73 protein-coding genes and 1 other RNA gene (1 of these 74 running past the window's edge) are annotated in these 115,343 nt (G+C 50.0%); 43 read left to right on the forward strand and 31 right to left on the reverse strand.

Going from position 1 to position 115,343, the window contains the following annotated elements:
• The first annotated feature begins 162 nt into the window (after nucleotides 1-162).
• The 3 genes from HQ48_RS05260 (at nucleotide 163) to HQ48_RS05270 (ending at nucleotide 6,316) form a co-directional block, all read left to right on the forward strand.
• Nucleotides 163-1,104, forward strand: coding sequence for a toprim domain-containing protein (locus tag HQ48_RS05260; protein WP_081969733.1), 942 nt, complete (start codon nucleotides 163-165; stop codon nucleotides 1,102-1,104).
• Between the two features lie 330 nt (nucleotides 1,105-1,434).
• Nucleotides 1,435-2,691 (forward strand): MobV family relaxase, encoded by a 1,257-nt coding sequence (gene mobV, locus HQ48_RS05265; RefSeq protein ID WP_044232146.1) that lies wholly within the window; start codon nucleotides 1,435-1,437, stop codon nucleotides 2,689-2,691.
• Nucleotides 2,692-3,049: 358 nt separating this feature from the next.
• A complete protein-coding gene (locus HQ48_RS05270) occupies nucleotides 3,050-6,316 on the forward strand; it encodes a S41 family peptidase (RefSeq protein ID WP_044232148.1) in 3,267 nt (1,088 codons plus the stop codon).
• Nucleotides 6,317-6,433: 117 nt separating this feature from the next.
• Here HQ48_RS05270 and ahpF read toward each other — a convergent pair whose 3' ends face one another.
• From ahpF to HQ48_RS05295, 5 genes are all read right to left on the reverse strand, one after another.
• Nucleotides 6,434-8,008 carry an alkyl hydroperoxide reductase subunit F gene (gene ahpF / locus HQ48_RS05275; protein ID WP_044232149.1) on the reverse strand — a complete coding sequence of 525 codons (1,575 nt, stop codon included), beginning with the start codon at nucleotides 8,006-8,008 and terminating at the stop codon, nucleotides 6,434-6,436.
• A 101-nt stretch (nucleotides 8,009-8,109) separates the two neighbouring features.
• Complete coding sequence (ahpC, locus tag HQ48_RS05280) at nucleotides 8,110-8,676, reverse strand: alkyl hydroperoxide reductase subunit C (protein WP_044190486.1); 567 nt, start codon at nucleotides 8,674-8,676, stop codon at nucleotides 8,110-8,112.
• A 112-nt stretch (nucleotides 8,677-8,788) separates the two neighbouring features.
• Nucleotides 8,789-9,226, reverse strand: coding sequence for an rRNA maturation RNase YbeY (ybeY, locus tag HQ48_RS05285; protein WP_044232150.1), 438 nt, complete (start codon nucleotides 9,224-9,226; stop codon nucleotides 8,789-8,791).
• A 13-nt stretch (nucleotides 9,227-9,239) separates the two neighbouring features.
• Entirely contained in the window at nucleotides 9,240-9,434 is a 195-nt protein-coding gene (locus HQ48_RS05290) for a hypothetical protein (RefSeq protein ID WP_044190479.1), read from the reverse strand.
• 12 nt (nucleotides 9,435-9,446) lie between these two features.
• Complete coding sequence (locus HQ48_RS05295) at nucleotides 9,447-10,901, reverse strand: DUF3078 domain-containing protein (RefSeq protein WP_044232151.1); 1,455 nt, start codon at nucleotides 10,899-10,901, stop codon at nucleotides 9,447-9,449.
• A gap of 841 nt (nucleotides 10,902-11,742) precedes the next feature.
• Here HQ48_RS05295 and glgP point away from each other — a divergent pair.
• The 8 genes from glgP (at nucleotide 11,743) to HQ48_RS05335 (ending at nucleotide 23,694) form a co-directional block, all read left to right on the forward strand.
• Nucleotides 11,743-14,319: an alpha-glucan family phosphorylase gene (glgP, locus tag HQ48_RS05300; RefSeq protein WP_044232152.1), complete on the forward strand. Its 2,577-nt coding sequence runs from the start codon at nucleotides 11,743-11,745 to the stop codon at nucleotides 14,317-14,319.
• A gap of 316 nt (nucleotides 14,320-14,635) precedes the next feature.
• Nucleotides 14,636-16,267 carry an ABC-F family ATP-binding cassette domain-containing protein gene (locus HQ48_RS05305; protein WP_044232153.1) on the forward strand — a complete coding sequence of 544 codons (1,632 nt, stop codon included), beginning with the start codon at nucleotides 14,636-14,638 and terminating at the stop codon, nucleotides 16,265-16,267.
• A 171-nt stretch (nucleotides 16,268-16,438) separates the two neighbouring features.
• A complete protein-coding gene (locus HQ48_RS05310) occupies nucleotides 16,439-17,206 on the forward strand; it encodes a ParA family protein (protein ID WP_044190470.1) in 768 nt (255 codons plus the stop codon).
• 9 nt (nucleotides 17,207-17,215) lie between these two features.
• Nucleotides 17,216-18,157 carry a ParB/RepB/Spo0J family partition protein gene (locus HQ48_RS05315; RefSeq protein ID WP_044232154.1) on the forward strand — a complete coding sequence of 314 codons (942 nt, stop codon included), beginning with the start codon at nucleotides 17,216-17,218 and terminating at the stop codon, nucleotides 18,155-18,157.
• A gap of 5 nt (nucleotides 18,158-18,162) precedes the next feature.
• A complete protein-coding gene (locus HQ48_RS05320) occupies nucleotides 18,163-18,903 on the forward strand; it encodes a DUF5683 domain-containing protein (protein WP_160225927.1) in 741 nt (246 codons plus the stop codon).
• 10 nt (nucleotides 18,904-18,913) lie between these two features.
• Nucleotides 18,914-20,242, forward strand: coding sequence for a lytic transglycosylase domain-containing protein (locus HQ48_RS05325; protein ID WP_044232156.1), 1,329 nt, complete (start codon nucleotides 18,914-18,916; stop codon nucleotides 20,240-20,242).
• A 38-nt stretch (nucleotides 20,243-20,280) separates the two neighbouring features.
• Nucleotides 20,281-22,461 carry an Ig-like domain-containing protein gene (locus HQ48_RS05330; RefSeq protein WP_044232158.1) on the forward strand — a complete coding sequence of 727 codons (2,181 nt, stop codon included), beginning with the start codon at nucleotides 20,281-20,283 and terminating at the stop codon, nucleotides 22,459-22,461.
• Between the two features lie 3 nt (nucleotides 22,462-22,464).
• On the forward strand, nucleotides 22,465-23,694 hold the full coding sequence (locus HQ48_RS05335) for a hypothetical protein (RefSeq protein WP_044232161.1): 1,230 nt from the start codon (nucleotides 22,465-22,467) through the stop codon (nucleotides 23,692-23,694).
• 70 nt (nucleotides 23,695-23,764) lie between these two features.
• Here HQ48_RS05335 and HQ48_RS05340 read toward each other — a convergent pair whose 3' ends face one another.
• The 6 genes from HQ48_RS05340 to HQ48_RS05360 form a co-directional block, all read right to left on the reverse strand.
• Nucleotides 23,765-25,198 carry a fimbria major subunit gene (locus HQ48_RS05340; RefSeq protein WP_160225930.1) on the reverse strand — a complete coding sequence of 478 codons (1,434 nt, stop codon included), beginning with the start codon at nucleotides 25,196-25,198 and terminating at the stop codon, nucleotides 23,765-23,767.
• A gap of 382 nt (nucleotides 25,199-25,580) precedes the next feature.
• Nucleotides 25,581-25,950, reverse strand: an RNA gene (rnpB, locus tag HQ48_RS09030) — RNase P RNA component class A.
• A 14-nt stretch (nucleotides 25,951-25,964) separates the two neighbouring features.
• On the reverse strand, nucleotides 25,965-27,077 hold the full coding sequence (locus tag HQ48_RS05345) for an Mrp/NBP35 family ATP-binding protein (RefSeq protein ID WP_044232164.1): 1,113 nt from the start codon (nucleotides 27,075-27,077) through the stop codon (nucleotides 25,965-25,967).
• A gap of 4 nt (nucleotides 27,078-27,081) precedes the next feature.
• Nucleotides 27,082-27,828: a tRNA (guanosine(46)-N7)-methyltransferase TrmB gene (trmB, locus tag HQ48_RS05350; RefSeq protein ID WP_044190455.1), complete on the reverse strand. Its 747-nt coding sequence runs from the start codon at nucleotides 27,826-27,828 to the stop codon at nucleotides 27,082-27,084.
• On the reverse strand, nucleotides 27,828-28,157 hold the full coding sequence (locus HQ48_RS05355; protein ID WP_044190454.1) for a hypothetical protein: 330 nt from the start codon (nucleotides 28,155-28,157) through the stop codon (nucleotides 27,828-27,830). Before HQ48_RS05355 ends, trmB begins: the two co-directional genes overlap by 1 nt.
• 31 nt (nucleotides 28,158-28,188) lie before the next feature.
• Entirely contained in the window at nucleotides 28,189-28,608 is a 420-nt protein-coding gene (locus tag HQ48_RS05360) for a 6-carboxytetrahydropterin synthase (protein ID WP_044190452.1), read from the reverse strand.
• A gap of 651 nt (nucleotides 28,609-29,259) precedes the next feature.
• Here HQ48_RS05360 and HQ48_RS05365 point away from each other — a divergent pair.
• From HQ48_RS05365 to HQ48_RS05390, 6 genes are all read left to right on the forward strand, one after another.
• Nucleotides 29,260-32,355, forward strand: coding sequence for a glycoside hydrolase family 2 TIM barrel-domain containing protein (locus tag HQ48_RS05365; RefSeq protein ID WP_044232167.1), 3,096 nt, complete (start codon nucleotides 29,260-29,262; stop codon nucleotides 32,353-32,355).
• 19 nt (nucleotides 32,356-32,374) lie between these two features.
• A complete protein-coding gene (locus HQ48_RS05370) occupies nucleotides 32,375-33,922 on the forward strand; it encodes a sulfatase (protein ID WP_044190451.1) in 1,548 nt (515 codons plus the stop codon).
• Nucleotides 33,923-34,128: 206 nt separating this feature from the next.
• Nucleotides 34,129-35,202: a glutamine-hydrolyzing carbamoyl-phosphate synthase small subunit gene (gene carA / locus HQ48_RS05375; protein WP_044232170.1), complete on the forward strand. Its 1,074-nt coding sequence runs from the start codon at nucleotides 34,129-34,131 to the stop codon at nucleotides 35,200-35,202.
• 22 nt (nucleotides 35,203-35,224) lie between these two features.
• Nucleotides 35,225-38,449 (forward strand): carbamoyl-phosphate synthase (glutamine-hydrolyzing) large subunit, encoded by a 3,225-nt coding sequence (gene carB, locus HQ48_RS05380; protein WP_044232173.1) that lies wholly within the window; start codon nucleotides 35,225-35,227, stop codon nucleotides 38,447-38,449.
• Nucleotides 38,450-38,719: 270 nt separating this feature from the next.
• On the forward strand, nucleotides 38,720-41,080 hold the full coding sequence (locus HQ48_RS05385) for an outer membrane beta-barrel protein (protein ID WP_044232175.1): 2,361 nt from the start codon (nucleotides 38,720-38,722) through the stop codon (nucleotides 41,078-41,080).
• Between the two features lie 26 nt (nucleotides 41,081-41,106).
• Nucleotides 41,107-42,162 carry an OmpA family protein gene (locus tag HQ48_RS05390; protein WP_044232176.1) on the forward strand — a complete coding sequence of 352 codons (1,056 nt, stop codon included), beginning with the start codon at nucleotides 41,107-41,109 and terminating at the stop codon, nucleotides 42,160-42,162.
• A gap of 224 nt (nucleotides 42,163-42,386) precedes the next feature.
• Here the strand turns inward: HQ48_RS05390 and HQ48_RS05395 are convergent, their stop codons facing one another.
• From HQ48_RS05395 to HQ48_RS05415, 5 genes are all read right to left on the reverse strand, one after another.
• Nucleotides 42,387-44,066 carry a putative transporter gene (locus HQ48_RS05395; RefSeq protein WP_044232178.1) on the reverse strand — a complete coding sequence of 560 codons (1,680 nt, stop codon included), beginning with the start codon at nucleotides 44,064-44,066 and terminating at the stop codon, nucleotides 42,387-42,389.
• A 145-nt stretch (nucleotides 44,067-44,211) separates the two neighbouring features.
• Nucleotides 44,212-44,916 (reverse strand): YggS family pyridoxal phosphate-dependent enzyme, encoded by a 705-nt coding sequence (locus HQ48_RS05400; RefSeq protein ID WP_044190436.1) that lies wholly within the window; start codon nucleotides 44,914-44,916, stop codon nucleotides 44,212-44,214.
• The gene (locus HQ48_RS05405) at nucleotides 44,903-45,343 is read right to left on the reverse strand and encodes a DUF4494 domain-containing protein (protein WP_044190434.1); all 441 of its coding nucleotides are present in this window, start codon (nucleotides 45,341-45,343) and stop codon (nucleotides 44,903-44,905) included. The genes HQ48_RS05400 and HQ48_RS05405 overlap by 14 nt, the downstream gene beginning before the upstream one ends.
• Nucleotides 45,344-46,033: 690 nt before the next feature.
• Entirely contained in the window at nucleotides 46,034-46,453 is a 420-nt protein-coding gene (locus HQ48_RS05410; RefSeq protein WP_044190431.1) for a SufE family protein, read from the reverse strand.
• 26 nt (nucleotides 46,454-46,479) lie between these two features.
• The gene (locus HQ48_RS05415) at nucleotides 46,480-47,472 is read right to left on the reverse strand and encodes a M28 family peptidase (protein ID WP_235300204.1); all 993 of its coding nucleotides are present in this window, start codon (nucleotides 47,470-47,472) and stop codon (nucleotides 46,480-46,482) included.
• A 206-nt stretch (nucleotides 47,473-47,678) separates the two neighbouring features.
• Between HQ48_RS05415 and HQ48_RS05420 the strand changes: the two genes are divergently transcribed.
• From HQ48_RS05420 to HQ48_RS05440, 5 genes are all read left to right on the forward strand, one after another.
• Nucleotides 47,679-48,269, forward strand: coding sequence for an L-threonylcarbamoyladenylate synthase (locus HQ48_RS05420; protein ID WP_044232179.1), 591 nt, complete (start codon nucleotides 47,679-47,681; stop codon nucleotides 48,267-48,269).
• Nucleotides 48,266-49,681 (forward strand): sugar transferase, encoded by a 1,416-nt coding sequence (locus tag HQ48_RS05425; protein WP_044232180.1) that lies wholly within the window; start codon nucleotides 48,266-48,268, stop codon nucleotides 49,679-49,681. Before HQ48_RS05420 ends, HQ48_RS05425 begins: the two co-directional genes overlap by 4 nt.
• Entirely contained in the window at nucleotides 49,678-51,474 is a 1,797-nt protein-coding gene (locus tag HQ48_RS05430; RefSeq protein ID WP_044190423.1) for a chloride channel protein, read from the forward strand. Before HQ48_RS05425 ends, HQ48_RS05430 begins: the two co-directional genes overlap by 4 nt.
• 70 nt (nucleotides 51,475-51,544) lie before the next feature.
• A complete protein-coding gene (locus HQ48_RS05435; protein ID WP_044232181.1) occupies nucleotides 51,545-53,854 on the forward strand; it encodes a glycoside hydrolase N-terminal domain-containing protein in 2,310 nt (769 codons plus the stop codon).
• A gap of 393 nt (nucleotides 53,855-54,247) precedes the next feature.
• Nucleotides 54,248-56,389 carry a S46 family peptidase gene (locus HQ48_RS05440; RefSeq protein ID WP_044232183.1) on the forward strand — a complete coding sequence of 714 codons (2,142 nt, stop codon included), beginning with the start codon at nucleotides 54,248-54,250 and terminating at the stop codon, nucleotides 56,387-56,389.
• 111 nt (nucleotides 56,390-56,500) lie between these two features.
• Here the strand turns inward: HQ48_RS05440 and HQ48_RS05445 are convergent, their stop codons facing one another.
• The 8 genes from HQ48_RS05445 to HQ48_RS05475 form a co-directional block, all read right to left on the reverse strand.
• Entirely contained in the window at nucleotides 56,501-57,697 is a 1,197-nt protein-coding gene (locus tag HQ48_RS05445; protein ID WP_052408982.1) for an efflux RND transporter periplasmic adaptor subunit, read from the reverse strand.
• Nucleotides 57,694-62,070 carry a CusA/CzcA family heavy metal efflux RND transporter gene (locus tag HQ48_RS05450; protein ID WP_044232188.1) on the reverse strand — a complete coding sequence of 1,459 codons (4,377 nt, stop codon included), beginning with the start codon at nucleotides 62,068-62,070 and terminating at the stop codon, nucleotides 57,694-57,696. Before HQ48_RS05450 ends, HQ48_RS05445 begins: the two co-directional genes overlap by 4 nt.
• Nucleotides 62,071-62,217: 147 nt before the next feature.
• Nucleotides 62,218-62,538 (reverse strand): DUF6660 family protein, encoded by a 321-nt coding sequence (locus HQ48_RS09300; protein WP_152568322.1) that lies wholly within the window; start codon nucleotides 62,536-62,538, stop codon nucleotides 62,218-62,220.
• A 108-nt stretch (nucleotides 62,539-62,646) separates the two neighbouring features.
• Nucleotides 62,647-63,774: a Gfo/Idh/MocA family protein gene (locus HQ48_RS05455; RefSeq protein WP_044232190.1), complete on the reverse strand. Its 1,128-nt coding sequence runs from the start codon at nucleotides 63,772-63,774 to the stop codon at nucleotides 62,647-62,649.
• A 95-nt stretch (nucleotides 63,775-63,869) separates the two neighbouring features.
• Nucleotides 63,870-64,901 (reverse strand): UDP-glucose 4-epimerase GalE, encoded by a 1,032-nt coding sequence (gene galE / locus HQ48_RS05460; protein ID WP_044232193.1) that lies wholly within the window; start codon nucleotides 64,899-64,901, stop codon nucleotides 63,870-63,872.
• Between the two features lie 30 nt (nucleotides 64,902-64,931).
• Nucleotides 64,932-65,528 (reverse strand): ribosome biogenesis GTP-binding protein YihA/YsxC, encoded by a 597-nt coding sequence (gene yihA / locus HQ48_RS05465; RefSeq protein WP_044232194.1) that lies wholly within the window; start codon nucleotides 65,526-65,528, stop codon nucleotides 64,932-64,934.
• A 28-nt stretch (nucleotides 65,529-65,556) separates the two neighbouring features.
• Nucleotides 65,557-66,159, reverse strand: a complete 603-nt coding sequence (locus HQ48_RS05470) for a DUF4294 domain-containing protein (protein ID WP_044232196.1) — start codon at nucleotides 66,157-66,159, stop codon at nucleotides 65,557-65,559.
• Between the two features lie 20 nt (nucleotides 66,160-66,179).
• Complete coding sequence (locus HQ48_RS05475; protein WP_044190403.1) at nucleotides 66,180-67,403, reverse strand: L-serine ammonia-lyase; 1,224 nt, start codon at nucleotides 67,401-67,403, stop codon at nucleotides 66,180-66,182.
• A gap of 21 nt (nucleotides 67,404-67,424) precedes the next feature.
• Between HQ48_RS05475 and HQ48_RS09385 the strand changes: the two genes are divergently transcribed.
• The gene (locus tag HQ48_RS09385) at nucleotides 67,425-67,583 is read left to right on the forward strand and encodes a hypothetical protein (protein WP_160225932.1); all 159 of its coding nucleotides are present in this window, start codon (nucleotides 67,425-67,427) and stop codon (nucleotides 67,581-67,583) included.
• Between the two features lie 123 nt (nucleotides 67,584-67,706).
• Here HQ48_RS09385 and HQ48_RS05480 read toward each other — a convergent pair whose 3' ends face one another.
• On the reverse strand, nucleotides 67,707-69,494 hold the full coding sequence (locus tag HQ48_RS05480; protein WP_052408983.1) for a DUF349 domain-containing protein: 1,788 nt from the start codon (nucleotides 69,492-69,494) through the stop codon (nucleotides 67,707-67,709).
• Between the two features lie 863 nt (nucleotides 69,495-70,357).
• On the opposite strand from HQ48_RS05480, the gene HQ48_RS05490 reads away from it, so the two are divergent.
• The 16 genes from HQ48_RS05490 (at nucleotide 70,358) to HQ48_RS05565 (ending at nucleotide 95,434) form a co-directional block, all read left to right on the forward strand.
• Nucleotides 70,358-71,308 carry a TIGR01777 family oxidoreductase gene (locus HQ48_RS05490; RefSeq protein ID WP_044190400.1) on the forward strand — a complete coding sequence of 317 codons (951 nt, stop codon included), beginning with the start codon at nucleotides 70,358-70,360 and terminating at the stop codon, nucleotides 71,306-71,308.
• Between the two features lie 89 nt (nucleotides 71,309-71,397).
• Nucleotides 71,398-73,950, forward strand: coding sequence for a glycoside hydrolase family 2 protein (locus HQ48_RS05495; RefSeq protein ID WP_044232199.1), 2,553 nt, complete (start codon nucleotides 71,398-71,400; stop codon nucleotides 73,948-73,950).
• Nucleotides 73,951-74,075: 125 nt separating this feature from the next.
• Entirely contained in the window at nucleotides 74,076-74,954 is an 879-nt protein-coding gene (locus HQ48_RS05500; RefSeq protein ID WP_044232202.1) for a nucleoside phosphorylase, read from the forward strand.
• A gap of 34 nt (nucleotides 74,955-74,988) precedes the next feature.
• Nucleotides 74,989-76,080 (forward strand): methylmalonyl Co-A mutase-associated GTPase MeaB, encoded by a 1,092-nt coding sequence (gene meaB / locus HQ48_RS05505; protein WP_044190538.1) that lies wholly within the window; start codon nucleotides 74,989-74,991, stop codon nucleotides 76,078-76,080.
• A gap of 240 nt (nucleotides 76,081-76,320) precedes the next feature.
• Nucleotides 76,321-77,799 carry an NAD(P)-dependent oxidoreductase gene (locus tag HQ48_RS05510; RefSeq protein WP_044232205.1) on the forward strand — a complete coding sequence of 493 codons (1,479 nt, stop codon included), beginning with the start codon at nucleotides 76,321-76,323 and terminating at the stop codon, nucleotides 77,797-77,799.
• Between the two features lie 19 nt (nucleotides 77,800-77,818).
• Nucleotides 77,819-80,332, forward strand: coding sequence for a primosomal protein N' (priA, locus tag HQ48_RS05515; RefSeq protein ID WP_044232208.1), 2,514 nt, complete (start codon nucleotides 77,819-77,821; stop codon nucleotides 80,330-80,332).
• 742 nt (nucleotides 80,333-81,074) lie between these two features.
• Nucleotides 81,075-81,947, forward strand: a complete 873-nt coding sequence (locus HQ48_RS05520) for a YitT family protein (protein ID WP_044186678.1) — start codon at nucleotides 81,075-81,077, stop codon at nucleotides 81,945-81,947.
• A 21-nt stretch (nucleotides 81,948-81,968) separates the two neighbouring features.
• Nucleotides 81,969-82,652, forward strand: coding sequence for a peptidylprolyl isomerase (locus HQ48_RS05525; protein WP_044186680.1), 684 nt, complete (start codon nucleotides 81,969-81,971; stop codon nucleotides 82,650-82,652).
• A 6-nt stretch (nucleotides 82,653-82,658) separates the two neighbouring features.
• On the forward strand, nucleotides 82,659-84,044 hold the full coding sequence (locus HQ48_RS05530; protein ID WP_044232211.1) for an MATE family efflux transporter: 1,386 nt from the start codon (nucleotides 82,659-82,661) through the stop codon (nucleotides 84,042-84,044).
• A gap of 156 nt (nucleotides 84,045-84,200) precedes the next feature.
• Nucleotides 84,201-85,478: an amidohydrolase gene (locus HQ48_RS05535; protein WP_044186715.1), complete on the forward strand. Its 1,278-nt coding sequence runs from the start codon at nucleotides 84,201-84,203 to the stop codon at nucleotides 85,476-85,478.
• Nucleotides 85,479-85,493: 15 nt separating this feature from the next.
• Nucleotides 85,494-85,937: a Holliday junction resolvase RuvX gene (gene ruvX, locus HQ48_RS05540; RefSeq protein ID WP_044232214.1), complete on the forward strand. Its 444-nt coding sequence runs from the start codon at nucleotides 85,494-85,496 to the stop codon at nucleotides 85,935-85,937.
• A gap of 39 nt (nucleotides 85,938-85,976) precedes the next feature.
• Nucleotides 85,977-86,543, forward strand: a complete 567-nt coding sequence (def, locus tag HQ48_RS05545; protein WP_044232215.1) for a peptide deformylase — start codon at nucleotides 85,977-85,979, stop codon at nucleotides 86,541-86,543.
• Between the two features lie 49 nt (nucleotides 86,544-86,592).
• Nucleotides 86,593-87,477 (forward strand): bifunctional methylenetetrahydrofolate dehydrogenase/methenyltetrahydrofolate cyclohydrolase FolD, encoded by an 885-nt coding sequence (gene folD, locus HQ48_RS05550; RefSeq protein WP_044232217.1) that lies wholly within the window; start codon nucleotides 86,593-86,595, stop codon nucleotides 87,475-87,477.
• Nucleotides 87,477-88,751: an MFS transporter gene (locus tag HQ48_RS05555; RefSeq protein WP_044232219.1), complete on the forward strand. Its 1,275-nt coding sequence runs from the start codon at nucleotides 87,477-87,479 to the stop codon at nucleotides 88,749-88,751. Before folD ends, HQ48_RS05555 begins: the two co-directional genes overlap by 1 nt.
• 352 nt (nucleotides 88,752-89,103) lie before the next feature.
• Nucleotides 89,104-92,577, forward strand: coding sequence for a hypothetical protein (locus HQ48_RS05560; protein ID WP_152568323.1), 3,474 nt, complete (start codon nucleotides 89,104-89,106; stop codon nucleotides 92,575-92,577).
• A gap of 709 nt (nucleotides 92,578-93,286) precedes the next feature.
• Complete coding sequence (locus tag HQ48_RS05565; RefSeq protein ID WP_044232222.1) at nucleotides 93,287-95,434, forward strand: S46 family peptidase; 2,148 nt, start codon at nucleotides 93,287-93,289, stop codon at nucleotides 95,432-95,434.
• 98 nt (nucleotides 95,435-95,532) lie between these two features.
• Here the strand turns inward: HQ48_RS05565 and HQ48_RS05570 are convergent, their stop codons facing one another.
• Nucleotides 95,533-96,348, reverse strand: a complete 816-nt coding sequence (locus HQ48_RS05570) for a purine nucleoside phosphorylase I, inosine and guanosine-specific (RefSeq protein WP_152568330.1) — start codon at nucleotides 96,346-96,348, stop codon at nucleotides 95,533-95,535.
• Nucleotides 96,349-96,564: 216 nt separating this feature from the next.
• Here HQ48_RS05570 and HQ48_RS05575 point away from each other — a divergent pair, with 216 nt between their 5' ends.
• On the forward strand, nucleotides 96,565-98,856 hold the full coding sequence (locus HQ48_RS05575) for a GH92 family glycosyl hydrolase (RefSeq protein ID WP_081969738.1): 2,292 nt from the start codon (nucleotides 96,565-96,567) through the stop codon (nucleotides 98,854-98,856).
• A gap of 97 nt (nucleotides 98,857-98,953) precedes the next feature.
• Here HQ48_RS05575 and trxA read toward each other — a convergent pair whose 3' ends face one another.
• The gene (gene trxA, locus HQ48_RS05580) at nucleotides 98,954-99,268 is read right to left on the reverse strand and encodes a thioredoxin (RefSeq protein WP_044186699.1); all 315 of its coding nucleotides are present in this window, start codon (nucleotides 99,266-99,268) and stop codon (nucleotides 98,954-98,956) included.
• 46 nt (nucleotides 99,269-99,314) lie between these two features.
• The gene (gene dnaE, locus HQ48_RS05585) at nucleotides 99,315-103,004 is read right to left on the reverse strand and encodes a DNA polymerase III subunit alpha (RefSeq protein WP_044232225.1); all 3,690 of its coding nucleotides are present in this window, start codon (nucleotides 103,002-103,004) and stop codon (nucleotides 99,315-99,317) included.
• A 733-nt stretch (nucleotides 103,005-103,737) separates the two neighbouring features.
• On the opposite strand from dnaE, the gene HQ48_RS05590 reads away from it, so the two are divergent.
• The 3 genes from HQ48_RS05590 (at nucleotide 103,738) to HQ48_RS05600 (ending at nucleotide 109,691) form a co-directional block, all read left to right on the forward strand.
• Entirely contained in the window at nucleotides 103,738-106,011 is a 2,274-nt protein-coding gene (locus HQ48_RS05590; protein WP_044232227.1) for a TonB-dependent siderophore receptor, read from the forward strand.
• Between the two features lie 251 nt (nucleotides 106,012-106,262).
• Nucleotides 106,263-108,011 (forward strand): phospho-sugar mutase, encoded by a 1,749-nt coding sequence (locus HQ48_RS05595; protein ID WP_044232228.1) that lies wholly within the window; start codon nucleotides 106,263-106,265, stop codon nucleotides 108,009-108,011.
• A 180-nt stretch (nucleotides 108,012-108,191) separates the two neighbouring features.
• Nucleotides 108,192-109,691: a class I SAM-dependent RNA methyltransferase gene (locus HQ48_RS05600; protein ID WP_044232230.1), complete on the forward strand. Its 1,500-nt coding sequence runs from the start codon at nucleotides 108,192-108,194 to the stop codon at nucleotides 109,689-109,691.
• A 101-nt stretch (nucleotides 109,692-109,792) separates the two neighbouring features.
• Here the strand turns inward: HQ48_RS05600 and HQ48_RS05605 are convergent, their stop codons facing one another.
• From HQ48_RS05605 to HQ48_RS05615, 3 genes are all read right to left on the reverse strand, one after another.
• Nucleotides 109,793-111,091 carry a 3-phosphoshikimate 1-carboxyvinyltransferase gene (locus HQ48_RS05605; RefSeq protein ID WP_044232231.1) on the reverse strand — a complete coding sequence of 433 codons (1,299 nt, stop codon included), beginning with the start codon at nucleotides 111,089-111,091 and terminating at the stop codon, nucleotides 109,793-109,795.
• Nucleotides 111,092-111,207: 116 nt separating this feature from the next.
• On the reverse strand, nucleotides 111,208-113,064 hold the full coding sequence (locus tag HQ48_RS05610) for a hypothetical protein (RefSeq protein WP_044232233.1): 1,857 nt from the start codon (nucleotides 113,062-113,064) through the stop codon (nucleotides 111,208-111,210).
• Nucleotides 113,061-115,343: the 3' portion of a tetratricopeptide repeat protein gene (locus HQ48_RS05615; protein WP_081969739.1), read on the reverse strand. It continues 738 nt past the right edge of the window; the window shows 2,283 of its 3,021 coding nt (coding positions 739-3,021); the start codon falls outside the window, past its right edge; its stop codon occupies nucleotides 113,061-113,063. Before HQ48_RS05615 ends, HQ48_RS05610 begins: the two co-directional genes overlap by 4 nt.

The raw sequence follows: 115,343 nt of genomic DNA on the forward strand, positions 1-115,343 counted from the left end.
GGGGGATAGTATTCAAGGCTCCCAAAGCCGCTCAAACACCCAAAAAACACCGAGAAAGATACAAGAAACTTTGAGCGGTGTATTGCGCAATAGTCTCAAAAAGAGAAAACAGAGCGAACAATGAAATAACGAACAATGAATATGAATAACCCAAATCCAACAATGAACAACGAATATTACGACCTACAATACATCAAAGCGATACCGATAGGTGACTACCTGCACGCCTGTGGCATCGAGCCTGCCAAGCGTTACAACGGCTACGCCCTTTATCACGCTCCCTACCGAGAAGACCCCAACGCCAGTCTGAAAGTGGACTTTCGGCAAAACCTGTGGAACGACTACGGGACAAGCCAAGGTGGAAGCATCATCGACCTTGTAATGCGTATGCGTGGGTACAGTGCCTACGAAGCAATGGCACATCTTGCCGAAAGGAAAGCGGCACCCCTCGCACCCACTTCCTTTCATCGTGAAACTCACACAGAACAGATAAGAGGTGAACAGCGACCAAGTAATGTAAGGCGTATTCTCTTCATCAGCGAAGAATTGCCCCTATATCTGCAAAACTATCTCCGAGAAGTACGCAAGATAGACCTTGCCGTGGGAAGTCCCTATCTCCGTCACATTCGCTACGAAGTGGGAGGAAGAGAATACTCTGCCATCGGCTTTGCCAATTGTGCAGGAGGGTATGAACTCCGAGACGACAAGACATTCAAGGGAACAATCGCACCAAAGGATATATCCGTAGTTGCGGGAGAAACGAACAACTCCCCTCTCTGCATCTTCGAGGGCTTTATGGATTTCCTTTCCCTTCTCACGATGAAAGGGAAAGAAATCGCTCCCTGCCTTGTGCTGAACTCCGTCAGCAATCTCCCACGAGCCATTGCCTATCTCCACGAGAAAGGTATCGATTCCGTTCAAGCTTTCTTCGATAACGACCCAGCAGGACGAAAAGCTCTCCAAACTCTTTGCTCAGCAGGCATCAAGGTAGAGGATATGAGCCGACACTATTCCCGATACAAAAACCTCAATGACTATCACGTTGCCCAAAGAACAGAACTAAAGCAGGTGATACCACCTCGCAAACGAGGACTTAGACGATAAGGTAAAAGAGAGCAAATAACATTATTCTATCATTGGGTATCCAAAGATTCAGGAAATAAAATGTATGCGAATAAACGGCTTTGTTTCGATAGCTACGGCAGTTCCGCAGAACAGCAAGTTTGCAGAGCCAAACTTAGAAACAAAGCGTGCAGGCATTCACAGAATGCAACTTAACAAGAAAGAAGCACGAGCAGGGCGGAGCGGACATTTCAAGAAATGCCATAACTTATTAGGGTATTTTCTTCACGCTGCACTCCGTTATCGCTAAAAATACCCTCCTGAGCCAAGGGACTTTGCCCCTTTGGATACCCCTAAATCAATCTTCAAACAATGGGCTACGCCGTATTACATATAGACAAGGCGAGAAGCAACGACTCGGGAAATACCGCTCATATAGCGCGGACATATACCCCGAGTAACGTCGATCCTTCTCGCACACACCTGAACAGGGAATTGGTGCAATTCCCTGCAAATGTGACCAACCGTAGCGAAGCGATAGAGCATCGTATCGCCACGGCCGGTATCTACCGAAAGGTAGCAAAGAACCAAGTCAAAGCCCTGCGCTTTATTCTGTCAAGCTCACCAAAGGATATGGCTCGCATAGAGCAGGAAGGACGCCTGTACGAGTGGTGTGATGAATCGATGGATTGGCTTCGCTCCACTTTCGGGGCGGACAACGTGGTCGCTGCCACACTCCACGCAGACGAGGAAACGCCCCATATTCACGCCACGATCGTCCCGATTGTCACGGGCGAAAGACGGAAAGCCAAAGAGGAAGCCGAGAAAGGGAAGCGGAAGTACAAGACGAAGAAAAACAAGATACGGCTTTGTGCCGATGATGTGCTTACGCCCAAGAAGCTGGAGCAGTATCAAACGGACTATGCCAAGCGAGTGCAGCGTTTCGGATTGGAACGGGGCGTATACGGCTCGGAAGCCAAGCACCGCACCACGATGGAGTATTACAAGGAAATTCTCAAATCTACGAAAGAGAAGGAAGCCCAAAAGGCGGAACTCACAGCCAAGATAAAGGAGCTGGAGAAGCAGGCAGGCAAGCTCCGTATGAAAGGAACGCTGTACTCCCTCTTTGGCAACTCCGAACTCGACAAGGCAGAGAAGCGTATTGCAGACGTGGAACAGGAAGCCGAACGGCAACAGTATCTTTCTCAAAAGGAGAAGGCTGAAATCCGCAAGGAGGTGGTACTCTTGCAGGATACGGTTAAGGGAAGGGACAGAGCCATTGCCGAATTGAAAGAAACCGTGCAGATTTACGAGGAAGAGCGGAATTGGATAAAACGCTTCTTCAGTGGCTTCTACCAACTCTTGAATATCCGTCTGATGCTCCGTAAGATGAACTTCTCGGACGACAGAATAGCGGAGATGTATCGCACGGAAACTCCCCAGCGAGGTACGGTAACAGCCTACTCGGGACTATACAAGAGAGAGTTTACGGAAGAGGGTTGTGAAATCCGCATCGCTAAGGACGAGAAGAAGCGACCGCTACTGACTATCAATGGACTTCCCGTTACCGATTGGTGCGAACAGAAATGGAAACAGCTTATCAATCGTAATCGCTCGCAACGACTGTAATTACTTTTTTTCTTTCACCGACAAGAAGAAAAACAAGAAAAGACGCTCACTTTCCCTCGCAAATCTGTACCTTTGCAAGTGATAATAGTGAGCCATCCGAGGTTCTGCGTGATGATGGATTCTAGGATGAACCACTTTTTAGACGTCTGTAATCAAGTCTTATGACATATATACCCAACCTAAGAGCCTTAACCTACCGTCAAAACAGCCTAATAGCCTATGTGGATAGTGTAAACAGCAAATGCGGGTTGTCACAGTAGCGAAGTTGGTGTATTGAATATCTTTGGTTAGCTTTGTTATCGTTTGAGGGAACTGCCTGATAACATTATTATTAACACTATAAACGCATCTAATCAAAATGAAACATCGGTTATTAGCCACTCTAGCTTGTATTGGCTCTCTGGCTTGGGCTAGCGAGAGTGCGCCTCTATGGCTTAGGCATCAAAGCATCAGCCCCGACGGCAAGACCATCGCATTCTGTTACAAAGGCGATATCTACTCCGTATCGAGCTCCGGAGGACGTGCGCAACGGCTAACCTCCAATGCCGCCTACGACACAGCGCCTGTCTGGAGCCCCGATAGCAAACAAATCGCTTTCTCTAGCGATCGGGAGGGGACAGATGATCTCTATATTATGCCTGCTGAAGGCGGAACGCCCAAGCGTCTGACCGTAGGTAGTGGCAGCGAGCGGCCTGTTGCCTTTGTCGATAATGGCATTGTACTCTTCCAAACCTACTTGATGCCAGACCGTCAGTTCGATCTGTATCCTAGTGGTATGTTTGCTCAAACCTTTGCGATGCCGACTACGGGTGGCCGCCCTAAGCTATGGAATTCAATCCCGATGGACGGTCTCAGCCTGTCGAACTCGGGAGAAGTGCTATACACCGATGTCAAAGGATACGAAGACTATTGGCGCAAGCACCACACCTCCTCGATCGCTCGCAATATCTGGCACATCAACAAAGAAGGACGATATCAGAAGCTCACGACCTTCTCGGGTGAAGATCGCAATGCCATTTGGGACGGACAAGGAGGTTTTTACTATCTGAGCGAGCAGGACGGCACATTCAACGTCTACCACAGAGCCCAAGCACTCCCCTCAGCTAAGGACAGGCAGCTCACGACCTTCTCTGGCAATCCTGTTCGCTTCTTGAGTCGAGCCTCCGACGGCACCCTCTGCTTCGGCTACGACGGACAGATATATACGATGCGTGATGGCAGTCAGCCTCAACTAGTCAATATAGATATTGTACTCGATGCCGAGGAGCGAGCTATGATACCACATATCCTACGAGGCAATGCTATCAGCTCTTTTTCGGTTGCTCCCTCGGGTAAGGAAATTGCTTTCGTAGAGCGAGGCGATGTCTATGTGGTCAATGTAGAGTTCGGGACGACCAAGCGCATTACCAACACAGCTGAGCAGGAACGCTCAGTAGACTTCGCCCCCGACGGCCGAAGCATTGTCTACGCAGGCGAGAGAGGCGGACAGTGGCAACTCTTCCAGAGCGAGCTGGTACGTAAGGACGATATCAACTTCGCCTACGCCAAAGAGATCCGAGAGAAGCAGCTCACACAGGGCACTCTTCCCTCCTTCCAGCCTCAGTTTAGCCCCGACGGCAAAGAGATCGCATTCCTACGCAACCGCACAAGCATCGTCGTGCTCAACCTCAAAAGTGGCAAAGAGCGCATCGTAATGCCCGAACACATCAACTACTCCTACACAGACGGCGACCAAGACTTCGTATGGAGCCCCAACGGCAAATACATCATGACGAACTATATGGGCAATGGTGGATGGACGCATGTAGACTGCGCAGTCTACAACGCCGATGGCAGCGGGCTGAAAGTAAACCTAACGCAGAGCGGCTACAACGACGGTAGTGGTCGGTGGGTACTAGACGGCAAGGCAATTCTATTCGGAAGTGATCGAGCTGGCTACCGTAGCCACGGCAGCTGGGGAGCTACCCAAGACTTGTATCTGATGTTCCTCGACCATAAAGCCTACGAGGATTTCATCAAGACCAAGGAAGAGCGAGCCATAGACAAAGAGATCAAAGAAGAGGCCGACAAGCTGAAGAAAAAAGAAGAAGAGGCCAAGAACAAGAAGAAAAGTAAGAAGGCTAAGGATAAGAAAAAGACCGACGATGCCTCCACTAAACCTAACGCAGAGATCTCTAACCTAGACCTAGAGCAGCGTGAGCGCCGTACCCTTCGTCTAACGAGAGCCTCTGGTGCTATCCTAGACGCAGCAATGAACAAAGAAGGTACCAAGGTCTACTACATCGCTCGCTTTGAGAGCAGCATAGACCTCTGGGAATATGACGTCGTAGAGCGCACAACCAAGGTGCTCGTACCTCAAGCCAATGGAGGTGCGCTAGAGATGGCAGCAGACGGCAAGACACTATTCCTCGCTAGCTTCAATGGTCTGAAGAAACTTGACGGCACAAGCCTCAAGCCAATCAACATCACCGCCGAGTTTGAGCAGAAGCCCATGGCCGAGCGTGAGCACGTCTTCTCTCATGTTTGGCAGCAAGTCCTAGACAAGTTCTACGACCCCAAGCTACACGGTGTAGACTGGCAGAAGTACCGTTCTGTGTATGCTAAATTCGTTCCTCACATCAATAACAATAGGGATTTCTCCGAGATGCTCAGCGAGATGCTTGGTGAGCTCAACGCTTCTCACACAGGTGCCCGTGCCATGTCCGCAGGAACATCTAGGGCTACGGGGCGTCTAGGAGCTTTCTTCGACGGCAAGTACGAGGGTGCGGGCTTTCTCATTGAGGAGATTATGCCCGGTAGTCCTCTAGCTCTGGCCGAGGGGAAAGTGCAGGAAGGTATGGTCATCGAGAGCATCGATGGTCAAGAGATTGAAGCCAATCGAGCCCTCGCCTACTATATGCAGGGCAAAGCTGGTAAGAAAACACTCCTTGGCCTGCGTGACCTGCGCACGGGTAAGACAAGCGAGGTGTTGGTCAAACCAATTACCTTCTACCACGAGCGAGAGCTACTCTATGAGCGTTGGCTCAAGCAGCGTGCCGACCTAGTAGATAAGTGGAGTAACTCTAGGGTTGCTTACGTCTACGTTAGACAGATGAATAGCCCCAGCTTCCGCACAGTATTCAAAGACCTAATGGGTAAGTATCGTAATAGGGAAGCCGTTATCGTTGATACGCGCTACAACGGGGGCGGTTGGCTACACGAGGATCTGGCGATCTTGCTCAGCGGACGCAAGTATCTCACCTTCAACCCACGTGGGCAGTACATTGGCGACGACCCATTCATGCAGTGGAGCAAGCCCAGCTGCGTATTGATGAGCGAAGGAAACTACAGCAATGGGCACGGCTTCCCTTGGGTGTACAAAGAGCTAGGCATCGGCAAGCTGATTGGTGCGCCAGTACCGGGGACGATGACGGCTGTATGGTGGGAGCGAATGTTCAACAACAGCTTAGTCTTCGGTGTGCCACAGGTAACCTGCCAAGACCTCCAAGGCCGAGCTCTGGAGAATATGGAGCTACAGCCAGACATCGAAGTTTACAATAGTCCAGAAGATTACCTCACAGGTCAAGACACACAGCTCAAGCGTGCCGTAGAGGAGATGCTCAAGGTGATTGATGCGAAGAAGTAATAGATACTCCTAGACCTCCCATGGCATAGGTCAGTAGACAAACACAGAAAGAGCCGCATGCATCGTCGAGTGCTTGCGGCTCTTTCTATTGAGCAGCTCGGTGGCTACAAAGCTCTGTTACTTCTGAGCGTCCCAGCTCTGACCACAGCGGATGCGGTCATCGAAAGCCGTTAGAGCGGCCTTAGCGCCCTCGCCCATTGCGATCACGATCTGCTTGTAAGGTACAGTCGAGCAGTCGCCTGCCGCATAGATACCATCGATCGAGGTACGACAGCGCTCGTCAATGACGATCTCGCCCATCTTATTACGCTCTACGACACCGTCGAAGACTTGGGTATTGGGTGCAAGACCAATCTGCACAAAGACACCATTGACAGACAGATCAAAAGGCGCACTGCCGTCACGAGGAGCTACCTTGAGGGCTGAGATACCCGTACCATCGCCTACAACCTCTTGCGTAGCAACGCTCTTGTGTACCGTAACGTTGGGCAGAGTCATGAGCTTGTCCTGTAGTACAGTATCGGCCTTGAGCGTATCGGCAAACTCTAGCACGGTAACGCTCTTACAGATACCAGCCAAGTCTATCGCAGCCTCAATACCAGAGTTACCACCTCCTACTACCGCAATATCCTTACCCTTGAAAAATGGGCCATCGCAATGGGGGCAGAAAGCTACACCACGGCCGATATGCTCCGCCTCACCCGGTACACCTAGACGACGCCAAGCAGCACCGGTGGCGATAATCACCTGAGGAGCAACCAGCACTTCGCCAAAAGAAGTCTTAATCTCCTTGAACTCGCCTACAAGCTCCACGCTCTCCACTCGGCGCTGCTCCAAGATATCGATGCTGTACTCGCTGGCGTGTAGCTTGAGGTCTGCGGCAAGCTGAGTACCCGTTGTCCTAGCCACGGAGGGAATGTTCTCAATAGCCGTGGTTTCATTGACTTGCCCTCCCACACGCTCTGCGACAAGGCCAACCTTGAGCCCCTTACGAGCCGAGTAAATAGCCGCAGCAGTGCCCGCTGGCCCCGCACCAACGACCACGAGGTCGTACTCCTTGCGGACAAGCTCGACCGAGGCTTGCTCGTCCTTGCCCACTTTCTCCTCGAGTTTGACGAGTAGCTCACCTAGATTACTCTGACCAATGTGTAGGATTTCGTCGCCAACATATACGGTCGGTACGGCAGAGATTTTGCGAGCATTCACTTCGTCTTGGTACACAGCCCCATCTACCATCTCGTGCGTAACGCCTTCGCCTGCAATAAGGGCTATTAGGTTCATCGCCTGAACGACCTCGGGACAGTTGGTACAAGTAAGCGACACGTAGGAAGTCAGCTTGATTGGCTTCTTGAGAGCCTTGATGCGGCGAAGCAGTATCTCGTCGGGGAGATTCTTACCCTTACCATCGGCATTGAAGACAGCAAGAATAAGGCTAGTAAACTCATGCCCCGTAGGGATACCACGGAAGCTCACACCAGTATCTTGCCCATCTCGCCAAATGGTAAGACGCAACTCATCGGTCTGAGATACCTCGACCTCTATCTTGTCGCTCGTAGAGGCGAAGTCAATAATCATCTCGGTTAGCTCCTGCCCCTTGCTGTCTGGCGTGGCGCTTACCCGAAGCGTATATTTATGTTCTAGCGCAGCGAATATGCTGCGGAGCTGATCGAGTACAGCTTGTTCTAGTCGCATAGTCGTAATATGATTTGATACAAAAAAAGGCAAGAGGACAGAGGCAACGCCTACTATTCCTCTTGCCATAAGTAGTGTTAAGTAATTAGCTCTTGAGTACTCTAGATCTTACCAACTAGATCGATGCTTGGCTTGAGGGTAGCATCGCCTTCCTTCCACTTAGCTGGGCAAACCTGACCGGGGTGTTCGTGAACGAACTTAGCGGCCTTAATCTTGCGAAGCAGCTCCTGAGCATCACGACCGATACCATTGTCATGGATCTCAGCGATCTTAACCTGACCGTCTGGGTTGAAGACGAAAGTACCACGATAGGCCATACCCTCCTCCTCAATCATCACGCCCATAGCACGAGCTAGATGACCGGTAGGATCTGCGAGCATAGTGTACTGAATCTTGTTGATCGTGTCTGTCGTATCTGACCAAGCCTTGTGTACGAAGTGCGTATCGGTGCTGATCGAGTAAATCTCCACACCTAAAGCTTGGAACTCTGCATAGTTGTCCGCAAGGTCAGCTAGCTCTGTAGGACAAACGAACGTGAAGTCTGCTGGGTAGAAGAAGAATACAGACCACTTACCCTTGAGATCTTCGTGTGATACGGTTACGAAGCCTTCTCCCTTACGATAAGCCTGAACCTTAAATTCTGGCAACTGGCTATTGATAATGCTCATTGTTTTGTTCGATTAATATGGTTTTGTAACTAATGATACTGCAAAGCTAGAGCAATCTCGCCCCTTATCCAATTAGATTTGTATATCCTACTATTAGCAAATCCAATCAGCCTTAGTGGCTCTCACTGAGCATCTGCCTTAGCAGGAGCAGTGCCTTATCTTCGGCAGCACGCATCTGCTTCTCTTCGGCTTGGGTTTTATCCCCCAAACCAGCCAAATGAAGCAAGCCATGTACGATGACACGATACAGCTCATCAAGCGATTCTATCCCTAGTTGCTCTGCATTGCTCGCCACCGTGTCTAGACTGATGAGCATATCGCCAGAGATGCGATCGCCTTCGCTCTCATCAAACGTAATGATGTCGGTGTAGTAGTCGTGATCGAGAAACTCACGATTGACCTGCAAGATGCGCTCATCCGAGCAAAACTGATAACAAAGGTCGCCCACACGCTTGCCATGACTACGAGCCACCTCGGTGAGCCAGCGCTTGAGTATGCGCCTAGGAATACGAGGCAAACGGACGTCCTCGTCTGTGTAGAATGCAATCATTACTCCGAAGTCCTCAGCGACGTGGCCGCATATTTTTGTTGAAGAAATAAGCTAGACCAAGCAGATTGACTAGCCCTAGTACAGCTCCTCCTGCTACTACGATTCTCTGGGCATCATTGAGCCAGATACACCACACAGCAGCCCCAACGACGACCACCGCAGCGATGACTTTGAGGATAAGATTTGTTCGTTTGACGTCTATTTTCATTGAACGATTATTTTATAGTCTATAGTTAAACCCGAAGCTAATCAGCTCGTTAAATTGCAAATATCTATTCCAACCCTGAGCGGGGCGCACGGCATCATCGTAGCGTAGCTGTACATTGATGCGTGTAGAGAAGTAGCGCCCGATCTTCATATCCAAGGTATTCTCCCACTCTGCCTCTACGTTGGCGTAAGATGTATTAAAGTATAGGCGAGATTGCCAAGTCACATTCATATTGATATCCCACTGCATACTTGCCCTAAGGGTCGAGCCAAAACGATGAAACGCTAGCTTCTCCTCTGCCAAACCATGGCGCCCTAGGTCAATATCTCGACGAGCCGTACTGCGGTAGGTGTAGGATATGGGCGCCAAGTTCATTGAGTAAGCAAACTTGCGCCGGTAGACACGGGTGGACTTACTGCTGTAGTCGAACTTCATACCAAGACCTATATTGAGGGTCATAGGGGCAAGCAGCGCAGACTGTAGGATATTGGTATTGCCCTTGTAGTTATTCAGCAACTGCGTGCGTGCCTCAGCATCGAGGGTGTAGAACCAGCGCTTACTTGCCTTGAGGCCGAAGTTGCTACGCAGACGCAATAGGTCATCGGCGATGCGGAAGCTCCGCACTCGGTCTTTCTCCGACTTATCCGTATTATATATGCTGAGCTTATTCTCCAGCTCGGTCTTCCAGTTGACAGACTTCTTGAGATAGGTCATCGAGGCATAGCTCCGCATGATGAGGTTTAGGTTGGACGAACCGCCCTTGTGCCAGTTATCCGAAACATGATTCTGCGAGAACTGTGCGCTACACTCGAAGGCCGGTATCCAGTATCTACGCTCAATCTCTTGTAGCTGTAGTACCTCTGCTAGCTGCTTAACGCTACGCTGCTCAAAGCGCTGCTCAAGCATCTGCGGATTGGTGCTGAGGTTAGAGATGCCGAGTGCCTCTCTAGTCCCGAGTGCCTCTGCCCCATAGTGGAAGAGATCTACACGCTCCCTCTGCAGAGCAAACATAGTATGGTTCATCAACCTAAGTTTGAGCTCAAGATTGGGGGCAAACTTAGGTATCGGTAGCTCATAGGTTGTAGCCTTGGCGCGGTAAGTGGGTCCATCGACCGAGAAGGACAGAGGCGCCAAGGGCTTACCTATCTCCTGCACTGTCTTGTATTTGGTCGTAAGGGGTAGACACATCTTGTAGGCGAGGATAGATGGCGCTTGGTCTTTCGTACCCAGATCTCCCACTTGTAGATATTCGATTAGGGGGGATTGCTCTGCCTGATGCACCAAATCTAACAGAGCACTATCCACAAGAGGGCTTGGGGCATAGTACGCCTGAGAGGAGGAAGTCTTGGCAAGCAGGCTATCCAGATTGTAGTGAACCGTATCTCTACTCTGGGCAACCAGACTACCCGTAGCCGAAACGATAAATAAGACTAAATATGTATATATGTATCTAATTGATTGCCTCATCTATTACTTATTTCATTACTAGCACAAAGGTAGGAAACACTTTACTCATTCCCAACCTACCTATACTCATCAACACACCCACAGGCCTATTCGTTTTGCCCCTCTAGGCTGAAGCTCCGAGGAACCTCAACTAGGGCTTGCTCTAGAAGAGGTATCACTTCTAGACAAAGAGACTAAGTTGGTACCTCGCAATATGCCTTCAAGACAGATCGAGCACGTGGACAAAATTTAGATTTTAGTTCACTTTTCGGATTATTGATGGGCTGACTTATTAAGTCTAGCCACAAAGACGCAAACCTCGTCTTTGGCCCCTAGGAGGCTCTCTATTGCGTCCGACCCTATTTGGGCACTTAGTCCCCAGTCTAGTGAAAACACCCGCCCCAAACGGACACTTCATAATAAACTAAAAGACAAACTGATAAAACACAGATCTAGTTAGTTTCCTTTAAGATCGCCATACTTTTTCTGTGTTTCTTCCCATCAATCTTTTCGGTTTGTAGGACACATCTCAGCAGATTAGTCCATCAATCCGCAGAAATCTTCCCTTCAACTTTCTCCAACAACCGAAGCAAAAGACTCAAACCGCTTCGTGAGTTAGCCAAATTGGAGCCAAATCCGTTAACATTAATCAACAGAAAAAGCGAAAAGTGCCTCCTCCACATCGCACCCCCAATAGGCCTCAAAAAAGCACTTCCCAACTAGCCAAAATCAATTTCTTCATTTTTCCGCCTCAATACCTACCTAATACCCGGCATATACAGCTCTGCTAAGTTTTCTGTTATTTAGAAAGTTTGAGCTACCTTTGTGGCTCATTTGAAGCTACAACACTAGACATAAAAGTATGATTAGACCTAAGAGCACCAATCAGGCGGTGTGGGCCGACGTATATACGTACGCCAAGCTACCAGCCGAACTCAGCAAACTCGATGAGCTAGCGCATAACCTCTGGTGGGTATGGACACCAAAGGCTCAGAACCTATTCAAGCGTATCTCTCCAGAACTATGGGATAGCACAGAGGGCAACCCTGTGAAACTAACTCGCCTGCTTACAGGCGAGGAAATACGCAAAATCACAGCTGACCAAGACCTACTCAAAGAGATCGACAGTGTCTATACCGATTTCCGTGCCTATATGGACGAGCCTGCAGACGAGGAGCGCCCCTCTGTAGCCTATATGAGTATGGAGTATGGTCTGACCAATGTGCTGAAGATCTACTCTGGTGGTCTAGGCGTACTGGCAGGTGACTACCTCAAAGAAGCAAGTGACAGCAATGTCCGTCTGACGGCCGTTGGGTTCCTATATAGATATGGTTACTTCACACAAGCTCTGAGCCCAGCTGGCGAACAGATTGCCCAGTACGAAGCTCAAGACTTCACTCAGCTACCCCTCGAGCAGCTAATGAACGAAGACGGCAGCCCCGTAGTGCTAGAAGTCCCCTACTCTAGCCACATCGTATATTCTTACGTCTGGCGTGTGCGTGTAGGGCGCATCAGCCTCTACCTACTCGACACAGACAATGGTCTAAATAGTGAGTGGGATCGCAGCATCACACACCAGCTGTATGGTGGCGACTGGGAGAACCGCATGAAGCAGGAGTATCTGCTCGGTATCGGTGGTGTCCTACTGCTCAATAAGCTCGGCATCAAGAAAGAAGTCTACCACATGAACGAGGGGCATGCCGCCTTCATGAGCGTGCAGCGCCTACTCGACTATGTAGAAAAGGAGAAGCACCCATTCGACCTAGCCCTTGAGCTAGTACGCGCCTCCTCGCTCTATACCGTACACACCCCAGTACCTGCTGGGCACGACTACTTCGACGAAGGCCTAATGGGTAAATACCTCGGGCACGTACCCCAGCGTTTGGGTATCTCTTGGCAGGAGTTTATGGACATGGGACGCGAAAATCCCGGTACGGACGAGAAGTTCTCAATGAGCACTTTCGCCCTGAATACCTGTCAGGAAGCCAATGGTGTAAGTAAACTACACGGCAAGGTATCGCAGCAGATGTTCGCTCCAGTATGGAAAGGCTTCTTCGCCGAGGAGCTACACGTGGGTTACGTAACCAACGGTGTGCATATGCCTACATGGGCAGCACCTCAGTGGCAGGAGTTCTACGCCAAGCACTTCGGCAAGGACTTTGTCAAGAATCAGACGAAGGAAGAGGTTTGGGGCAAGATCCAGCAGATCCCCAGCGAGGAGATTTGGGAGATCCACCACAACCAGAAGCTCCAGCTCATCGACTATATCCGCAAGCATTACGCAGAGCGTTGGATCAAGAATAGCAGCACGCCAGAGGTAACTAAGGCCATTCTAGACGGCATCAACCCCAATGCCCTGCTCATCGGCTTCGGACGTCGCTTCGCCACTTACAAGCGTGCGCACCTGCTCTTTACCGACCTAGAGCGCTTGAGCCGTATCGTCAATAACGAGAAGTACCCCGTACAGTTCCTCTTCACCGGTAAGGCTCACCCTGCCGATGGCGGTGGTCAAGGACTCATCAAGCATATCCTAGAGATCAGCCGTCGCCCAGAGTTCCTCGGCAAGATTATCTTCCTAGAGAACTACGATATGCGTCTAGCGAGTAAGCTCATCGCTGGCGTAGATATCTGGATGAATACGCCTACTCGTCCGCTTGAGGCCTCCGGCACATCGGGTGAGAAGGCAGAGATGAATGGCGTACTCAACCTCAGCGTGCTCGACGGTTGGTGGTACGAGGGCTACAGACCCGGCGCAGGTTGGGCTCTGACGGAGAAGCGGACCTTCCAAGATCAGTCACTGCAAGACAAGCTCGATGCTACGACGATCTATGATATGCTGGAGCGTGAGATCCTACCCCTACATTTCGATGGCCGACAAGAGAAGCCATTCAGCGAGGCATGGATGCAGTTTGTCAAGAACTCACTCAACTTCATCGCTCCACACTATACGATGCGTCGTATGATGGACGACTACTTCGAGCGCTTCTACTGCAAGCTAGCCAAGCGCTCGGCACATCTACATGCCGATGACCACGCCGTGGCTCGCTCACTCGTAGCATGGAAACAGGAAGTGGCAGCTCACTGGGAGGATATTCAGATCCTAGAGATCAGCGATGCAGGCACTCTTGGCTTCAATGCAGGACAGCGTGACATCGACACAAGTGGTGTCCTATCCCTAAAACTCGATAAGGGACGTCTACAAGCTAAGCTAGATGTGGAGCTTGTCTTCGCCAAGCCAGACGAAAATGGCCAACTACACTTCGTTGAGACCGAGGCTCTAGACCTCTCGGCTACAGAAGGGACAATGGAGGTCTACAGCATAGAACTCATGAACAAGCGTCCGGGACACTACAAGGTGGCTCTACGTATACTGCCTCGACACGAGGGGCTACCTCACCGTATGGACTTTGCATACGTGCGCTGGGTAAATATCCTCTAGGATAGCAAGCGAACCAATCCGAAAGGGGCTGTGTCAAAAATGAATTTTGACACAGCCCCTTTTAGACACTTCAGTTTGTGCAAAATACAAGGCACCCAAACTAAATCTATGGGAAGGATACTAAGGCAAGGAAGCAAGACGAAGAAGCAGGGCATGCGGCACAAATGTTGCCAAGCAAATCGAGCCGTTTGTATACGACGATGTCCCTCTTGAAAGCATTTAATACCTTGACTAATACTAGCCGATACGGGCGACTGTTTCTATCCAATTATCCGTATCTTTGTGCCTCCAACGTAAATATATATAGACGAAAGCAATGATATCAGTAGACGCCTTAACAGTCGAGATAGGAGGTAGCGCACTCTTCTCCGACATATCTTTTGTGATCAACCCCAAAGATCGCATCGCCCTAATGGGGAAGAACGGAGCAGGCAAAAGTACGATGCTCAAGATACTAGCAGGTGTGCGAGAGCCCTCCAGAGGCCGTGTCAATGTCCCCACGGACGTTAAGGTAGCCTACCTACCACAGCACTTGCTCACAGAAGATGGGCGCACCGTATTCGAAGAAACAGAGCAAGCCTTCGCCCATCTGCACGAGATGGAGGCACGTATGGCAGAGCTCAACCATCAGCTCGAGGTGCGTACCGACTACGACAGCGACGAGTATATGGCGATCATCGAAGAAGTATCTGCGCTCGGGGAGAAATTCTATGCGATTGAGGAGATCAACTACGACAAAGCGATCGAACGTACACTACTGGGCTTAGGCTTCAAGCGCAGCGACTTCACACGCCAAACCTCGGAGTTTAGCGGTGGGTGGCGTATGCGTATCGAGCTAGCCAAGCTCCTCCTACGCAAACCCGATGTCCTCCTGCTAGACGAGCCCACCAACCACCTCGATATCGAGTCCATTCAGTGGCTGGAGGACTTCCTCGTGGAGAACAATCAGACAGTCGTAGTAATCAGCCACGACCGTGCTTTCGTCGATCGCATCACGACACGTACACTTGAGATCACGATGGGGCGTCTATACGACTACAAGGTCAATTATACCGAATATCAACGCCTAAGGGCTGAGCGTCGTGAACAGCAACAAAAGGCTTACGAGGAACAACAGAAATTCATCGCCGAAACAACGGACTTCATCGAGCGTTTCAAAGGGACGTACTCCAAGACCAATCAAGTGCAGAGCCGAGTGCGTATGCTAGAGAAGCTCGAGCTAGTTGAGGTAGACGAAATCGACACATCGGCCATTAGACTGCGCTTCCCACCAGCTCCACGCTCGGGCAACTATCCAGTTATGATGAGCGATGTAGAGAAGTCATTCGGAGAAAAGAAGATTTTCGACAGGGTAAATCTAACAATTGAGCGAGGGGATAAAATCGCTTTCGTCGGCAAGAATGGAGAGGGGAAGAGTACGCTGGTGCGTTGCATCATGAAGGAGCTAGAGCATGGAGGCGAGCTAAACATCGGCCACAACGTCAAGATTGGCTACTTCGCACAGAACGAAGCTGCAGCCGTAGACGAAAATCTGACAGTATTCCAGACGATTGATGATGTGGCTGAGGGTGAAATCCGAACGAAGATTAAGGATCTACTAGGGGCTTTCATGTTCGGCGGCGAAGCGTCTAATAAGAAGGTTAAGGTGCTAAGTGGTGGAGAAAGAACACGCCTAGCCCTACTGAAGCTCTTGCTCGAGCCATACAACCTGCTCATTCTTGACGAGCCAACAAACCACCTCGACATGAAAACGAAGGAAGTGCTCAAACAGGCACTACTCAACTTCGATGGCACACTCATCGTAGTGTCACACGACCGTGACTTCCTCGATGGCTTAGTATCTAAGGTGTACGAATTCGGTGGAGGTAAAGTAGTCGAGCACCTCGAGGGCATCTACGAGTTTATGCAGCGCAAGAAGCTTGAGAACCTCAAGGAACTAGAGCGCTAGCCTACACTTCTCTTGAGCATCTCTCTATGTCAGACACATTGCTGCAGCAAACAGCCTAGACTATACGACTTGGTCACAGTAGCTTCAGATTTCGGTGTCCAAAGAATTAGGGAGAGTTGGCCCAAAATGTATAATTTTGGAGGAATATTACGTTAGATAAAGAGATAAGATATGGGTCGAATTATAGCATTAGCCAATCAAAAAGGCGGAGTGGGTAAAACCACAACAGCCATCAACTTAGCAGCATCGCTTGCCTCGCTTGAGCGCCGTGTACTCATTGTAGACACCGATGCTCAGGCCAATGCTTCTTCGGGTCTGGGACTAGAGGTCGCCAACCTACGCCAAACACTCTACGAGTGCCTGTGTGCAGGCCTACCAGCAGCCGAAGTTATTACCCCGACAGCAGTGGAGGGGTTGGATATTATCCCCTCTCACATCGATCTAGCAGGGGCGGATCTAGAGCTTCTGGAGCGTGAGGGGCGAGAGTTCGTCCTCAGAGGCGTCCTAGCCCCTGTGGTTGATCGCTACGACTACATCATCATCGACTGCTCTCCCTCGCTCGGGCTCATCACAGTGAATGCTCTCGTAGCAGCCGATGCAGTGATTATCCCCGTGCAATGTGAGTACTTCGCCCTTGAAGGAATCAGCAAACTGCTCAATACAATCAAGATTGTTAAGAGCCGCCTAAACCCACGCTTGGAGATAGAGGGCTTCTTGATGACCATGTACGACAGCCGCACTAGGCTCAATAATCAAATCTACGAGGAGGTCAAAAACCACTTCCAGAGCTTGGTGTTCGACACCGTCATTCAGCGCAACGTCAAGCTCGGTGAGGCGCCTAGCCACGGCCTACCCGCTCTACTGTACGATGCAGAGAGCAGAGGTGCTATCAACCATCTACAGTTGGCCCGTGAACTCATCAATAAACATCAGAAGTAGCATTGCGATATGAGCAAAAAGCACAAGCCCGCCCTCGGCAGAGGGCTGAACGCACTACTAGGCGGCGGTAGCCAGCCCATCGCTACCGAGTCGTTTCTCTCGCAGGCTACACCCAGCGAGAGCCAAGAGGCATCTACCCTGAGAGAGCTGCCTCTAGAGCTCATAGTCCCCAACAAAAATCAGCCTCGTAGGGAGTTTGATCCAAGTAGCCTAGAGGAGCTAGCAGCCTCCATTCGTCACCTAGGGCTTATCCAGCCTATCACCGTACAGCCACTCGAGGACGGACACTACCAGATTATCTCTGGCGAGAGGCGCTATCGTGCAGCCCAGATAGCAGGTATGGAGCAGATACCTGTCTATATGCGTCAGGTAGAGGCCGAGGAACTACTAGAGCTAGCACTAGTAGAGAATATACAGCGAGAGGATCTCAACGCTATCGAGATTGCTCTAGCTTATCAGGAACTACTAGAAGCAACTAAACTCACACACGAAGCCCTAGCCGAGCGAGTGGGCAAGAAGCGTGCTACGATTAGCAACTACCTACGCCTGCTTCGCCTACCTAGCCAAGTACAGCTCGGGCTAAGCCAAAGACTGCTCGATATGGGACATGCTCGTGCCCTGCTACAAATAGAGGATACAGAGCGACTCATCGAGCTGTATCAGATGATTCTCAGCGAAGAGCTAAGCGTGCGTGAGGTAGAAGAGATAGCTCGTGCCATCAAAGACAGTGAGCAGTCGCCTAAAGCTGAGGCGAAGGCAACGACAGTCACGAGCAAACCAGACCGCAGAGAAGACTTTAAGGCACTAGAGAAACATCTGGGTAAGGTCTTCGACTCTAGAGTATCTCTAAGCTGCTCGACAAAAGGCAAGGGGCGCATCAGCATTCCCTTCGCCAGTGAAGAGGATCTAGAGCGCATTATCCTACTGCTAGAGCGCATACAACAGACATAAGGCTTATGATAGGGCGATTGGTATTGATAGTTACGATGCTATTGATTGGCTTGATAGAGCTATCGGCTCAGACCAGCCAGATTGATACGCTAAGGGGCAATGGCATCTCAACAAGCTTTGCCTCCGAACAGGCACAGTGGGCAAGTGAGCCCACTAGCTCTACGAAAACCTATACTTGGGTAGATAGCTTAGAGCACATCAGCACCTCGAGTAGCCAAGTACAACCTATCTCAATAGAGCGTAGTCTATGGCGACCTAACCCCAAGAAAGCGATGCTCTGGGCGATCCTGCCCGGAGGCGGACAGATATACAACCGCAAATACTGGAAAGTGCCCATCGTTTGGGGCGCTATGATGACGTGCTTCTATGCGATCGACTGGAATCAACGCCACTACGATGAGTATCATGCTGCCTACCGAGATCTTCGAAGTGCCGACCCAAGCAAGAACACTGCTTGGCTAGACTTCGCACCCCGTGGCACTAAACCTGAGGACTACAAACGTATGGAGCATCTAGCCTCCACACTCAAGCGAGGTAATGATTACTTTAGACGCTACCGAGATCTAAGTATCGTGGCTGGCATTGTCGTATATGGCCTATCCGTACTAGATGCGTATGTAGACGCCGAACTCTATGCTTTCGACATCTCGCCCGACCTTTCCCTGCGGGTTAGCCCAACCTTTCTCCCCCCTATACGGCATCAACCCTCCTACCAAATGGGGGTTATGTGTAGCCTAACATTCTAGCAACAACACAATGAAACAACTACTCCGTCATCTATCACTCAGCATAAGCATAGCCCTATTAGTCCCGCCGTCCTTATCCTTGGGCACAGAGCTTGACACGCTCGCCCATAAGCAGGCTCAGCATACATCAAAGCAGGAGAGTACAGTTAAGAAGCTACCCAATGACAAGTTTCATCTCTCGGCATCGCTCGATCTTGAGCTAGAGAAGCTACTGCAAGGTTGGTACGAAGGCTATAGCCGCCGAGGGAGCAACTGGGGAGATGATGCTCACCACTTCGCCACCCCCAATGTACACGACAGTGTATACATCAAGCTTCTAGACCAGATGCCCTCTGCTATCAGAATGAGCTACAATCCGCTCGTTCGAGAGAGCATAGAGCTGTACCTCTACCGTCGTCGCCCTCTGCTCAGCACAATGCTTAGCCTTGCAGATCTCTACTTCCCCGAGATCGAGATGGCACTCGATCGCAACCAACTCCCTCTAGAGCTCAAGTACCTTACCATTGTAGAGAGTGCTCTCAACCCATCTGCCGTTTCTCCTATGGGAGCAGCAGGTCTATGGCAGCTGATGCTCCCGACAGGTAAAATATATGGGCTCAAGATTAACAGCCTCGTTGATGAGCGCCTAGACCCAACCAAAAGCACAGAGGCAGCCTGCCGCTTGCTCAAGGAGCTACACAATATGTATGGGGACTGGTTCCTCGTTATGGCGGCCTACAACTGTGGACCGGGCAACGTGAACCGAGCGATCAGGAAAGCTGGCGGAGGCAGACAGAGCTTCTGGGATATCTACGAATATCTTCCCCGTGAAACTCGCAGATATGTTCCTCTATTTATCGGAGCCTACTTTGCGATGTACTACCATAAGGAGCATAACATTCAACCGAGAGTACACGGCACTCCCCTAGCTACAGACTACTACATCGTACGAGAGTCTACATCCATAGACAGACTCTCGGAGCTCTCTGGCATATCCCGGGAGCAGATCAAGACCTACAATCCTCAGTTTAGACGTGGCATTATCCCGGGCAATACGGAGCCTTACCCAGTGCGTCTACCGATAGCAGGGATTATGAAACTGGAGGAACTAACGGACTCAATCAAAGCCCCCGAACTGAGCATTGCGCTAGAAGGGCCAGACAAGTCTACAGTTGCCCTCAAGGGACAAGCAATAGCCCAGAAAACTAATGTAGGCAAAACCCACAAAGTACGACGAGGCGAAACGCTTAGTACCATTGCTCGCAAGCACAAGGTCAGCGTTAAGCAGCTACAGAAGTGGAATAAGCTTAGTAGTACACGCCTACAAATAGGACAGAAGCTACGTGTATCGGCTAGCTAGAGGGGCTAAATCAACGACTAATTGACTGACAAGATCAAGTGAATAATAGAAGTCTTCACATCATCTATCTGATCGGCGTACTAGGTATTCTATCCGGATTTGCTGGCTGCGCCAATAGAGGTGCACCCGAGGGGGGACCTTTTGATGTAACTCCACCGAGGCTCGTAAGAGCTTTTCCCGAACAAGGCGCCAGAAACGTTTCGGAGAAACGCATCGTTCTTCGCTTCGATGAGTTTATCAAACTGGTCAATCAACAAGATAAACTCATCATCTCTCCTCCGCAAAAAACAACTGCACGCATCTCGGCATCGGGCAAAGTCGTGGACATACACCTAGAAGATACGCTTAAACCCAACACGACTTACAGCTTCTACTTCGACGATGCACTTGTAGACAACAACGAAGACAACCCTCTTGAGGACTTCTCCTACAGCTTCTCTACTGGCGAAACTCTCGACAGTATGCAGCTTCTAGGTACAGTACTTGATGCCCAAACCCTCGAGCCCGTACAGGATCTAATGCTTGGAGCCTACTTTGCCTCAATGCAGAGTGACACGCTGCTAAGTAGCACGCCTATACCTTTCATCTCCAAGACCAACCGCATGGGTCAGTTTGTCATTCGTGGGCTTAAAGACTCTAGCTATTTGGTCTTTGGCCTCAAAGATGACGACAATGACTTGCGCTACAGCCAACCTACAGAGGGCTTAGCTTTCGATGGTGTAGCTCATAAGACTTGGCTACTGGATAGCATACGTACAGATACTATACGTATAGACTCCATAGTACGTCGAGATACACTGCATCGAGATTCGCTAGTTACCTATCCCTACACCTATTATTATCCACGTGATTTGCTCCTACGTTATTTTGTTTCGGACGTCAAGCGCATGGGGATAGAGCGATACGATCGACTAGACTCGATGGTCTGCCGTGTGGAGTTCGCCTCAATACCAGACAGTGTCCCCACAATGTACCTATTGGACTCCCCCCAACGTAACCCTCAGAGTGTCTACATCGCCTCAATAGAGGGCAAGGGGATCAATTATTGGCTTAGAGATAGCCTGCTGATGCAAGCCGACTCACTACGCTTCGGCATCACCTACGCCAAGACCGATAGCCTGATGCAGACAGCCACCCAAACGGATACTCTGACTTTCTACAAGCCCAAAGCCAAAACTTCGTCTAACCAAAAGAAAGACAAAAAAGAGGGCTTTACGGTCAAGCTAGAGGCTAGCAAGGGTATTAAATCACAGACACCGAGAGATAGTCTATTCATCGTGCTGTCTAGACCGGTCGACTCAATCTCTAGCTCAGCCATATCAGTCAATAAAATGGTAGACACCGTAGCCACGCCCATATTATTTGAAGTGCGCCAAGACACCAAAGACAAACTCCGATATCACCTAGATATCGCATGGAGCTACGGAGAGAAATACAAAATCGACATAGACTCTCTCGGCGTGCAGAGCATCTATTCAGATTCATGCGAACAAGTATCTCTACAACACGAGATACTACAAGAAAAGGAGTTTGGGCGAATACAATTGTCTCTACAAGGCTTAGATGTAGCAGATAGCCTTATCGTGGCTGAGTTACTCGACAAATCGGGGACAGTACTTGGGTACTCCCGAGCAAGTGCCCAAATCGACAGTATGGTACAGCAAGCCAAAAGTATAGAAGTAGACAGCATGCTTACGAAACTTCTTGCTGCTCAATCTGAAGGTAAAGCGTCTTCAATGCCACGCACCGCTACAGAAAAGGAGGGCATATCCGTGACCGATAGTACACTTAGCCCTGCAAACTCCACAGACAGCTTGGCTCTGCCGAAGGATTCTGTAGCGAAGCAAAAGACAATAGAGCCACATAGTATCACTTTTGTGGACCTCAAGCCTGCCGACTACTACCTACGTATCTATATCGACAGCAACGCAGACGGGCACTGGACAACAGGGAAATATCCCGATCAACAGCCCGAAATGGTCTATTACTACCCCAAAGCTCTAGCCGTTAAGAAGGGATTCACAACCTCAGAAGTCTGGTTCCCTCTCGATCTGCCACTAGACAAACAGAAACCCGAAGAGCTCCGCAAGACTAAGCCCGAAGAGAAAAGGAAACGAGAAAACAAAAACATAGAGTACTACAAACGCCTCCGAGATAAAAGAGGCAAGCAAGGTAGTGCCCCTATGGAGCTACCAAGTGGTCTGCCCACCTCCTTCTAGAGTATGTACACGCCTAAGGAAATCGAGCAGATATGCCGTTGGAGGAGCGAGTATGCGACGACTCCTCCCGATAGGTTATTGCTAGGAAGCAACGCTATTCCCTCAACTTATCGGCCAGCCGTAGCTACCCAGATCAAACTACAACAGCTCCTCGGCAACAAATTACCTAGCTTGAGCAGGTGTGGCATCTATATCCCCGAGGGAATCAATCTAGAGCAAGCCTCTGGCGAGGCTTCGGCTCTGTACAAACAAAGGTTCGTCCTACCCGAGGATAGCCTACTCGATATGACGGGAGGTTTGGGCGTTGATTTCTGGGCGATGGCACAAGTGGCCAAAGAAGCCATATATGTCGAGCAAAACGAAGCCATGTACTCAGCCAGTGCCTACAATCTACCAAGGCTACTCCCCGACCGTCAAGTCAATTTGCTGCACGGCGACTCTATGCAGATCCTAGAGGAGATTATCAACCGACACCACCCTACCATTATTTATGTAGACCCTGCACGTCGGGAAGACATCATGGGCACTAAGCGAGTCTACGCAATAGAAGACTGTACCCCCAACTTATACGAGCTGATTGAGCGACTAGAGCAGCTAAACGAGCCTGCGAGGCTTTTGGTCAAGCTCTCCCCTATGCTCGACATCAAGCATACTCTAGAGCATACACCACATATCCAGCAAGTCGAGGTGGTCGCTGTAAAAGGCGAGGTAAAGGAGCTATTGCTCTTGATCGACCTAAACCTCTCACAACTTCATAGAGATCAAATTACGATTAGGGCTACAGATCTTAATGCCATAGGGCGAGCAACATCTGTGACAAGTACATACGTAGAAGAACAAGCCTCTCCCCTACAAATATCGCCTAGCCCACTATCCTATATCTACGAACCCAACGCTGCGATAATGAAGTCTGGACTGTATCGTAGCCTAGGCAAACAGCTCAATCTTGCACAACTACACCAGCATACCCATCTCTATACATCGGACGAACTACTTGCCGACTTCCCGGGACGTAAGCTAGAGTTACTCGAGGTCATTCCATTTCGCTCTGCTGCAATCAAAGGCCTCAAAAAGCGCCTACCCATGAGCATGATTAGCTGTCGAAACTTCCCAATGAAAGCCGATGCACTACGACAGAAGCTAGGGATCAAAGACGCAGGATCAACAATGCTCATTGGCACAACCCTACAAGACGGCTCAGCTACTCTACTGCTCTGCAACATGATCCTCTAAACAAGTATCGAGAGCATAATTGCCAAGCAGTGGCAGTTATGCTCTCGATACATTAGTAGAAATTATTGATTTAGAGCTGTGCTGATTGATCTCGCTCCACTACTGCCGTCGTACCCGTTGAGATACCTGTAAAAGACGACTCCGAGATCTCATCTAGATTATCTATGAAAACTGGAGGTACTGGTAGCCCCGGCTCGGATATACTTACCAACTTAACTCTATACTCATTACCACGAACAACGCCGTATAGACCGTGGGCTTTGGGGGACTCACTATGACCAAAATGTTTGATATAAATGGTATAATAGCTGATACCTTGATGATAGAAGCGGATCCCCTCCTTATCAAAAGATTGATTGAAGGCATCTAAGCCTATTGAAGCCTTATTAACCGCCTCCTTGAGTGCATCGGTAGGATATTGCTGTGAAGTAATAAAGGACTTGAAGCTCTTCTCCGAATAATAAACACCCCTAAAAGCAACCCAGCCCTCACCATCTGTAAGTGTAACCCCTCTTGGGATATAAGGATAAGCCAATACCACGCAAGGTGCTGTCCCCCTGAGATAAGCAGTCGGTGGGATAACGCTCTCCTTAACATACAAATTACCCTCTCCTAAGCGGCTCTTATAGGCATCTGGAGTCATCGCCACCGAGGTCCACAACTCGTCCATTGCATACAGCTCTGGGGTAAAATGCCCTACACCACGAGTGTTCTGTGGCTTACTTTCTTGCCATTGTGCCCAAACAGAGGAGGCAGCATAGCGATTGGATTTGAGGCTTTGGTCACCAACAAGTTCGTCTTGGCCTGAGAGGAGCTTGCCGAGTGGTCGCAAAGGCGCAACCTCATTGAGCAGATTGGACACGACATATCGTGCAGGTGCATTCCCCTTACGGCCTCCATTTAGCTGCGGATTACCATAAACCAACACCCGAGCAAGCGAGGCCTCCAAAGTCACTCTAGTAGGTAGATGCCCCTCAGAGAAAGCCCCAGAAGGAATTGATAGTGCCCCCTGCTCGTTGAGCATGGATACCCCCTCATATACATCTCTAGCAACTCTAAACTGACTAGACTTCATCGGCCTAGCCTGCACCACAGAGTCAAGAGGCATATCTGGAGCAGTTAGCTCGATAAGCCGAGCGCTGGGATTGGCAACTACCACAAGCTTGTAGTCATCTTGCGGTAAAACCAGCTTTAGATTCTCGAGCTGGCTATCCTCCTCGATGTTTTGCTCTTTGATTACAGCTACTTGATAGCCCTTGCCGCCTTGACGATAAAACACAAAGCGAAGGCGCTTGATCATGGTCAGAGGATCCTTTTTGGCTTGTCCCTCTCCTCGAAGTACGACCTCATTGGGCCGCCCGATAGAGAGGCGGAGGGTTGCCTCCGTAGCATTGTGCTGCGAAGTTCTAGGCTCAATAGCATCTTCTCTAGACTTGCAAGCAAAAGCAAGAACTACGATGCTCATACCTGCAAGCACCATACGTTTGGTAAGTGTCGATGTCATTTTTTTCATAGAAGTAAAAGAAATAATGATGTATTTAACTCTGGTAACACCATCAATAGAGCCGACAGCCCATAGGACTAGCCCTATCAAAGGCAGAGCTAAGGTAGCGATTTATCCCAAAGAAACAAATATGGGGCTGTGACAAAATTCGCTTTTGATGCAGCGCCTTTTAGGTATTTCAGAATGCACAAAACACAAGACACTAGGAGTGAGGCTAAGGGGGGCATACTGAAGTGTGATGTGACTGAAGCCAACGCCGAAGTCCGTACAGAGCAAATGCCGCAAGTAACTTGAGCAGTTTGCGTATTACGGCAACCGCCCTCTGCGCCTCTAAGTGTGTTCTTCTCTAGTGTAGCGTAGGGTGCCATAAGGAATTATAGCCACAGGCAGAGGGTCTATAAGCCGGGTTCTGTACTACAAGCTAGGCTGTAGCGTCTGTCATTTATCTCGACTGTGCATCGCTGCACAGCTCTAGCAATCTACCCTCCGACATGGGGCGAGCAACCCTCGTAGCGTCGGTTTACATGATCTTGCAACCCATAAGGCGTACGGCACACTGTGTCGCCACAATGCCCGGTGGGCTCTTACCCCACCTTTTCACCATCACCTCCATTACAAGAGGCTGTCGTTCTCTGTTACACTACTCTACCCTCACGGATAGCTTCCCGTTAGGAAGTATGGTGCTCTGCGTTGCCCGGACGTTCCTCACCACTAGTCCATACGAACTAGGGCGCGACAGACCGACCCTCTGCCTGCTATGCTATAATTATTTCGTCATCTCTACTTTGGTTGTAGGAGCAAGGTTGGCATTGCGCTGCTCGACCTGCTCGACTACATTCTGTGCTAGTGTGCGGAAGAAAATAGCCGTCATGCTATCCTCCTGCACGGCAGAGGGAGCCCCCTCATCACCACACTCTCGGATACTCTGCACTAGTGGTATCTGGCCTAGAAGAGGGATTCCCAACTCTTCGGCTAGCTTGCGACCTCCGTCACGACCGAAGATATAGTATCTATTCTGAGGCAGCTCGGCTGGAGTAAACCAAGCCATGTTCTCGATCAGACCAAGCACGGGCACCCCTACCTTGTCGTCAAGGAACATACCTATTCCCTTAATTGCATCGGCCAAAGCTACCTGCTGTGGCGTCGTCACGACGACTGCTCCCGTAATGCCTAGCGTCTGCACTAGAGTCAGGTGTATATCACTCGTGCCGGGAGGCATATCTAGAAGTAGATAGTCCAGCTCACCCCAGTTACCCTCACTGAGTAGCTGCTTGAGTGCATTGCCAGCCATGCTACCACGCCAGAGCACAGGGCTCTCCTTATTGACAAAGAAGCCAATGGAGAGGAGTTTGACGCCATACCGCTCGATCGGCTGAATCAGCTCTCGGCCATTAACCTCCTCAAGAAGAGGGCGAGCGTCCTCACAGCCAAACATAAGTGGCACAGAAGGGCCAAAAATATCTGCGTCCAGCAGACCAACCTTATAACCTGCCTGAGCCAAAGCGACAGCAAGATTGGCCGAAACCGTACTCTTACCGACCCCTCCCTTACCAGAGAAAACCGCAATAACGTTCTTAACCTCGGGTAACAGCTTAGGCGCCTCGGCGACCTCTACCTCTGGCACCTTGACCGAGATATTGCCACGAATATCAACATCTTGCCCTACATAGGTCAAGATAGCTGTTTCTGCTGCCTTGACAACAGACTTGATGAATGGAGAATTAGGCTTATCGAAAATGAGCGAAAAGCTCACCTTGAGCCCATCTATACGGATATCATCCTCTACCATGCCAGACTCAACGAGGTTCTTGCCCGTACCGGGATATCGAACCTTGCTAAGGGCCTCAAGGATAAGATTGGGATATATTGTTGTTGCCATAATTTTATTGTACACGTCTACTGCGACTAAAACTGCGGTAGCTATCTGGCTCGATCTCAATATCGGGTTCTTGCCAGCCAGCCTCTGGGACTTGTGGCACGAACTGAATATACTTAATCGTTAGACCACGGCTCAGCCACTGACGTTCGTAGTAAGTCTTAATCTCTAGTATATCACTAACGACCTCACCAGCATAGAGGTCGTCGGTAATGGTTAGCACAGGCAAGCCATTGAGCTCAACCATAGCTTTGGTATAGGTGTAGAGAAAGGGGCTATCGGTCTTGAGGTGGATAATCCCCTCGGGTTTAAGTAGGCGGGCATAGCGGCTGACAAAGCCCGTTGAGGTCAAACGCTTAGTTACTTTCTTCATCTGAGGATCTGGGAAGGTAATCCAAATCTCATCGACCTCTCCATCAGTAAAAAAGTGCTCCAGAAGCTCTATCTCCGTGCGCAGGAAAGCGACATTAGCCATACCGGCCTCGTGGCTCTGGGTTGCCCCCGTCCACATACGAGCCCCCTTGATGTCTATACCAATGAAGTTCTTGTCGGGGAAACGCTGCCCCAAGCCTACCGTATACTCGCCCTTGCCACAGCCTAGCTCTAAGACAATAGGGTTGTCATTGCCGAAGAAATCCTCTCGCCAACGTCCCTTGAGCGGGAAAGCCTCTTGGCTGATGCGTGCCCATGGGTACTGGAAAACGTGCGGATAGCTCTCCATTTGGGCAAACTTGGCCAGCTTATTCTTCCCCATTAGTCCTCAAACAGATTGATAGATTCGCTATAAGCCATCTCTCCCTGCACGACGAAACGGATCTGATCACGATCGAACTTACCTACGCCGTCCTTCATCGCATTCTTGACCACGTAGTCGAGTAGCTCCTCCTCGTCGAACTCTACCACTGCGTCCTCATCGGCATCTTCATCACCAAGCAGGCCACGGCTCTCATAGAAATCATAGATCAGGTCTACGAAGTAAATGATATCATCGTCACTAAGCAGCTCTTTGAGCTCCTGTGGGATATAGTTGCGAATGAAGGCCACAGAGGCCATATCATCATAGCCGAGCAATTCTTCTGCCATAATATCAATTTGTTTTGAGTAATCGTATCTATTATTTCGTATAGGTAGCCGAGCACTTGCGGGTTTCATCTATGCGTACAGCGATTAGGCTAACGCCCGTACCTGCTAGTAGCTCTACCCCGACGACCTCCACCAAATGGCGAGCCATCTGCTCGGCCGTGGGGTTGAAGGGCACGACGACTAAGTCCTCATGTGCTAGCTCTCTGAGGCTTGGGAGCAGAGGATCTTGATCCCAAAGCATCATCTTATGATCCCAGTTCTCCTCTAGCCACTGACAGAGAGTGGCCTTAATCACACCGAAGTCAATCACGCGCCCTAGAGCATCGAGTTCCTCGGACGAGCAAGTGAAGTGAATGCGATAGTTATGTCCGTGCAGGTGTCGACATTTATTCTCGTGGCCAACCACACGGTGCCCCATGCTAATGTCGTGATAGCGTTCTACTGTAATCATCTTTGTGTCCTATTCAGCCCACAAAGATACGGCTTTTTGCCATAGCCTACCTCATTATGGTTGGTCAATGAGGGTAGGATAATGCCGAAAGTGGCTATTTATATTTTGGGTCAGTTTTCAGAATGTTGATGAGAAGACCAGAGCGAGGGAGGAAGAAAAACAATAGGCCTCATATTTGGCCCCTAGCAAGCCCTAGATTACATTCAGCCTTATTTCGGCACTTGAGCCCAGACAAATGAAAATACCCGCCTTAAACAAGACAAAAATAAAACACTAAAAATCAACAATATAAACAAATCTCACAGATAATTTCATGTACATCAGTGAGCATCTTGGAGTATTTCTTCCCATCAACCCTTGGGGATTGGAGGACACATCTCAAGCGATCAGCCCACCAATTCAAAAAAATCTTCCCATCAATTTTGTAGCCTCCTCTATACTTAGACCTCGATTTAGCTCTTCAACGCCACAAATCTACGCCTCACCCCTTATCATATTTTTACAACCAATTTATATAATCGCACTCAAACTCCTCGAAGAGAGCATCTGTTGCCTCAGTATGCCATAGTACTAATATCTTTTAGTAATTTAGGGGGCTAGAAGCATCTAATGGACATTTATAGATTGCCCCTAGGCTAAACTATGCTTGATATGAAAGTACAACTACCGATAGGGATTATCTCCCTAGCTGCCACTCTAGTGGCCGCACCTCTATCTGCCTTCGCTCAGCAAGGCAAGCCGTGGTTAGACCCCGAAGTCAATGGCATCAACAGATTGCCTATGCGCACAAATTTCTTCGCCTTCGACCGTGGTGAAGCCACTAGCGATGCCAGAGAGTCGCAAAACTATCTATCGCTCAATGGCATCTGGCGATTTCATTGGGTAAGGCACTTTGACCAGAGGCCACTTAACTTCTTTGAGCTTGACTATGACGATAAGGCTTGGGCTACAATGCCTGTCCCCGGTGTTTGGGAGCTCAATGGATACGGAGATCCGCTCTACTCCAATGTTCCCTACCCTTGGCACAACCAATTCAAAACTCAACCACCACTAGTCCCCGAGCACAACAACCATGTAGGCTCGTACCGACGCATCATCAGCATACCCAAGTCTTGGAGTGGCAAAAGCATCATCGCCCACTTCGGCTCTGTAACCTCCAACATGACGCTCTATGTCAATGGACGCTATGTAGGCTATAGCGAAGACAGCAAGTTGCCCGCAGAGTTTGATCTAACGCCCTACCTCAAAGTAGGAGCAGAGAACTTGATCGCCTTTCAGGTACACCGATGGTGCGACGGCACATACCTCGAGACACAGGACTTCTGGCGCCTCTCAGGAGTAGGTAGAGATTGCTTTCTCTTGGCTCGGGAGCGTCAGGGCATCGAGGATATTCGCCTGACGCCCTCATTGGACGACAACTATCAGCATGGTACTCTAGAGGTCAGCCTCAAGCGCAAAGGAGCGCAGCCAGCAGAGCTTACCCTACTCGATGCCAACGGCAAGCAGATATTAGCACAGACTCTCCCTGCTGCGCAAAGCAAACTCCTGCTCAACATCGAGAACCCCCGCAAATGGTCTGCCGAAGATCCCTATCTGTATAAACTGATTATACGCAGTGGCTCGGAGGAGATCCGCCAAAACGTAGGCTTCCGACGTGCAGAGATGAAAAACAAGCAGTTCATGATCAATGGACAACCCGTACTGATCAAGGGAGCTAACCGCCACGAGCTAGACCCCGATGGCGGTTATGTGGTATCTCGTGCACGTATGGAGCAGGACATTCGCCTGATGAAGGAGCTTAACATCAATGCGGTACGCACCTGCCATTACCCAGACGATAGCTATCTCTATGAGCTATGCGACAAGTATGGGCTCTATGTAGTAGCCGAGGCGAACCTAGAGAGCCACGGCATGGGCTACGACAAAGAATCACTCTCTCACAGCAAGCAGTGGCGCAAGGCACACCTAGAGCGCAACGTACGCCAAGTGGAGCACCTATACAATCACCCAAGCATCATCACTTGGTCTACGGGCAATGAGGCAGGCCCGGGGAAGAACTTCGGAGCAGCCTACGATGCTATCAAGGCCATTGACCCACACCGCCCTGTACAGTACGAGCGCTCTGGCACCGACTATACCGATATATATACACGTATGTATCGCCGTCCACACGAGATGATCGAGTACATCAAGAATAACCCCAAGATGCCTTTCATCTTGTGTGAGTATGCACATGCTATGGGAAACTCTATGGGAGGATTCGACGAATACTGGGATTTGATCCGCAAAGAGCCACTTCTGCAAGGAGGTTTCATTTGGGACTTCGTAGATCAGAGCCTACGCAGCCAGACCAAAGACGGGCGTAGCTTCTACGCCTACGCAGGCGACTACAACCGCTACGACTACGCCGAGGACAATAACTTCTGCAACAATGGTCTATACAGCCCAGACCGCACCCCCAACCCTCACACTGAGGAAGTACGCTACCAGTACCAAAATATCTGGACGACCCTAGTAGATGCCAAGACGGCAGAGATAGAAGTCTATAACGAAAACTTCTTCATCGACCTAGGTCGCTACGATCTGCGCTGGGAACTATCGGTAGATGGCGTACCTGTACAGACAGCGACTATTGCGCTACCTGCTATTGCCCCTCAGAGCCGTGAGCGACTACGCCTCGGCATCGAGCCTAGAGCCGTCAAAGCAGAGCAAGAGCTTACCCTACAGCTGAGCTATCGCCTGCGACAAGCAGAGGGTATGCTACCGGCGGGCAAGGAGGTGGCACATCAGCAATTCGTCCTCAAAGCTGCAGAGTATCAGCCACTCACCCTCACCCACAATAAGCTCTACAAGCCAGCCACACTAGACGAGCGAGATGTACGCTACCTCATCGTAGAGGGCGAGCGATTCCGCCTAGATATCGACAGACGTACGGGCTTTATCACACGCTACGACTTCGCTGGCCGTGAGCTACTAGCAGAGGGAGCAGACCTCAGACCCAACTTCTGGCGTGCGCCTACCGACAACGATATGGGAGCCAGCTTACAGCAGAAGTATAAGGTCTGGCGCACCCCGGAGATGAAGCTCAAGAGCCTACAAGCCAAGCAATCGGCCAGTGGGTTCGTGCGCATAGATGCGACCTACGAGATGCCTAGTGTGGGTGGTGCATTCAGCATCAGCTACGACATAGACAACGACGGACGCATCATATACAGCCAGAGCCTCAAGCCTAGTGATAGTACAGCGAGTAAGCAGGTTGCCAACCTCTTCCGCTTCGGGCTAAGAATAAAGATGCCACTGGTGTACGACCGTCTAGACTTCTACGGTCGTGGGCCAGTGGAGAACTACGCAGACCGCAAAGCCTCGCAGCACTTGGGTCGATACCAACAGACCGTAGCCGAGCAATTCTACCCCTACATACGCCCACAAGAAACGGGAGCTAAGGCCGACCTACGCTACTATCGTGTTGTGGATCGTGGGGGCTTCGGGCTAGAGTTCCGTGCCGAGTATCCACTACAAGCCTCTGCCCTAGATCGCTCATTGGAGAGCCTAGATGGCTATCCACACAAGACGCAGCAGCACTCGGAGCTTATCCCACGGGCCAACTTCACCGATGTACAGGTAGATCGCTACCAGATGGGGCTAGGCTGCTACGACAGCTGGGGCGCATTGCCTCAGAGCAAGTATCTGCTACCCTACCAAGCCTACGATATGCGTGTGCTCATCAGCCCTATTGATCTGTATTAACCATTAATTATCTCCCGATATGAACACCAAATCAGTCCTCTGCGTACTATCGGCAGCCTCGCTAGCTCAGCTAGCGCAGGCTCAGAAGCCTCTTAATATCGTATATATTATGAGCGACGACCATGCCCAGCAGATGATTAGCTGCTACGACCAGAGATACATTCAGACGCCCAACATTGACGCACTAGCCCAAGAGGGAGTGCGCTTTACGGAGAGCTTCGTAGCAAACTCCCTCTCGGGCCCTAGCCGTGCATGTATGCTCACAGGCAAGCATAGCCATCTCAATGGCAAGAAGAACAACGAGCACGATCAGAACTTCGATCAAAATCAGCAAACTATGCCTAAGCTCCTACAGAAGCATGGCTACCAAACGGCTCTCGTAGGTAAGCTACACCTAGAGGGCATACCACAAGGCTTCGACTACTGGACGATGCTCCCGGGTCAGGGTGACTACTACGACCCGCACTTCGTCCAACCGGGCCGTGACAAACTGACCGATACGGTACAGATCAAGGGGTATGTAACCAACATCATCACAGACCTCAGCCTAGATTGGCTAGACAAACGTGACAAGGAGAAGCCATTCGCCCTATTCATTCATCACAAAGCGGCACACCGCAACTGGCTAGCCGATACGACGGATATCAAGGCTTTTGAGGATCAGGAGTATCAGCTCCCCGATACCTTTTGGGACGACTACAAGGGGCGACAAGCCGCAGGCAAACAAGAGATGCACATCGTGCACGACCTCAATCTAGTCTACGACCTCAAGATGCTCGAGGAGGGACAACCAGCCAAGGGATTAGGCCGCTGGTACAAGGGGCAGCTAGAACAAATGGATGCTCCTACCCGAGCTCATTTCGACAGCCTATACAGACCTCTAGCTCGTGCCTTCTACGCACAGGCCCCACAGGGCGAGGAGCTAGCCCGCTGGAAGTTCACACGATATATGCGTGACTACTCCAAGGTGGTCAAGTCACTCGACCGTAACATCGGCCGTGTCGTAGATTACCTGCGTGAGCATGATCTGCTAGAGAATACACTCATTGTGTACACGAGCGACCAAGGCTTCTATATGGGAGAGCATGGTTGGTTCGACAAGCGCTTCATGTACGAGGAGTCTATGCGCACACCTCTAGTGATGCGCCTACCCGCTTCGCTCAAGAAGCGTGGCGATATTGCTGAGCTAGTGCAGAATATCGACTACGCTCCCACCTTCCTTGATCTGGCAGGAGCACCCATACCAGAGGATATGCAGGGGGTATCTCTGGCTCCACTACTACGCACCAACAAGGACAATAAGCTAGAGCGCAAGAGCCTATACTACCACTTCTATGAGTATCCGGGTGAGCACGCTGTTCGTCGCCACTATGGCGTGAGAGATAAGCGGTACAAGCTAATCCACTTCTACGGCGACTTCGATGCTTGGGAACTCTACGACCTCAAGAAAGACCCCAAGGAGCTTAACAATCTATATGACAATCCTCAGTACCGCAAAGTACAGGCACGTATGCACAAGGAGCTCGATCGCCTACGCAAACACTACAAAGCTGAGGAGGCTAAGTAACTTCAAAAGCAGATCTAAGCAAAGGGTAAACCCTCTGTGAAGCCTAGGCTCAGTGGTCGATACACCTATAATTGTGGTCGTGTTTCACAATCGCAATTATAAGTGTATCTTTGTGGCTCAGAAGCGTTCTTGAAGCAGTGAGCTAGACCAGCTATAAGCTAAAGAGTTTCATAGATAAACTATTAAACTATCATAATATAAATGATATGCAACAGCGCAAAAGAGCAACTCTGATCCTTGACGACGGCAGTCGATACGAGGGATATGCCTTCGGGCACGAAACCGCCGTCGCTGGCGAAGTTGTATTTAATACCGCTATGACAGGCTATACCGAGAGCCTGACCGACCCCAGTTATCGTGGACAAATTATGGTGATGACCTTCCCCTTGGTCGGCAACTATGGTGTCCCTAGCTACGAGAAAGACGAGCATGGCATAGAGCTCTATATGGAGAGCAACCGTATCCACCCTCTGGGCTTAATCGTGTCGGATTATTCGGAGAACTATAGCCATTGGAATGCCGTAGAGTCGCTAGGGAGTTGGCTCAAAAGAGAGCAGGTCTTCGGTCTAACGGGCATTGATACACGAGAGCTTGCCCAGACCTTGCGTGAAAAAGGCTCAATGAAAGGGAAGATCGTCCTCGAGGGAGGGGAAGATATTCCCTTTGTTGATCATAGCGAGCGCAACCTAGTGGCAGAAGTATCGCCGACAGAGGTTACCACATACGGCAATGGTCCCAAGAAAGTCGTGCTGGTAGACTGTGGTGCCAAAAACAATATCGTACGTCAGCTTATTAGTCCCAAGGTAACGCTCTATCGAGTGCCTTGGGACTATGATTTTAATCAGATTGACTTCGATGGCCTCTTCCTCTCAAATGGCCCCGGCGACCCCAATATGTGTGGCGCAACTGTGGCCAACATACGCAAGGCTCTTGAGAAGGGTAAGCCGATCTACGGCATCTGCATGGGCAATCAGCTCCTAGCGACAGCAGCAGGAGCTACAGTACGCAAAATGAAGTATGGGCACAGAAGCCACAATCAGCCAGTGCGTGAGGTGGGCACACACCGCTGCTTCATCACTAGCCAGAACCACGGCTATGCCGTAGATCCCTCTACCCTAGCCGAGGGTTGGCAAGAAAAATATATCAACCTCAACGATGGGACCAACGAAGGTGTACGCCACAAGACACTCCCCTACGTATCTGCCCAGTTCCACCCAGAGGCTTGTAGCGGCCCGACCGACACGATGTCGATGTTTGAAGAATTCCTAAGCAAACTCTAACCCCTCAAACTCATAAAATAAGATGCAATACGACAAGCCAAATAAAGTTCTACTACTAGGTTCTGGTGCTCTGAAGATTGGGGAGGCTGGGGAGTTTGACTATTCAGGATCTCAGGCCCTCAAAGCCATGCGTGAGGAGGGGATCAAGACTGTCTTGGTAAACCCCAACATCGCCACGGTACAGACGAGCGAGGGCATCGCAGACGAAATCTACTTCTTGCCCGTGACGCCCTACTTCATCGAGCGTGTCATCGAGAAAGAACGCCCCGAGGGTATTCTCCTCGCTTTCGGCGGGCAGACAGCTCTCAACTGTGGTGTCGCTCTACACAAAAGTGGCGTACTAGAGAAATATGGTGTACGTGTACTCGGTACTCAAGTCGAGGCGATCATGAACACCGAGGATAGAGATTTATTCGTCGATCGCCTCAACGAGATTGACGTCAAAACCATACAGAGCGAAGCCGTAGAAACACTCGAGGACGCACGCCGAGCAGCGGCCAGCCTTGGCTACCCAGTGATCATTCGTGCTGCGTACGCACTAGGAGGTTTAGGTAGTGGTTTCTGCGACAACGAGGCCGAGCTAGACGAGCTCTGTTCCAAGGCATTCTCATTCAGCCCACAGGTACTAGTAGAGAAGAGCCTCAAGGGGTGGAAGGAGATCGAATACGAGGTGGTACGTGACCGCTACGACAACTGTATTACGGTATGTAATATGGAGAACTTCGACCCCCTCGGCATACATACGGGCGAGAGTATCGTCATCGCACCATCGCAGACACTTACCAATTCGGAGTTCCACAAACTGCGGGAGATCGCCATACGCATCGTGCGCCACATCGGCATTGTCGGGGAGTGTAACGTGCAGTATGCCCTAGACCCTCATAGCGAAGACTACCGAGTTATCGAAGTTAATGCACGCCTATCTCGTTCGTCAGCTCTAGCCTCCAAGGCAACTGGCTATCCACTAGCCTTCGTGGCGGCCAAACTAGGGCTAGGATATGGTCTGTACGAGCTCAACAACTCTGTTACACGTACAACGCCTGCTTTCTTCGAGCCGTCACTCGACTACGTTGTCTGCAAAATCCCTCGCTGGGATCTTGGCAAGTTCCATGGAGTATCTCGTGAGCTTGGTAGCAGCATGAAGAGCGTGGGTGAAGTCATGGCCATAGGACGCACCTTCGAGGAGGCTATGCAGAAGGGACTTCGTATGATCGGGCAAGGAATGCACGGCTTCGTAGGCAATAAAGAGCCTAAGATTGACGATATCGAGACCGAGCTTCGCCGTCCTACCGACACGCGTGTTTTCGTAATCAGCCAGGCCTTCAAGGCTGGCTATACGGTAGAGCAGATCCATCAGCTAACCAAAATCGACCGCTGGTTCCTCGACAAGCTTTATAGCATCATACAGACTTCGGAGGAGCTAGCCAAGTATAGCAGCCTAGAGGAGGTATCTAAGGAGCTTCTGCTACACGCCAAGCGTCAGGGATTCTCAGACTTCCAGATTGGCCGCTTCGTCCTAAGCGATACAGATCAGAATGCAGATACTAGAGCGCTTGCCGTACGCCAGTACCGCAAGTCGCTCGGGATCCTACCTGTTGTCAAACAGATTGACACACTAGCAGCCGAGTACCCAGCCGAAACCAACTACCTCTACCTCACTTACAGCGGTACGACCAACGACGTAAGTTACGAAAATGATGGGCGCTCGGTGGTAGTACTTGGCTCAGGTGCCTATCGTATCGGTAGCTCTGTCGAGTTCGACTGGTGTGGCGTAAACGCACTCGACACCATTCGAAAGGAGGGATTCCGATCAGTAATGATCAACTACAACCCCGAGACAGTAAGTACGGATTACGACATCACAGATCGCCTATACTTCGACGAGCTGACCTTCGAGCGTGTTATGGACATTCTGGATCTCGAGACCCCCAAGGGCGTAATCGTGTCTACTGGTGGCCAGATCCCCAATAACCTAGCGATGAAGCTGGACGCCCAGAATGTACCGATCCTAGGTACTCAGGCCAAGAGCATCGACAACGCAGAGGACAGACACAAGTTCAGTGCTATGCTCGATAGGCTTGGCGTAGATCAGCCTCGCTGGCAGGAGCTCACTACACTCGAGGATATTGACAGTTTCGTAGAGGAGGTTGGTTTCCCCGTCCTCGTTCGTCCTAGCTACGTCCTCTCTGGTGCCGCAATGAATGTTTGTTCCAATGCTGATGAACTACGTCGTTTCTTGGAGCTAGCCGCCAATGTATCGAAAGAGCACCCCGTCGTAGTGAGTCAATTCATCGAGCATGCCAAAGAAGTGGAGCTAGATGCAGTAGCAAGGAATGGCGAAATCATCGCATACGCCATTAGCGAACACATTGAGTTTGCAGGCGTACACTCAGGAGATGCTACCATTCAGTTCCCCGGTCAGAAGCTCTATGTAGAAACCGTACGCCGCATCAAACGCATCAGTCGTCAGATCGCAGAGGCTCTACAAATCTCAGGCCCATTCAACATTCAGTTCCTCGCTAAGGGTAATGAAATCAAGGTGATTGAGTGTAACCTCCGAGCCTCTCGTAGCTTTCCATTCGTGAGCAAGGTACTCAAGATTAACTTCATTGAACTTGCGACACGAGTGATGCTCGGCTTGCCCGTTGAGAAGCCTAATAAGAATGCTTTCGACCTCGACTACGTAGGGATTAAGGCTTCGCAGTTCTCTTTCGCTCGTCTACAAAAGGCCGACCCCGTACTCGGTGTAGATATGATGAGTACAGGAGAGGTAGGCTGTATCGGCGATGATACCAACGAAGCCATCCTCAAGAGTATGCTCTCGGTAGGCTACCGTATCCCCGAGCGATCAGTCCTACTCTCCACTGGTGGGTATAAGCAGAAGGTAGATATGCTCGATGCCTCTCGCCTACTCTGGCAGAAAGGCTATAAGCTCTACGCCACTCAAGGCACGCACGATATGCTCAAGGAAAATGGTATCGAGAGCACGCTTGTCTACTGGCCAAGCGACGAGGGCAAACACCCACAGGCTCTAGACTTGCTCCACGATCGGCAGATTGATATGGTGGTAAACATCAACAAGAATCTGACCGCACGTGAGCTGACCAATGGGTATAGACTTCGCCGTGCCTCGATCGACCTGAACATTCCTCTCCTGACGAATGCACGCCTAGCGTCCGCCTTCATCACGGCTTTCTGCAACCTATCGCTAGATGACGTCCAGATAAAGCCATGGAGTAAGTACTAAAATTACTCTCTTCTTTGCCTAGAGAGTCACTAGGCAATATCCATACCATGCCAAAGGCTCTGCATCACTCTCACCGATGCAGAGCCTTTGGTCTATCTACAATGCGCAAAAACTGGCCGATACGAAACAATTAGCCGAATTTATGTGTTAAATAATCGAAAGAGGCTTCTAAAGCTATGCAACCAGACGAAGTATTTATTGCTTCCAGCTCAGAGAACAGATTTGCACCGCTAAGAGGAGCCCCATTAACATTCAAATAGTGGAATAAAGATGAAAAAGAAAACTACCGTGCTATGTGCTACGATGCTATTGGGAATGAGCAGTCAGGCAATAGCTCAGATCAATGACGTTACCCTTACGGTGTCTCCGATGGCTGGTTACACGTGGTGGGACAAGAATCTAAACCTAGGAGAATCTCCTTTCTGGGGCGTACGTGCAGGCTTCGGTTTCGGCCCCATTCTTGAGCTAAGAGCGAACTATGAACGCAGCTTCGACCTTAAAGGCAAACTTCAGGGCGCCAACTGGAATGCTCTAAACAATCTAGGTGAAAAGCTAGAGGGCTCCAAGGCACAGATTGAGCGTATGGGCGGGGAGCTCAAGCTCAACCTCTGGGCTGGTACAATCTTCACTCCCTATGTGACGGCTGGTGCTGGTGTGATGAACATTAAGTACGACACAGAGCAAGACAAATCTTACCGAGAAGAACAGCTCTACGGAGCTCTTGGGGCTGGTGTCAAGATCAACTTTACCAAGCGCACAGTCCTATCACTAGAAGGTAAGAACACCCTATTCAATCTAAACAAAAACAACCGCTACCTAGCAGCAGGAGCAAATCCAGACAACACACTCCAGAACTGGGGCGCTCAGGCATCGCTAGACTTCTATCTAGGTGGACGCAAGCAGAGCGGCGACCGCATCACACGAGCCTATCGTGCACTCTATAGTGATGGTTTCAAAGGTATAAAGTTTGTTCTGGAGCCCGGTATCGCCTATGTTGATTTGCACAACAAGTCTGTTATGCAAGATCAATGGTTCGTAGGGGGAGCAGCTGGGATAGACTTCACTTCTCTACTAGGTATCCGTGGTTTCTACTATGCAGCTACCAAGGATCCACTCAAGCTAAGCCTCAACTTCACGGACGACGTCAAGATGTATGGTGGTAACCTCATCGCTCGTCTTAATCAACCTCGTGGTGTAACGCCCTACCTGACTCTCGGTGGTGGTTACCTAGATGTCAATAGCAAAAACTACGTTGATATCGACGGAGCACACAACGCCAAGAGTGGCTGGTTCGCCATGGGTGGTGCTGGTATTGAGATCCCTCTGGGTCGCCATATCGCCCTGTATGGTAACGCGAGTGCAATGCTCAACGAGCAAGAGAATCCAGATGTCAAGGCCGTAACTGAGCCCTCGCAAGTGCGTGTGAGCATGATGTACCAGACTGGACTGAGATTTAACTTCGGTAGCCGCAGCCGTGGCGGCGAAGCTCTCTACCGCAGCTACGCCGATAGAGAGCGCCTCAGCGAGCGCCAAGCCAACATGGAGAAGCTCAACGAGATGCGTGCCAAGTACGATGCTCAGATTGCCGAGCTTAACGAGGAACTTGCTCGTGCTGCTGAGGAGCTCGATCAGGAGAGAATGGCTCAGCTCGTTGAGGAGAGGAAGCAAGTTGTAGAGGAAAAGAACGAGGTCGTTACGAAGATCAAGAAGGAAGAAGACATCGCCGTACGTGAAGCTGAAGCCGAAGTTGTAGCTACGCCACAGAGCAAAACCGTAGTGATGACTCGTTCTCAGCTAGAGGAGCTAATCTCACGTGTAGTAGAGAAGAGCCAACCCAAGCAAGAGAAGTCGTCTGAGCTAAGCGGCATGAGCGACCTAGACAAGATCCTACTCTTCAGTGTACTAGGCAACAACGTCTATCGCCTACCCGCACAGCAGCAGGTACAGCCAGTAGTACAGCCACAGAGTGTACCAAGTGCAGAGCTATCCAAAGTACTTGACAAGACGGAGGAGCTGGTGCGCAAGATAGATGGTCTAGAGAATAAACTCAATCGCACGCAAGAAACCATGCTGCGCCAGCAGATGATTGATGCAACGAACCGTCTACAGCAGCAGCCTATCCAGATCATCGAAACAGACCAAGAGGGAGTAGGTGGCAGAAGAGAGGTACGTGTGCACACGATCGACAACGATAAGCAGCAGCTAAAAAGCAAGTCTTACGAGGTCGTTACCGACAGCTACCTCAAGTACTCAAGTGTAGACATCATGACTGGTCTGGGTATCGGTGACGCTACAACATGGAATGTAGCAGTACGCCCCAACTGGCAGCTCGGCAAGTCCGCTTTCTTCTTCTCTCCTGAGTTCTCTTATGGCTTTGGCGACAAGACTGCTTGGTCTGCGGCTGCTAACCTAACCTATCGCTTCGATCTAGGTGCAAACTCCAAGATTGCTCCCTATGCAGGTGTAGGTTTCGGCTACTCAGATATCAACAGCAATGGTCGCTTCGGTACTAATGTGATACTCGGAACAACTATCAAGAGCGTCTTCGGAGGAAGATTCTTCGCAGACTATAGCCTTCGTCCTCACTTCAAGAATCATCAGTTCTCCGTTGGCTATAGCTTGATGTTCTAGATCTGTATCAACTAATGAATATAGGTATGAACAAGCTTTTTGCCCTATTCCTCAGCCTCGGCATCTCTGTGAGTGCATTCTCACAGAGTGCAGATAGAGGTACAGCCAATCCGACAGCGAAAGCAACGGCGGATGAGGAATTAATAGAGATTGATCGAGATAATCTAGAGCGTGCCCTCAATGAGCTATCCAAGGCTCTCCAGAAAGAACGCCCTAGCTCTAGTGCAGATCTTAGGACGACTCTCCTCAGACAGCAGCTACTCCTGCACCTACTTGCATCAAGAACCCAAACACCCGTAGTACAAGGTGGGGGCGACAGTCACTACTATGCCGCGCCACAGCAGCCTACTCGTATGCCGAGTACAGAGAGCTATGATGCTCGCCTCGATCGGATCGAAACGATGCTTATGCTCCTGCTCAACCAAAGAGTGGAGGCTTCTACCGCAAATAACCGGACCATCATACGCCGTAAGAACAAAACCTCTGCCGAACCTCTAGATGCAAAGATTGAGTTAATGAGTGCTTCGACACAGGCAGACAACGATCGTCTGGTGCGCTTAGAGGAACAGCTAAGCCGTCTACTGGCGCAGAAGCAGAACCATCGTGTAGACACAGTCTACCGCATTGATACTGTACACGTGCATCGTATAGATACGGTTAGAGGTGAGATGATGCAGATGGATTTGCAAGCTCCACAGGTCGTATCCTTGACCGATACTGTACGTATCGTAGAGCACAAGGTGGACACGGTATCGGTGATAGATGTGTCGGACTTCAAGCGGTCGATTTACTTTGCAGTCGCTAGCTCTAAGCTAGATGCTTCGTCCCATAAAACCTTGCTCGAAGTCGTAGACTTCCTTCGTCAGCATCCACAAGCTAAGGTACGTGTACTTGGGTTTGCCTCATCAGATGGCAATGCTAAACGTAATGAACAGTTAGCTGCCCAGCGTATGCAAGCCGCTGTAACCTTTATCAAGGGGGCTGGCGTCACCAATCAGATCGAAACATTTGCGGGTGGTATTGACCGCCAAGTGCGCAACTATCAGCTAGCTCGTCGAGTAGACATTACCCTAGTCAAGTGATTGTGTACGCTCATTAACCCAATATGATAGGGGGCTGTGTCAAACTTCGTTTTGGCGCAGCCCCTTTTCTTTCGCTATCTCTGCACATGAAGAGGTAATGTGAAATCACTCCATCTATAAGTACATTAGGCTGATCATTGGGCTTTGCATGGAGGATACTTATTAGGGGGGACTAGCCAATGTGCTAATCCCCCCCAACTTTTTGTAGCGACTTTCCCCTGTTCCTAGAGGAAGAAGAGTAGTAAAATCTGCGCCGAAATGATGCGAATGAACATGGCTACGGGGTAGACCGTAGCATACGCTACCGAACAGGTGCGTGACTTCGTCTGCTCTACTGCATAGTCAAGAGCAAAAGGATTGGCCATCGTACCGCATATCATTCCCGAAGCCTCGGAGAAGCTCTGTTTGAAAATCTTCATTGACAAGAAACCCGAGATAATGGTTGGAACAACCGTAATAGCGAAGCCCACAATCAGCCACTGCAAACCTGCCCCATGGAGCAAAGTATCGACAAAGCCTGCCCCACTAGACAATCCGAGCCCTGCTAGGTAAATGATGATACCCAACTGCTTGATAAGCTGTGTAGCACTATTGGTCATGTAGGTAGCTAGATGCAGACGAGGGCCAAAAGCTCCCATGAGTATGCCCACGATGATAGGACCACCAGCCAAACCCAAGCGTACAGGAATACTCATACCGGGGATATACAGAGGGATAGAGCCGATAAGACAGCCAACGAAGAGCCCAAAGAAGAAGCTAATTAGATTGGGCTTATCCAGCATCTCAATGGAATTCCCAAGTAGCTTAGATACCTGAGAGAGCGCCACCGACTCGCCCACGATCGTTAGTCGGTCACCCGTCTGTAAGTAGAGATCTGGCGAGGGCAAGAGCTCGATACCCGCACGGTCTATACGTGTGATATTGATGCTGTACTTGTTGCGTAGCTTGAGGGCTTGTAGCTTCACCCCATTGAGTTTGGGGTTTGTCACAATGATACGCTTGGAATTGAGCTTGGCATCGATTGCGTCCCAGTTGATGTCGGGACGGTTCCAGTCTTGTTTGTCATCTCTACGCCCGAAGAGCGCCTCTAGATGCTTGAGGTCCTCCTCGTGGCAGAGGATCAACAGATGATCACGCTCCTGTAGCTGCGTCTGAGAGGTGGGGAGTATCAGTTCCTCATTACGCCAAACACGTGATATGATGAAGTGTTTGTCTGTCATAGCAACAAGTTCGCGAACCGTATGCCCAAAGAGTGCCGCATTGATCACCTCAAACTCGGCCACGTATGCAGTCCTAAACTCCTCCTTGCTCTTGGCACTCTTGCGGGAGCCTAGGCCGTTGAGCAGAGCGAGAGCGAGGATGACCCCGACTATACCCAGCGGATAGGTTACGGCAGTAGCCATGGCTGCCTCTGCGACCATATCGGTCGCCTCTGGATAGGTAGACTGTAGAGTGCTCTGTACAGCTGCCAGTACGGGCGTGTTGGTCACAGCCCCCGACATGATACCCAACATATTGGGCATAGAGATATCTGTCCAGTAGTGCAGCCCGAGGATAAGGATATAGGTGATGATGATCATACCCAAGCCATGCAGATTGTACACGATGCCTCGGCTTCGCAATGAGGGGAAGAAAGAGGGGCCGACCTCAACGCCCAAGGCGTAGACGAAAAGAACGAGGCCGAAGCTCTGTGCAAAGCTCGTTAACTCGGCCTGAGTGACGACGCCAAAATGTGCAGCAAGGATACCGACAAAGAACACAAACGTCACCCCTAGAGATATACGCCCTAGGCGTAGCTTACCCAAGAGCAAGCCTATACCCGAAACTAAAGAAAGGATAATAATAGTCTGTGTACTAGATGGTTCTAGAAGCATCGCTCTGAACCACTCTATCACTTCATTCATCTTAATCTTAAATTAACTTCAACTTAACGGTTACAAAATTACGAATATATCGCAGGATAAGACACATACAAAACGAAAGTGTGGCAGAGGGTTGTGTCGACCTCTACCACACTTCATCGTATTAACTAGCGCTAGATGCTTAGGCTCAACCTACACGATCTCCAAAAATAGCAGAGCCAATGCGCACAAGTGTAGCACCATACTCCATAGCGATCTTGTAGTCCCCACTCATACCAATAGACAGCTCCTCGAAGTCGTCTGGCTCGTGTAGCAAACCCGAGGTCTTGATGCGATGAAACAGCTCCTGCATCGTGGCAAACTCTCGACGGATAAGCGACTCATCGTCGGTATTAGACGCCATAGCCATTAAGCCAGAGAGCCTAACTCCCTCGAAGTCTTGCGGATTGTTGTGAATCAACTCCAGCACCTCTCTGAGCTCATCGGTATCAAAACCACTCTTGCTATCCTCTCTAGCCACATGCACCTCGAGAAGTACCGATATGGTACGTTGGTTTTTGATAGCCTGCTTATTGATCTCTCTGAGGAGCTTGAGCGAGTCTACACTCTCGATCGTATCTACAAAGGGAGCTATATACTTGACCTTATTAGTTTGCAGAGGGCCAATGAAGTGCCACTGTAGATCGAGATAGATCGCCGAGAGAATGTCGTGCTTAGCCACAAGCTCCTGTACACGACTCTCTCCAAAAGTACGTTGCCCAGCCTCGTAGGCCTCGATGATGACCTCGGCAGGGTGAAACTTGGAGACTGCCACAAGGTGCACGCCCTCTCTCAAGGTCGCCTTGACAGCCTCCAGTCTACTGGGTATCGTATCGCTACTATTGAGCTCCATAACGGAAGACATCTAAGATCTGTGTATCTGTAATCGAGGCAATCTCATAGGCACCGAGCTGCTTCTCCATTTGGCTGACGAGCTCTGTGACAGCCTCAGAGAGGCTCTCACTCTTGATAAGCATATTGACGCCGGCCTTTTTCTCCATACCGCTCTTCTCGTCGATCGTGATGAAATTAACCCTCGCCTTATAGTAATGATCGGCTTCTTCCCTCTCGTTGAGGAATAGCTCGGCCAGTTTGACGCGCTTGATATTGGACACCTCCAACTCGCCAATAGATACTAGAGGCTGAATTTCTTTGATGACACGCTCCTCAGCCTCGGTGAAACTCATAGCATCAACGAGATAGAGCTCAGAAACCTTCTTCATACCCATACCATCTGCTTGGCGTTCGTAAGACACCTTGCACTCAAACCAATAGTTCATATTCTTATCTTAATCTATACTTGATATTATATAATGCATACAAAGATAGTTTTATTTCCTCTTTGGCTATCAAATATGGGACTCGTCGCAGATGAGCACAGCGAACCTGCAATCCACCTTACTGAGCAGCGAAGCTCGCCTACCAAACACACAAGCGGGTACTCAAGGACAAGACGCGCTGATGCGACACGCAAACGTGCTATTTTTTCGTTAAGATCTGTAAACAAACAGCCTATAAATTGAGTAATACACAGACTAACTCTGCCAGACCAAACTGCTCAAACAACTATTTTGATGGGAAGACTTTTTCGGATTGGTGGGTCAATCGTTCAAGGTATCCCCACTAATTGGGGCGGATTGATGGGAAAAAAGTCCTTAGGGAGCCATACAAGTGCACCAAATTTCAGAAAAACCCAACCCAAACACTTATTTATTAGACACTTACAAGAAACGCTTTTGGAGTACTAACTTCATTCGGCTGGGGCTAGAGTGCCCAAACGGGGCAAAACTCGCTGTACGGCCTACTAGGGGGCAAATACGAGGTCTAGGCGCTCTATCCTTAAGAGCAGATAAAAGGGTACGAAGATGCAACAGATCTGTAAAAAAACACAAAATGGGCGGTAGGACGCAGAATATGCAATATGCCTTCTGACGTCCTACCGCCTCCCTAGAAAAATATGTACTGCTCCCCTACTGAGCCGCAAAGGCAGCGGCGAAGAGCCTCATCTGTCGTAGCATAGACACCAAGCCATTGGAGCGTGTAGGGGATAGGTGGTCTTGAAGCCCTATCTCCTTGATGAAGTACAGATCACTATCCAAAATAGCCTGAGGGGTCTGATCGTTGAGGACACGAAGCAATAGGCTCACGATGCCCTTAACGATGATCGCATCGCTCTCGGCCTCATAGTGTACACGTCCATCACGCATCTCTGCGGTGATCCAAACTCTGCTCTGGCAGCCCTCTATAATGTTCTGTGGAGTTTTCTTCTCCTCGTCAATAGGCTCTAGGCTATTGCCCATCTCGATGATCAGCTCATATCTATCGAGCCAATCCTCAAGGCCAGAAAACTCCTCTATGATTTCGTCTTGAATTTCGTTTATCGTTTGCATACCAAGTATATAATCTCGTTTATAGTCTATTTGCGATATTTATTGCGGAGCATCGTATGCACTGTCTGCCCTACGGCTCCAAGGGTCTTGCGATCAATGATATTCATATTATCTCCATGGGTGTGCCAATGCTCGCCGAAGCCCTGATCGGTATGGGGATTGTGATTGATAATATCAATCGCAGGGATCCCTCGGTTCTGAATGACGGGAACATGGTCATCGATCATAGCTCCTCCACCAGCACTGATGAAGTAATCTCCGAAGCCTAGTGCTCGAGCTTCCTCCCAGACCTTGTAGAGAATAGGCGCAGCATAGGCTCTGGAGTGCCCTTCCCAATAGAACTTAGCCTTCTTGGCACCCACCATATCGAGTAGAATACCAAACTCAGCTTGGTAATCGGTCTGGTGCGGGTGCTTGGACCAGTGCTGCGAACCTAGGCACCAACTATCGTTATCCCCATTATTCCCACCGTCCTCAAGGTCAAAAAAGACAAAGTCTAGCTCTACGCCAACGTGCTCTTGAGCATGCTGACGAGCCAGCTCGAGTAGCACTCCCACACCACTACCTCCGTCATCGGCACCGAGGATAGGCTCCGAGCGGCGACTATGCTGGGAGTCATGGTCTGCCACAGCACGTGTATCCCAGTGTGCCATCAACAGTACTCGTGGAGTAGCCTCTGGGGCTAGAGTAGCGATGATATTGCGCCCCTGAATAGATTTGCCAAAGTAGTCCTTGCCAGTAAAGGCTTGCTCAATGATATGATAACCCCAACCACGCAGTTTGGCGACAATCCAGTCGCCACAAGCTCTGTGTGCTGCGCTACCGGAGACACGGGGGCCAAAGGCGACCTGATCACTGACGAAGCGATAGGCACTATCGGCATCGAACGCAGAGGTGGGTGCAATCGTCTGCATCTGGTCTGCTTGCGAGCCAGCCTGACCCTGCTTGGAGCCAGTACAGCCAACCAGCATAGAGGCCAAAACACATAGGCCAATCTGTATGATATTTCTAATCTGCATCACAACTTCTATTATGAACCAAAATCTATCGAATTGTCTGCAAATATCGCTAAAAACCTTCAGCCCATCAATCTAATGGATTATTTAACTAGAGTATGGCTAGGAATATATATATTTGTCTAGCAAATAATGATCTGAATAATTCACTGTGATGCCGGCTAGCGAGGCTAGTGCTAGAAGGCATCTCACACAACAATATAAGCCGAATGAGCAAAACCAAAGAACGCCCTGCCTATCAGGATGATATAGATGCTGCGGTAGATGTTATGCGCCGTGGGGGCGTCATTCTCTACCCTACCGACACCGTCTGGGGGATAGGCTGCGACGCCACCAACGCCGAAGCAGTAGCACGCATCTACGAGATCAAGCGCCGAGCCGATGCCAAGAGTATGCTGGTACTAGTAGATAGCCTTGCTGCACTGGAGAGCATCATACCCGAGATACCAGAGGTCGCCTACGATATGATCGAGCTAGCCATACGCCCCATGACAATCATCTACGACGGGGCCAGAGGCGTAGCACCCAACCTGCTGGCCGAGGACGGTAGTCTGGGAGTACGCCTCTGCAAAGATGCTTTCTCTGCCGCTCTAGCACGACAGATGCGTACCCCTATCGTGTCTACTTCTGCCAATATCAGTGGCGAGCCGACTCCAATGATATTCTCTGCCATTAGCCAAGAGATCATTGATGCAGTAGACTATGTCGTTGGGTATAGACAAGGCGACACCAAGACGGCTCCCCCATCTCAGATTATCAAATTGGGCAGCAAAGGCGAGGTTAAAATCATTCGCCCATGACCAGACTTTGGCGGCATAGGCTAGCCTATATAGGTATAGACAGCATAGCAAGTGTGGTGGCATTCACTACATTCAACGTGTTGCGCTATCAGCTCGAGGAGCACTATGCCACATTCGGGTCGCTCCTACGCTACATGGCTCACCCCAATACCCTACTCTCTCTACTGGGTGTAGTCACTCTGGCCATGGGTGTCTACTGGCTCTCGGGTTACTACAACAATCCCTACGCCAAGAGTCGTCTGAGCGACATTACCACGAGCCTATCCTCCTCGACGATTATCGCTGTGATTGTCTTCCTCTTCGTCATCAGCGATGACGTGACACCCTCGACAGCTCACTACCTCAGGCTCTATGGGCTACTACACCTATCTTGGTTCCTTATATTATACGTAGGTAGGGTTTGCGTCACACGTATGCTCCTCAGACAGTTCCTCAGCGAGGAGCACAAGCGGCGTATCGTACTGGTAAGCGAGGGGAATATCGGCGACGAGGTGGCCCAATGGCTAGAGCATGAGGGGCGCATGCGTATTGTGGCTCGACTACCGCTGTGCTCCGATAGGGAGCTAGAAAGCAACTATACGGCCAGCTACCTAAAAGACTACGCACAGCGCTTAGTACGTGAGGCCCAGAGCAAGTATGCCGATGAAGTAGTCATCGCCACGACAGACTGCTCATTCTTGCTTGTCAGCCAGCTGCTCTACAAGCTATATATCCTAGGGATCCCGATCAAGCTATCGCCCCGCTCTATCCCGTATGTGGGGCTCAAACTCAAAGTTAATACGATGCTTGGGGAGCCTCTAGTGGACGTCACGGCCAGCAACCTGAGCGAGTCTGCAGCCAATATCAAGTGGCTCGTAGACAGACTCTCGTCCGCCCTTGGCCTCATCTTGCTCTCGCCACTATTCCTCTACATAGCTTGGCGCATCAGCAGAGAGTCGGAGGGAGGTATTCTCTACACCCAAGAGCGCATTGGGCTCAGAGGACGGCCATTCATCATCTACAAGTTTCGCTCGATGTACCTAGATGCAGAGCAAACTGGGCCACAGCTTAGCTCCGACCAAGACCCTAGAGTGACGCCTTGGGGGCGTGTGATGCGCCGCTACCGCCTAGACGAGCTGCCACAGCTGTGGAATGTACTCATCGGAGATATGTCGCTAGTAGGGCCACGACCAGAGAGGAGCTACTATATCCGCCAGTTGGTAGACGATGCGCCACAGCTCTTCTTGCTACACAATGTGCGCCCGGGTATCACCAGCTGGGCCATGGTGCGATATGGCTATGCAAGTACCCTAGAGGAGATGCGTGAGCGAATGGCCTACGACTGGCTCTACTACGAGAATATGTCCCTGCGACTAGATATCATTGTACTATTCTACACGATACAAACTATAGCCAAAGGTTTAGGAAAATGAATACTTACCGAGCTGCCCTAAGGCAGAGCCTTGACAAACTAATCATCTGGCGAGAGCACAATATCAGCGAGCGATACTTTATTCTTATGCTTAGCCTTGGTATTGGTATTACCATGGCGCTACTATCAACCCTACTCAAGGAGGTGATACATCTCCTTGAGCATATCCTCACCGAGGGGATACAAGGCAGGAGCTACATGTACTTGATCCTACCTGCTATTGGCATTCTGCTCAGCGGCCTATTCGTGCGTTATCTACTTCGTGACGACATCGGGCACGGCGTTACCAAGGTGCTCAGCTCCATATCGCAGCGTAAGAGCCGCATCAAACCTCACAATACTTGGTCTTCTCTCTTCGCCTCTGCCATTACAATCGGCTTCGGCGGATCTGTGGGAGCCGAGTCACCAATCGTCTTGACGGGAGCGGCCATTGGGTCAAACTTCGGGCGAGCCTTCCGACTAGAGCAGCGCAATCTGATGCTCTTGATCGGCTGTGGCGTTGCTGGAGCGCTAGGAGGTATTTTCAAGGCACCAATCACTGGGTTGGTATTCGTCATCGAGGTGTTGCTTCTCGACCTGACGATGATGTCGGTACTACCGCTATTGATTAGCTCTGTTTCGGCAGCGGCAGTGAGCTATATGTTCTCGGGGGGGGAGAGCCTATTCCGCTTTACGTTTACCGAGCCATACAAGATGGAGCATATCCCCATGATGCTTCTGCTCGGTGTGCTCTGCGGTCTAATGGCTCTTTTCTTCTCCCAGACTATGTTTAGCCTAGAGGGACGCATTCGCTCTATCTCCACTTATAAGATGCGTTACCTGACGTCTGCCGTAATCCTCAGCCTGCTCATCTTCCTCTTTCCGCCACTCTATGGCGAGGGGTATAATACAATTAACCTCCTGCTAAGCGGGCAGTATGGGAGCTTGCTAGAGGGGAGTCTGCTTGAGGCTTTCTCTGGTTCGTTTTGGGTTGTCTTCGGCTTCCTCCTGCTGACAGTACTACTCAAGGTATTTGCCTCCGTATCAACCAACTCGGGTGGCGGCTGTGGCGGGCTATTCGCTCCTACACTATTCGTCGGTGCGATTACGGGTTTTCTCTTTAGCTTCTTGATCAACTACCTCCCTTTTACGAAGATGTATCTGCCAAGCAAGAACTATGTACTCTTCGGCATGGCAGGCCTCATGGCTGCAGTGATGCATGCACCACTGACTGGCGTATTCTTGATCGCAGAGCTATCTGGGGGTTACGACCTCTTCTTACCTCTGATGCTTGTAGCGATCACAGCTTTTGGCACGATCCGTATCTTTATGCCACATAGCATCTATTCACTGCGCTTGGCCGAGCAAGGCAAGCTCCTGACACACCACAAGGACGTGGCTGTACTCACACTAATGAGTGTGGAGCATGTGCTAGAAACAGACTTCGAAACCGTTAAACCAGAGATGAATCTAGGGGATCTCGTTCGTGTCATCTCTATTAGCCACCGCAATTCTTTCCCCGTAGTAGATGATGAGGGTATACTAATCGGAGTTGTGGAGCTAGATAATATCCGTAACATCATGTTCCGCCCCGAGCTATATGAGCGGCATAGTGTGAAGAAAATCATGGTATCGCCACGTATCAAGCTACGTATGTCTATGCCAATGATGCGCATCATGCAGATCTTCGACGAAAGCAATGAGTGGAAACTCCCCGTCGTAGACGACGACGGACGCTACATTGGTTTCATCTCCAAGAGTAAAATCTTCAATAGCTACCGAGAGGTGCTCAACGAAACATTTATCGGCGACTAGCCTTACCACTAGAGGTATGCTCATAGATTGCCCAATACGCTATCACAATTTTTAGGACAACACAAGTTATATGAAAAAGTACAGCATCAAAACTCTAGCAGTCTGTCTACTAGCCTCTAACCTAACCCTAGGGAGTTTGAGTGCACAGACGGCTCAGCGCCCCATGCTCCTGCATTACGATCGTCCGGGGATCACTTGGATGACGCAGGGGCTACCGATCGGCAATGGGGAGCTTGGCGCAATGTTTATGGGAGGATACCGCCACGAGCGTATCCAGTTCAACGAAAAAACGCTCTGGACAGGTAGCCCACAGATCCGAGGGGCTTACCAAAACTTTGGTGACCTCTACCTAGACCTCGAGCATCACCCCGACTACAATGGATACAAGCGTAGCCTAAGCCTAGACGACGCCATTGGGCGAGTGGTCTACACCAGCTCTGGTACGCAGTACGAGCGAGAGTATCTGGCCTCCCACCCTGACGGCATCATCGCCGTACGCTTGACGACACCCAACCAAAAAGGGAAGCTAAGCCTTGAAATAAACCTTAGAGATGCTCGTCCAGCCTCCGACAAGATCAAGGCAACTACGAGCCAACTACAAGCACAGGGTGCGACCTCTATCTTCGAGGGTGAACTAGATCTAGTGAGCTACGTGGCAGGGCTCCAAGCCATCAATGAGGGGGGGAGCATAGAGCTGACCAAGGAACAAAACGGGATCAAGATCAAGGACGCAAATACCGTAACTCTGTATCTTGCTCTCAAGACGAACTACGATATCCATAGCGCCTCCTACACATCCGGTTCGCTAGATGATGTGCGCAAACACGTCAAGCAGACACTCGCTAGAGCTACCACCAAGGGCTATGAACGCATCAAGGCTGACCACATAGCCGACTATCAAAAGCTCTATAATAGAGTGAAAATCAATCTAGAGCCCGAAGCCAAGGGCATCGTACCAACCCTACCTACCGACGAGATCGTTCGCCGCCAAAGGAGCCTGACCTATCTAGACGAGCTGTACTTCCAGTATGGACGCTATCTGATGATTGCTTCTAGCCGAGGTATGGATCTACCCAACAACCTGCAGGGGTTATGGAATGATAGCAACACCCCTCCTTGGGAGTCAGATATCCACACCAACATCAATATCCAAATGAACTACTGGCCAGCCGAGACAACTAATCTCTCCGAGTGCCATAAGCCATTCCTCCACTATATAGCGGTAGAGGCCGCCAAAGAAAATGGCGGCATGAGGCAAACTGCCAAAAACGAAGGTCTACGTGGCTGGAGTCTACACACACAGAGCAACATCTTCAGCCATACAGACTGGAACATCAACCGCCCAACCAATGCGTGGTATGCCATGCACCTATGGCAGCATTATCTATTCACTCAAGACAAGCATTACCTAGAGCAGACTGCTCTACCCGCCATGCGCTCTGCCTGTGAATACTGGTTCGATCGTCTAAAAAAAGACGAGCATGGCCGATGGATAGCGCCCGCCGAGTGGTCGCCCGAGCATGGTCCGTGGGAAGACGGCATTGCCTATGCTCAGCAACTGATCTGGGAGCTCTTCGATGCAACACTACAAGCCACCGATCTGGTTAAGCTTCCGAAGCCATTCGTTGCCGAACTCAAGGATAAGCTCAAGCACCTAGACCGAGGCATGGTCATTGGCTCTTGGGGACAAATCAGAGAGTGGAAGATCAAAGAAGATATCAAGGGCGACGATCATCGTCACCTCTCTCACCTTATAGCCCTATATCCCGGCAAACAGATTTCTTGGCATACAACTCCCAATCTTGCCAAGGCGGCTAAGATCTCACTCGAGTCCCGTGGAGATGACGGTACTGGCTGGAGCCGTGCTTGGAAGATTGCGCTCTGGGCTAGGCTCGGCGATGGTGACCATGCCCGGCATCTACTCAAACAAGCCCTCAACTACACATCGATGATAGGCAATAGCATGGACGTAAGGCACGGAGGTGTGTACGAGAATCTACTAGACGCACATCCACCCTTCCAGATCGATGGTAACTTCGGTGCTACGGCTGGGATCGCCGAAATGCTCCTACAGAGCCACCTTGGTTTCATCGAGCTGCTACCAGCCCTGCCTAAGGCTTGGTCTAGTGGTGCTATCTCTGGGCTTAAAGCTGCCGGCGACTTCACCCTAGGCTTCAAGTGGAATAATGGACGCATCACACAAGCTACTATTCATTCAGGCTCTGGACTACCGCTACAAATTATGGGCAAGGCTCTCGGTCACTACAACCTCGTAGATCATAGCGGTAAGGTTATTCGTGGCAAACGCACCAAGCAAGCCCATGTGATGAGCTACCCGACCCAAAAGGGCAAAACATATCGCCTAGAAGTCAAGTATTAAAACTAAAAGGGGCTGAAGCAAAACAAATTTTGCACAGCCCCTTATCGATATTATAGAATTGGCATCTCGATAAATGATACAGATTGTGTTTCGGCTAATGCCATTTTTTGAAGGGGGGAAGCATCGTGTTGCACCTTATAGTGGGTGCGAATGCACTCAATAATAGGTGCTTTTGCACCCACTATAGGGTGCTTCGATAAGGTTTTACCCTTGATCTTTCAACAAATCAAGAATCAAAACAAAGAGAAGGGGCTGTGGCAAAAACTAATTTGTCCACAGCCCCTTTTTTACTCATAGAGCTTTGGATACTCTTTTGTTGAGTCCCAAGAGTATTACGGTTAGTTTCTTATCTTTGTGCTTAGTTCTTAATTTATTAATAGAAGCTTTTTCACTATGAGTTTTTCTCTTAAAAAGGCCTTAATGCTTGGTGTAGCTGCCATATCCCTAGGGACTACCGCCAAGGCAGACAAAGGTATGTGGCTCCTCAATGAGCTTTCGCAGGAAAATCTGCGACAAATCAAAGAGCTTGGATTCCAGCTAACACCAGACTCTCTCTACAGCTTGAGCAAGCCTAGTGTCGCCAACTCAGTCGTTATCTTCGGTCGAGGTTGTACTGGGGTAACAGTATCTAAACAAGGGCTGATTATGACCAATCACCACTGCGGATATGACGCTATCCAGAGCCAATCCACAGTGGACCACGACTATCTACGAGATGGCTTCATCTCCCATACCCTAGAACAAGAGCTACCTATTGAGGGACTGCAGATCCGCTACCTAAGTGACATCAAAGATATAACATCTACCCTACTGGCCAAGCTACGCAACCCAAAGAACGAAACCGATCGTCTAACTCAACTCCAGAAGCTAAGCAATGAGCTTATCACCAAAGAAAATAAGCGCCTAAAGAACAAGCACAAGGAAGTCATCATACGCCCATACTACGCAGGCAACAAGTACTATATGCTTACGTACGATGTCTTCAGTGATGTACGTATGGTATTCGCTCCTCCAAGCTCTATCGGTAAATTCGGTGGCGATACAGACAACTGGATGTGGCCTCGTCATACGGGCGACTTCTCTGTTTTCCGTGTCTATGCCGACAAAAACAACAATCCCGCCCTATACAACAAGGACAACGTGCCCTATACACCCAAGTACTTTGCGGCAGTTTCTACACAGGGCTACGGACATGGGGACTATGCAATGACAATTGGCTTCCCCGGATCTACTGAGAGGTATATCCCATCTTGGGGCATTGAAAACCGCATGAGCAACGAAAATGATCCTCGTATTGAAGTGCGTGGAATCAAGCAGGCTATCTGGCGCAAGGCAATGGATGCCGATCAGGCTACACGCATCAAGTATGCTAGCAAGTATGCCGTTAGCTCAAACTACTGGAAGAACTCCATCGGCATGAATAGGGGCCTCAAGCGCCTTGGTGTGGTAGAGCGTAAACAGGCAGAAGAAAAGGCTTTTGATGCATGGGTACGCAACAATAGCAAGCCGGAGTATGCTGGTGTCTTGAGCCGTATGGAGCAGGCCTATAAAGCATCGGGCGATGCCAATCGTCGCTCTGTATATGTAAGCGAAACTCTGCTTAGAGGAACCGAGATTGTAGAGATATCTCGTATGCTACAGCGCTATGCCGATGAGAAAGACCCCAAGGTTCGCAAACGTATCATGGAGCAGATCGACCTATTCTACAAGGATTATGTACCTGCACTAGACCAAGAAGTGCTACCTGCAATGCTTGATGTACTGAGAAAAAACATTAAGACTGATGAGGCCAAGATAGTATTCGACATCATCGACCAGAAGTTTGGCGGAGATACGAAGGCATTTGCCGCCGATCTATTCACCCGGAGCATCGTACCTCACAAGGAGCAAGTAAGTAAGATCCTCTCGGAGGGAGATTTCAAGAAACGTCTACAAAATGACCCTGCCGTGCTATTCTCGGCACAAGCTACAATGCTCTTCGGCAAAATCCGCGACGAACGAGCTAGATACAGTGATGATATTAACTCGGGCAATCGGTTGTACTTCGCTGGTCGTATGGAGATGGATCCTAAACGTCCAATGCCTAGTGATGCTAACTTCACCATGCGTATGAGCTATGGCAGCATCAAGGGATATACACCAGCCGATGCCATCACTTATGACTACTACACGACTCCAAGAGGAATCCTAGAGAAGTACCAACCGGGATCAACCGAATTTGATCTCAAGGCAGACTTCCTTGATCTAGTTAAGAAAGGAGAGTGGGGCCGTTGGGCGGATCATGCTGGTAAAATGCATGTAGCTTTCCTCTCCAACAACGATATCACAGGGGGGAACTCTGGTAGCCCCGTCTTCGACAAGAATGGCCGTGTGATCGGACTAGCCTTCGATGGCAACTGGGAAGCTATGAGTGGAGATATCGAGTTCGAGCCCGAGCTGCAGCGTACAATCTCTGTGGATATCCGTTATGTCCTATTCGTGATTGACAAATGGGGCAAATGTCCTCGTCTAATTGAGGAACTAGATCTTCGCTAAGGAGAGAATAGCCCAAACGCTTAGGGGAGCTATGTCGGCAGATTAACTCGGCGACATAGCTCCCCTAATTCTATTCCATTGGCTACTTGAGCCGCGTCATTCTACAACCATTTAATGGGCATGACCATGATCGGCATCAGCCTCTCTCAATCGGGCATTCACGAAGAAAGCGCCACGAAGCACAATAACAGCGCCCTCCTCCAGATTCTCAAGAGGAGTAATAGCTGTATAGCCTAACTGAGATGTCCCACGTATAACCTCCACTGGAGTAAATTCCCATTCGTCCTCATGGCTATGCCCCATATCCCGTTGTACGAAAATATAGTCTTTGCCATGGGCATGCACAATTGCAGCATCGGGGACAGCTGGCAGTAGCTCTTCTCCAAGGCTAATAACGCCTGTGATATTCATACCATCAATAAACCCGGTCTTATCTCCTACCAAGTCGCAGTGTACGGCGATAGTTCTACTATTGGCCTCAAAGGTAGAGCCAATAGTATTGACACGTGCGTCATACTCACGGTTCGGGCTGTTGGTCAGACGAAAATGAATCGTTTGCCCAACCTTGATCTTGAGCAGATCTTGCTCGTAGACATTGAGATCTAGATGCAAAGAAGCATTATCAATGACCTCGGCAATAGGTGAGGACGGCTCAATATAACTACCAATCTGGCCGATGATCTCACCAATTACCCCGTCAATGGGGCTAACAATAGAGAGCGTGCCACGGAGATTGTCTGCCGAGATACTACTAGGATCAATACCAGCCAAGCGAATTTGCTGAGCCAGTGAAGCAGTTCGTGCCTTTAGACTGGATAACTCTGCCTTGGCATTCTGGAGGTTTTTAGTCGCTCCAGCACCACCTTCTTGAAGTGTTTGCTGTCTATTAACCTCTTGCTGTGCATACGTCAGTCGGCTTAGAGTAGTGAGGTATTCCTCTTGTATCTGCACAAACTGAGGATTAGCAAGGGTGGCAATCAGCTGGCCTCTACGAACGTACTGCCCCGGTAGTGTATGGATCTGCCTAATTGTACCGCCGTAGAGCGTCGTTACATATCCCTTATGCGTCTTGGGAACTTTGAGCGATCCGTTGGCTCGTATCGTAGAGGACAGCTCCTTATACTCAATAGGGCCAAGCTGTATGCCGACTGCCTTAATTTGCTCTGCAGTAATGTGCACGATAGGATCGTCGTGCGACTCCGCTTCCTCTTGGTTTGGCTTCTCTCTTTCTTGTTGAACGTTAGGCCTCTGCTGACAGGCAGATAGGATACCAAAGATCAAACTCAGATATATAATGATTGGTTTCATCGTGATTGGTCAATATGATTGATGAAGTAATGAATCTGTATGATAGACTGATTGAGCTCGTAGACGCTCTCAAGTGCAGAGAGTTCTAGCTCAGTCGTTGTTTCCAACGTATATAGATAGTCAACGTAGCTAATCTCGCCTGTGGAAAAAGCCAATTGGGCTGCTTGCAATGTCGCCTTGGCCATGGGCAGTGCCTCCTGCTGATAGTAGACACACAGGGCGTTCTTCTGCTCATAGTCGGCTAAAGTACGCAGTAGCTTCGCTTGCATCTCTCTTTCCTGCTGTCGATGAGAAAGGGATAGAGCAGAGTGGCGTATCTTCTCAGACCGAATGCGGGCCCTATTACTTCCCCAACCAAGAGGAATGGCAACTCCAATACTCCAAGCCTCACTACGTAATCCATGGCTAAGGCTACCTCGACCAATGCCATGGCTCCCCTCTAGAGGCTTATTCGCATATCCCAAAATTAGCTCTGGCAGGCTTTCATGTAGCTCTAGGCGCCCCCTATCCTTGGCAACTTGAGCTTGAAGAGCGATAGCTCGGAGCTCTGGATGTGCGGAGATATCACTGGACAACCCTTGGCGAGGGAGTGAAAGTGTAGCCAAATGATCATGTTCACTTAGGTCAAGCTCAGCCTCTAGGCCCAATAAGCTAGCAAGGTAAATCCGAGCTTGATTGAGGTCGATGCGTGCTCTTGCCAGCTCTTGCCGGCTCTTCCCCTGCTTGATGAGAGCCGTATTTAGCTCCACGGGGCTACCCTCTCCGCTATTAACATTCGATCGGCTGAGATGCACAAAGTTCGTGTACAGACTATCCAACCGCTCCATTTGCTTGAGCCGACCGCAGCAATAGATAGCCTGAATATACGCCTCTCGTACTTGAGTCAAGATCTGGCGTATCTTACCATTCATCAAGGCCTCTTGCTCGGCCTCCTCTGTCTTGAGCAGGCTACGTTTGGCTGCAAAAACCGTCGGGAAAGGAATACTTTGGCTAACCTCAATTGACAACTCCTTCTCTTTGCTAGGCATCTCCTCAATCTCTGCCGAGAGCTCTAGACGAGGTAGGGCAAATGCCGTAGGGCGCAGCACTCTAGTAGCTCTAAGAAGCATACACTCGCTCTGTATCTGGCTGTTATGCTGCATCGCCAAGGCTATCGCATCATCTACGGAAGATATCTTCGGCTTATGCCCCTCTTGGGCATATGCTGAAGTACTAACCAAGAGTAACCCTCCAATCATCAACCCTCCAACAACCCTAGAGTGCTTCATTTTTTGAGGAGTTGGATTAAACAGCATATACAGAAGAGGGAGCACGAATAGGGTCAGCAGAGTTGCCGAAATCAGGCCTCCAATAACGACCGTTGCCAAGGGCTTCTGAACCTCTGCTCCAGCTCCGGTGCTGAGCGCCATGGGTAGGAAACCAATACTTGCCACGGCGGCAGTCATCAGTACGGGACGAAGTCGCTCTGTGGCTCCGCGGCGAATTCGCTCAAGCAGACTCACGCCCGACTTCTCCAGCTCGTTGAACGTTCCGATCAGCACAATCCCATTGAGAACTGCGACTCCAAAGAGAGCAATAAATCCTATACCTGCACTGATGCTAAAGGGCATTCCTCGTAGCAACAGTGCCAGCACCCCACCAATGGCACTCATCGGTATGGCAGTAAAAATAAGTAGAGCCCAACGAGCCGATCCGAAAGTGAAATACAGCAAAGAGAAAATCAGCAAAAGTGAAACGGGGACAGCGACAAGAAGACGACTCGTTGCTTTCTGCAAATGTTCAAATTGTCCTCCGTATGTGAAGTAATACCCCGTCGGCAGCTTCATCTCATCTAGTCGATCGTGTATATCATTGACCACACTCTGGACATCTCGGCCAGATACATTGAAGCCAACAACGATGCGCCTCTTACCCTCCTCTCTACTAATCTGAGCAGGCCCGGGGCGATAATTAATTTCGGCAACTTGAGAAAGTGGTATGAGGAGTCCGTCGTGACTTGGAATAGGCAGATTACGCACATCCTCTATATCGGTCCGAAAAGCACTATCTAGGCGTACAACAAGGTCAAACCGCCGCTCATTCTCAAAGACCTGACCTGCAGCCTGACCTGCAAAAGCAGTATTCAAAGCTTGATTGGCCATATCAATCGTAATGCCATAGGTCGCTAGGCGAAGACGGTCGTACTGAACATTGATCTGAGGAAGCCCATGCACACGCTCCACCTGAGGAGCCGTAACCCCCGGCACACCGCCAATGATACTACTTACACGATTTGCATATAAGGCTAAGCTATCCAAGTTCTCGCCAAAGATCTTAACTGCGACATCTTGACGGATACCCGTCATTAACTCATTGAAACGCATCTGTATCGGCTGGTTCTTCTCAAAAAAGACACCAGGGATTACAGTCAGAGCTTCATTGATTTCATCGGCTAGTTCATCGTATGTTTTACTAGGGTTTGGCCAATCCTTCTTGTTGTGTAAAATGACCATAAGGTCTGTCGCCTCGGGTGGCATCGGATCGGTAGGCACCTCGGCAGACCCCGTCTTACCAACGACCATACGTACCTCGGCAAAGCTCTTCATAATACGTGAGGCCTGCATCGATGTTGCTATGCTTTGGCTCAGTGATGTACCCTGTGGCAAGATACAATGGTAGGCAAAATCTCCTTCCTGAAGCTGAGGAATAAACTCTCCCCCAAGCGTACGGAAGACGAAGATACTCGCAATAAATAGTGTAAGACTAGCGCCAATAACCCAGTACTTAAACCTCAATGCTCTATCCAATAGAGGAGTATAGTGACTCTGTAACCAAGCCATCATTCTATCTGATACCGTACGCTTGACTTGAGGCTCTTTGCTCAAGCAGAGCACACACATCATAGGAATATAGGTAAGCGACAGAATAAGCGCACCGATAATGGCAAAGCTAACCGTGATGGCCATAGGAGCAAACATCTTTCCCTCTACCCCAACAAGCGTGAGAATAGGGATATAGACAATAAGAATAATAATCTCGCCGAAGGTTGCACTACTACGAATACGCCTAGTAGATTCATACACCTCCTCGTCCATCTCTGTCTGTGTCATGCGACTTTTGATGGCTCGGAGCCCAATGTGATGCAGTGTTGCTTCCACAACTATGACAGACCCGTCCACAATCAACCCGAAGTCTATCGCACCTAGGCTCATAAGATTGGCACTGATACCAAAGAGGTTCATCATTCCTAAGGCAAAAAGCATAGATAAAGGGATAGCAGAGGCTACGATAAGGCCTGCACGGAGATTGCCGAGGAAAAGGACTAAGACGAAGATGACAATCAATGCTCCCTCAATGAGATTGGTTTCTACTGTCGAGATCGCTCGATCTACAAGTTCCGTCCTGTCTAGAAATGGTACAATCTCCACGTCCTCGGGGAGCGAGCGTTGGATATTGACTAGCTTCTCTTTGACACGCTCTACGAGTTTGTCACTATTCTCCCCTTTGAGCATCATGACGATGCCACCGACCGTTTCTCCCTCTCCATCTAGCGTGAGCGCTCCATACCTCGTGGCGTGGCCTATCTGCACACGAGCTACATCACGTATGAGTAGTTGTTGCCCCAGCTCCGTGTGCTTGATGTTGATGTTGCCAATATCCTCGAGGGAACTTACCACACCTATCCCTCGTATGAAGTAGGCATTGGGCTGTTTGTCTATGTATGCCCCGCCTGTATTCTCGTTATTCTGCTCAAGAGCCTCAAAAATATCGCTTACCCCAATGCCCAGAGCTCTAAGTCTATTGGGGTCTACGGCTACCTCATACTGCTTAACCTTACCGCCAAAACTATTGATCTCTGCTACGCCCGGCGTACCATTGAGCTGACGTACGACAATCCAATCCTGCATCGTGCGGAGCTCTTCCAAGCTATACTTGCCCTCGCTCTCGGGCTTAGGCCGAAGAATATACTGGTAAACCTCCCCTAACCCTGTACTTACTGGAGCTAACTCGGGGGTACCTGCTCCCTTTGGCATCTGCTCGACAGCCTCTGGCAAGTGCTCATTGATGAGCTGACGAGCGAAGTAAATATCCACTCCCTCGTCGAAAACAACTGTCACGACAGAGAGTCCAAAGCGAGAAATACTACGCACTTCCTCCAACCCCGGCAGGTTGGCAATACTCTGCTCTATAGGGAATGTCACGAGTTGCTCGACCTCTTGGCTAGCAAGACTAGGGCAGGTCGTGATGATCTGAACCTGATTATTGGTAATATCTGGCACTGCATCGATCGGCAGCCTAGTCATACTCCAGACGCCCCAAACGACTAGCAGGAGCGTCATAAAGCCTACCAAAGGCTTATGATCTATGCTGTACCGAATAATTCGATTTAGCATAATAATGATTGTTTGATAGTGAAAACCGATTGATATGCCGAACCTATTATATATAGGGAGCACATCAATAAAGATGGTGTAGGCGCAGAGGGCCTACAAGCACAAATCAATGGGGCATACGCTACCCTATGTAAGTGCTTCGATACACTATGCCAATCGTGGAGGATGCCAGATACTGACGAGGAAAGAAGGTATTAGATTGTTTTCGTAGTCTGCAAATTTGATTTGCTTGGCGGTCGGATATCTGGGAACCGCCACCGTCACAGCAAATCTAATAGTGGGCTCTATAATTAAACCACAACAAGCACAAGCACACAGCGGGCTGCAACCCTCTGAGTGCCCTGCTCCCATATCGGCACAGACCTGAGCCTCGGCATGGTGATGATGCTCACCCTCATGGGCATCAAGGCAAGGAATAGCCGATAAGAACAGCAGATACAAGCTAAATATATAGATGACCCACTTCATATCTAGCACAAAGGTAAGATTTTTAGCCGTGTGTTGTACGTAAATCGGAGGGCTACCTATGATATTAGCTTCTCACAAATTGCATGATCAGCCAAGAGATGCCAAGGATTAAGTATTGGGAAAGTCTACGCTACTTCTCTGGGCAATTGAGAGGGCTGATAGAGGCGTAATACTACACCAAAATGCAAGATCCTTGATGTCGGCTGGGTAAGTAGCCTCACCCAATAGATCTGCACCAAGGACACGTAGCATCATATAGTCCATACCTTGGTGATGCTTGTCTTGTCGGAGTGCCTCCTCTCCCCAGATCTGCCAGCAGGGGTGGAGATACTGCTCTATGTAGGGCTCATCAGCCTCCCATGTTTGCCTTGGACTGATACCCTCCAGATAGATGCGGCGACCATCGCCCTGCCAAATCCCTTTGGTTCCCTGCACCTCATAGTCCAAGCTCTTGGGGCGTGGTAGAGTTGTGTCGTGAGTTAGGCTAATGAGCACTCCAGACGCAGTAGTGATCTGAGTAGAAATGATATCTCCAGTAGCTACAGGCTCTATATCCCCTCGATTAGTTTGTTGAGCATAGAGTTCTAGCCCTCTCGCCCTAGATGCTACTGCCGTGAGGTGTAGAGGTCGATCATGTCTACCAATACCAACTATGAAGCAGAGCGGAGCTAGTCCATGAGTGGGATATAGGTCGCCATTGACTCTATGGTAGTAGCCTGTGCGCCAATGTTCATCTGCCCCCTCGGGCATCAAGAGAGTCCTAAGGTCGTGTCGGTATCCTCCTCTAAGATGAATAATCTCGCCCAATATACCCGCCAATACCATCTGCTGGAGTGCCATGATCTCACGCATAAATAGTGTATTCTCCAGAGGATAGACTCTAAGCCCCTTGGCTCTGCTCAGACGAATAACCTCATCATACTCCCCTTGATGCAACCCTCCTTTGATCTCCAGAGCCAAGTGTACGCCTGCATGCAGGCAATCCTCTGCCTGCTGCATCTGGATCTTCCACGGCGAAGCGATGAAGACAAGATCTATCTCTTGCTCCTCTAGCATACGTCTATAGTCCTCTCCCGACTGGTTGTAAACTTTTGCGCTAGGGCAAAGAGCAATCGAGGCAGAGGGGTCGGCAACGGCAACGACCTCGTACAATCCTATCGTCTGTAGCAGCTGTAGCAAATAGGAGCCACGATACCCAAGGCCTATGATTGCAGTACGAATGGTGTGCGAGGGCATATCCAAGTATATCTATCTAGCAAAGCCATAGGGCTAGACCTAGTCGTAGACCGTGGGTAGCCCTATGGGTAATACAATATCTAGTGTCGTAGCCTCTACGCCTTCTTGGTGATGCGCTCCTGCCAAGCCCAAGCAGACTTGAGCGTATCGGCGAGTGTTTCTTTAGCCTCCCAACCAAGCACCTCGTTGGCATGCTTAGGATTGGCCCATACCTGCTCGATGTCGCCCTCTCTACGGCCGACGATCTTATGTGGCACCTTGACACCCGTCACCTGCTCAAACGTATTGATTAGCTCAAGCACACTAACGCCACGACCGGTACCGATGTTGAAAGTTTCGAGCGGCTCACTCTGCTTATCCTCATCTAAGATACGCTCGATGGCGATGACGTGAGCCTTGGCCAAATCAACTACGTTAATATAGTCACGAATACATGATCCATCTGGCGTATTGTAATCATCGCCGAAGACACTTAGCTCTTGACGAATACCAGCAGCCGTCTGCGTCAAATAGGGGATTAGGTTCTGTGGTACGCCTAGAGGTAGCTCACCGATTAGCGCAGAGGAGTGCGCTCCAATGGGATTGAAGTAGCGCAGACGAATGGCCTTATATGGAGCCCCTGCATAGATTGCATCTCGCAAGATCTCTTCATTGATCTGCTTGGTATTGCCATAGGGCGATAGAGCCTCTTGCACAGGAGCATTCTCCGTCACTGGTAGTACCTCTGGCTGACCATAGACAGTACAAGAGGAGGAGAAAACAATCCCTTTGGTACCGTGGCGCTCCATAGCCTCGAGCATCACGATGAGGGAGAGCAGATTGTTGCGATAGTACAGCAAAGGCTTCTGAACCGACTCCCCTACTGCCTTGGAAGCAGCGAAGTGAATTAGGCCGACAATGCCGGGATTCTCGGAGAAGATACGCTCTACTGCTGCCTCGTCGTTGCAGTCTGCTTCGTAAAACTTAGGGCGAATACCCGTGATAGCTTCGATACCATCAAGCACCTCAATATTTGAGTTGGAGAGGTTGTCCATGGATATGACTTCGTAGCCAGCATTGATCAGCTCGACCGTTGTGTGCGAACCGATATAGCCAGTTCCACCCGTTACAAGGATTTTTCCTTTCATTGTGATATAGTTATTATCGTTTAGTTAGCCTTAGAGGGTTTGGTTGATTTCGTCAATATAGGCAAGGAGCTCATCACGCCCTTCCTTCTTCTCGCTACTGGTTACGAAGATAGGTGGTAGCTCCTCCCAGCTCTCTCGCAGCTTTTGCTTGTACGCCTCCACATTCGCCGAGAGCCTGCCTCGGCTGAGTTTATCTGCCTTGGTGAAGACGAGCGCAAATGGCACACCATGCTCACCTGCCCACTCGATAAACTCTAGGTCTATCTTCTGAGGCTTATGGCGGCAGTCTAGCAGGACAAATAGGCAGGTAAGCTGCTCACGGTCAAGGATATAGCTCTCAATTATCGTCTTGAACTTCTCTCTATTGCTCTGCCCAAGGCGAGCATAGCCATAGCCGGGGAGGTCTACTAGATGCCACGATTTATTAATCAAAAAATGATTGATAAGCTGCGTCTTACCCGGTTTCTGTGAGGTCATAGCCAGCCCTTTGTGCGCTGTGATCATATTGATCAGAGAGGATTTACCAACATTACTGCGACCAATGAATGCATACTCTGGGAGTGCACTATCAGGACATTTCTTGACGTCCGTATTGCTGATGACGAATTCCGCCGTTTTGATGATCATACTATCTTATCCGATTCTGACAAATGAATTAAAGCAGGCCCATCTCCAGTAGCCTGATGATGCGCTCCGTGACGGCATCGTCCTCAACCTCCTTTGGGTTGTAGGGCGACTTGAGGTTAGCACCCACGACCTTGGCAAACGCATTCCACCACCAAGCCCGCCAGCCCCCCAAAAAAGCCTTAACTAACTCGTAGCTGGTTTGCCCACATTGGCGATTGATGAGCTTGATGAGCAGTTGCCCCTGACGAAGGGTGAGATCCCTCATTTTAGGTTCCATCTCGGCTTTAAGCTCCTGCTCGACACGCTTGAGATGCGCCTCACGCTCCTCGTCGCTCTCTAGAGATTCCATATACTCGTAGGTCTCTATAATCGTAGCGGCGACATACTTGGCGTATGGGAGCGTCTTCTTGACGTCCCTGATACGGCGCCAATAGGCGGCTCGCTCCTCCCCACTAAGTGGACGAGTGCGGTAGGACGAGCGGACCAGCACAGAGGGAAGATTGACCACAGCAGTGGTATCGATCTGTACTCTGCCACAAGCCTTGGCTTGGCCTACCTGCCCTGCGAGCAGGCCCACAAGGTAGAGCAGTAGCAGGGTAGCCCAAGCGGGCCATAGAGATCGACGACACATAGCTATCGTGTGAGATGATGTTAATAGAACTTAGCTTCGTCTGCATCGTAGGCTGTAGCCAGTCCACCAGTAGAGGTTTCTCGGTAGAGGCTAGGCAAATCCTTGCCCGTCTTACGCATCACCTCCACGACTTGGTCGAAGCTAACACGATGATGCCCATCGCTGAAGGTGCCGAATGTATTGGCGTCTAAAGCTCTCGCAGCAGCGAAGGCGTTACGCTCGATACAAGGGATCTGTACTAGACCACAAACAGGGTCGCAGGTTAGCCCCAAGTGATGCTCCAGCCCCATCTCCGCAGAGTACTCAATCTGTAGATTGGAGCCTCCGAAGAGCTGACAAGCAGCTGCGGCTCCCATAGCACACGCCACTCCAACCTCTCCTTGGCAGCCAACCTCTGCCCCAGAAATCGAGGCATTGGTACGCACGACATTGCCAAAAAGGCCTGCCGTAGCGAGGGCACGCAGAATACGCTGGTCGGGGAACTCACGAGTCTTCTTGAGGTGATACAGCACAGCCGGTATAATACCACAGCTACCACAAGTCGGAGCTGTGACGACACGTCCACCGGCAGCATTATGCTCGCTCACTGCGAGGGCATAGGCATAGACCAAGCCTCTGTTCTTGATGCTCACAGAGCCATACCCATTGGCCTTGACGAAGTAGGTAGCAGCCTTACGCCTGAGTCCTAGCCCACCGGGTAGTATTCCCTCGGCTTCCAAACCGTCCTCTACTGCCTGCTGCATGACTCGCCACACCTCGGCCAAAAAGTCCCAGATATCCTCATCTTCGTACTTGGCGACATACTCCCAATAGCTCATACCGGTGCGATTAAGCTCGTACATGATCTCACGCATCGTATTCTGAGGATAGACATCTTTGATTTTCTGCTCATTGAAGTCTTCGTTGGCGAGTGTACCACCACCTATACTATAAACCGTGAAAGTATCTATGATATTGCCATCACGGTCATAGCCGTCGAACTTCATGCCGTTGGGGTGAAACGGCAACTCGATATCGGGGAACCACTCGATGGTTGTGGGCGCCTTGGCCTCCAAGATGCGTAGCAGAGCCACATCGGTCATGTGTCCCTTGCCCGTGGCTGCAAGGCTACCATAGAGGGAAACCTGATAGCACACAGCATGGGGGCAGCGCTCGAGAAACATCTCTGCGGCTCGCACCGGCCCCATCGTGTGGCTGCTGCTCGGGCCATACCCAATCCGAAATATCTGTTTTATAGACTCCATGAGCTCGCTCAATAAATTATTGTGAAGCCAAAGGTAGTCAATAAATGGCAATTTATCTCTCCTGCGCAGCCTACTAAATACCGCTCGCTCAAGCGCAATCAAGCCAGCGTACTATCCATTGACAGGGACATAAGAGAGCAGAGAAAGCGCCCACATTTGCTCTACCATACCGCAAGCTAAGGGGCATATACCAGACAGCCTGCCGATGGCACCTAAAAAAGGGGCTGCGCCAAACGTATTTCGACGCAACCCCCTCTGTAATTCATCTATCCGAGAGCGCATAGGCGGCTCTCGAGCACTGTACTACTCGGCTTCTTTCTGTATAAGCAGTTTAATCTTTTCCTCTAATAGCTCAATATCGGTCATGAGCTTCTCACGCTTGCGCTCCAGATCTTTGAGCAGGCTAGATCCACCCTTGCTGCTGATGTTGAGGAACTGCAAATTGTTTTCGTAAGTCTGTAGCTCGCTACGCATACGATCCAAAATGCGAGTCATGCGCTGCCTCTCGTGGCTAAGCCCTCCCTGCTGATCGGAGATGTTCTTGAGACTCTCGGTGTAACCATTGAGGCGACGCTGAGTGCGCTGCTGGCGCACACGACCGTAGAGCTCATCGAGCAGCTCCTTGTGCTTGCGGTTTACCTCGTCCTTATCCTTGTGGGGGACATGTCCGATGCTCTGCCACTTCTTACCCGACTCCTCGAGCTGCAGACGGAGCTGATTGATATCCTCCTCTGTACGCAATGCCTCCAACTCGGCTAAGATCTGTTGCTTGGCCTGCAGATTGGCTTGTAGATTGCCCTGCATTGCTCCTCGCTCATTTTTGCGACGCTCGAAGAAGTAGTCGAAGCAAGCTCTAAACTCATTCCAAATGCGCTGGCTGTACTTGTTGGGGACTGCCCCAATCTTTGTCCACTCGGCTTGTAGAGCCTTGAGCGCCTCTGCCGTCTTGTTCCAGTCTGTACTATCCTTGAGCGCCTTGGCCTGCTCGAGTAGTGCTCGTTTCTTGGTCAGGTTCTCCGACAGCTCGGCTCGGAAGCTATCGAAGAAAGCAGACTTCCTCTGGAAAAAAGTATCTAGCGAGGCTCTATATCTCTGATAGATCGATTCGTTGTCCTTGCGACCCGTGAAGCCGATAGTCTTCCACTTCTCCTGCAGATCATGAATGCGAGCGGTCAGCTCGTCCCAGCCCTTGCGGCGGTGAGGCATAGCCTCTTGGAGCAACTCCTCCAGCTCTAGGCAAATAGCCGTCTTTGCCTCAAGGTTAGCCGCCTCCTGCTGGTGCTTTTGGTCGTGGTGGTCTTGGTGCCGCTTATAGATAGCGGTGGTAAATTCCTTAAACTTACCGTGTATCTCAGCCCTCAGCTCACGAGCCACGGGGCCAAGGTTGTGCCAACAATCGACCAGAGGATTGAGTGCCTTGATCGCCTGCACCGGATTATCTAGCCCGACGAGAGGTTCAATCTCGGCCAATAGCTGAGTCTTGGCCTCGAGGTTCTTGCGGAAGTCATACTCTCTGAGCTCCTCGTTAATTGATTTGAGCTCATAGAAACGATCACGTAGTGCGCCGAAGCTACTCCTTAGCGCCTTCTCGTCTTGTGGACTTAGCGGGCGTGCAGCCTCCCATTGCTCTCTGATCTGATGAAACTCACTATAGACCTTACCAAAGTCCTCACCTGCCTCCAAGAGAGCCTCTAGTTTGGAGAGCAAATCATCGCAAACAGCTTTATTCTCCTTATAGATACGTTCTTGCTCTTCTATACGCTTGCGATCTAGCTCCTTGAAGTTTTGTAGCAGATCATTCATGCGCTCCTCTTGGATCTCTGCTTGGGCTAGAGCATCGGCATTCTCTTCGCTCTGTAGCTGCTCTTTCTTTTTGTAGAACATCGAGCGAATAAGCTCGACTTGCTTACGCTCTGGCAACTCTGCTCCTTGCAGGATAACGGCCAAGTGGTCAATAAGCTGGCTTGGATTTAGCGTAGAGTAATTAACGCTGTTGGGACTTAACTCACTCTGCTCTGTCTGTGGTGCGGCAGAAGAGATCACCTCGTCTTGATTGGCGAGGGGTTGTGGACATTGCTGTGCTTCCATCATTACACAATCTTTCTTTGTACTACGTGTTGCTTCTCACGGGAATACCTATCTACATCTAGAGAGATAAGAATCAACCCGCTCTGAGAAGTTGAATTTACTCATCTACAAAATAAGTTTTTTTTCTGCAAAGAAACAAACATATTTATTGGAACTTCCTTACCAGTACGATTGAGGGCTATCGACATCTGCTTGCGTGATACGCTATCCAAATGATTAGTTCAGAAAACTAACACGCCCCGAAGAACCACTAGGATTCTAGGCCGAAAATCAAGCATCGCAGGAGGGGGCAGGATTTATATTTTCGCTCATTTTTCAGATTGTTGATGGGAAAGCATATGAGCGCTTGGGCAAAAATGTGTAGACCTCGTATTTGCCCCTTAGCAAGCTCGACACGGCGCTGGACTTCGTTCGAGCACTTCTCCTCAGCCCAACAAAGATCCCCACCCAAAACAGACCAAATGCAAAACGCTAGAAAACAAACACATAAATAAATACGCCAAGCTTTTTCGTCAGCACATGGCATGAGTTTTGTTTTTTCTTCCCATCAATCTTTTGAGGTCAGTGGACACATCGCAGAGGATTAGCCCACCAATCCTCCCAGATTAGTCCTTCAATTTTTCGGCAAAATCGTATCAACCTTCAAGAACCTCCAGCCTATGCTCGCAAGAATGAGCACTAATCCATTTACATACCTTAACAAAAGTGTAGACAAACGAATACGAGCGCACCTTGGTCTTCAGTACAATGAACTCACCTATCTAGGCTAAGCGATCATGAAAATCCCCTCGACTCAACTTCTGGAGCCTTGGCTCTGATTTTATTCCTAACTTTATATCGTTAATTGACAAGACAAACTCAAGACGATGGAGCATAATCAAGACAAAAAAGGAACCATTCTCATCACTGGAGGGCGAAGCCTGATCGGGATAAGACTTACACGACATCTGAGAGAGCAAGGCTATAGGGTTCTGTGGCTCACACGCCATGTAGAGGAGAGCATGGAGGAGTGCGACGAGGCTTTCTACTGGGATATGGAGGAACGACTGATCGCAGAGCACCCACTACAGCAAGCCGACGTCATCATTCATCTAGCAGGTGTGAGCCTCTTCGGCGAGCGATGGACCAGAGCTCGCAAGCGAGATATCCTGCGTAGCCGTGTCCTATCGGCACGCCTACTAGTGAATCGCCTCTCACAGATCGAGCACCACGTCAAGACAATCATTTGGGGATCATCACTCTTCTTCTACCCCAGTAAGAGCGGGCGCATCTATGCCCACGAAGAAGAAGGGGCAGGGCGCAGCTTCCTAGCTCAGGCCTACGAGATGCTAGAGGCAGAAGCCTCTAGAGCAAAGGAGCTACTTGGCGTGCGTAGCGTGGTGCTACGACAAGGCTTCGTCCTAGACCCACATCGCGGAGGGCTGCCCAATATGCTCCTGCCCGTACGCTTTGGCCTAAACACGCCTTTGGGCAAGGGTAACCAATATGTAAACTGGATACATATCGCCGACCTCTGTCGCATCTACACGCACGCCATCGAGCAGGAGCAAATGAGTGGCGTCTACAATGCTTGCGCCGAGGCTCCTCTGACCAACAACCAATTTATGTACGGTCTATCGTGCATATCGGGGCACGACCACCTACGTATCCCAGTCCCCAGTAAGCTAATACAAATAGCCCTAGGGGAGATGAGCCGTGATCTACTCAGAGGAAGACCAGCCAGCTGCGACAAACTCATCGCAGAGGGCTTCGCATTTCAATACCATAGCCTCAACCAAGCCCTAAGGGCTATCTTACGAGAGCGACCTATGAGCTGACCCTTTTTTGTACAATCATTATGAATCGGCTGTATCTATTACTAATCCTACTATTAGCCCATACCACCCTATGGGCTAATTTACATTTGATGAAACCCCGACAAACCAACACTCAAGCCAAGGTTCGGCAAACCTCTACCCCACTTACCCAATGGCAGTATCAGATGCTAGGCGATAGTCTATGGACAGCTTGCACTGTGCCGAGCCTCGTCCAAGATGAACTCATCAAAGCAGGCAAGCTACCCGACCCACACTACCGAGCCAATGAGCCCCTAGTGCAGTGGCCTAGCGAAGAAGACTGGATCTATCGCACGCGCTTTGTGCTCTCGACAGATGCGCTCTCGGCAAATAAAAAGCACTTCCTAGAGCTAGACGGTGTAGACACCTATGCCGATATATATATCAATGGTAGTCATCTTGGCAGCACGAGCAATATGTTTCTGGCCTATCGCTACGACATCACACCACATATAGCCTCGGGGGAGAACACCGTAACGGTACACATATATAGCCCTCTCAAAAGGGTTCATGCGCAGTATCTCTCCAATGGCTTCAACTACCCTGCCGACAACGATCACGCCCCTATTCGATATAGCCCATTTACGCGCAAAGCTCCCTACCACTACGGCTGGGACTGGGGAATGCGCCTCGTCGCTATGGGACTATGGCGTCCCGTACGCCTAAGCAGCTACGAGGAGGCCAGACTAGACGATGTATCGCTATCCACAAGCATCGTCTGGAGCAAAGAGCACCAGCCCACAGAGGCTCGCATCGAGGTTATGCCCGAGCTAACTCTATTAACCCCAACCACGGGCCTCTGCTATGAGGTAGCTCTCGAGGACGAGCAAGGGCAAATCTGCGCCAAGAGCCGTAGCACAGACCTCCAGAAGCCTATAATGCTCACAGTGCAGCGACCTCATCTATGGTGGCCCAATGGCTGGGGAGATCCTTACCTCTATCGGCTATCGGTATCGCTACGCAATGCGCTGGGAGAGGAACTGGATCACTGGAGCAAACATATCGGCATTAGGGAGATTAAGTTCGTCAATCAGCCTGACCAATGGGGGACTTCTTTCTACTGGGAGGTCAATAAACGCCCCATATTCATTCGTGGAGCGAACTACATTCCCGGGGAACTACTACTGACCAAGCGACATGGCAAGGATTTTGAGCGCCTATTCGACGACATCATCTTCGCCAATATGAATATGATCCGTGTCTGGGGAGGTGGTATCTACGAGGACGAGAGATTCTACGACGAGGCCGACAGACGTGGCATACTCATCTGGCAGGACTTTATGTTTGCCTGCACTGCTTACCCGAGCGATCGAGAGTTTCTATCCCTAGTACGCCAAGAAGCCGAGTATCAAGTTCGTCGCCTACGCCACCACGCCTCTCTAGCCCTGTGGTGTGGCAACAACGAAGTCGAGGAGGCTCTCAAATACTGGGGCTGGGCAAGCAGGTACTCCGCAGATCACTATCAACAGATGAGGCAGGGATACGACCCACTCTTCCGCCAGACACTACCAGAGGTGGTAGCCAACCTAGACGGCCAAAGATGCTATATACACGGCTCTCCCATGCAAGCGAACTGGGGTAGACCAGAGAGTTTCGGACATGGCGACAGCCACTATTGGGGACTTTGGTATGGTCAGCAGCCTTTCGAGATTTTTCGCTCCGCTAGGGGTATGCGCTTCGTCAGCGAGTTTGGCTTCCAGTCCCTACCGACTCATGCCCTAATCTCTAGCTTTACACTGCCAGAGGATCATGATCTGGGCTCCGAGGTGATGAGGGTGCATCAGAAAGCCTCCACTGGCAACCAACGCATACTGGAGTATATGGAGCAGTACTACCAAGTACCGCAGTCTTTCGATAGACTCGTCTATGTATCTCAGGTATTACAAGGCAGAGGCATGGCCAAGGCAATACGTACTCTACGTAGCCAACGACCGGTGTGTATGGGTATGCTCTACTGGCAGCTCAATGATGTCTGGCCTGCTCTCTCATGGAGCAGCATCGACTACGGGCAAAACTACAAGGCTATGCACTACACCACGAGAGAGGCCTACGCCCCTATTGCTCTACTAGCCGAGCCACTTGGATCGGATTCGATCGCCATCTATGTAGCCAATGACCAGCTACAAGCTCTACAAGAAGGCAAACTAAGCCTAGGGCTCTACGCACTTGGAGGCAAAGAGATCCGTCAGGCAAGCATCAGTATACCAAACTGCCCACCCAATCAGCTCACACACCTATCGACGATCTCGACACAGGAGTGGGAGTTGGACCCCAGCTCTAGAGATCGAGTACTATCCATAAGTCTAGAGTTTGCTCATCATGACCCTATTCAACTAGAGTATTACCCTTGCCCGACCAAAGACCTGAAGCTAGAGCAGGAGCATGTCAAGGTCGAGATACTAGAGCAGAAGCAAGGCGAAGCAACGCTCCGCCTAAGCTCACCAGTACTCATCAAAGACATTTGGCTCACACTTGCCCAGCAACAGGCTCGCTTCAGTCGCAACTGCTTCGACCTGCTACCAAGGCAGGAGGTTATCGTACAGATCAGACACGAGCAGATCGAGGCCAAGGCTCCTCTTGACCTACGCCTAATGAGTATGAACCCGACGGCGAATACAATGTAATAAGTGAATAAATAGGGGGAGTAGATTGAGGCAATAAGGGCCAAATAAATTTGGAAAATTGGCTTAATCATCGGAACTTTGGAGCAACGTATATATATTATAAATATCAAAATTCGATTATAGTTATGAGTAACAAGCGAGTTATCCCACCGTCCGAACTGATCATCAACGCCGATGGCTCTATATTTCATCTACATATCAAGCCCGAACAATTAGCAGATCGTGTATTCCTCGTTGGCGATCCTGCTCGTGTAGATCTAGTGGCCAAGCGCTTCGATAGCATCGAGTGTGACATCACGAGCCGAGAGTTCCACACCATTACTGGCATGTATCGAGGCAAGCGCATCAGCGTAGTGAGCCATGGTATCGGTACCGATAATATAGACATTGTGCTTAACGAGCTTGACGCCCTAGCCAACATCGACTTCGAAACGAGGCAAGTCAAAGACGAATTTCGACAGCTTACCCTCGTGCGTGTCGGCACCTCTGGTGGCCTGCAAGACGTTAGCCCAATCGGGACTTACGTAGCCGCCTCTCACAGCATCGGCTTCGATGGCGTAATCTACTTCTACGGCGGTACAGACAAAATCCGCAATAAGACATTCGAAGCCGAGCTATGCAAGCAACTCGACTGGCAGATCGAGGGGCTCAAGCCCTACGTCGTACCAGCAGATGCATCTCTACTAGAGCAAATCTGCCAAGATGACATTCTGCGTGGCAACACGATTGCAGCCAATGGCTTCTACGGCCCGCAAGGACGGAGCCTACGCCTCTCGCTACAAGACCCCGAGCTCAACAAGAAGATTCAGGCCTTCGACCTAGACGGGCAGGTCATCACCAATTACGAAATGGAGAGCTCCTCTCTAGCAGGTCTAGCAGCTCTAATGGGACATCGAGCCCTCACGGTCTGCTGCATCATCGCAGGACGAAAGGCAGAGAAGATGAATACCGACTACAAAGGCAGCATAGAGGGATTAATAGATATGGTACTCGAGCGCATCTAACCACAGCAACAACATGGACATTAACGAAGAACTCCTGCATCACCCCGAGAACGACCCTGCCTACATGGGGCTCAAAGTAAATCAGGGTGTGAGTGTACAGCCTATGCTCAACCCCAATTTTAGGCGTGTGCCACGGCGTCAGTACACAGTCGATGAGTTTGTCGAGGGGATACTCCGATCGGATATTACGATCCTCAGCCAAGCCGTAACGCTCGTTGAGAGCAATCACCCAGATCATCAGGTCATCGCCCAGCAGATTATCGAGCGTTGCCTCCCCTACACAGGCAAATCAATCCGCATTGGTCTGACGGGTGTGCCGGGTGCAGGTAAGAGTACCTCGATAGATACCTTCGGAATACACCTGTGTAAGCAGGGGCGCAAGCTGGCCGTCCTTGCAATCGACCCAAGTAGCGAACGCTCTGGAGGAAGTATTCTGGGTGACAAAACTCGTATGGAGCAGCTCTCTCACCACCCTAACGCCTTCATTCGCCCTAGCCCTACGGCAGGCTCTCTAGGAGGTGTGGCACGTAAGACCCGAGAAACGATCATGCTCTGCGAGGCGGCAGGCTACGACACGATTATTGTCGAAACGGTAGGGGTCGGCCAGAGCGAAACGGCAGTGCACTCCATGGTAGACTTCTTCCTGCTGATCCAGCTATCGGGAACGGGAGATGAGCTGCAAGGGATCAAACGTGGGATCATGGAGATGGCCGATGCCATCATCATCAACAAAGCAGACGGAGATAATATCCCCAAAGCCAATCTAGCAGCCTCGCACTTCCGCAATGCCCTACACCTATTCCCGCCTACAGAGTCGGGCTGGAAACCCAAAGTACTGACCTACTCAGGCTTCTACGGCCTCGGGATCAAGGAAATCTGGGATATGGTCGATGAGTACCGTCACTTTGCTATGGACTCTGGCTACTTCTACGAGAAGCGCCAAAGACAGGCCAAATGGTGGATGTATGAAACAGTAAACGAGGCATTGCATCGCTCGTTCTATGGTAGTGATGTGGTCAAATCCCTGCGTCCGGGCATCGAGCAACAGGTGCTAGACGATATGGTGTCCTCCTTCGTTGGTGCGCAGAAGCTCCTCGATGCCTACTACGACTCTCTGAAGGAATAGCAGAAGAGAGAGCCAAAGCCCATAAAACGAGGGCATAGCTTTACCCAAAACACTCTTATCCAGAGGCGAGATCTAGTAACTCACTAGGCCTCGCCTCCTTTTTTGTGACACATCGCTCCCCGAGCAAGGCATGAACCGAAGACTCTTCTTGAGGAAAGTATCGGCAAAAATAATCGTACATGCATATTCTATGTATATTTGTTTCGGTTTATTTCGAATGAACAAAACGGTATTGGATGTATGACATCACAAGAACTCATTAAGCAAAGACGGACAGAGGAGTGGCGCAATCAGCTCCGTCGCTCCATTCCAAACAAAGAGCGTATGGCGCTCGAGCGCACAGAGCAGTCTAAGCGTACCCAAGATCTAAACTTAGCCTCATTATATGTAGAGGACATCATCAACTATAGCCATGAAGAAGCCCTACAAGAAGCTAGGCGATGCCTAGACTGCCCCAACCCGGGCTGTATGGCTGCATGCCCAGCAGGTATCCATATCCCCAGTTTCATAAAAGAGCTAGAGCGCGGCAATCTGCCTGCCAGCTGGCGCATACTCCGAGAGAGCAGCACGCTATCTGCCATCTGCTCTAGGGTTTGCCCACACGAAAAGCAGTGCGAGGGCGGCTGTATCTACCCCGTGAGCCTCAAGAAGCGTGCTGTGTCGATCGGTGCTCTAGAGCGCTATGTAGCCACGGAGGAACAGAAGAACAGAGAGCAGTGGCATACGCTACAGCCCACTGCCCCAGCCAATGGCCATAAAGTCGCCTTAGTGGGTGCTGGGCCTGCGAGCTTTGCGACTGCTCACGATCTCGCTCTACTGGGCTATGAAGTTACAATGTTTGATGCGGCAGATGAGCCGGGAGGTGTGATGCGCAGCGGTATCCCTCGCTTCCGTCTACCTGCTGAGGTAATTGATGACGAGGTGACACGCCTCAAAAGCTATGGAGTACGCCTAGAGCTAGGTGTGACGGTGGGGCGTGATGTGAGCCTCGAGGCACTCAAAGCTCAGGGCTACGAAGCCTTTTTTCTCGGCACAGGCGCTTGTATCTCCAATGTGATGGGTGTCCCCGGCGAAGACCTCCCCGGAGTATGGCTAGCGGGCGACTATCTATCTCGTGCCAATCTGCTAGATGATCCTCAAAAAGCGGAAGAAGCTCTCGCCGACCTCAAGGGGAAACGAGTAGCAGTAATAGGCGGAGGGAACACTGCAATGGACGCCGTACGCACCGCCGTACGGCTAGGTGCTGAGCGTGCTATGGTCATCTATCGCAGAAGCCGTGACGAGATGCCTGCTACCAACGAAGAAATAGAACACGCTCTAGCCGAGGGTGTAGAACTGGTACCGCTACATCAGGTCAAGGCCTACCACGCAGGAGCTGACGGACGAGTAGCACGTATGGAGCTACACTGCATGGAGCTAACCGAGCCAGACGAAAGTGGAAGACGTAGACCTGTGGCTACGGGCAAAACTATAGAGATGGAGGTAGACCTAGTGGTCGTGTGCGTAGGCGTTTCGCAAGACCCCTTACTGCCTCAAGTACTCCAAGGACTCGAGACCAAGTGGGACGTACAGATCGTCGTGAACGACGACTACCAGACCTCTCTGCAAGGTATCTATGCTGGGGGGGACGTGATCAGAGGAGGAGCGACCGTAGTACAAGCCATGCGAGATGGTCGTAGAGCGGCCTCGGCCATACACCAAGCACTAAGCCATCACTAAGCCATCACTAAGCCTCAAGATGTATGCCGAGCTGATACTCCCTCTCGCCCTCTCTGGTCAGTACCATTATCGAGTACCAGAGCAAGGCATATTCGCCGAGCAGCAACTGCTCTCGGGTATGAGAGTGGTAGTATCATTCGGGGCGAAGCGCTTCTACACCGGCATCGTGCGGCGTCTATCTCCTACTCCTCCCGAGGGAGTAGATGAGCGCCACATCAAACCTATCGAGAGCATTCTCGACCAGAAGCCTCTGGTCACAGAGGCAGAGTTCGCCCTATGGGAATGGGTGGCACACTACTACCACGCCTCCCTTGGGCAGGTTATGCGCCTTGCATTGCCTACTGGGCTACTCCCCGAGAGCCAAACACTCGTAACGCTCTGCCCCGAATACCAATCCGACCGCCCACTCGAGCCCAAAGCGCTTGAGCTACTTGATGCCCTAGCACAAACCAAAGGACAAACTCTGACCATGGAGCAGCTAAGGCATCGCTTGGGCTACGATTGCTCTCGGGTATTCGATCTGCTGTACAACCTAGGTGCCGTACAGACAGAGGAGAGGCTAAAAACTCGCTACAAGCCAAGAGTAAAGGTCTACGTAGCCCTATCTACAGACTATCGTAGCACAGACGCCCTCTCTCGTGCCGAGGAGCTACTCTCTCGTGCGCCCAAACAGCTAGAAATGCTGGGACGATGGCTAATTCTTGCCGAGGAGAGAGGTATAGGGTTAGAGGGCTGTATAGCACGAGAGGAGCTAGCCCAGCACAGCCCCAGAGATCTCATACTCATTAGAGCATTGGTAGGTAGGGGCATATTCGTCCTACAACATCTTGCCGAGAGCCGCATAGCTCCACACGAAGATCCGCCTCCTATAACCGAGATAGGCAAAGCCGAGGAGCTTACCCATCCTGTGAGCCTAGTCTATACACGCTATAGCCGAGAGCGGGAGGAGCAGATCATCGGCCAAGTAGCTCAAAAAATCCGAGAGGGATATCAAGTGCTACTGCTGAGCCCATCGGCTGCATCATTCCCTGCACAAGCTCAGTTCATATCTGAGCTCACTAGAGCTGCACTCGGCAAAATCTATCATTACCACCCCCTGATCAACGAAGCGAAACGAACAGAGCTGTATCTACATCTCACGAGCAGTGAGGAGGCGTGTCTAGTAATGGGGACAAGGCAAGCCATCTTCTTGCCGATGCGTCGCTTGGGCCTAATCATTGTAGATCAAGAGCAAGAATATCTGTACAAACAGCAGCACTCCGCCCCACTCTTCCACGCTCGTGATGTAGCGCTCTGGCTCGGCCACAAACACAGCATACCTATTTTGCTCTCTAGCGAAACGCCTTCGGCTGAGGCCATCTTCAACGTGCTGCGTGGCAAGTATGCTCTTCTAGCCAAGAGTCAGCCCGAGGCCACTGAGCAGCCACACGCACTCGCTTTTGACCTCAAGACGATTGATCTCGTGGAGCAACGAGAGCAGGGACGTATGCCCTATGGGGCTAGTATCTCTCCTGCACTACGAGAAGCGATGGAGGGGGCCTTGAGGGCAGGCAAACGCATCTTGCTACTACAAAATAGGCGAGGCTATGCCCCGTATGCACTCTGTGATGCCTGCGGAGGGCGAATTGGGTGCCCACACTGCAATGTTAGCCTAGCCTACCACAGCTCCCAGCGCTGTATGCAGTGCCACTACTGTGGCTACGAGCAACCTCTTCCTGTGGCGTGCCCAAGCTGTGGTACACGCTCGGTAGTCTATCGCCGAACCGAGAGGCCTGCCCTACGCTTAGTTGGTTATGGCGTAGAGCGAGTAGAGGAAGAGATTAAGGAGCTATTTGACCAAGCCGAGGTCCTACGAATAGATAGCGAGAGTCTACAGAGCAATAAGCGCATTCAGGAGTTACACCAGAGGATAGAGGCTGGCAATGTCGATATCATCGTCGGTACTCAGCTCATCAAGGGGCAGCCTATCTGGGACAATATCGGTCTAATAGCTGTGGTACAGCTGGACACCATACTCGCCTACCCCGACTTCCGCTCGGAGGAAAGAGCCTACCAACTTCTGATGCAACTACTGCTACACACGAGCGAAGCCTCGGGCGGAGAGAGTTCCTGCCAACTACTCCTACAAACCGCCCGCCCTGAACACCCCTTCATCGAGATGCTCAAGCGAAGGGATTACAAGAGCTTCATCAAACAACAGCTATCCCTGCGCCAGATGCTGCGCTTTGCTCCATTCTGGCGTATGACCTACATTCGCCTAAAAGGGACAGACGAATCGGTTGTCGAGAGCATCGCTCAGGCTTTTGCCGAGCTTCTGATACAGCGCTTGGGAGCAGACCGAGTAAGTGATGCACAGGAACCCTATGTCGCACGTATTGACAACCAGCATATCAGAGAGATTGTCTGCCGAAGACCCTTCTCCGAGAGTTTCCACCACGAGCGAGAGGCCTTCGCCGCTGCAGAGCAGGAGCTAACGAGCCTCTACCCACTTGCCAAACGTGTCCGCATCATCTTCGATATCGACCCCCTCTAGCGCCATCTCCCCCCTAAAAACAGCTCACCCGATAGGACAAAACCCACCATATCCCATTGCTTCGCCTAGCGAAAACAATGGTAAAGGTTATTTCTCCACACCCAATCAACTTGATTTTAGGCCTTCATCCCTCGACTTTTTAGTTAAGGAATGTAAAGGAATTATGCTTAGATTTTAGAAAGTATAGGGGCTGTTTATAAAGGTTCGCAAGGCAATTCGGGGAGATTGATGGGAAGTTCTTTTCGGATTGGTGGGCTAATCCTCCAAGATATGTCCACAAATCCAAATAGATCGATGGGAAGAAACCCTATATTTTTCGCCTCAAGGAGATAAAACCTCAGAAAACATACATCTAAACACCTGACTATAAACAAACTGCAAGACGAGCGTTTTGAGAGCGTTTTTGCGTTGAGCTGGGGCGTAGGTGCCCAAACGAGTCTGGACGCAACCTAGAGGCCGCTAGAGGGCAAATACAAAGCCAGAGGCCTCTCACCTAGGAACCCTCAATCTTGGTCTAAACCGAAAGAAAATCGTTATAAAATGTAAATCAACTCTACCACAATTCTCCCCTAAAAAGAGGTAGTTTAATACGCCAAAAACAACTAATTGAGTGTGCATGGAGGAGCGTCTTGACGAGGGTTGTGGAGAAAATAAATTTTGACATCGCTCCACATCACTTTTACTCAACAAAAAGTATTTATATTTGCTTAGTCACGCTCGTCGTAATGTAACTCTAATTCGTATGAAACAGAATGTTTCACAACACCTTAAAGACCTAGGACTTATCGTCGTAGGCTCTTTTATCATGGCCATAGCCTATGCCCTTTTCATCGCTCCGTCCTCGATCGTCCCGGGAGGTGTATATGGGCTGAGTATCATCATCAATCACTTGAGCAAAGGTATCTGGGAGAGTGCTCCCAACGGTCTGCTGATCGGGGCTGTGGCACTCTGCTTCAATATCCCCCTCTTCTTCCTTGCGGCTCGTCAGCTAGGGCGTTTCTCTGCCTACAAGACGGCTATTACCTTTGTGCTGATTGCCTTCTTTACCGATCTAATTACCCAGTTTAGTGGAGGCAAACCACTCGTTGAGGACGAACCTCTACTCTCGAGTTTCTACGGCGGAGCGATACTAGGCTTCAGCGTCTATCTCATCTTTTTGGCTCAAAGTACCTGCGCAGGTACCGACACGTTGGCTCGTGTGCTGGCACGCAAGATGAATGTCAAGCTCAGTAGTCTGATTATCATCATCGACTCGATCATAGTACTACTGGGGCTGATCACTTTTGGAGATTGGCGTGTACCACTATACTCATGGATTACTATCTTTGTCTACGGCAAGGTCGTCGATATCCTACAACCTACGAACCCGCACAAGTCGGTCTTCATCATCTCCGATCGTCCTACGGAGCTTAGGGATATGTTGGTCAAGAAGGGTATTCGTGGCACTCTGCTACACGGCAGAGGTATGTATCAGGGGCTAGAGCGTGAGGTCATCTTCATCATTACCGAGCGCAAGCACCTACCTGCCCTCAAGCGAGATGTGCTAGGGCTAGACCCAAGAGCCTTCATCACTACGGCAGACGCGAGCAACGACACCACGCCAGAGCTTATATAAACTCAAGACTAAGATTGATCTATGAAGCGTATGCTACTCCTTCTGCTCCTCTGTATGCTCGTCCACAACCAAGGACTATGGGCACAAGAGGAGCGTACCCAAGTGCTTGTAGAGACAAGCAAAGGCAAGCTCGTACTCGAGCTCTACAACGAGACCCCTAAGCATAGGGACAACTTCTTGCGCATGGTAGAGAGCAAGGCCTACGATGGCGTTGTCTTTCATCGTGTGATCCGAGAGTTCGTCGTGCAGGGAGGCAACCTAAATTCCAAAGGCCTAGGTCGAGAACAGGAACTCCCAGACGACTCCATCTCTGGAGTAATACCAGCGGAGATCATGACAGATCTATTTGTACATGAGAGGGGGGCGCTAGCTGCGGCTCGTCAGTCCGATGAAGTCAATCCGGGTCGTGTGTCCTCGGCATCTCAATTCTACATCGTTACGGGCAAGTACCACACAGCTTTTGACCTAGAGGAAATCATGAGCCAAAACGGCATCAAATACACCGAGGCTCAGAAGGAGGGCTATATGATGCGTGGTGGCACACCATCTCTCGATGGGGCTTACACTGTTTTCGGTAGGCTGATTGAGGGCTGGAAGGTAATCGACAAGATACAACGAGTAGAGACGGACGAGGTAGATAGACCGATCAAGGACATCGTCATCAAGAGTATGAGTATCTATATCCCCAAGAAAAAGAAAAAATAAGTCCGTTTGAAGCTCTTTAGCTCATCGCCCAAACCCTATCGGGAGCTCCTACACATCGGCTTACCTATCATTCTCGGGCAGGTCGGTGCGATTTTTGTGAGCTTTGCCGACAACATCATGGTGGGGCACTACGACACCGATGCTTTTGCATCGGCCTCCTTTGTCAATAATCTCTTTGCCCTAATCTTCGTCCTAGGTATGGGCTTCTCCTATGGGCTAACCCCACTAGTTACCACAGCCTACACTCTACGCAAGTATCACAAAGCAGGTGCTCTGCTCATGCATAGCCTCCTATTGAACCTAGTATTAGCTTTGGTGCTCTCAGGGGTTATGCTCGCCATTTACTTCAATCTAGAGGCATTCGACTTACCAGAACATCTACACCCGATCGTCAGGCCCTACTTCCTACTACAGATAGGGTCGTTTGTATTGTATATGTTCCTCAGCGCCTTCAAGCAGTTTTTCGATGGCGCAGGCTACACATCTGTGGGTATGTGGATCATCCTTATCTCCAATGCCCTCAATGTTTTGGGCAATTGGCTACTCATATACGGCGAACTAGGGCTACCAGAGCTGGGGCTACTAGGGGCAGGTATCGCCACGCTAGCCTCTCGGGTCTTCGTTCTCGTAGCTTTCGTCCTCTACTTCTACCGTAGGCAAGCATTTCGCTCCAGCTGGCAAGGCTTCCTCTCGGGGCACTACTGCCCACGCAATCTCTCTAGGCTAGCTCGTCTAGGTAGCTCTGTGGGCATGTACTCGGGGGTAGAGGCTACGTCGTTTACGATAGCTCTGCTCTTCGTTACCCGACTAGGCGTTATTCCTCTAGCAGTACATCAGATACTCTGCGTGGTAACGACAATTGGGTTCCTCATCTATTATGGCCTCGGAGCTGCTACGACTATTTTAGTCAGTCGCTTCAGGACTATCGGAGACTTTGTCGGGGTGCGTATGGCTACTAGAGTTGGCCTAGAGCTCTCCCTCGTCGTAGCGGTGTTTGCTATGGCTGTGATGCTACTCGGGCGCCACTATATCGGCTATATCTTTACCAAAGACGAGGAGATGATCGCTATGGTATCGGTAGCCTTGATCCCTGTAATCCTCTATCAAGTCGGCGACGCCATGCAGGTGATCTACGCCAACGCCCTCAGAGGTATGGAAGATGTAGGCTACTTAGCCTTCTTTGCCACGCTCATTCACCTTGGTCTAGAGCCTATCTTGAGCTATATATTTGGCTTTCGACTCCCTCTGCAGAGTACTACGCTCCAGCTCGTAGGAGTATGGTCTGCCTTCCCCATCGGTCTGCTCGCCCTAGGGCTTCTACTACGCTATCGCTTCGGCCGTATCGTGGCTATTGAGCAAGCTGCGCAGGCTAAGCAGGTTTTGGACAAATGAGCCTAAATGACGAACTTTGGCGGAAACATATTATAACATAGTATTATGAAAGAATTAATCAGGAATGCGTATCAGCAAGACACAAGCCACCAGATAGATTTGGAGGTAGAGGACAGTCGCACGATCCGCTTTCCTCAAAATATCAGACCCAAGGTAATGGACAATATACTCATACAGAATGCCTATCACGAGGGCAAACAAGTTGACCTACTCATCGAAGGTAACCGAATAGCTCGCATAGCCCCTGCCAAAACGATCGAAGGTAAGGCCGATACCTATTTCATCGATGCCACAGGCAAGGCCGTGATACCCGGATTGATCAACACCCATACCCATGCGGCTATGACACTACATAGAGGCTATGGCGATGACCTCCCCTTGATGACATGGCTCGAGGACTACATCTGGCCCGTAGAGGCTCAAATGACCGAGCATGACGTCTACATAGGTGCCAAGCTAGCGTGCCTAGAGATGATTAAGACTGGGACCACCTGCTTTCTAGATATGTATATGCACCCCAAGCAAACAGCTCGAGCAGCCGAGGAGATGGGTCTAAGGGCTATGATCTCCTACACCCTATTTGACCAAGGCAATACCGAGCGAGCAGCACTAGACCGTAAGCGCAGTAGCGAATATCTAGAGTACTTCTCCACGCTGAGCGACCGCATCACATTCAACCTAGGGCCTCACGCCATCTATACAGTCAGTGGCGAGCAGCTCCAGTTCTGCCACGAATTTGCACAGAAGCACAACGTCAAGATACATCTACACCTATCAGAAACCAAGGGAGAAGTGGACGAATGCGTTAAGCTACATGGTACTACGCCAGTGCGCTATCTAGAGCGCCTAGGTATTCTTAGCCCCAATCTAATCTTGGCTCATGTGGTCTGGGTCGATGACGAAGAGATGGATCTGCTCGCCAAGTATGGCGTAAGTGTGGTACACAACCCTGCGTCTAATATGAAACTCGCCTCTGGCTATGGCTTCAAATATGAGGAGATGAAGCGCCGAGGCATCAAGCTCGGCTTAGGGACAGACGGCTGTAGCTCGTCCAATAACCTAGATATGTTCCACGCTATGCGCCTAGCCTCTCTCCTTGGCAAGGTTTGGCGATTTGATAGTACAGCCGTTAGCGCACAAGACATATTCCTATCCTCTACCTCTATTGGTGCCGATATCCTCGGACTAGATGCAGGGCGTATCGAGGAGGGGCGCCTAGCAGACCTCTGCCTCGTAGACCTCAACCGCCCAGAGATGACGCCACTCAACAATCTAGTATCGAACCTCGTCTACTCTGCCTCGGGTAGTACGGTCGATACCGTGATCGTAGACGGACGAGTACTCATGGAAGGTGGCAAGGTCGAGGGTGAAGACACTATCATGGCAGAAGCGAGAGCTGTAGCCGAGCGTATCATTCCAAAGGACAAGGGGTAAGGAAACTCCGATACTATGGCAAGAATTTTAGCTATTGATTACGGGCGCAAGCGTTGTGGCTTAGCTGTGACTGATGTACTACAGATTACCCCCGGCGGTCTAGCTACAGTTAGGACGCACGAGCTTGTTGCGTACCTACAAAGCTATCTGTCTCGTGAAGCTGTGGAGCGTATTCTAGTGGGGCATCCTCGACAAATGAACCATCAGGAGTCCGAGTCGATGACCTATATTCGTCTATTCGTCGCACAGCTAGAGAAACTCTTCCCCTCTGTAGCGATAGAGCTAGTAGACGAGCGGTTTACCTCTACCCTCGCCCAGCGGACAATCAGAGAGGCAGGCATTGGCAAGATACGCAGACAGGCAGACAAAGGACTAGTGGACGAGATAAGTGCTGTGATCATACTGCAGAGCTATTTGGCATCACGAGACGGCCTTGGTACTATCCACCTGCCAGACTAATGCGTCCCTATAACTTAAACAAACTAACTACTCAGAAATATGAAACTACCAGTTTACCTATACGGGCACCCCGTCTTGCGAGAGATGGGGGCTGATATTACCCCAGACTACCCCAAGCTACGCGAGCTGATTGAGAATATGTGGGAAACCATGTACCACTCTGAGGGGATTGGCCTAGCCGCTCCTCAGATTGGTCTAGCTATTCGCCTCTTCGTGATCGATGCCGATCCTATGGCTGATAGCTTCCCCGAGTGCAAAGGCTTCAAGCGTGTTTTTATCAATGCGCACATCGTGGAATCTTCGCCAGAGAAGCTCACAGAAACAGAGGGCTGTCTGAGTATCCCCGGTATCCATGAGGACGTCGTACGACCCGAGAGCATTACCATAGAGTATGTCAATGAACAATTTGAGCCACAGCGAGAGGTATTCACAGGCTTTGCAGCTCGTGTTATCCAACATGAGTACGACCATATAGATGGTGTCTTATTTATCGACCATATCTCCGCCATTCGCAAACAACTCATCAGAGCTAAGCTCATGAACATCGCCAAGGGCAAGGTCAATCCCGGCTACCGTGTCGTAGCAGCCCCCCAGAAAAGGAAATAACCTCTCTAGAAGGAATGCGATTAATCACATATACAACTCATCAATAATAATGGATAATAAAACGTACAAGCTACTTGATGGCAAAGCAACGAGCGCTGCCATCAAGCAAGAGATCGCAGCAGAGGTAGGCAAGATTGTCGCCTCGGGCAAACCTGCACCACATCTGGTGGCTATCCTCGTCGGCCACGACGGTGGTAGCGAAACCTACGTTGCCTCTAAGATGAAGACCTGCGAGGAAGTTGGCTTTCGATCATCGCTCATTCGCTACGAAGAAGATGTAACAGAGCAAACACTATTGGCCGAGATCAATCGCCTCAACCAAGACCAAGATGTCACGGGGTTCATCGTACAGCTACCTCTACCCAAGCATATTGATGAACAAAAAATCATCGAGGCTGTAGATCCTCGCAAGGATGTCGATGGATTTCACCCTATCAATGTCGGCCGTATGAGCATCGGTCTACCTTGCTTCGTGTCGGCCACTCCCAAAGGTATTCTAGAGCTCCTACGCCGAAACGAGATAGAAACTAGAGGTAAGCACTGTGTAGTCCTTGGACGTAGCAATATCGTTGGCAAGCCCATGGCACAGCTATTGCTCCACAAGGCCAATCCGGGGGACTGTACCGTGACAGTCTGCCACAGCCGCACACCCAACATCAAGGAACTCTGCCTGCAAGCCGACATCATCGTAGCAGCCCTTGGGGTACCGGAGTTTGTCAAAGCAGACATGGTTAAGCCCGGCGCTGTGATTGTAGACGTAGGGACAACACGTGTGCCAGACCCTTCTCGCAAGAGTGGCTTCCGTCTTACAGGCGATGTGTGCTTCGACGAGGTCGCTCCACTAGCCTCTGCTATCACACCTGTACCGGGAGGTGTGGGACCTATGACCATTGTATCTCTAATGCTTAATACTCTACAAGCGGCCAAACAATAATGAAGCAGACAAATAATACCGTTCAGAAGGCTAACCCAATCAAGTGGGTGCCTTCTGTGTATTTCGGGATGGGGCTACCTTTTGTAGCCCTATCAATCGTTTCGGTGCTGATGTTTAAGGATCTTGGCATCGGCAATGAGGATATTACATACTGGACTTCTCTCTTAATTTTACCTTGGTCACTCAAGCCCATTTTTAGCTTAGTGATGGAGATATTTGGAACCAAGCGTCAGTATCTCATCATCACAGAGATGGTGTCCGCTCTGATGTTTGGGCTTATTTGCTTTGCTCTACCTCTGCCTAGTTTCTTCGCCATAAGCCTAGCCTTGATGGGAGTGCTTGCCGTCAGTGGCTCCACGCACGACATCGCAGGGGACGGCATCTATATGCAAGAGCTTAGTGCCAAGCAGCAAGGAGAGTATGTCGGTTGGCAGGGAGCCTTCTACAACCTAGCCAAGATCCTTACCAATGGAGGTCTGGTCTATCTAGCTGGTATGCTCTCCAAAACCATGGGGCTACAGACGGCTTGGATGATCATCATGGCTATCTGTGCCGCTATTATGTTTGCCCTAGCGGTATATCACTTCTTTGTACTCCCCAAGGAAGCAGCCTCAACCAAAGGAAAGAGCTTCTCCGAGGGCATGAAGGATCTGCTAGAGGTCATTACCTCGTTCTTTACGAAGAAGTATATCTGGCTCTACCTTGTCTTCATCTTCCTATATCGCCTAGCTGAGGGACTAGCCATGAAGGTCGCCCCTCTCTTCCTAAAAGACGGTGTCGAGGTCGGGGGGATAGGACTGAGCAACGAAACATATGGTCTTATATATGGTACAGCGGGAACCATTGCATTCATTCTTGGCTCTATCCTATCGGGATATTACATCTCGCATTTTGGGCTCAAGCGTGTACTTTCTTCTCTTGTGCTCATCTTTAATGTGCCTTTTGTGGTCTACCTTATCCTAGCCATTTATCAGCCAAGCAATCTCTGGTGGGTAGGCACGGGCATCGTGTTTGAGTACTTCAGCTACGGGTTCGGTTTCGTGGGCATCACATTGTTTATGATGCAACAAATCGCCCCCGGGAAGTATCAGATGGCTCACTACGCTTTCGCCAATAGCTTAATGAATTTAAGTGTTATGGTACCGGGCATGCTTAGTGGTAAACTCAGCACTATGCTAGGATACGAAGGCTTCTTCGGAGTGGTCATGGTAGCCACGATTCCAGTTATTCTACTGTCATTCTTCTTGCCATTTGCCCACAAAGAGGACAAATAGCGAGATGAATACTAACTAGATTAATCACCAATATATTAAGTCTTTTCCCATATAGAGTTTTTTGTTCGTTGTACTGTTGATATGATGTAGTTAGCTTATTTTTCGTGCAGACTGTTGCGTATACAAAGATTGTTCTATATCTTTGCTCCGTGTATCAAGAGATGCATCGTCACATTGTGAGCAAAAGAGATTTGCTGGGCTCCTTGGGTTGCTAGACGTTGAGTAGAAGACCTTTCTTCTCTCTCGGCCTTGCAGTTTATTTTGGACTCAGCCTAAACAAAAAAGAGATAGACAACTTTGAAAAAAGAGATTAACAGCATGTTAAATATTCACTACTAATTTATCAACTACAATGAACAAAAGATTTCTAAAAGCTTTGGTTCTAGGGACAATGACCTTCGGTGCGGTAGCATCGTTCGTAGGCTGTAAGGACTACGATAAGGACATCCAAGACATCAATGTACGTATTGATGGCCTATCTAAGGACTCAAAGCAAGAGCTCGATAAGCTAAAGAGCTCTCTTGATGCCGCAGTGAAGAGCGCGCAAGCCAAGGCAGACAAAGCTGAAGCTGATGCCAAGGCTGCCCATGAAGCTGCACAAAAAGGTACGGCCGAAGCAAAAACTGAGGCCATCAACAAGATCAACGAAGCTAAGGCTGAGATTCAGGATCTTATTTCCAAGTGTGCTACCAAGGAAGACCTCAAGGGAGTTATCGAAAAACTTGAGAAGCTGGCCACTAAAGAAGAAATCAAAAACTTCGCCTCAAAGGAAGATCTAGGCAAGCTACAAGACAACCTTAAGAAAGTAGAGGCCGCACTTGACAAGCTCAGCAAGAACACTCCCAAAAAGGAAGACTTCGATGCCCTCAAGTCTGGACACCAAGGACTAAAGAAAGAGTTCGAAGATTTCAAAGAGAAGTACGAGAAGTTCAAAAACGAGGACTACGAAGAGTTCAAACTCTTAATGAACCTCAACATTGATCTACTAGTAAAACAGATAGCGAGTATCCAAAAGGAGCTGAAGGTCGTAGCCGAACTTAAGAGCAAAGTAGCAGAACTTGAACAATCACTTACCCTCCTCACTGGCAAAGTAAATGGTATCGATACCAAACTGACCGAGTCAGTTACGAAGCTCGAACAGCTCGTTGAAACGACCAAAACGGAACTCATTACAGCGCTTGAAGAAAAGGCTAAAACTCTCAAGGATGAGATTGATGCTCTGGCTAGTCGTATAGATGCTTTAGAAACAAAGGCTGAACAGAACAGACTTGATATTGAAGCCAACAAGGGCAATATTGAGGAGAACAAAAAAGCTATTGGGGAGAACAAAAAAGCTATTGAGCAAAACGCGAAGGATATCGATTGGCTCAAAAAACGTATCACTGCTTTCATAGGCAAGCACAATCTGACCTCAGCAGTGATAGTTCCTGAAGCTTCTTACAAGGGATGGCCTGCTATCGCATGGGAAAAGTATCCCAATACATTCCGCGAAGTGAAGCCTAATCAGAACAATGGTGATGTTTATCATAGTGAAGCCTTCCGCTATGTTATAGACGAGCCAGAAACTGTTACCGTTAAGATCCGTCTTAATCCTGCGACATTTGATATCAATCAGCTTGGCGATATCAGCATTGTAGATGCTAAGATCAAGGAGCTTAGGAATATATCTATCTGGAAGGACGGAGAAGCAGCCTTGCCCACCGTCAAGTCTGTAGAGGCAGGCAACGACAACGGAAGCCCTTATGTCAAGGTTACGCTAAGCGACTACCGTGTAGGTAGCGATGTTGATGCAGCTGCTGGGGACAAGATTCATCTCATTCAATTTGCGATCAAGACGAAGGGCAACAATGAGCTTGAGATCCCAGCATCTGAGATTCGTACGAATTGGGTGGCTCTACACTCTACTGTAAACAATGAGGCTCAGCCTTACATCTACTTCGACCCTGCTGGCAAGGGTGTTCAAGAGACATACGAGCCTACTGATCAGCTTCTACCACGCCAGCGCTCAGTAGTAGAGGAAACGGCAGACCTACCTGCTCACACGCTAGAAGTACCTTATGACAAGACTACTGACTTGATGAGTTATGTGCAAGCTTATCTGACCAAGAATGCAAGTGCCTCTCGTATCCTCAAAAAGCAGCCTAACGAACTTACCTATGAGTTTGAGATGCCCACAGAGGCTTACAATCGTGATGGTGGCGTTGCAGGCACTGTTATCAATCAGCAGCGCTATGGTAAGATCACCGAGTCTGGAGTGTTCACACCAAGCTACGATGGCAGGGATTTCACTGCCGTAACTCAAGGCAAGACTCCTCTTGTACGTATCAAGCTCAGAATGGCTGGTCATCTTGTTGCACTTGCGTACATCAAGCTGAAGATCGTTGAGGACGCTAAGCCTCAGGTGGCTGATATGTTCTTCAAGTATTGGGAAAGTGTAACACCTCCTCAAGATGGTACATACAAGACTGTATTCGAAACAATCTACATCAAGGGAGCAAAGGATCCTAAGGCGAAGTTTGTTTCTCTACCAGATTGGAATAACCGTAATATCCTAGCCAAGATCGACGAAAATGACAAAGGCATGGGTATCAACAATTTCAACACAATCTATGAGTTTGCTGGAGGTGTAACAATCGCAGAGGACAATCTAGATGTTATCGCAGGTCATTCTGGAATGCCAGTTTCCAAGCTACTTACTGGCGACGAGATCAAGGTTTCTTGGACAATCAATGGCGGAACACTAGTTGGTGTGAATGCCAATACGTTTGTACTCTCTCACGAAGCTGAGTGCTTGGCTCCTGGCGAATATCGTACAGCCGTTAAGTTTGTTCAGCGTCCAGATCGTCTAACAAAGAGACTTCCTAAGAAGGTTTACGTAATCTTCAAGGTTAAGGTGATTGACGAAACTACTCCATCTATCGAGGCTCTTGCTAAGGAGTTTGATAGCTACAAACTGTCAGCTCTCTGGTTGCCTAACAATACCGTTCAGGTGAAGGGTGTTCAAGTGAACAACAACATGGGTTATGTACCTATCATCGACACGAGAAATATCTTCAAGCCCGATGGACTGGCTAACTTCTTCCAGAATATCGCCAACAAGGCGAAGCACTACCAAGAAGTATATGGTACAGGTGCTGTAGATATTAGCTTCGTAAATCCTCAGGATGCCGAACACTTCGAGATTGCAATACTCTCTGACGGCTACAATGTACAGGTAACTCGTAATCCCGGTGCAGATCATCGTCTTAAGAAACTTACCGATGTTGCTATCAAGTACACGCTTCAGCCAGAGCCTAACACTTGTGACAACACTAGGGATATTGAGATCTGCCGTATCAATTTCCGCTTCAACCATGCGATTGATATCAAGTGGGGAGTAGGTAACCTATTCAACACAGAATTCAAGCGATTCAAGGATGGTGAACTTCAGATTCACGACAATCGTCAGCAAGTGGAGGTAGAGCTCGGCAATATCTACAAGCTAGTAGAGCTAGAAAAGCCAGACAACATCTTGTGGGAGCAGCTACACCGTAAGTCTGGTGAACAGATCCTTGGTCGAGATCTAGAGATCAGCTATGAGATTGTAGACAATAGTGTAATCAACGATTACGTTACCAATGGTATTCTTTCACTTGATCCAGCTGGCAAGAAGCTAATCTGGAACAACAACACAACTTCAGGTGCACTCCAAGCTCCTATCAAGTTCAACGTTGCGCTGAAGATAATCTACGGTGACAAGCAAGGTAATGTAGACAAGGGACGCTACGAGTACGATCAGATGATCCCTGTACAGATTATGCCTACTTCTATCTGGAACAAGAATTAGTCTTCCTGAGGATTAAATTCTCAGAAATATAAACTCCCATTGGGGCGGCTCTCACTAAAGGGTCGCCCCAATGTTGTTTTCTACCCTTACACCATAAGCCATGGAGCTGGGGGTTTCTACACTTTTGTAAAAAACACACAAATCAATCGCTCCGAGATCTCATTAGGAGAGTAACCTTATTGGAGAGTCTTCAGGTGACTCTATTGAAAATTGATGGGAAGACTTTTTAAGATTAGTGGACTAATCCCTTGCGATGTGTCCACTAATCCTCAAAGATTGATGGGAAGAAATACTTCAAAATCCGACACGAACAAATAAATCCACCTAGAGATCCAATATAAAAATTTGATTATCAAGACCTTGATAAACTATCGTTTTGGACAGTTAGTTTCACTAGACTGGGGCTAAGTACTTAAACAAGTATGAACGCAATCTAGAGCCTGCTAGGGGGCAAATACGAGGTCTTCCCTCTTTCGTCCAATCGCCTCCTCTTTTTCCCACCAATATTCTGAAATCTGATCTAAATGCTAAAAATCGGCATTGAGAGTCTTTACCTTCGTAATGTCACATTTCTTAAGGTTTATGCTGAGATTTACAGCTCCCCTAAGCGATGATACATATTTAGCCGACTAGGAGGCAATCGGCTAAATGGAAAAAATTATCTTTGTGTCAATCGATTATTATTCACCACTAATGATACAAAGTAGTTATGAAGAAAATCCTTCTTAGCCTGATCTGGGCAGCGACATTGCTTCTGGGGCAATCGGCTCATGCCGATGAGGGTATGTGGCTCATGCAGCAGCTAGGCAACCACTATCCAAAAATGAAAGAACGAGGACTCAAGCTCCAAGAGTATGATCTCTACAACCCCAATGGCAATTCCCTCAAAGATGCAGTCGTTATCTTCGATCGTGGTTGCACTGGGGAGGTTATTTCTAGTCAAGGCTTGGTACTGACCAATCATCACTGTGGCTACGATGCTATTCAAGCCCTTAGTTCAGTAGAGCATAACTATCTAGAAGACGGCTATTGGGCTCAGAGTTTGGAGCAAGAACTTCCGGCCAAGGGAGTTACCATTACCTTCATCGACAAAATCGAAGATGTAACCGACTACGTCAAGCGAGAACTCAAGAAAAATAAAAATCCTAATAGCATGGACTATCTCTCACCTAAGTATTTGGCTAATCTGGCAGCCAAACGGGTACGCAAGCTGCCTAAGGGTGTGGAGGTAGAGATCAAACAGTTCTACAACGGCAATCGCTATCTGATGTTCACCAAGAAGATCTATTCGGACGTTCGCTTGGTGGGTACACCACCCAGCTCTATCGGTAAGTTTGGGGCCGATACGGATAACTGGGCTTATCCTCGTCATTCGGGCGATTTCTCAATCTTCCGTATCTATGCCGATACACAAGGTAATCCTGCCGACTACTCACCTAGCAACACACCTCTGCAAGCCAAACGCTGGTTCAACATCTCGACCAAGGGTGTAGAGCAAGGCGACTTTGCGATGATTATGGGCTTTCCCGGGCGCACCTATCGTTTCTTCTTGCCCGAAGAGGTAGACGAATGGAAACGAATCGACAATGATATCCGCATCCGTATGCGTGGCATCAGACAAGAAGTGATGCTCACTCAGATGCTCGCTGACCCCAAGATTAATATCATGTACGCAGCCAAATACGCTTATTCTCAGAATGGCTACAAGCGTGCGATCGGGGCGAACTGGGGCATTGAGGTGCGTAAGCTAGGTGACGCCAAGCGTAAACAGATGGACGACCTACTGACTTGGGCAAACGAAAAGGGCGAAAGTAAATATTCGGAAGCTATCGAACAGATCCGAAGAGCCATTAAGCAAAGAGAAGAGCTGCGACGGAGACTATGGTATCTGACCGAAGGCATTGTACAGGGCATTGAGTACTCACATGTTCCCTACGCCAAGACAGACGAAGCAAAAGCTGACTATACAGAACTGAAACAAGGCTTTGAGAAATTCTTCACCTCTGACTATAGCCCAGAGGTCGATGCGAAAATCGCAAAGGCTCTACTCGATGAGTATTGCAGGCAAATTAAACCCGAGCATCAACCCGAGGCGATCCGTTTGGGGGTAGCCAAGTATGGTTCGGCCTCTGCTTATGTCGATTATCTATTTACCAACTCGGTCTTTGCCTCAAAAGCAAAGTTCGAGCAGCTTATGAAGCAATCAAATGCTGAGATTGCGAAGACTTGGGCCTCAGATCCAATGAGTGCTTTCGCAAGCAGTGTGAGGCATGAGCTCAATAATCTACATAAAGCACTTGCGCCTTTTGACAATCCGATTAATCTCGCCCGCCGTGTGTATGTAGCAGGCCTGCTGGAGCAGCATGGAGATCAGAATCTCTGGCCCGATGCCAACTCGACACTACGCTTTACTTTCGGCAATGTCAAAGGCTATAGCCCCAAAGATGGCGTCTTCTATGAGCATCAGACTTGGCTTAGCGGTGTGATGCAGAAGGAGGATCCTGCATCGTGGGAGTTTGCCGTTGCTCCACGGCTCAAAGAGATCTACCAAGAGAAAACATACGGTAAGGGAAATCGCTGGGCTGTAAAGCAGGCAGATGGCTCGTGGCGAATGCCCGTGAATATGTGTGCTACAACCCACACCACTGGCGGCAACTCTGGTAGTCCTGTCTTTGACGGAGCAGGCAACTTAATTGGGATTAACTTTGACCGTAACTGGGAGGGAGTCGGTGGCGATATCCAGTATCTACCCGACTATCAGCGTAGTATCATCTGTGACATTCGCTACATCTTAATGATCATCGAAGAGTATGGCAAGTGCCACCGACTGCTTGACGAAATGAGTATTGTGAACTAAAGAATCAAATCTGTCTGAGACAGCTACAAAGACTAAGGGGAGAAGAATCCATCGTGGTTCTCCTCCCCTTAATTATTGTGTGATACCTCTACCTATCGCTAGAGCTGACGAACGAGCTCAGCGAAGATGCGTCCCATCTTCTCGCTAGCGGCATTGGCGGCATCAATGACATCTTGAGCATCATTGACAAAGTCATCGGCAAAGTGATACCCCTCGTTAGTAATCACACTCATACCAAAGACACGCATACCAGCATGGCGAGCCACGATAACCTCTGGAACGGTACTCATGCCGATAGCATCACCGCCCACTTTACCCCAAAAAGCATATTCAGCAGGGGTTTCATACGAGGGGCCAGTGAGCCCAACGTAGACACCTTCCTTGACGGGAATGCCTAGCTCCTGAGTGATAGCCTTAGCTTTGGTAATAAACTCTCGGTCATAAGCACGAGTCATATCTGGAAATCGAGGCCCAAACATCTCCATATTAGGGCCAACTAGTGGGTTGGGCATATTGTTGATGTGATCACGAATGATCATTAGGTCACCTACCTTAAAAGTATTGTTGATCCCACCAGCAGCATTGGAAACAAGCAAGTTCTCAATGCCGAGTAGCTTCATCACACGTACAGGGAAGGTCACCTGCTCCATAGGGTAGCCCTCGTAGTAGTGGAAACGTCCCTGCATAGCTAGCACTGGTACTCCGTTGAGCATGCCTACGATCAGATTCCCCTTGTGGCCTACGGCTGTAGAGTGTGCGAAGTGAGGGATCTGGGAGTAAGGAATGACGGTTGCTTCCTTCAGGTTGCCAGCAAGCTCGCCTAGACCGCTACCTAGAATAATAGCCGTCTTAGTTTCCTTGGGCAGACGAGAGGCCAAGAATGAGGCCGCCTCGTGGTAATGTTGTTCTTGCATCATAATTCAATGACTAATTATCTTGTAGAGCTTAGGGCTCCATTGTACTATTAAATACGAACTTACCACAAATGTACGACAAAAACCTAGACTTAGAAATACATCAGTCCACTACTAGAACCGAGGATTTTCTTGCACAGAATACATCTCTATTATGGCAAAATTGACTTACTTTGATAACTCATTGGATAGATAAATCATAATACAAACCTCAGTATGAGATCGAAGCAATACATACTTGCCTTATTTATGATCTTGACAGTGTATCAAGGTCAAGAGCTACAAGCTCAGCCACTTGCTAGAGTAGCCCATTCCTCGCCAGTGGATTTGGTTAATCCTCTTGTCGGCACACTCAGTAGCTTCGAGCTTAGCTCGGGCAACACCTACCCCGTAATCTCCAGACCTTGGGGCATAAATAGCTGGACGCCCCAGACGGGCAAGATGGGAGATGGCTGGCAATATACCTACACGGCGACGAAAATTAGAGGCCTCAAGCAGACACACCAACCAAGCCCATGGATTAACGATTACGGACAGTTTGCACTACTCCCACAAGTGGGCGAGCGGCCGTTTTTTGACGAAGAGCAGAGGGCTTCGTGGTTCAGCCACAAGGCAGAGCTTGCTCGTCCTTATTGCTACGAGGTGTATTTGGCAGACTATGACACACGGGTTCGCCTAGCCCCTAGCGAGCGGGCTGTAGTCTTCGAGGTTGACTATCCTCAGACTTCGCTACCGCATCAGCGTTGGGTACTACTAGATGCTTTCGACTCGGGCAGTGAAATCAAACAACTAGACTCTTGTACACTTGTTGGTTTCAGCCGGAAAAATAGCGGTGGTGTCCCCGAAAACTTCCGCAATTACTTCATTGTTCGCTTCGAGGAGGCAATTGACAAAGCATATCTACATTCATCGGAGGGGAAATCTGGCACTCATGCTCAGATAGCTGTCAGCCTTAAAGCTACTGAGGCTCGATCTATAACCTTCCGTGTAGCCTCATCTTTCATCAGTCAGGCTCAGGCTCTACAAAATCTAGAAGAGGTCTTAGGAAAATCGTATCAAGACGTCCGTGACGAGGGACGCAACGAATGGAATAGGCTGATGCACCGTATCGAGGTGGAGGACGAGGAGGAGAAGAGCCGAACATTCTACTCCAACCTTTATCGCTCGATGCTTTTCCCTAGACGCTTCTACGAAATAACTCATCAGGGTGATACCCTACACTATAGCCCTTACAATGGACAAGTTCTACCCGGATATATGTACACCGATACAGGCTTCTGGGATACGTTCCGCTCGCTCTTCCCTCTGGTCAATCTGGTCTTCCCCGAGGAGGGAGCCAAGATGCAAGAGGGGCTAATGAACGCATATCGAGAGAGTGGCTTCTTCCCTGAGTGGGCAAGTCCGGGACATAGAGACTGTATGGTGGGCAATAACTCTGCCTCTGTAGCGGCTGATGCCTATCTCAAAGGGCTAGGGCGTGTTAATACCAATGAACTAATTGCAGCGCTAGAGCATGGAGCCAATCATGCGCACCCAAGCATCAAGTCTACTGGACGACTAGGCTATGAACACTACAATAGACTCGGCTATGTACCCTGCGATGTAGGCATCAATGAGAGTGCAGCACGCTCACTGGAGTATGCCTACAACGATTGGTGCATCTACCAAGTGCTTAAGCGAGCAGGCGCCAAGCCTGCTCTGCAAGGGCTGTACAAGAAGCGTGCGATGAACTACAGAAATCTATTCGATACCGAAACGGGCTGGATGAGAGGACGTACACAAAAAGGACAATTCCAGACACCATTCTCGCCATTTAAGTGGGGTGATGCCTTCACCGAAGGCAATGCACTGCACTATACTTGGTCTGTCTTTCATGATGTACAGGGGCTGATCGACCTAATGGGAGGCGACGAGGCTTTTATCTCTAGGCTTGATAGTATCTTTGCCCTACCACCTATCTTCGACGACAGCTACTACGGCTTCGTTATCCATGAGATACGTGAAATGCAAATTATGGATATGGGGAACTATGCCCATGGCAATCAGCCTATCCAACACATGATCTACCTGTACAACTATGCGGGCCAGCCTCATAAGGCTCAGCATTGGATTCGTCAAGTCATGCAGCGACTCTATAGCCATGCCCCCGATGGCTACTGCGGGGACGAAGACAACGGACAGACCTCAGCTTGGTATGTCTTCTCCGCCTTGGGCTTCTATCCGGTGACACCAGCCCTAGATCAATACGTGATCGGTGTACCGTACTTCCGCTCCATTCGGCTCAATCTACCCAATGGAAGGACAACAGTCATAGAAGCCAAAGGGGCAGAGTATCCATATATCCAGAGTGTTGAGCGCAACGGCATACCATATAACAAGACGTACGTACAGTACCAAGATCTACTAGAGGGGGGGCGGTATATCTTCACTCTTGGGGCAAAGCCCTCATCTTGGGGTACTAACCCAGAAGCTCGCCCCTACTCGTTCTCCCGAGAGGTGGCGAAATAGGTTGTAGCCGATAGTACAAAAAGAGCGTATCCTAAGTCGCTTGGTACTGTACCAACTGACTTAGGATACGCTCTTTTTATGCTCGGGACTAGCTCTATTAGAGCAGTCCGTCGATCTTCTGCTTGTAAGCGTCCTTACTCTGTGCGCCTACGAGCTTGTCTACGAGTTCGCCATTCTTGAAGAATAGAACTGTAGGAATGTTGCGAACGCCGAAACGACCGGGTAGATCGCTATTAGCGTCTACATCGCACTTGCCGATATTGGCTTTGCCTGCGTACTCAGACGATAACTCGTCGATGATTGGCCCAACCATTTGGCAAGGACCGCACCATGTAGCCCAGAAGTCTACAACTAGTGGCTTACCCTCGGCTACTAGAGCCTCGAAGTTCTGATCTGTGATTTGTAGTGCCATAATCTTAATTAAATATGTTTGATTAGTAAATGATCTTGCTCGGTGCCTAGCGAACAGAGAATCCTAGCTCATGCTGTAGGCAGAAGTCGAGCAATTCGTTCGTTGCCCCTACCATCTGTCTGTCGTAGGCAAAGTTGATTTCCATACCTTGTGTAGGGTCTGCAACCTTTATTGATAACATCGCCTTTCCTGTATTGTTCGCTAGGAGCTGGGATAGCTCCTCTATGAGCGTTTCGTCGAGTTTATTTACTGGGATCGTTACCTCTACCTGCTCGACGATGCGGTCATACACCTCGTTGAGCAGCTCGATTTTCTGCACCTGCATCTCCAGCTCGCTAGGGTTATATGGGCGAGCCTGTACGGTGGCGTGAATGAGTACGAATAGGCCCTCTTGGAAGAAATTAGCTTGGTTAATGTAGCTCTGCCCGAAAAGTGCAAACTCAGTCGTACCCATCGTATCTTCGATAGTCAGCCTGCCATAATTGGCCCCTTTCTTAGTTACCCCTTTATATACCCGTGACACCACACCGCCGAAAAGCAGTCTGCGTCCCTCGCCAAGCAAATCTATGTCCGCCAGATCGAGAGTAGATACATTGCAGTAGTGCTCTAGGATCACACGATATGGAGCGAGTGGGTTGGACGATAGATATAGCCCCACCAAATCTCGCTCTCTACCTAATCTCTCAAGCTCACTATAGCCGTCGGAGAGTGTCGGAGGCATAGGCTTAGGGATCTGCATACCTTCGTCATCATCGCCAAAGAGCGAATTGGCTTGTAGGTGTCGCTCCTCCTGTACGAGCCCTCCGTAGCGCACTAGGGCTGCAAGGAAGTGCTCATCTTTGGCCTCGGACTGAGGCTCTATATAGGCCTCTCGCTCGATGCCGAAGCTATCGAATGCCCCAGAGAAGATGAGGCTCTCAAGCGTTTTCTTGTTGCAAGACGAGAGGTCGATGCGCTCCATGAAGTCATAGATATCCTTGTAGGGGCCGTGCTCCTCTCTCTCTCTAATGATGTTGTCCACCGCTGACGTACTCACACCCTTGATAGCACTTAGGCCGAAGCGAATATGTCCGTACTTATTAACGGAGAATTTCTGATCCGACTCATTGATATCTGGCACGAGTACTTTGATGCCCATGGACTTACACTCGTCCATAAGCTTGGTAATTTCGGAGATATTGTTGAGGTTGCGGCTTAGGGCACCTGCCATATATTCGCTCGGGTAGTTGGCCTTGAGGTAAGCCGTCTGATAGGCGACCCAGCTGTAGCAGGTGGCGTGGCTCTTGTTGAAGGCATAGCTGGCAAACTTAGCCCAGTCTGCCCAAATCTTCTCGAGCTTGTCGGTGGGGTGGCCGTTGGCTTTACCTCCCTCGAGGAACTTAGTCCTTAGGGCGGCCATCTTATCCTCCAGCTTCTTACCCATCGCCTTGCGCAGGTTATCCGACTCGCCTCGAGTAAAGCCTGCGATCTCACGTGAGAGCAACATGACCTGCTCCTGATAGACCGTGATACCGTAGGTATCCTTGAGGTAACGCTCCATACAAGGCAAGTCGTAGGTAATCGCCGAGCGCCCATGCTTACGATTGACGAAGTCGGGGATATACTCCATAGGGCCAGGGCGATAGAGCGCATTCATCGCAATCAAGTCCTCAAAGGTCGTGGGCTGTAGGTCACGCAGATACTTCTGCATACCAGCCGACTCGAACTGAAAGGTCCCAACCGTCTTGCCGTCGCTATAGAGCTGATAGGTCTTGGCATCGTCAAGAGGAATACGATCGATGTCTATCTCTATGTCGTGCCGTTTCTTAATGTTGAGTAGTGCCTCCTTGAGGATTGAGAGGGTTTTAAGCCCAAGGAAGTCCATCTTGATGAGCCCCGTTTCCTCAATCACAGAGCCCTCGTACTGCGTCACGAGTAGCTCCTCTCCAGTGGCCTTGTCGCTGGCAGTGCTGATGGGCACAATGTCACTGATATCCGTCTTGCCGATAATGATTCCGCAAGCATGCACGCCTGTATTGCGTACATTACCCTCAAGCATCTGGGCATATTTGAGCGTGTCGAACTCAATAGGGTTCGAGCTAAGAGAGGCCTTCTTCAGCTCGGGAACATACTCGATAGCTTCCTTTAGGGTCACTTTCTTCACTCCCGGTATCTTGTCGGGTACGAGCTTGGCTAGTCGATCACTCTCGGAGAGCGGCAGACGCTGTACGCGTGCCACGTCTTTGATGCTACTCTTAGTGGCCATAGTGCCGTAGGTGATGATATGTGCCACACGATCTTTGCCATACTTCTCTGTCACCCATTTGAGAATATCGCCTCGACCGTCATCGTCGAAGTCAATATCAATATCGGGCATCGAGATACGGTCGGGATTGAGAAATCGCTCGAATAGGAGGTCATACTTGATTGGATCGATATCAGTGATATTGAGGCAATAAGCCACAGCAGAACCAGCAGCAGAGCCACGCCCCGGCCCAACAAATACCCCCATAGCACGTGCCGCTGCAATGAAGTCCTGTACGATAAGGAAGTAACCGGGGAAACCCATGTTCTTAATCGTATCTAGCTCGAAGTCTATGCGTTCTCGCACTTCATTTGTCAGCCCTTCCTGACCATACTTACGCTCTGCTCCTATATAAGTTAGATGACGCAGATAGGCATTGGCATCCTCGAAGCCGTCGGGGATCGGGAAGTCAGGCATCAGAGCCTCGTGGTCGATGCTATAGAACTCTACCTTGTCTAGAATATCCTTGGTACGTGCTAGAGTCTCTGGTACATCGGCAAAGATTTGGTTCATCTCCGCTGTCGTCTTGAGCCACTCCTGCTTGGAGTAGCGCATACGCTTGGGGTCGTTGAGGTCTTTGCCCGTGCTTAGGCAGATCAGTCTGTCGTGCGCCTCGGCGTCCTCTTCGTTGGTAAAGTGTACATCATTGGTCGCTATGACAGGAACACCAAGCCTCTCTCCCAGCTCTAGAATGACGCTATTGACCTTGACCTGCTCCTCGTAGACAGAGCTATTACCTAGAGGGTTATCCGTTTTGTGCCGCTGTATCTCTAGATAGAAATCCTCTCCGAATAGCTTTTTGAACCACAGGATACTCTTCTCCGCCTCATCAATCCGCCCATTCATGATGTGCTGAGGGATTTCACCGCCCAGACAAGCCGAGGAAACGATGATACCCTCGTGATACTTCTCGAGTAGCTCCTTGTCGATACGTGGGCGGTAGTAGTAGCCTTCCGTCCACGAGTGCGAAACCATCTTGATGAGGTTCTTGTAGCCCGTCAGATTCTTGGCCAGTAGTACCAAGTGCCAGCCACTACTATCGACCGAGCGACTTGGCTTGTAGGGGTCTTGAGCATTGGCGTCTTTGTCGAAGCGGCGACGACGAGCGCAGTAGGCCTCGCACCCGAGGATTGGCTTGAATAGCTTCTGCTCAGTCGCCGCAAGGGAAACCTCTAGCTCCTCAATGCGCTTGATATCGTCTGGTGTAGGGGTCTCTAGAGCCTTCATAGCCGAGAGCTCCTGCTTGATTTTTTTGATGGATTTCTGCGTGTCGGAGTTTTTCTTCTGAACGTAGTTGTAGAACTCCTTAATCCCAAACATAGCACCATGGTCAGTCAATGCTATGCCCGGCATTCCATCTTTCATAGCCTTGTCTACAAGGCCTGCTATCGAGGCTTGTCCGTCTAGTAACGAGTATTGAGAATGTACGTGTAAGTGTACGAAGGGAGTCATTGTCTAATATCCTTTTTATAGCCTAGCAAAGATAGCTCATTTTAATATGTTTCTATAATGGCAACAATACTGACCATTAAAGCCCAAGAAGAGCCATCAACTGAACGAATCTAAGATTTAACATGAAGTCAATACGAGCTTATAACCGCCAGAGGTTATTTCTCCACACCCAATCAACTTGATTTTAGGCCTCCACTCCTCTACCTTTTTAGTTAAGGAATGTAAAGGAATTACGCTTAGATTTTAGAAAGTATGGGAGCTATTTATAAAGGTTCGCAAGGCGATTCGGGAAGATTAATGGGAAGTTCTTTTCGGATTGGTGGGCTAATCCTCCAAGGTATGTCCACCAATCCGAATAGATTGATGGGAAGAAATTCTGAAATTTGCTCTTCGCCTAGATAAAATCGTCCTAAATGTGATTTTATCTATTTGATTATTAGATATCTAAAAAGATACGTTTTAAGCGGCTGTTTTCATTCGGCTGGGGCTAAGTGCCCAAACGAGGTCGAACTCAATCTAGAGCCTTCTAGGGGGCAAATACTAGGCGTATCCTCCTTTAGCCCTCCCTACCCTAAGTTTCTCATTAACATTCTGAAATTTGAGCGAAAATATAAATTATAGACTAGGTTTGGCTGAGGGCTCTTCTTGGGCCTTAATGGTCAGTATTGTTACCATTGTAGAAACATAATTTAAATAAGCTATCTTTGCAGTGTTCAATTAAAATTTTAACTTTATGAAAAAACAATTCCTCTTTTTTTTCGGGTGCTTGGCTCTTCCTCTAGTGGGATATGCCCAAGGCTCTAGTACCCATTTGGATAGTATTCAGCATCTAGATGAGGTTTTGGTACAAGCTCAGAGAAATATACCTCTAGCAAGTACTAGCAAGATCCCTGCTCTACAACGTGAAATCCCTGTTTCTATGACGGCTATTACAAGAGGTCAGCTACAGGAGTTCAACCTCAACAACCTTGTTCAAGCCACTAAGCATGTCCCTAATATGCGTTCAATGCACACCTATGGTGCGTTCCAACGCTTCTATATGCGAGGCTTCTCCAATGTCGTTGTGCTCAACGATGGCATGAGAGATGACCGTCATGCTTGGTACAGCTCGGCTCCCTCTACCTCTCTAGCCTCAGTAGAGCGTATTGAGGTGATCCGTGGTGCTTCGTCAATGACAGTGGGTCACAATGCCCTTGGCGGTGTCATCAATGTCATTCGGAGGAAACCCACAGAGGCGACTCGTGTCAATGCGCGTGCATCGTATGGTAGCTGGGGAACCTACCAGCTAGAGGCAGGTGCGGGGGGACGTATCACCGAGGGCCTAACCTTCCGCACCGACTTCGGCACGGGTTACAGCGAGGGGTGGCGCCACACGCAAGATCGCTTCGTCAATGGGCATCTGTCGCTCAACTACAAAGTAAACCCACGCAATGAGCTAAGCCTGATGCTGCTGGCTAACGAAGATATGTACAAGGGAGATCCCGGGCGACCACATATGCCTGCCGATATCTACGATGCCCAAACCAACAAGCTGCTCTACAAGCGTGGCGATGCGCCTCTTGGAGGAGATAGACGCACCCACTATGGCGACCCCATCGACCATCTAGGGCACAAAAACCTGACGACTTCGCTCAAATGGCAATCCAAGCTAGGGGGATCATGGGAGCTTACCGAGTATGCCTCTTACTTCCACGACGATGTCCGATATTTCCAGACCGAGGATCTCATGTATCAGGAGTCTTCTACGCCTACCAAATACTACAAGATTGGTCAAAATAATGAAAAGGTGTACATGGATCTTGATAAGGTGAAGAGAGGATATTTTGCTTTTGACTATCAGACCAAAATCCTGCAGAACCAACTTGAGCTCACGGGCAAGATCACTTCGGGACAAACGCAACATAACCTACTCTTTGGATACGCACTTACATATACAGATATGCCACGCTTTCAAGGCCTGAAGCTAACTGGTGCAGGCAAGGACGCCTTCGTTTCTGTGGATCGCCCCATACTCAATCAGGGTAATCTCGACCCTCAGTACACGGGGCAACGTATCCAGAGTGAGCTGCTCAATGGTCTATACGTGCAAGACTATATGCGCTGGGGGAAACTGGCTGCACTTGCAGGACTACGCCTTGATGTCTATAATCGCTCCTTCCAGATGGCGAAAACGGACGACAAGACCATTCTAAGCAAGGGTGATGTATTCCGAACCAACTATCTAGCCTTTACCTATCGCCTTGGCTTGCTGTATGATATTAGCAAGGAGCTCAATGTCTATGCGTCGGTGTCCAACTTCTTCAAACCCACTCGTACGCAGCCACAAGACAACCGCATCTATCTAGATAGTCGAGGCAATGAGATCAAGCCCGGTAATAGCGACATCTTTGCTCCAGAGAGCGCTATCCAGTACGAGGCTGGAGCACGCCTACAACTGGGACGTATGCTAGAGGCCAATCTTGCAGGCTTCTATATCATCAAGGAGAATATGGTTGCCAATCTTGGGAAGAAAGACAACAAGAATGTGTCGGGACAGATCGGTCGTGCTAGCTCTATGGGGGCAGAGCTAGACCTTACCTTCAAGCCTACCAAGAGCCTAGAGTTTATGGGTGCGTATGGGCTGACTATAGCCAAGAGCGAGAAATATGCGTTTGAGAATAGTGACTATGCCAATAAGCTGGCTGGTAAGTTCCTCGATCGTATCCCGATGCATACAGCTAACCTTTGGTCTTTTTACTCACGTCCTTTGGGAGCAGAGAGCAAGTTCCGTCTAGGACTCGGAGTAGAGTATTCGGACAAGGTGTATGCCGATGCTTCCAATCAATTTGTCTTCCCCGCCTATACGCTACTCAATGCCCTAGTGAGCTACCAGTACAGCCACTGGAAGATTCAGCTCAATGCCAACAATCTCACCGATCAGGAGTACTACGTTACCTCGGTAAATACGACGGGCTATATCCCCTCTCCCGGCAGAGGCTTTACTTGCTCGGTTAGCTACGAGTTCTAATTCTACTCTGGCGTATGAAACAGAGGCGGTGTATCGAGGGACAACCCTTGGTGCATCGCCTCTCTCTTTACCTCTGAATTGGTTGGATAGGCTGGGAGGCCTTGTCTTGTAGTGCGTTGTGTTGGTCTGTGATCTAACTGATATTGTTTTTATTCGTAGAGCTTATACACCAATATTTCTGTATTGTGTTAGTATTAGTACCTTTGCAGGGTATGTGTAGACAATATCAACTATAATATCATAGATAAGAGATGGAACAGAATGAATTGCTCTTGCAGGTAAGAGCCAAGGCTGAGAGCTGGCTAGCACCTAGCTACGACGAAGCAACTCGACAAACGGTAGAGGCGTTGCTCGCGAATGAAAACACTACGGACCTCATCGAGGCTTTCTATAAGGATCTAGAGTTTGGTACAGGTGGTCTGCGTGGCATCATGGGTGTAGGCTCCAACCGCATGAACCGCTACACAGTGGGCGCAGCTACTCAGGGGCTAGCCAACTACCTCAAGCAGGAGTTCTCTCACTTGCCACAGATCTCGGTGGCTATTGGGCACGACTGCCGCAACAATAGTCCGCTATTCGCACGTATCACAGCTGAGATCTTCTCGGCCAATGGCATCAAGGTTTATCTCTTCGAGAGCCTGCGCCCCACGCCTGAGGTATCCTTCGCAATCCGAGAACTCGGCTGCCAGAGTGGTGTTATGATCACAGCCAGCCACAACCCCAAGGAATACAACGGCTACAAGGCCTATTGGAGCGATGGCGCACAGATCATCGCCCCACATGACAACAATATCATCGCCGAAGTCAATAAAATTCGCCGCGTAGAGGATATCAAGTTTACTCCCAAGGAGAGCCTCATAGAGCTACTTGGTGAGGAGATGGACAAGAAGTTCGTAGAGCGTGTAGCAGGGCTATGCCTCGCCAAGGACTCGGTAGCACGCCACAAAGACCTCAAAATCGTCTACACGCCTATCCACGGAACAGGAGTAGAGATGATCCCACGCACGCTCCGTGCTATTGGCTTCGAGAACATCATCAATGTACCCGAGCAAGATGTGGTAAGTGGCGACTTCCCAACAGTGCACTCACCCAACCCCGAGGAGCCAGCGGCTCTAGAGATGGCTATTCGCAAGGCCGAGGAAACGGGGGCAGATATTGTTTTGGCCTCAGACCCAGACGCAGACCGTCTAGGGGCTGCCGTGCGTGACAACGAAGGCAAGATGGTGCTGGTCAATGGCAATGATATGTGTGCTATGCTCACCTACTACGCTATCGCTCAGCGTAAGCAGGCTGGTACCCTCTCGCCCAAGGACTATGTAGTCAAGACTATCGTAACCACTGAGCTAATCAAGGCTATTGCAGACAAGAATGAAGTACCTATGTTCGACTGTTACACGGGTTTCAAGTGGATTGCAGATGTAATACGCAAGAATGAAGGCAAGATGAACTACATCGGTGGTGGCGAGGAGAGCTATGGTTACCTAAGAGAAGACTTTATTCGTGATAAGAGCTCGGTATCGGCATGCGCCATGTTCTGTGAGATGGCGGCTTGGGCCCTAGACAAGGGGCTCACGGTCTACCAACTACTACAGCAGATCTACCTAGAGTACGGTCTATACAAGGAGCAGGGCATCAGTGTCGTGCGCAAGGGTAAGAGCGGAGCCGAGGAGATCGAGGCAATGATGAAGAACTATCGTGAAAACCCAATGGCTACACTGGGCGGTAGCCGTGTAGTAGAAGTCCTTGACTATGCCAAACTTGAGGGTCGTTGGATCGACAAGGGCGAGGTATTCAGCCTAGATATGCCCACGACAAGCAATGTGCTACAGTACAAGACGGAGGACGGCACCAAGGTATCTATCCGCCCCTCTGGCACAGAGCCTAAGATCAAGTTCTACATCGGTGTGCGTGGTGACGTCAATACGCTAGAGGAGCTTCCTGCTGCTCAGCAGGCTTGCCTAGACAAGATCGCACAGATACGCACCGAGCTGGGGATCTAGCTAGATTGAATAGCCGAGAGGACGTGCCATAATATCGGTTTATGGGCGCTCTCTCGGCTCTTCTATCTCATGGTGTCTACTCCACCACGAGAGCTCTATCACCCACCCTAGCCTCTCTCTATCATCAATCTCATCAATAATCCCCGAACGATTTACTAGAAGTATAGCATTCAAAGAAGTATGCAAGCAGAGCAATTTCGTATGATTGCCAAGACACTCCACTCGCTGGAGGAAGTATTGGCCAAAGAAATACAAGAATTAGGCGCCACGGACATTGAAATCGGGCGACGTATGGTTTCCTTCGTAGGGGACAAAGCAATGTTGTACAAGGCTAATCTTCGCTTGCGTACGGCTCTACGTATCCTCAAACCCGTCTACACCTTCAAAGCTAGCAACCCAGACGAGCTTTACGAGGCGCTTAGCCGATTTGACTGGACGACTATCATGACGGGGCGGCAGACCTTCTCGGTCGATACGACCGTTTACTCCGACGACTTCACGCATAGTAAATATGTAGGCTACCGGTGTAAAGATGCTATCGTAGACTTTTTCCGAGCCAAAGACGGTACACGTCCGTCTGTCCGTCTAGACAATCCCGATATTTACCTCAACGTACACATCGCTAATAGAGAGGTAACGCTCTCTCTCGATAGCTCAGGCGAGAGTTTGCACAAGCGTGGCTACCGTGCGGTGCAGACTGATGCTCCGATCAATGAAGTCTTGGCCGCAGGTATCCTACTGATGGCTGGCTGGCAGGGAGAAACGGATCTAATCGACCCAATGTGTGGCTCGGGGACATTCCTCATAGAGGCAGCTCTTATCGCTCGCAACATAGCACCCGGTATCTATCGCTCAGGTTTCGCCTTCGAGCGCTGGCTAGACTATGATGCGGCACTCTTTGACGCCCTCTACAACGATGATAGTGACGAGCGAGAGTTTACACACCGCATCTATGGCTCGGATATTCTGCCTCATGCGATCGAGGTTGCCAAGCGAAACGTAGCACGTGCTGGCGTTGGTCGATACGTAGAGCTAGATGTAATGCTTCTTCAGGAGCGCCCTCAACCCACGGAACCAGCACTTATCGTAATGAATCCACCCTATGGAGAGCGGCTTCGCCTGACGGATCCTGAGGCTCTATATGCTATGATTGGGGAGCGGCTCAAGCACAACTTCTCAGGCTGTACGGCTTGGATCATAGCCTATAAGACAGAACACTTCGACCACATTGGCCTAAGACAGAGCAGACGAGTGGAGCTAATGAACGGATCACTTGAGTGCGAGCTGCGTGGCTACGAACTATTCTCTGGCAAACGAGAGGACTACAAGAGCCGCCCCCGTGAGCCACGCTTCCCCAAACAGAGAGAAACGACCTCGGGCACTACTCAGCGACAGAGAGAGGACCGCTCAGAGCGTCCGCCTAGAAGCGCTAAGCCTAGAGGAGAAGAGCAGAGGAAAGGTGGGTTTAGGTCAGACAGACCAAGCCGTGGCCAATCTACCTCTGAACGCAAGCCACGCAGCAGTCAAAGCGAACGTATAGGTGAGAGTAAGCACAAGAAGGGGCAGACACTATGGCCTAGCGATCGCTTCCGTTTCAAGGACGAGGAGGGACGTGAGCGTCGTCGTCCGCCTCGTCAGCAGGCATTCCAAGTCTTCAAGTCTGAAGATAAGCAGGACTAAACTGCCACTACAAATAGATAAGACCACTAGGAGAGGCTTATGAAACTCTCTTCTAGTGGTCTTTTTGCGTTCGGCCAATTAATCCTCTAGGTGGCTATATACTAGCGAAGCAACGATTGGCTGCGAACCCAGCCTAACTGACTTAGTTCGTCCCAGAAATGCGGGAAACTCTTGGCCACAACCTCTGGAGCTTCTACTTGTACAGCGCCCAATAGGTGCACGAAAGCAGGTGCAAGTGCCATCGCCATACGGTGGTCGCTGTGAGTACGCAGTACAGTCGCCGTATCATTATGTCTAGAGGTATACTTGCCGTCCCAAGCTATCCGAGATGGATAGAGCTGTAAGTCTGCTCCGACTTTGGCACATTCGGTTCTCAGTGCCTCTAATCTATCACTCTCCTTGATACGTAGATGAGCCACACCATCGAGCGAGAAGCTCCGTCCTAGTGCAACGGAGGTTGCGACGAAGGTGGGGACTAGGTCTGGACAAGACGAACAATCGAGCGTGAGCATGCTATCGGCTCTTGCATGGGTTAGACTCAGTTGGATACCAGACTCATAAGGCTCAGTCATCACACCAAAACTCTCGAAGATGTGCGGCAAATATAGGCTATCCCCTTGTAGAGAGGGTAGCTTCAGTTGAGGCAGTTGGAGGCTCTCGACCGCTCCTATCGCCACTAACTCGTAGGCGTAGGAGGCTGCAGTCCAGTCTGCTTCCTCCAGAGTAGTGGTACTAGCAATCTCTTTGGTTCTCGTGGAGTACTCGTAGACTTGCCCTGTCTGGTGCCAATAGACACCTTGCTCTCGTAGCACCTCGAGCGTCATCTGTGCGTATGGCGCAGATGACAGACCCGACCGGCTAACATCTATCTTGTAGCCTCCGCCCTCTATACACGCACCAATCAACAGCAATGCACTCAGATATTGCGAGCTAGCAGAGGCATCTAACTCTATGGCTTCTCCTCTTATCTGAGCGGGCTCTATGGATAGAGGCGGATAACCGGGTTGGCCTAAATACTCCAGCTTAGCCCCGAGCTGGCGCAGCGCCTCAACTAATGGAGCGATTGGGCGTTCATGTTGTCGTGCCGTTCCCTCCAGTCGAACCGTGTGGCTCGTCTTTGCCACCAAATAAGCAGCCATAAAACGCATAGCTGTACCAGACTCACCGACACTGATGACACTGCCTCCTTGATGCGATACCTCCAATGCCTGCACAAGCGATCTGATATCCTCCGGCAGCCTAGCTCTATCCGTACAAATAGGCCCGAGATCCACTCCTCGAAGCGAGGCCAATAGCAGACGCCTTGCCATTAGGCTCTTGGAGATTGGTAGATACAGGATATGCCGAGTCGGCTCAGTTCTATTATGTTGCAGGAATAGTTGTAAGTAGTTTTTGCTCATACTGATTTTCTATGACAAGAAAGATCCCATCTGCTTGAAGCGACTCGATGGCTCGGTAGTGCTCATAAGACAAGCAGATGGGATAGTATAGACTTGACAGACTTGTGCTCTATACCCTAGAATGTGTATGTACAGCCGACGTTGGCCACAAAAGGCTGTACTGGATAGCCGAGTACCCAGCTGGGCTGCTCTCCCGGAGCGAACTGGCCGTCTAGGGTAAGCGTCCACCTCTTGCCGACACGATAAGCTCCAGAGAGGCTAAATACCCCGAAGGTTGGGAGCTCGACGAACTCGGTTCTAGCTCCATTGGAGTAAGTCAGATCGGCTCTGTAGCCTAGTCCCGTCTGTACTTGATAGCCTACACTCAGATCCGTGTAGCCATTAGGGCGATAGTGTACGCTAGCCTCGAGCTCGAAGTTTGGTCGTCCCGACAGAGGGTAATGTAACTCTTCACCTGAAGGGAGAGCGACTCCATCCTTGATGCGCCACCGATGGCTACGAGCTGCAACCTTAAACGTGTAGGCACGATAGAACGTATAAGCTAGAGCTGCACCAAACTCGTAGTGGTGCGTCGGAGCCGCATCTCGGTAGAAGCGTTTATACCCACCGATAGAGTAAATCTCGTTGCTCATAGGCAGCGAACCAAAGTCACTGCTAAGGGCCTGCCCCTGCATTACATAGTCCTCTACGTTGCGCATTAGCTCATAGCTTGCATATAGCTCGAGAGAGAAGTTAGGGAGGATAAGCCCCGAGAGAGCAAGCCTAGAGGAGAATGGTATGCGTGTGAGCTCCGACTCGTTGAGCAGTGGCATCCGTGGCAGGCGTAGGGCATGGCTTATTAACCCGTTGCTACGGACTCCTCCGTCAATCTTGGCACTCAGCAGCCAACTCTCCGACCAGCCGATATGTGCATCAAGACGAGGCCACAGAAGCATCAAGTTCTTATCATCATCTGAGGACTGGAACGAAGCCAAGCCTAGTCCTACAAGTATGCCCCAGTCGAAGCGCTCCTCAACTCCGTCAATCTGCCACGAGGGGCTAATCTGTATATAGGAGTCGTTGAGCGACTTCTTGCGATCGGGTTCACCTACAGATAGCTCTCGGTCGAATAGATAGAGCAGGCCCTCGGCCTTGAAGTCTAGATTGAGCCGACCATAGTCACTCAGCGTACGCCCTAGGAGCAGCTCAACCTTGGGGTTCAGTTCTTTGAGCTCGCCCTGCTTTACCCAAGCGAGGCTGGGAGCGAAGTGATAATGCCAATTACGCTTGGTAGCCTCTATGGAGCTGATACTCCCACCGATCTGCAAGTAATGTCTATGCCACATATCATCTTTGAGGGCACGCCAAGCCGAGATCTCTTGATCCGTGTGAGCGACATTCTGCTGTTTGATTAGTAGCCCATAGAAGTTCTGATGATCCTGCTGGTAGCTTGTAGATAGGTGCCATCTCATATTGCCACTCTGGCGGAAGTAGTCTGCTCCTAGCCCCCAGCTCTGCTCCTTGATAGGCTGCTCGAGGAGCTCCCCACTAGGATTGTAATGCGTCCACCGACCATTTAGTCTGAGGTCAAGGTAATCCGTCTGAGTATTAATGGGTCGTACGCCTGCCTCCAAGCGAGCATTGTAGCGTACGCCTAGAGCTCCAGAGAGATAGCCGAGTTGACCACTCTTGCCCATGAGGGTGGGCAGAGGAGCGAGTGAAGTGAGTGCGCCTACTTGCACTGGTGCATCAAGCCTAGTTAGGGCAGAGGGAGAGAAGTGTTGCCGCTCTGCTGTATAGACCTTCGGGGTCGATAGAGTGAAGCCAATAGGCGTACGCACCTCGAGCTTGTTCTCCTGCGTAGTCATCACCTTGAGGCTACGCCGTAGTGTATCCACTGGCGTATGGGCACTTTTACTCTGAGCCCAAAGTATATCGGCACTGGCTAGCCCAAAAACAAGGCTTAGCCCGATGAAGCATATCTTGTATTTCATGATTTCTGAGAGTATTTAGTTAGGCGCTGCTCGATCATCTCTTGGATATCGGGCTCTGGGTCTTGGTAGTTGTCCTTGAGGCTCTGTATATACTGCTGAGCCAAATAGAGATCTCCCACCGCCTCGCAACTGTCGGCCAGCAAGACGAAAGCTCTTGCTAGCCAGTACTGCTGAGGGGTACCAGTAGCGACGAACTGCTCCAGCATCTCTTGTGTCTGCTTGGCTTGTCCCAAACGAAGCATCAGTGTAGCCCTACGTACCATAGCCTCTGCTCCCGCTGGAGTATCAGGGTAGGCCGATAGACTTGCGTATGTCGCTATTGCAGTTTTCACGGCTTTATTCCCCTCCTGAGCTCTACCTAGCAGAAGCGTCAGCTCCTGCATAGGCTCCGCTGGGAGCTGCTTGCGTCGAAGAAGTTCTTGGGCCACCTCGGCAGCTAGAGTAAATTGCCCTGCGTCTAGGGCTGTTTGAGCGAGCTTCTGACCAAGCTCTAGGCTAGTTTCCGCCGACCCATGAGCTAGCTGATAGGCCTTACGGTACGCCTCTACGGCTTCTGCACCACGTCCCAGAGCGAGTAATGTCGCTCCCATCTCGGTCTGCACACGTAGGGACTGCTCTGGCGAGAGGGTAAGCACAGAGAGCTGACGCAGGCGCTCCAGAGCCTCTCCTCTGCGCTCGGTTTGTATGTAGCGGTCAATGAGTAGCCACTCAGCTCTATAACGGTCGGGACTATCGGGATAGTCGCCAACGAAGGCCAGTAGCTCCTGCTCTACTCCAGCCTCGGCACGGCGCAAACGGCTCTCAAGGGCTAGATACTTCAAGTGAATAGCGTCTTGCTCTCTTGGCACAAGTTTACCTCCTAGGCCAGATACAAATGCTGCGTACTCATCGAGGCGATGATTCTCGGCATAGAGGCTTTTTAGATCGCTTAAGGCTATCTGGGCTTCACTACTCTCCGGATAGGTAAGCACCACGTGCTTGTAAGCCTCTATCGCCCGCTGCTCATCTCCTTTGTTGGACTGTATCAAAGCTCTTTCTAGAGCAGCCAGTGGAGCGGAGGGGCTAGAGGGGAATCGCTGCTCTAGTGAAGCAAAGATCTCATCTGCTGCACCCGATTGCTTGCGCCCTATCAGTAGCGCTCGTCCCTTGTCATAGAGTACATCTGCGACGTAGGCGGACTGTGGGTGCTTATCTAGTAGCTTGTCGATGACCTCTATCTGCCTGTCATACTCGCCTCTCTGTCTATGTATGGTGGAGGTGCGATAGAGAGCCTCGTCGCTCCCCTCTGGGTGAAGTCTGTCTGCACGCAAATAGCAGGCCATTGCCTCTTGTGGCTGCCCTCCCTGCCCGAGTAGGCAGTCACCCATACGGCAGAGCGCATCTGCTCTCATCTGTGCTTGTGCGTCGGACGAGGCATATCGGTCTAGGGACTTATAGGCCTCTGCATACCTCTTCTGGTTGTAGAGGGCATAGCCGTGCAGATAGCTAGCTATACCATGCTCATAGGCGGAAGCCCCTTGCTGCAAACGCATCGCAGCTGCCGCATCTTGCTCTGCCTCTCGGTACTTGCCCTCTCGCAGATAATAAGTAGCACGCATCACTCGTGCTATGGCATAGGCTTCTCCCTTGCCCGAGAGGGCGATGGCTTCGTTGAGGGTCTTGAGGTAAGTCGCTGGGTCTGACTCCTGTGTAGAGGCTAGGCGTACTAGGACGTCTTGCTTAGCATCCGTCAGTTTCTCTCCTTGACTCTCTAGACGTTTGATGAAGTCCAGTTTGCTTTGGTAGTCCTTGCCAACCGAGAAGTAGCCACGTAGCAACTCGATCACTCGTTGGCGGTGTGGGCTATGGGGATAATCGGCTAGAAATCGCTCGGTCTGTCTGATCTGGCTACCGAAGGCATCATAGCCACGAGAGAAGCCAATCTCAATAAGCTGATACAAGGCTTCTTCCTTGGTCTTGCTGGAGCTCTTGGGGTGCTCCATGACAGCCGAGAGAGCGAGTTGAGCTTGTCCGTCCTGTCCGTCCGCTCTGTACGCATTGGCTAGGGCAAACTGAGCGATGGCTCCACGCTCACCTTGAGCAAGTGTAGCACGCTGTAGGGCAGGTATCGACAGCCCCATCTGGCCATTAGCTTGGCTCTGGGCACGATGATAGTAGGCTGCCCCCAAGGCGAATGCCTCCTCTGCGGTTAGGTTAGGCAGCTCCAAAGGAGCCAAGATGCGAATAGCATTGGTATAGTCCCCAAGGGCATAATAGGCTTGCCCCATAGCCCCTTGTAG

The sequence above is a fragment of the Porphyromonas sp. COT-290 OH3588 genome (assembly GCF_000769075.1).
Taxonomy (GTDB): Bacteria; Bacteroidota; Bacteroidia; order Bacteroidales; family Porphyromonadaceae; genus Porphyromonas.

Bases quoted from the DNA above. Each gene is read 5' to 3' on its own strand.
- HQ48_RS05260 (WP_081969733.1), top strand. From the start codon at position 163: ATGAACAACGAATATTACGACCTACAATACATCAAAGCGATACCGATA.
- mobV (WP_044232146.1), top strand. From the start codon at position 1,435: ATGGGCTACGCCGTATTACATATAGACAAGGCGAGAAGCAACGACTCG.
- HQ48_RS05270 (WP_044232148.1), top strand. From the start codon at position 3,050: ATGAAACATCGGTTATTAGCCACTCTAGCTTGTATTGGCTCTCTGGCT.
- ahpF (WP_044232149.1), bottom strand. From the start codon at position 8,008: ATGCGACTAGAACAAGCTGTACTCGATCAGCTCCGCAGCATATTCGCT.
- ahpC (WP_044190486.1), bottom strand. From the start codon at position 8,676: ATGAGCATTATCAATAGCCAGTTGCCAGAATTTAAGGTTCAGGCTTAT.
- ybeY (WP_044232150.1), bottom strand. From the start codon at position 9,226: ATGATTGCATTCTACACAGACGAGGACGTCCGTTTGCCTCGTATTCCT.
- HQ48_RS05290 (WP_044190479.1), bottom strand. From the start codon at position 9,434: ATGAAAATAGACGTCAAACGAACAAATCTTATCCTCAAAGTCATCGCT.
- HQ48_RS05295 (WP_044232151.1), bottom strand. From the start codon at position 10,901: ATGAGGCAATCAATTAGATACATATATACATATTTAGTCTTATTTATC.
- glgP (WP_044232152.1), top strand. From the start codon at position 11,743: ATGATTAGACCTAAGAGCACCAATCAGGCGGTGTGGGCCGACGTATAT.
- HQ48_RS05305 (WP_044232153.1), top strand. From the start codon at position 14,636: ATGATATCAGTAGACGCCTTAACAGTCGAGATAGGAGGTAGCGCACTC.
- HQ48_RS05310 (WP_044190470.1), top strand. From the start codon at position 16,439: ATGGGTCGAATTATAGCATTAGCCAATCAAAAAGGCGGAGTGGGTAAA.
- HQ48_RS05315 (WP_044232154.1), top strand. From the start codon at position 17,216: ATGAGCAAAAAGCACAAGCCCGCCCTCGGCAGAGGGCTGAACGCACTA.
- HQ48_RS05320 (WP_160225927.1), top strand. From the start codon at position 18,163: ATGATAGGGCGATTGGTATTGATAGTTACGATGCTATTGATTGGCTTG.
- HQ48_RS05325 (WP_044232156.1), top strand. From the start codon at position 18,914: ATGAAACAACTACTCCGTCATCTATCACTCAGCATAAGCATAGCCCTA.
- HQ48_RS05335 (WP_044232161.1), top strand. From the start codon at position 22,465: ATGTACACGCCTAAGGAAATCGAGCAGATATGCCGTTGGAGGAGCGAG.
- HQ48_RS05340 (WP_160225930.1), bottom strand. From the start codon at position 25,198: ATGACATCGACACTTACCAAACGTATGGTGCTTGCAGGTATGAGCATC.
- HQ48_RS05345 (WP_044232164.1), bottom strand. From the start codon at position 27,077: ATGGCAACAACAATATATCCCAATCTTATCCTTGAGGCCCTTAGCAAG.
- trmB (WP_044190455.1), bottom strand. From the start codon at position 27,828: ATGGGGAAGAATAAGCTGGCCAAGTTTGCCCAAATGGAGAGCTATCCG.
- HQ48_RS05355 (WP_044190454.1), bottom strand. From the start codon at position 28,157: ATGGCAGAAGAATTGCTCGGCTATGATGATATGGCCTCTGTGGCCTTC.
- HQ48_RS05360 (WP_044190452.1), bottom strand. From the start codon at position 28,608: ATGATTACAGTAGAACGCTATCACGACATTAGCATGGGGCACCGTGTG.
- HQ48_RS05365 (WP_044232167.1), top strand. From the start codon at position 29,260: ATGAAAGTACAACTACCGATAGGGATTATCTCCCTAGCTGCCACTCTA.
- HQ48_RS05370 (WP_044190451.1), top strand. From the start codon at position 32,375: ATGAACACCAAATCAGTCCTCTGCGTACTATCGGCAGCCTCGCTAGCT.
- carA (WP_044232170.1), top strand. From the start codon at position 34,129: ATGCAACAGCGCAAAAGAGCAACTCTGATCCTTGACGACGGCAGTCGA.
- carB (WP_044232173.1), top strand. From the start codon at position 35,225: ATGCAATACGACAAGCCAAATAAAGTTCTACTACTAGGTTCTGGTGCT.
- HQ48_RS05385 (WP_044232175.1), top strand. From the start codon at position 38,720: ATGAAAAAGAAAACTACCGTGCTATGTGCTACGATGCTATTGGGAATG.
- HQ48_RS05390 (WP_044232176.1), top strand. From the start codon at position 41,107: ATGAACAAGCTTTTTGCCCTATTCCTCAGCCTCGGCATCTCTGTGAGT.
- HQ48_RS05395 (WP_044232178.1), bottom strand. From the start codon at position 44,066: ATGAATGAAGTGATAGAGTGGTTCAGAGCGATGCTTCTAGAACCATCT.
- HQ48_RS05400 (WP_044190436.1), bottom strand. From the start codon at position 44,916: ATGGAGCTCAATAGTAGCGATACGATACCCAGTAGACTGGAGGCTGTC.
- HQ48_RS05405 (WP_044190434.1), bottom strand. From the start codon at position 45,343: ATGAACTATTGGTTTGAGTGCAAGGTGTCTTACGAACGCCAAGCAGAT.
- HQ48_RS05410 (WP_044190431.1), bottom strand. From the start codon at position 46,453: ATGCAAACGATAAACGAAATTCAAGACGAAATCATAGAGGAGTTTTCT.
- HQ48_RS05415 (WP_235300204.1), bottom strand. From the start codon at position 47,472: ATGCAGATTAGAAATATCATACAGATTGGCCTATGTGTTTTGGCCTCT.
- HQ48_RS05420 (WP_044232179.1), top strand. From the start codon at position 47,679: ATGAGCAAAACCAAAGAACGCCCTGCCTATCAGGATGATATAGATGCT.
- HQ48_RS05425 (WP_044232180.1), top strand. From the start codon at position 48,266: ATGACCAGACTTTGGCGGCATAGGCTAGCCTATATAGGTATAGACAGC.
- HQ48_RS05430 (WP_044190423.1), top strand. From the start codon at position 49,678: ATGAATACTTACCGAGCTGCCCTAAGGCAGAGCCTTGACAAACTAATC.
- HQ48_RS05435 (WP_044232181.1), top strand. From the start codon at position 51,545: ATGAAAAAGTACAGCATCAAAACTCTAGCAGTCTGTCTACTAGCCTCT.
- HQ48_RS05440 (WP_044232183.1), top strand. From the start codon at position 54,248: ATGAGTTTTTCTCTTAAAAAGGCCTTAATGCTTGGTGTAGCTGCCATA.
- HQ48_RS05445 (WP_052408982.1), bottom strand. From the start codon at position 57,697: ATGAAACCAATCATTATATATCTGAGTTTGATCTTTGGTATCCTATCT.
- HQ48_RS05450 (WP_044232188.1), bottom strand. From the start codon at position 62,070: ATGCTAAATCGAATTATTCGGTACAGCATAGATCATAAGCCTTTGGTA.
- HQ48_RS09300 (WP_152568322.1), bottom strand. From the start codon at position 62,538: ATGAAGTGGGTCATCTATATATTTAGCTTGTATCTGCTGTTCTTATCG.
- HQ48_RS05455 (WP_044232190.1), bottom strand. From the start codon at position 63,774: ATGCCCTCGCACACCATTCGTACTGCAATCATAGGCCTTGGGTATCGT.
- galE (WP_044232193.1), bottom strand. From the start codon at position 64,901: ATGAAAGGAAAAATCCTTGTAACGGGTGGAACTGGCTATATCGGTTCG.
- yihA (WP_044232194.1), bottom strand. From the start codon at position 65,528: ATGATCATCAAAACGGCGGAATTCGTCATCAGCAATACGGACGTCAAG.
- HQ48_RS05470 (WP_044232196.1), bottom strand. From the start codon at position 66,159: ATGTGTCGTCGATCTCTATGGCCCGCTTGGGCTACCCTGCTACTGCTC.
- HQ48_RS05475 (WP_044190403.1), bottom strand. From the start codon at position 67,403: ATGGAGTCTATAAAACAGATATTTCGGATTGGGTATGGCCCGAGCAGC.
- HQ48_RS05480 (WP_052408983.1), bottom strand. From the start codon at position 69,494: ATGATGGAAGCACAGCAATGTCCACAACCCCTCGCCAATCAAGACGAG.
- HQ48_RS05490 (WP_044190400.1), top strand. From the start codon at position 70,358: ATGGAGCATAATCAAGACAAAAAAGGAACCATTCTCATCACTGGAGGG.
- HQ48_RS05495 (WP_044232199.1), top strand. From the start codon at position 71,398: ATGAAACCCCGACAAACCAACACTCAAGCCAAGGTTCGGCAAACCTCT.
- HQ48_RS05500 (WP_044232202.1), top strand. From the start codon at position 74,076: ATGAGTAACAAGCGAGTTATCCCACCGTCCGAACTGATCATCAACGCC.
- HQ48_RS05510 (WP_044232205.1), top strand. From the start codon at position 76,321: ATGACATCACAAGAACTCATTAAGCAAAGACGGACAGAGGAGTGGCGC.
- priA (WP_044232208.1), top strand. From the start codon at position 77,819: ATGTATGCCGAGCTGATACTCCCTCTCGCCCTCTCTGGTCAGTACCAT.
- HQ48_RS05520 (WP_044186678.1), top strand. From the start codon at position 81,075: ATGAAACAGAATGTTTCACAACACCTTAAAGACCTAGGACTTATCGTC.
- HQ48_RS05525 (WP_044186680.1), top strand. From the start codon at position 81,969: ATGAAGCGTATGCTACTCCTTCTGCTCCTCTGTATGCTCGTCCACAAC.
- HQ48_RS05535 (WP_044186715.1), top strand. From the start codon at position 84,201: ATGGACAATATACTCATACAGAATGCCTATCACGAGGGCAAACAAGTT.
- ruvX (WP_044232214.1), top strand. From the start codon at position 85,494: ATGGCAAGAATTTTAGCTATTGATTACGGGCGCAAGCGTTGTGGCTTA.
- def (WP_044232215.1), top strand. From the start codon at position 85,977: ATGAAACTACCAGTTTACCTATACGGGCACCCCGTCTTGCGAGAGATG.
- folD (WP_044232217.1), top strand. From the start codon at position 86,593: ATGGATAATAAAACGTACAAGCTACTTGATGGCAAAGCAACGAGCGCT.
- HQ48_RS05555 (WP_044232219.1), top strand. From the start codon at position 87,477: ATGAAGCAGACAAATAATACCGTTCAGAAGGCTAACCCAATCAAGTGG.
- HQ48_RS05560 (WP_152568323.1), top strand. From the start codon at position 89,104: ATGAACAAAAGATTTCTAAAAGCTTTGGTTCTAGGGACAATGACCTTC.
- HQ48_RS05565 (WP_044232222.1), top strand. From the start codon at position 93,287: ATGAAGAAAATCCTTCTTAGCCTGATCTGGGCAGCGACATTGCTTCTG.
- HQ48_RS05570 (WP_152568330.1), bottom strand. From the start codon at position 96,348: ATGCAAGAACAACATTACCACGAGGCGGCCTCATTCTTGGCCTCTCGT.
- HQ48_RS05575 (WP_081969738.1), top strand. From the start codon at position 96,565: ATGAGATCGAAGCAATACATACTTGCCTTATTTATGATCTTGACAGTG.
- trxA (WP_044186699.1), bottom strand. From the start codon at position 99,268: ATGGCACTACAAATCACAGATCAGAACTTCGAGGCTCTAGTAGCCGAG.
- dnaE (WP_044232225.1), bottom strand. From the start codon at position 103,004: ATGACTCCCTTCGTACACTTACACGTACATTCTCAATACTCGTTACTA.
- HQ48_RS05590 (WP_044232227.1), top strand. From the start codon at position 103,738: ATGAAAAAACAATTCCTCTTTTTTTTCGGGTGCTTGGCTCTTCCTCTA.
- HQ48_RS05595 (WP_044232228.1), top strand. From the start codon at position 106,263: ATGGAACAGAATGAATTGCTCTTGCAGGTAAGAGCCAAGGCTGAGAGC.
- HQ48_RS05600 (WP_044232230.1), top strand. From the start codon at position 108,192: ATGCAAGCAGAGCAATTTCGTATGATTGCCAAGACACTCCACTCGCTG.
- HQ48_RS05605 (WP_044232231.1), bottom strand. From the start codon at position 111,091: ATGAGCAAAAACTACTTACAACTATTCCTGCAACATAATAGAACTGAG.
- HQ48_RS05610 (WP_044232233.1), bottom strand. From the start codon at position 113,064: ATGAAATACAAGATATGCTTCATCGGGCTAAGCCTTGTTTTTGGGCTA.